The 115,343-nt window shown below is 71.1% G+C and carries 96 protein-coding genes, 3 pseudogenes and 1 riboswitch (1 of these 100 running past the window's edge); of the genes and pseudogenes, 68 read left to right on the top strand and 31 right to left on the bottom strand.

Going from position 1 to position 115,343, the window contains the following annotated elements; all coding sequences use genetic code 11:
* The 9 genes and pseudogenes from carB to IH68_RS0141715 all read left to right on the top strand — a co-directional run.
* A protein-coding gene (gene carB, locus IH68_RS0141755) for a carbamoyl-phosphate synthase large subunit (protein ID WP_030946844.1) crosses the window boundary here: on the top strand, positions 1 to 2,618 show its 3' portion. It extends 691 nt beyond the left edge of the window; only the last 2,618 of its 3,309 coding nucleotides appear in the window; its start codon lies beyond the left edge, outside the window; its stop codon occupies positions 2,616 to 2,618.
* Between the two features lie 74 nt (positions 2,619 to 2,692).
* Positions 2,693 to 3,799, top strand: a complete 1,107-nt coding sequence (locus IH68_RS0141750) for a quinone-dependent dihydroorotate dehydrogenase (RefSeq protein WP_030946842.1) — start codon at positions 2,693 to 2,695, stop codon at positions 3,797 to 3,799.
* Positions 3,796 to 4,641, top strand: coding sequence for an orotidine-5'-phosphate decarboxylase (pyrF, locus tag IH68_RS0141745; protein ID WP_030946838.1), 846 nt, complete (start codon positions 3,796 to 3,798; stop codon positions 4,639 to 4,641). Before IH68_RS0141750 ends, pyrF begins: the two co-directional genes overlap by 4 nt.
* Positions 4,642 to 4,951: 310 nt before the next feature.
* A complete protein-coding gene (locus tag IH68_RS0141740) occupies positions 4,952 to 5,275 on the top strand; it encodes an integration host factor (protein WP_003977346.1) in 324 nt (107 codons plus the stop codon).
* Positions 5,276 to 5,334: 59 nt separating this feature from the next.
* A complete protein-coding gene (gene gmk, locus IH68_RS0141735) occupies positions 5,335 to 5,928 on the top strand; it encodes a guanylate kinase (RefSeq protein WP_030946836.1) in 594 nt (197 codons plus the stop codon).
* A 53-nt stretch (positions 5,929 to 5,981) separates the two neighbouring features.
* Positions 5,982 to 6,254: a DNA-directed RNA polymerase subunit omega gene (gene rpoZ / locus IH68_RS0141730; protein WP_003977348.1), complete on the top strand. Its 273-nt coding sequence runs from the start codon at positions 5,982 to 5,984 to the stop codon at positions 6,252 to 6,254.
* 112 nt (positions 6,255 to 6,366) lie between these two features.
* Positions 6,367 to 7,569, top strand: coding sequence for a bifunctional phosphopantothenoylcysteine decarboxylase/phosphopantothenate--cysteine ligase CoaBC (coaBC, locus tag IH68_RS0141725; RefSeq protein ID WP_030946835.1), 1,203 nt, complete (start codon positions 6,367 to 6,369; stop codon positions 7,567 to 7,569).
* A gap of 240 nt (positions 7,570 to 7,809) precedes the next feature.
* Positions 7,810 to 8,869, top strand: a pseudogene (locus IH68_RS50735) (methionine adenosyltransferase).
* Between the two features lie 171 nt (positions 8,870 to 9,040).
* Complete coding sequence (locus IH68_RS0141715) at positions 9,041 to 11,194, top strand: primosomal protein N' (protein ID WP_030946831.1); 2,154 nt, start codon at positions 9,041 to 9,043, stop codon at positions 11,192 to 11,194.
* Positions 11,195 to 11,374: 180 nt separating this feature from the next.
* On the opposite strand, the gene IH68_RS0141710 is transcribed toward IH68_RS0141715, so the two are convergent.
* On the bottom strand, positions 11,375 to 11,917 hold the full coding sequence (locus IH68_RS0141710; protein WP_030946828.1) for a hypothetical protein: 543 nt from the start codon (positions 11,915 to 11,917) through the stop codon (positions 11,375 to 11,377).
* 247 nt (positions 11,918 to 12,164) lie between these two features.
* Between IH68_RS0141710 and fmt the strand changes: the two genes are divergently transcribed.
* The 14 genes from fmt to IH68_RS0141640 all read left to right on the top strand — a co-directional run bounded on the left by fmt (position 12,165) and on the right by IH68_RS0141640 (position 27,732).
* A complete protein-coding gene (gene fmt / locus IH68_RS0141705; RefSeq protein ID WP_030946826.1) occupies positions 12,165 to 13,097 on the top strand; it encodes a methionyl-tRNA formyltransferase in 933 nt (310 codons plus the stop codon).
* Positions 13,098 to 13,160: 63 nt separating this feature from the next.
* Positions 13,161 to 14,588: an RsmB/NOP family class I SAM-dependent RNA methyltransferase gene (locus IH68_RS0141700; RefSeq protein WP_030946823.1), complete on the top strand. Its 1,428-nt coding sequence runs from the start codon at positions 13,161 to 13,163 to the stop codon at positions 14,586 to 14,588.
* Positions 14,589 to 14,677: 89 nt separating this feature from the next.
* Positions 14,678 to 15,364 carry a ribulose-phosphate 3-epimerase gene (gene rpe, locus IH68_RS0141695; protein WP_030946820.1) on the top strand — a complete coding sequence of 229 codons (687 nt, stop codon included), beginning with the start codon at positions 14,678 to 14,680 and terminating at the stop codon, positions 15,362 to 15,364.
* Between the two features lie 78 nt (positions 15,365 to 15,442).
* Complete coding sequence (locus IH68_RS0141690; protein ID WP_030946817.1) at positions 15,443 to 16,486, top strand: sugar-binding transcriptional regulator; 1,044 nt, start codon at positions 15,443 to 15,445, stop codon at positions 16,484 to 16,486.
* Positions 16,487 to 16,532: 46 nt separating this feature from the next.
* Positions 16,533 to 16,850 (top strand): barstar family protein, encoded by a 318-nt coding sequence (locus IH68_RS0141685; RefSeq protein ID WP_030946814.1) that lies wholly within the window; start codon positions 16,533 to 16,535, stop codon positions 16,848 to 16,850.
* A 151-nt stretch (positions 16,851 to 17,001) separates the two neighbouring features.
* Positions 17,002 to 18,444 (top strand): GuaB1 family IMP dehydrogenase-related protein, encoded by a 1,443-nt coding sequence (locus IH68_RS0141680; RefSeq protein ID WP_030946811.1) that lies wholly within the window; start codon positions 17,002 to 17,004, stop codon positions 18,442 to 18,444.
* A gap of 73 nt (positions 18,445 to 18,517) precedes the next feature.
* Complete coding sequence (locus IH68_RS0141675) at positions 18,518 to 19,006, top strand: GNAT family N-acetyltransferase (protein ID WP_030946808.1); 489 nt, start codon at positions 18,518 to 18,520, stop codon at positions 19,004 to 19,006.
* Positions 19,007 to 19,239: 233 nt separating this feature from the next.
* Positions 19,240 to 20,742 (top strand): amino acid permease, encoded by a 1,503-nt coding sequence (locus IH68_RS0141670; RefSeq protein WP_030946806.1) that lies wholly within the window; start codon positions 19,240 to 19,242, stop codon positions 20,740 to 20,742.
* A gap of 10 nt (positions 20,743 to 20,752) precedes the next feature.
* On the top strand, positions 20,753 to 21,205 hold the full coding sequence (locus IH68_RS0141665) for an Lrp/AsnC family transcriptional regulator (protein ID WP_030946804.1): 453 nt from the start codon (positions 20,753 to 20,755) through the stop codon (positions 21,203 to 21,205).
* Between the two features lie 136 nt (positions 21,206 to 21,341).
* Positions 21,342 to 22,550, top strand: a complete 1,209-nt coding sequence (locus IH68_RS0141660) for an MFS transporter (RefSeq protein WP_030946801.1) — start codon at positions 21,342 to 21,344, stop codon at positions 22,548 to 22,550.
* Between the two features lie 57 nt (positions 22,551 to 22,607).
* A complete protein-coding gene (locus IH68_RS0141655) occupies positions 22,608 to 24,545 on the top strand; it encodes an ATP-binding protein (RefSeq protein ID WP_030946798.1) in 1,938 nt (645 codons plus the stop codon).
* Positions 24,542 to 24,919 (top strand): DUF742 domain-containing protein, encoded by a 378-nt coding sequence (locus IH68_RS0141650; RefSeq protein ID WP_030946796.1) that lies wholly within the window; start codon positions 24,542 to 24,544, stop codon positions 24,917 to 24,919. Before IH68_RS0141655 ends, IH68_RS0141650 begins: the two co-directional genes overlap by 4 nt.
* A 276-nt stretch (positions 24,920 to 25,195) precedes the next feature.
* Positions 25,196 to 25,984, top strand: coding sequence for a carbon-nitrogen hydrolase family protein (locus IH68_RS0141645; protein ID WP_030946794.1), 789 nt, complete (start codon positions 25,196 to 25,198; stop codon positions 25,982 to 25,984).
* A gap of 47 nt (positions 25,985 to 26,031) precedes the next feature.
* Positions 26,032 to 27,732: a flavin monoamine oxidase family protein gene (locus IH68_RS0141640; protein WP_030946792.1), complete on the top strand. Its 1,701-nt coding sequence runs from the start codon at positions 26,032 to 26,034 to the stop codon at positions 27,730 to 27,732.
* Here IH68_RS0141640 and IH68_RS0141635 read toward each other — a convergent pair.
* Positions 27,729 to 28,658, bottom strand: a complete 930-nt coding sequence (locus IH68_RS0141635) for an LLM class F420-dependent oxidoreductase (protein ID WP_030946788.1) — start codon at positions 28,656 to 28,658, stop codon at positions 27,729 to 27,731. The genes IH68_RS0141640 and IH68_RS0141635 overlap by 4 nt on opposite strands.
* Positions 28,659 to 28,692: 34 nt before the next feature.
* Positions 28,693 to 29,379, bottom strand: coding sequence for a DUF5995 family protein (locus tag IH68_RS0141630; protein WP_030946785.1), 687 nt, complete (start codon positions 29,377 to 29,379; stop codon positions 28,693 to 28,695).
* Positions 29,380 to 29,542: 163 nt separating this feature from the next.
* On the opposite strand from IH68_RS0141630, the gene IH68_RS0141625 reads away from it, so the two are divergent.
* Entirely contained in the window at positions 29,543 to 30,658 is a 1,116-nt protein-coding gene (locus IH68_RS0141625; RefSeq protein WP_030946782.1) for a glycoside hydrolase family 6 protein, read from the top strand.
* On the opposite strand, the pseudogene IH68_RS54275 reads toward IH68_RS0141625, so the two are convergent.
* Positions 30,637 to 31,143: pseudogene (locus IH68_RS54275) on the bottom strand (solute carrier family 23 protein); the annotation flags it as partial. The gene IH68_RS0141625 and the pseudogene IH68_RS54275 overlap by 22 nt on opposite strands.
* 180 nt (positions 31,144 to 31,323) lie before the next feature.
* Between IH68_RS54275 and IH68_RS0141615 the strand changes: the two are divergent.
* Both IH68_RS0141615 and IH68_RS0141610 read left to right on the top strand, forming a co-directional pair.
* A complete protein-coding gene (locus tag IH68_RS0141615; protein ID WP_030946777.1) occupies positions 31,324 to 32,583 on the top strand; it encodes an alginate lyase family protein in 1,260 nt (419 codons plus the stop codon).
* Between the two features lie 99 nt (positions 32,584 to 32,682).
* On the top strand, positions 32,683 to 33,141 hold the full coding sequence (locus IH68_RS0141610) for an acyl-CoA thioesterase (RefSeq protein WP_030946776.1): 459 nt from the start codon (positions 32,683 to 32,685) through the stop codon (positions 33,139 to 33,141).
* On the opposite strand, the gene IH68_RS0141605 is transcribed toward IH68_RS0141610, so the two are convergent.
* A complete protein-coding gene (locus IH68_RS0141605; protein ID WP_030946775.1) occupies positions 33,101 to 34,312 on the bottom strand; it encodes an MFS transporter in 1,212 nt (403 codons plus the stop codon). The genes IH68_RS0141610 and IH68_RS0141605 overlap by 41 nt on opposite strands.
* Positions 34,313 to 34,454: 142 nt before the next feature.
* Here IH68_RS0141605 and IH68_RS0141600 point away from each other — a divergent pair, with 142 nt between their 5' ends.
* On the top strand, positions 34,455 to 35,768 hold the full coding sequence (locus tag IH68_RS0141600) for an ROK family transcriptional regulator (RefSeq protein ID WP_030946774.1): 1,314 nt from the start codon (positions 34,455 to 34,457) through the stop codon (positions 35,766 to 35,768).
* 279 nt (positions 35,769 to 36,047) lie between these two features.
* On the opposite strand, the gene IH68_RS0141595 is transcribed toward IH68_RS0141600, so the two are convergent.
* A complete protein-coding gene (locus IH68_RS0141595; RefSeq protein ID WP_030946770.1) occupies positions 36,048 to 36,788 on the bottom strand; it encodes an SDR family oxidoreductase in 741 nt (246 codons plus the stop codon).
* A gap of 90 nt (positions 36,789 to 36,878) precedes the next feature.
* Complete coding sequence (locus IH68_RS0141590) at positions 36,879 to 37,769, bottom strand: RNA polymerase sigma-70 factor (RefSeq protein WP_030946767.1); 891 nt, start codon at positions 37,767 to 37,769, stop codon at positions 36,879 to 36,881.
* Between the two features lie 231 nt (positions 37,770 to 38,000).
* Positions 38,001 to 38,131, top strand: a riboswitch (FMN riboswitch).
* 152 nt (positions 38,132 to 38,283) lie between these two features.
* Between IH68_RS0141590 and IH68_RS0141585 the strand changes: the two genes are divergently transcribed.
* The 9 genes from IH68_RS0141585 to IH68_RS0141545 all read left to right on the top strand — a co-directional run bounded on the left by IH68_RS0141585 (position 38,284) and on the right by IH68_RS0141545 (position 45,597).
* Positions 38,284 to 38,889, top strand: coding sequence for a riboflavin synthase (locus IH68_RS0141585; protein ID WP_030946764.1), 606 nt, complete (start codon positions 38,284 to 38,286; stop codon positions 38,887 to 38,889).
* The gene (gene pnuC / locus IH68_RS0141580; protein ID WP_030946760.1) at positions 38,886 to 39,527 is read left to right on the top strand and encodes a nicotinamide riboside transporter PnuC; all 642 of its coding nucleotides are present in this window, start codon (positions 38,886 to 38,888) and stop codon (positions 39,525 to 39,527) included. The genes IH68_RS0141585 and pnuC overlap by 4 nt, the downstream gene beginning before the upstream one ends.
* Entirely contained in the window at positions 39,524 to 40,813 is a 1,290-nt protein-coding gene (locus IH68_RS0141575; RefSeq protein WP_030946756.1) for a bifunctional 3,4-dihydroxy-2-butanone-4-phosphate synthase/GTP cyclohydrolase II, read from the top strand. Before pnuC ends, IH68_RS0141575 begins: the two co-directional genes overlap by 4 nt.
* Before the next feature lie 35 nt (positions 40,814 to 40,848).
* Entirely contained in the window at positions 40,849 to 41,334 is a 486-nt protein-coding gene (gene ribH / locus IH68_RS0141570; RefSeq protein ID WP_030946752.1) for a 6,7-dimethyl-8-ribityllumazine synthase, read from the top strand.
* Between the two features lie 34 nt (positions 41,335 to 41,368).
* Positions 41,369 to 41,641 (top strand): phosphoribosyl-ATP diphosphatase, encoded by a 273-nt coding sequence (locus tag IH68_RS0141565; protein ID WP_030946750.1) that lies wholly within the window; start codon positions 41,369 to 41,371, stop codon positions 41,639 to 41,641.
* Between the two features lie 64 nt (positions 41,642 to 41,705).
* Positions 41,706 to 42,554 carry an ATP phosphoribosyltransferase gene (gene hisG, locus IH68_RS0141560; protein WP_030946748.1) on the top strand — a complete coding sequence of 283 codons (849 nt, stop codon included), beginning with the start codon at positions 41,706 to 41,708 and terminating at the stop codon, positions 42,552 to 42,554.
* Between the two features lie 14 nt (positions 42,555 to 42,568).
* The gene (locus IH68_RS0141555) at positions 42,569 to 43,012 is read left to right on the top strand and encodes a PH domain-containing protein (RefSeq protein ID WP_030946745.1); all 444 of its coding nucleotides are present in this window, start codon (positions 42,569 to 42,571) and stop codon (positions 43,010 to 43,012) included.
* 177 nt (positions 43,013 to 43,189) lie between these two features.
* The gene (locus IH68_RS0141550; RefSeq protein WP_030946743.1) at positions 43,190 to 44,515 is read left to right on the top strand and encodes a hemolysin family protein; all 1,326 of its coding nucleotides are present in this window, start codon (positions 43,190 to 43,192) and stop codon (positions 44,513 to 44,515) included.
* Positions 44,512 to 45,597: a hemolysin family protein gene (locus tag IH68_RS0141545; RefSeq protein ID WP_030946741.1), complete on the top strand. Its 1,086-nt coding sequence runs from the start codon at positions 44,512 to 44,514 to the stop codon at positions 45,595 to 45,597. The genes IH68_RS0141550 and IH68_RS0141545 overlap by 4 nt, the downstream gene beginning before the upstream one ends.
* 129 nt (positions 45,598 to 45,726) lie before the next feature.
* Here the strand turns inward: IH68_RS0141545 and IH68_RS0141540 are convergent, their stop codons facing one another.
* Together IH68_RS0141540 and IH68_RS0141535 are read right to left on the bottom strand one after the other, a co-directional pair.
* On the bottom strand, positions 45,727 to 47,592 hold the full coding sequence (locus tag IH68_RS0141540) for an AAA family ATPase (RefSeq protein ID WP_030946739.1): 1,866 nt from the start codon (positions 47,590 to 47,592) through the stop codon (positions 45,727 to 45,729).
* 428 nt (positions 47,593 to 48,020) lie between these two features.
* Complete coding sequence (locus IH68_RS0141535; protein WP_030946737.1) at positions 48,021 to 48,674, bottom strand: uridine kinase family protein; 654 nt, start codon at positions 48,672 to 48,674, stop codon at positions 48,021 to 48,023.
* A 219-nt stretch (positions 48,675 to 48,893) separates the two neighbouring features.
* Here IH68_RS0141535 and IH68_RS0141530 point away from each other — a divergent pair, with 219 nt between their 5' ends.
* The 6 genes from IH68_RS0141530 (at position 48,894) to IH68_RS0141500 (ending at position 55,683) form a co-directional block, all read left to right on the top strand.
* Complete coding sequence (locus IH68_RS0141530) at positions 48,894 to 49,844, top strand: hypothetical protein (RefSeq protein ID WP_030946733.1); 951 nt, start codon at positions 48,894 to 48,896, stop codon at positions 49,842 to 49,844.
* Between the two features lie 71 nt (positions 49,845 to 49,915).
* Positions 49,916 to 51,370 carry an amino acid permease gene (locus tag IH68_RS0141525; protein ID WP_030946731.1) on the top strand — a complete coding sequence of 485 codons (1,455 nt, stop codon included), beginning with the start codon at positions 49,916 to 49,918 and terminating at the stop codon, positions 51,368 to 51,370.
* 204 nt (positions 51,371 to 51,574) lie between these two features.
* Positions 51,575 to 52,963, top strand: coding sequence for a peptidase C39 family protein (locus IH68_RS0141520; RefSeq protein WP_030946729.1), 1,389 nt, complete (start codon positions 51,575 to 51,577; stop codon positions 52,961 to 52,963).
* 136 nt (positions 52,964 to 53,099) lie between these two features.
* Positions 53,100 to 53,237 carry an SCO1431 family membrane protein gene (locus IH68_RS55800; protein WP_107057617.1) on the top strand — a complete coding sequence of 46 codons (138 nt, stop codon included), beginning with the start codon at positions 53,100 to 53,102 and terminating at the stop codon, positions 53,235 to 53,237.
* Between the two features lie 123 nt (positions 53,238 to 53,360).
* The gene (locus tag IH68_RS0141510) at positions 53,361 to 54,020 is read left to right on the top strand and encodes a TetR/AcrR family transcriptional regulator (RefSeq protein ID WP_030946726.1); all 660 of its coding nucleotides are present in this window, start codon (positions 53,361 to 53,363) and stop codon (positions 54,018 to 54,020) included.
* Between the two features lie 454 nt (positions 54,021 to 54,474).
* Positions 54,475 to 55,683, top strand: coding sequence for an acyl-CoA dehydrogenase family protein (locus tag IH68_RS0141500; RefSeq protein WP_030946723.1), 1,209 nt, complete (start codon positions 54,475 to 54,477; stop codon positions 55,681 to 55,683).
* Here the strand turns inward: IH68_RS0141500 and IH68_RS59980 are convergent.
* Entirely contained in the window at positions 55,646 to 55,894 is a 249-nt protein-coding gene (locus IH68_RS59980; protein ID WP_078912850.1) for a hypothetical protein, read from the bottom strand. The two genes, IH68_RS0141500 and IH68_RS59980, sit on opposite strands and share 38 nt — an antisense overlap.
* A gap of 139 nt (positions 55,895 to 56,033) precedes the next feature.
* Between IH68_RS59980 and IH68_RS50725 the strand changes: the two are divergent.
* Together IH68_RS50725 and IH68_RS0141485 are read left to right on the top strand one after the other, a co-directional pair.
* Positions 56,034 to 57,158: pseudogene (locus IH68_RS50725) on the top strand (hypothetical protein).
* 12 nt (positions 57,159 to 57,170) lie between these two features.
* Complete coding sequence (locus tag IH68_RS0141485) at positions 57,171 to 58,268, top strand: phosphotransferase family protein (protein WP_030946717.1); 1,098 nt, start codon at positions 57,171 to 57,173, stop codon at positions 58,266 to 58,268.
* Positions 58,269 to 58,278: 10 nt separating this feature from the next.
* Here the strand turns inward: IH68_RS0141485 and IH68_RS0141480 are convergent, their stop codons facing one another.
* Positions 58,279 to 58,713 (bottom strand): hypothetical protein, encoded by a 435-nt coding sequence (locus tag IH68_RS0141480; RefSeq protein WP_030946714.1) that lies wholly within the window; start codon positions 58,711 to 58,713, stop codon positions 58,279 to 58,281.
* A gap of 266 nt (positions 58,714 to 58,979) precedes the next feature.
* Between IH68_RS0141480 and IH68_RS0141475 the strand changes: the two genes are divergently transcribed.
* The 4 genes from IH68_RS0141475 (at position 58,980) to fxsA (ending at position 63,094) form a co-directional block, all read left to right on the top strand.
* Positions 58,980 to 59,420 carry an Lrp/AsnC family transcriptional regulator gene (locus tag IH68_RS0141475; RefSeq protein ID WP_030946711.1) on the top strand — a complete coding sequence of 147 codons (441 nt, stop codon included), beginning with the start codon at positions 58,980 to 58,982 and terminating at the stop codon, positions 59,418 to 59,420.
* A gap of 77 nt (positions 59,421 to 59,497) precedes the next feature.
* Positions 59,498 to 61,108, top strand: a complete 1,611-nt coding sequence (locus tag IH68_RS0141470) for an amidohydrolase (RefSeq protein ID WP_030946708.1) — start codon at positions 59,498 to 59,500, stop codon at positions 61,106 to 61,108.
* A 537-nt stretch (positions 61,109 to 61,645) separates the two neighbouring features.
* A complete protein-coding gene (locus IH68_RS0141465; RefSeq protein ID WP_030946706.1) occupies positions 61,646 to 62,440 on the top strand; it encodes a polyprenol monophosphomannose synthase in 795 nt (264 codons plus the stop codon).
* A gap of 96 nt (positions 62,441 to 62,536) precedes the next feature.
* Positions 62,537 to 63,094 (top strand): FxsA family membrane protein, encoded by a 558-nt coding sequence (fxsA, locus tag IH68_RS0141460; RefSeq protein WP_030946703.1) that lies wholly within the window; start codon positions 62,537 to 62,539, stop codon positions 63,092 to 63,094.
* Between the two features lie 99 nt (positions 63,095 to 63,193).
* Here the strand turns inward: fxsA and IH68_RS0141455 are convergent, their stop codons facing one another.
* From IH68_RS0141455 to IH68_RS0141440, 4 genes are all read right to left on the bottom strand, one after another.
* Positions 63,194 to 63,568 (bottom strand): RNA polymerase-binding protein RbpA, encoded by a 375-nt coding sequence (locus tag IH68_RS0141455; RefSeq protein ID WP_003977404.1) that lies wholly within the window; start codon positions 63,566 to 63,568, stop codon positions 63,194 to 63,196.
* 267 nt (positions 63,569 to 63,835) lie between these two features.
* The gene (locus IH68_RS0141450) at positions 63,836 to 65,170 is read right to left on the bottom strand and encodes an MFS transporter (protein WP_030946701.1); all 1,335 of its coding nucleotides are present in this window, start codon (positions 65,168 to 65,170) and stop codon (positions 63,836 to 63,838) included.
* 60 nt (positions 65,171 to 65,230) lie between these two features.
* Positions 65,231 to 65,998, bottom strand: a complete 768-nt coding sequence (locus IH68_RS0141445; RefSeq protein WP_030946699.1) for a glycerophosphodiester phosphodiesterase — start codon at positions 65,996 to 65,998, stop codon at positions 65,231 to 65,233.
* Positions 65,995 to 66,648, bottom strand: a complete 654-nt coding sequence (locus IH68_RS0141440) for a YczE/YyaS/YitT family protein (protein WP_030946698.1) — start codon at positions 66,646 to 66,648, stop codon at positions 65,995 to 65,997. The genes IH68_RS0141445 and IH68_RS0141440 overlap by 4 nt, the downstream gene beginning before the upstream one ends.
* Positions 66,649 to 66,747: 99 nt before the next feature.
* On the opposite strand from IH68_RS0141440, the gene IH68_RS0141435 reads away from it, so the two are divergent.
* On the top strand, positions 66,748 to 68,247 hold the full coding sequence (locus tag IH68_RS0141435; protein WP_030946695.1) for a PLP-dependent aminotransferase family protein: 1,500 nt from the start codon (positions 66,748 to 66,750) through the stop codon (positions 68,245 to 68,247).
* 46 nt (positions 68,248 to 68,293) lie between these two features.
* Here the strand turns inward: IH68_RS0141435 and IH68_RS0141430 are convergent, their stop codons facing one another.
* Both IH68_RS0141430 and IH68_RS0141425 read right to left on the bottom strand, forming a co-directional pair.
* Positions 68,294 to 69,958, bottom strand: a complete 1,665-nt coding sequence (locus IH68_RS0141430; RefSeq protein WP_030946692.1) for a membrane protein — start codon at positions 69,956 to 69,958, stop codon at positions 68,294 to 68,296.
* Between the two features lie 40 nt (positions 69,959 to 69,998).
* A complete protein-coding gene (locus tag IH68_RS0141425; protein ID WP_016434155.1) occupies positions 69,999 to 70,193 on the bottom strand; it encodes a hypothetical protein in 195 nt (64 codons plus the stop codon).
* Positions 70,194 to 70,453: 260 nt separating this feature from the next.
* On the opposite strand from IH68_RS0141425, the gene IH68_RS0141420 reads away from it, so the two are divergent.
* The 5 genes from IH68_RS0141420 (at position 70,454) to IH68_RS0141400 (ending at position 75,897) form a co-directional block, all read left to right on the top strand.
* A complete protein-coding gene (locus IH68_RS0141420) occupies positions 70,454 to 70,846 on the top strand; it encodes an ankyrin repeat domain-containing protein (protein ID WP_030946690.1) in 393 nt (130 codons plus the stop codon).
* Between the two features lie 301 nt (positions 70,847 to 71,147).
* Complete coding sequence (locus tag IH68_RS0141415; protein WP_030946688.1) at positions 71,148 to 72,566, top strand: hypothetical protein; 1,419 nt, start codon at positions 71,148 to 71,150, stop codon at positions 72,564 to 72,566.
* A 186-nt stretch (positions 72,567 to 72,752) separates the two neighbouring features.
* Complete coding sequence (locus IH68_RS0141410; RefSeq protein WP_030946684.1) at positions 72,753 to 73,898, top strand: glycosyltransferase family 4 protein; 1,146 nt, start codon at positions 72,753 to 72,755, stop codon at positions 73,896 to 73,898.
* Complete coding sequence (locus tag IH68_RS0141405; RefSeq protein WP_030946681.1) at positions 73,895 to 75,052, top strand: glycosyltransferase; 1,158 nt, start codon at positions 73,895 to 73,897, stop codon at positions 75,050 to 75,052. Before IH68_RS0141410 ends, IH68_RS0141405 begins: the two co-directional genes overlap by 4 nt.
* Positions 75,049 to 75,897 (top strand): SGNH/GDSL hydrolase family protein, encoded by an 849-nt coding sequence (locus IH68_RS0141400; protein WP_030946678.1) that lies wholly within the window; start codon positions 75,049 to 75,051, stop codon positions 75,895 to 75,897. Before IH68_RS0141405 ends, IH68_RS0141400 begins: the two co-directional genes overlap by 4 nt.
* Before the next feature lie 66 nt (positions 75,898 to 75,963).
* On the opposite strand, the gene IH68_RS0141395 is transcribed toward IH68_RS0141400, so the two are convergent.
* From IH68_RS0141395 to IH68_RS0141375, 5 genes are read right to left on the bottom strand one after another with little or no spacing between them, the layout of a single operon-like run.
* A complete protein-coding gene (locus IH68_RS0141395) occupies positions 75,964 to 76,842 on the bottom strand; it encodes a biotin-dependent carboxyltransferase family protein (RefSeq protein WP_030946675.1) in 879 nt (292 codons plus the stop codon).
* Positions 76,839 to 77,456, bottom strand: coding sequence for a 5-oxoprolinase subunit B family protein (locus IH68_RS0141390; RefSeq protein WP_030946673.1), 618 nt, complete (start codon positions 77,454 to 77,456; stop codon positions 76,839 to 76,841). Before IH68_RS0141390 ends, IH68_RS0141395 begins: the two co-directional genes overlap by 4 nt.
* Positions 77,453 to 78,211 carry a LamB/YcsF family protein gene (locus IH68_RS0141385; protein ID WP_030946671.1) on the bottom strand — a complete coding sequence of 253 codons (759 nt, stop codon included), beginning with the start codon at positions 78,209 to 78,211 and terminating at the stop codon, positions 77,453 to 77,455. The genes IH68_RS0141390 and IH68_RS0141385 overlap by 4 nt, the downstream gene beginning before the upstream one ends.
* 19 nt (positions 78,212 to 78,230) lie before the next feature.
* Positions 78,231 to 79,052, bottom strand: a complete 822-nt coding sequence (locus IH68_RS0141380) for a putative hydro-lyase (protein WP_030946667.1) — start codon at positions 79,050 to 79,052, stop codon at positions 78,231 to 78,233.
* Positions 79,049 to 80,344: an MFS transporter gene (locus IH68_RS0141375; RefSeq protein WP_030946664.1), complete on the bottom strand. Its 1,296-nt coding sequence runs from the start codon at positions 80,342 to 80,344 to the stop codon at positions 79,049 to 79,051. The genes IH68_RS0141380 and IH68_RS0141375 overlap by 4 nt, the downstream gene beginning before the upstream one ends.
* Positions 80,345 to 80,519: 175 nt before the next feature.
* On the opposite strand from IH68_RS0141375, the gene IH68_RS0141370 reads away from it, so the two are divergent.
* From IH68_RS0141370 to IH68_RS0141355, 4 genes are all read left to right on the top strand, one after another.
* Positions 80,520 to 81,221 carry a GntR family transcriptional regulator gene (locus IH68_RS0141370; RefSeq protein WP_030946661.1) on the top strand — a complete coding sequence of 234 codons (702 nt, stop codon included), beginning with the start codon at positions 80,520 to 80,522 and terminating at the stop codon, positions 81,219 to 81,221.
* 158 nt (positions 81,222 to 81,379) lie between these two features.
* On the top strand, positions 81,380 to 82,906 hold the full coding sequence (locus tag IH68_RS0141365) for a hypothetical protein (protein WP_030946658.1): 1,527 nt from the start codon (positions 81,380 to 81,382) through the stop codon (positions 82,904 to 82,906).
* A 31-nt stretch (positions 82,907 to 82,937) separates the two neighbouring features.
* On the top strand, positions 82,938 to 83,828 hold the full coding sequence (locus tag IH68_RS0141360) for a hypothetical protein (protein WP_030946654.1): 891 nt from the start codon (positions 82,938 to 82,940) through the stop codon (positions 83,826 to 83,828).
* A gap of 37 nt (positions 83,829 to 83,865) precedes the next feature.
* Entirely contained in the window at positions 83,866 to 88,503 is a 4,638-nt protein-coding gene (locus tag IH68_RS0141355; protein WP_030946651.1) for a hypothetical protein, read from the top strand.
* A gap of 31 nt (positions 88,504 to 88,534) precedes the next feature.
* On the opposite strand, the gene IH68_RS0141350 is transcribed toward IH68_RS0141355, so the two are convergent.
* The gene (locus tag IH68_RS0141350) at positions 88,535 to 89,077 is read right to left on the bottom strand and encodes a hypothetical protein (protein WP_030946649.1); all 543 of its coding nucleotides are present in this window, start codon (positions 89,075 to 89,077) and stop codon (positions 88,535 to 88,537) included.
* Positions 89,078 to 89,494: 417 nt separating this feature from the next.
* Here IH68_RS0141350 and IH68_RS0141345 point away from each other — a divergent pair, with 417 nt between their 5' ends.
* Genes IH68_RS0141345 through IH68_RS0141325 form a run of 5 tightly spaced genes read left to right on the top strand, consistent with a single transcriptional unit; the run spans position 89,495 to position 97,507 of the window.
* Positions 89,495 to 92,428 carry a nitrate- and nitrite sensing domain-containing protein gene (locus IH68_RS0141345; protein WP_030946647.1) on the top strand — a complete coding sequence of 978 codons (2,934 nt, stop codon included), beginning with the start codon at positions 89,495 to 89,497 and terminating at the stop codon, positions 92,426 to 92,428.
* Positions 92,425 to 92,862 carry a roadblock/LC7 domain-containing protein gene (locus tag IH68_RS0141340; protein WP_030946644.1) on the top strand — a complete coding sequence of 146 codons (438 nt, stop codon included), beginning with the start codon at positions 92,425 to 92,427 and terminating at the stop codon, positions 92,860 to 92,862. The genes IH68_RS0141345 and IH68_RS0141340 overlap by 4 nt, the downstream gene beginning before the upstream one ends.
* Positions 92,863 to 92,871: 9 nt before the next feature.
* On the top strand, positions 92,872 to 93,267 hold the full coding sequence (locus IH68_RS0141335) for a DUF742 domain-containing protein (RefSeq protein ID WP_030946641.1): 396 nt from the start codon (positions 92,872 to 92,874) through the stop codon (positions 93,265 to 93,267).
* Positions 93,268 to 93,291: 24 nt separating this feature from the next.
* The gene (locus IH68_RS0141330; protein WP_030946638.1) at positions 93,292 to 96,921 is read left to right on the top strand and encodes a hydantoinase B/oxoprolinase family protein; all 3,630 of its coding nucleotides are present in this window, start codon (positions 93,292 to 93,294) and stop codon (positions 96,919 to 96,921) included.
* Entirely contained in the window at positions 96,902 to 97,507 is a 606-nt protein-coding gene (locus IH68_RS0141325) for a GTP-binding protein (protein ID WP_030946636.1), read from the top strand. Before IH68_RS0141330 ends, IH68_RS0141325 begins: the two co-directional genes overlap by 20 nt.
* Positions 97,508 to 97,583: 76 nt before the next feature.
* Here IH68_RS0141325 and glpK read toward each other — a convergent pair whose 3' ends face one another.
* The 4 genes from glpK to IH68_RS0141300 form a co-directional block, all read right to left on the bottom strand.
* A complete protein-coding gene (gene glpK, locus IH68_RS0141320; RefSeq protein ID WP_030946634.1) occupies positions 97,584 to 99,095 on the bottom strand; it encodes a glycerol kinase GlpK in 1,512 nt (503 codons plus the stop codon).
* Positions 99,096 to 99,577: 482 nt separating this feature from the next.
* Positions 99,578 to 101,230 carry a GGDEF domain-containing protein gene (locus tag IH68_RS0141310; RefSeq protein WP_030946632.1) on the bottom strand — a complete coding sequence of 551 codons (1,653 nt, stop codon included), beginning with the start codon at positions 101,228 to 101,230 and terminating at the stop codon, positions 99,578 to 99,580.
* A gap of 106 nt (positions 101,231 to 101,336) precedes the next feature.
* Entirely contained in the window at positions 101,337 to 102,527 is a 1,191-nt protein-coding gene (locus IH68_RS0141305) for a lipid-transfer protein (RefSeq protein ID WP_030946629.1), read from the bottom strand.
* Positions 102,524 to 102,949, bottom strand: a complete 426-nt coding sequence (locus IH68_RS0141300; RefSeq protein WP_030946626.1) for a Zn-ribbon domain-containing OB-fold protein — start codon at positions 102,947 to 102,949, stop codon at positions 102,524 to 102,526. Before IH68_RS0141300 ends, IH68_RS0141305 begins: the two co-directional genes overlap by 4 nt.
* A 180-nt stretch (positions 102,950 to 103,129) precedes the next feature.
* On the opposite strand from IH68_RS0141300, the gene IH68_RS0141295 reads away from it, so the two are divergent.
* Together IH68_RS0141295 and IH68_RS0141290 are read left to right on the top strand one after the other, a co-directional pair.
* Positions 103,130 to 103,939: a M15 family metallopeptidase gene (locus tag IH68_RS0141295; RefSeq protein WP_030946623.1), complete on the top strand. Its 810-nt coding sequence runs from the start codon at positions 103,130 to 103,132 to the stop codon at positions 103,937 to 103,939.
* Between the two features lie 47 nt (positions 103,940 to 103,986).
* Positions 103,987 to 104,523 (top strand): NUDIX domain-containing protein, encoded by a 537-nt coding sequence (locus tag IH68_RS0141290; protein ID WP_030946620.1) that lies wholly within the window; start codon positions 103,987 to 103,989, stop codon positions 104,521 to 104,523.
* A 1-nt stretch (position 104,524) separates the two neighbouring features.
* Here IH68_RS0141290 and IH68_RS0141285 read toward each other — a convergent pair whose 3' ends face one another.
* Positions 104,525 to 106,891, bottom strand: coding sequence for a TIM-barrel domain-containing protein (locus IH68_RS0141285; protein WP_030946617.1), 2,367 nt, complete (start codon positions 106,889 to 106,891; stop codon positions 104,525 to 104,527).
* A gap of 213 nt (positions 106,892 to 107,104) precedes the next feature.
* Between IH68_RS0141285 and IH68_RS0141280 the strand changes: the two genes are divergently transcribed.
* Positions 107,105 to 109,072 (top strand): acetoacetate--CoA ligase, encoded by a 1,968-nt coding sequence (locus tag IH68_RS0141280; RefSeq protein ID WP_030946615.1) that lies wholly within the window; start codon positions 107,105 to 107,107, stop codon positions 109,070 to 109,072.
* A gap of 10 nt (positions 109,073 to 109,082) precedes the next feature.
* Here the strand turns inward: IH68_RS0141280 and IH68_RS0141275 are convergent, their stop codons facing one another.
* Positions 109,083 to 110,402, bottom strand: coding sequence for an aminotransferase class I/II-fold pyridoxal phosphate-dependent enzyme (locus IH68_RS0141275; protein ID WP_037886124.1), 1,320 nt, complete (start codon positions 110,400 to 110,402; stop codon positions 109,083 to 109,085).
* Between the two features lie 111 nt (positions 110,403 to 110,513).
* On the opposite strand from IH68_RS0141275, the gene IH68_RS0141270 reads away from it, so the two are divergent.
* Positions 110,514 to 111,728, top strand: a complete 1,215-nt coding sequence (locus IH68_RS0141270; protein WP_030946608.1) for an MFS transporter — start codon at positions 110,514 to 110,516, stop codon at positions 111,726 to 111,728.
* Between the two features lie 22 nt (positions 111,729 to 111,750).
* Complete coding sequence (locus tag IH68_RS0141265) at positions 111,751 to 112,644, top strand: hypothetical protein (protein ID WP_030946603.1); 894 nt, start codon at positions 111,751 to 111,753, stop codon at positions 112,642 to 112,644.
* 79 nt (positions 112,645 to 112,723) lie between these two features.
* Here IH68_RS0141265 and ptsP read toward each other — a convergent pair whose 3' ends face one another.
* Positions 112,724 to 114,394: a phosphoenolpyruvate--protein phosphotransferase gene (gene ptsP, locus IH68_RS0141260; protein WP_030946601.1), complete on the bottom strand. Its 1,671-nt coding sequence runs from the start codon at positions 114,392 to 114,394 to the stop codon at positions 112,724 to 112,726.
* A gap of 78 nt (positions 114,395 to 114,472) precedes the next feature.
* Entirely contained in the window at positions 114,473 to 114,922 is a 450-nt protein-coding gene (locus IH68_RS0141255; RefSeq protein ID WP_030946599.1) for a PTS sugar transporter subunit IIA, read from the bottom strand.
* Between the last annotated feature and the right edge of the window lie 421 nt (positions 114,923 to 115,343).

Genomic DNA, 115,343 nt, shown 5'->3' with positions numbered 1-115,343 from the left:
ACGACAACGTCGTGGTCGTCTGCTCCATCGAGAACTTCGACCCCATGGGCGTGCACACCGGCGACTCGATCACCGTCGCGCCCGCGATGACGCTGACCGACCGCGAGTACCAGATCCTGCGTGACATCGGTATCGCGGTCATCCGCGAGGTCGGCGTCGACACCGGCGGCTGCAACATCCAGTTCGCGGTCAACCCCGAGGACGGTCGCGTGATCGTCATCGAGATGAACCCGCGCGTGTCGCGGTCCTCGGCGCTCGCCTCCAAGGCGACCGGCTTCCCGATCGCCAAGATCGCGGCCAAGCTGGCCGTCGGCTACACCCTGGACGAGATCCCGAACGACATCACGCAGGAGACCCCGGCCTCCTTCGAGCCGACGCTCGACTACGTGGTCGTGAAGGCCCCGCGTTTCGCCTTCGAGAAGTTCCCGCAGGCCGACTCCACTCTGACCACCACCATGAAGTCGGTCGGCGAGGCAATGGCCATCGGCCGCAACTTCACCGAGGCCTTCCAGAAGGCGCTGCGCTCGCTGGAGAAGAAGGGCAGCCAGTTCACGTTCGTCGGCGAGCCCGGCGACAAGCACGCCCTGCTCGAAGAGGCGGTCCGCCCGACCGACGGCCGTATCAACACGGTCATGCAGGCCATCCGCGCGGGTGCCACGCAGGAGGAGGTCTTCGAGTACACGAAGATCGACCCCTGGTTCGTCGACCAGCTCTTCCTCATCAAGGAGATCGCCGACGAGCTCGCCGAGGCGCCCGAGCTGACCCGCGAGCTGCTGGCCGAGGCCAAGCGGCACGGCTTCTCGGACCAGCAGATCGGTGAGATCCGCGGACTGCGCGAGGACGTCGTGCGCGAGGTCCGGCACGCCCTGGGCATCCGCCCGGTCTACAAGACGGTCGACACCTGCGCCGCAGAGTTCGCCGCGAAGACGCCGTACTTCTACTCCTCGTACGACGAGGAGACGGAGGTCGCACAGCGCGAGAAGCCGGCTGTCATCATCCTGGGCTCCGGCCCCAACCGCATCGGCCAGGGCATCGAGTTCGACTACTCCTGCGTCCACGCCTCCTTCGCACTGAGCGACGCGGGCTACGAGACCGTGATGGTCAACTGCAACCCGGAGACCGTCTCCACGGACTACGACACCTCCGACCGCCTGTACTTCGAGCCGCTGACGCTCGAGGACGTCCTGGAGATCGTCCACGCCGAGAAGCAGGCCGGTCCGGTGGCCGGTGTGGTCGTCCAGCTGGGCGGCCAGACACCGCTGGGCCTCTCCCAGGCGCTGAAGGACAACGGCGTGCCGATCGTGGGCACCTCGCCGGAGGCCATCCACGCCGCCGAGGACCGCGGCGCCTTCGGACGGGTGCTCGCCGAGGCGGGCCTGCCGGCCCCCAAGCACGGCACGGCCACCACCTTCGCCGAGGCCAAGGCCATCGCCGACGAGATCGGCTACCCGGTCCTGGTGCGGCCGTCGTACGTCCTCGGCGGGCGCGGCATGGAGATCGTCTACGACGAGACCCGGCTGTCGTCCTACATCGCCGAGTCGACCGAGATCAGCCCCTCCCGCCCGGTCCTCGTCGACCGCTTCCTCGACGACGCCATCGAGATCGACGTCGACGCGCTCTACGACGGCCAGGAGCTCTACCTCGGCGGCGTCATGGAGCACATCGAGGAGGCCGGCATCCACTCCGGCGACTCGGCGTGCGCCCTGCCGCCGATCACGCTGGGCGGCTTCGACATCAAGCGGCTGCGGGCCTCGACCGAGGCCATCGCCAAGGGCGTCGGCGTCCGTGGGCTCATCAACATCCAGTTCGCGATGGCCGGCGACATCCTCTACGTCCTCGAGGCCAACCCGCGCGCGTCCCGCACCGTCCCCTTCACCTCGAAGGCGACCGCGGTGCCGCTGGCGAAGGCCGCCGCCCGGATCTCCCTGGGCGCGACCATCGCCGAGCTGCGCGCGGAGGGGCTGCTTCCGGCCAACGGCGACGGCGGCGAGCTCCCGCTCGACGCGCCGATCTCCGTCAAGGAGGCCGTCATGCCGTGGTCGCGCTTCCGCGACATCCACGGCCGCGGCGTCGACACCGTCCTCGGCCCGGAGATGCGCTCCACCGGCGAGGTCATGGGCATCGACTCCGTCTTCGGCACGGCGTACGCCAAGTCGCAGGCGGGCGCGTACGGCCCGCTGCCCACCAAGGGCCGCGCGTTCATCTCGGTCGCCAACCGCGACAAGCGCTCGATGATCTTCCCGGCGCGCGAGCTGGTCGCCCACGGCTTCGAGCTGCTCGCCACCTCCGGCACCGCCGAGGTCCTCAAGCGCAACGGCATCAACGCGACCGTCGTGCGCAAGCAGTCCGAGGGCACCGGTCCGAACGGCGAGAAGACCATCGTCCAGCACATCCACGACGGCGAGGTCGACCTCATCGTCAACACCCCGTACGGCACCGGCGGCCGTCTCGACGGCTACGAGATCCGTACGGCGGCCGTGGCGCGGTCGGTCCCATGCCTGACGACGGTTCAGGCGCTCGCCGCAGCCGTCCAGGGCATCGACGCCCTCAACCACGGCGACGTGGGCGTCCGTTCGCTCCAGGAACACGCGGAACACCTGACCGCGGCTCGCGACTAGCAGCCCTGAGGGGGACACCGGAAACGGTGTCCCCCTCTTCATGAGGTCACCTGAGACTTCAAGAGGACACCGACATGTACAAGCTTTTCTTCCGTCTGGTTTTCAAACGGATGGACCCGGAGCAGGCACACCACCTCGCCTTCCGCTGGATCCGCCTCGCCGCCCGCGTCCCCGTGCTGCGCACCTTCGTCGCTGCCGCCCTCGCACCGCGCTACGAGGAGCTGCGCACGGAGGCCTTCGGGCTGCGCATGCACGGGCCCTTCGGGCTCGCTGCCGGCTTCGACAAGAACGCGGTCGCGGTCGACGGCATGTCGATGCTCGGCTTCGACCATGTCGAGATCGGTACCGTGACCGGGGAGCCGCAGCCCGGCAACCCCAAGAAGCGCCTGTTCCGGCTCGTGAAGGACCGTGCGCTGATCAACCGCATGGGCTTCAACAACGAGGGCTCGCTGGCCGTCGCGGCCCGTCTGGCGTCCCGTGAGCCGGTTTTCAGGACCGTCGTGGGCGTGAACATCGGCAAGACGAAGGTCGTCCCGGAGGCGGAGGCCGTCGGCGACTACGTGAAGTCGACCGAGCGGCTGGCGCCGTACGCCGACTACCTGGTCGTGAACGTGTCGTCCCCGAACACTCCCGGCCTGCGCAACCTGCAGGCCACGGAGGCGCTGCGGCCGCTGCTGAGCGCCGTCCGCGAGGCCGCCGACCGCACCGTGACCTCCCGCCGCGTCCCGCTGCTCGTGAAGATCGCGCCGGACCTCGCCGACGAGGACGTCGACGCTGTGGCCGACCTCGCCGTCGAGCTCGGCCTGGACGGGATCATCGCCACGAACACCACCATCGCGCGCGAGGGCCTCGGTCTGAAATCCGAACCCTCGCTCGTGAAGGAGACCGGCGGACTGTCCGGCGCACCCCTGAAATCCCGCTCCCTGGAGGTGCTGCGCCGCCTCTACGCGCGCGTGGGCGACCGCATCACCCTCGTGGGCGTCGGCGGCATCGAGAACGCCGAGGACGCCTGGCAGCGCATCCTGGCCGGCGCCACCCTGGTCCAGGGCTACAGCGCCTTCATCTACGAGGGCCCCTTCTGGGGCCGCGCCATCCACAAGGGCCTCGCCGCCCGCCTCGGCACCAGCCCGTACGCCACCCTCGCCGACGCGGTCGGCGCCGACGTGAGGAAGACGGCATGAGCTCTCTCGAACCCTTCGGCGCACGCCTTCGCCGCGCCATGGACGAGCGCGGGGCGCTCTGCGTCGGCATCGACCCGCACGCGTCCCTGCTGGCCGAGTGGGGCCTGAACGACGACGTCGCCGGTCTGGAGCGGTTCAGCCGCACGGTCGTCGAGGCGATGGCCGACCGGGTCGCCGTCCTGAAGCCGCAGAGCGCGTTCTTCGAGCGCTTCGGCTCGCGCGGCATCGCCGTCCTGGAGAAGTCGGTGGCTCAGGCGCGGGCGGCCGGTGCGCTGGTCGTGATGGACGCCAAGCGCGGCGACATCGGTTCGACCATGGCCGCGTACGCCGAGACCTTCCTGCACAAGGACTCCCCGCTCTTCTCGGACGCGCTCACCGTCTCGCCCTACCTCGGCTACGGATCGCTCTCCCCGGCCGTCGCGCTCGCCCGGGAGAGCGGGACCGGCCTGTTCGTGCTCGCCCTGACCTCCAACCCGGAGGGCGGCGAGGTGCAGCACGCGGTGCGCGCGGACGGACGGAACATCGGGGCGACGATGCTGGCGCACCTCGCCGCCGAGAACGCGGGGGAGGAGCCCCTGGGTTCCTTCGGGGCCGTCGTCGGCGCCACTCTCGGCGACCTGTCGTCGTACGACCTGGACATCAACGGGCCGCTCCTGGCGCCCGGCATCGGCGCCCAGGGCGCGACCGCGGCCGACCTTCCCGGCGTCTTCGGAGCCGCCGCGTGCAACGTCGTGCCGAACGTCAGCCGGGCGGTGCTGCGGCACGGTCCCGACGCCGGGGCGCTGCGCGCGGCCGCGGAGCGCTTCGCGGAGGAGATCAGGGCCGCAGTGGGAGCCGTATGAGGTCTTCGCGACGGTCGTCGCAGGTGTTCGAGGCGCTCGCTCGAGTCCTCCGATGAGTGGTCGTCGGGTGCTTCGAGGCCCGCTTGAGTCTGAATACATCCTCAAATCCGGGGCATTATGTCCTAAATGTCCGTCCTGGCAGAGGCTGACCAGGACTTTTCCGCTGTTCTCGCTGACTCTGGCGCGCTCGCCCGCTAGTCTCCGACGAGAGTCACCGGGCGAGCGTGTTGCTCGTGGCTCCCCAGGTGTGGGGCGACTAGGTTCCTCACCGGTCCGTATCCGACAGTTCGACATCCGAGGTGACGTAGGCGTGGCTCTTCCGCCCCTTACCCCTGAACAGCGCGCAGCCGCGCTCGAAAAGGCCGCCGCGGCTCGCCGGGAGCGGGCCGAGGTCAAGAATCGACTCAAGCACTCCGGCGCCTCCCTGCACGAGGTCATCAAGCAGGGCCAGGAAAACGACGTCATCGGCAAGATGAAGGTCTCCGCCCTGCTCGAGTCCCTTCCGGGCGTGGGCAAGGTCCGCGCCAAGCAGATCATGGAGCGTCTGGGCATCTCCGAGAGCCGCCGGGTGCGCGGCCTCGGTTCCAACCAGATCGCTTCCCTGGAGCGTGAGTTCGGCAGCACCGGCTCCTGAGTCCGGGTACTCCGGACCGGGAGTCCCGGGCACTCCGGGATTGCTGGAATAATCGCTGCATGGCTGCAACATTCCGGGGGACGACCCCCGAGCCCCCGGACGTACGTCCGCGGCTGACCGTGCTCTCCGGCCCCTCCGGGGTCGGCAAGAGCACGGTCGTCGCTCATATGCGCAAGGAACACCCCGAGGTCTGGCTCTCGGTGTCGGCGACGACCCGCAAGCCCCGCCCCGGCGAGAAGCACGGAGTCCACTACTTCTTCGTCACCGACGAGGAGATGGACAAGCTGATCGCCAACGGCGAGCTGCTGGAGTGGGCCGAGTTCGCCGGCAACCGCTACGGCACGCCGCGTGCGGCCGTGCTGGAGCACCTGGAGGACGGCGTGCCGGTCCTCCTGGAGATCGACCTCCAGGGTGCCCGGCAGGTCCGCGAGACCATGCCGGACGGCCGGCTGGTGTTCCTGGCTCCACCCTCCTGGGACGAGCTCGTACGCAGGCTCACCGGCAGGGGAACCGAGCCCCCCGAGGTGATCGAGCGTCGTCTCGACGCAGCCAGGATCGAGCTGGCGGCCGAGCCGGAGTTCGACATGACCTTGGTCAACACCTCCGTCGAGGACGTGGCTCGCGAGCTGCTAGCCTTGATGGATGTCCTGTGATCACGAGTGATGTGATCACGACCGATCTTTTCCCATCCATCGGAAGGTAGAGCGTGTCCTCTTCCATCTCCGCGCCCGAGGGCATCATCAACCCGCCGATCGACGAGCTCCTCGAGGCCACCGACTCGAAGTACAGCCTCGTGATCTACGCGGCCAAGCGTGCCCGCCAGATCAACGCGTACTATTCGCAGCTCGGCGAGGGCCTCCTCGAGTACGTCGGTCCGCTCGTCGACACCCATGTCCACGAGAAGCCGCTCTCGATCGCCCTGCGCGAGATCAACGCCGGTCTGCTGACGTCCGAGGCCATCGAGGGCCCGGCGCAGTAGTACTTTCGTATTGCGGTTGGTTTTTCCACAGGCCCGACAGCGCGACTGTCGGGCCTGTGGTGTGTGATGGAGTCGTTGATGGACTCGTACGTTGCCGAGCCGGGGAGAGACGGTGGACAAGCCCAAGGTCGTGCTGGGGGTCAGCGGTGGCATCGCCGCCTACAAGGCCTGCGAGCTGCTGCGGAGGCTGAGCGAGTCCGGCCATGACGTACGCGTGGTCCCCACGGCCTCCGCACTGCACTTCGTCGGCGCCGCCACCTGGTCCGCCCTCTCCGGCAACCCCGTCTCCACCGAGGTCTGGGACGACGTCCACGAGGTCCCGCACGTCCGCATCGGGCAGCACGCCGACCTGGTCGTCGTCGCCCCGGCGACCGCGGACATCCTCGCGAAGGCCGCCCACGGCCTGGCCGACGACCTGCTCACGAACACGCTCCTGACCGCCCGCTGCCCGGTCGTCTTCGCATCCGCGATGCACACCGAGATGTGGGAGCACCCGGCCACCCAGGAGAACGTGGCGACGCTGCGCCGTCGCGGCGCCGTCGTCATCGAACCGGCCGTCGGCCGTCTGACCGGCGTCGACACCGGAAAGGGCCGCCTGCCCGACCCGACGGAGATCTACGCGATCTGCCGCCGCGTGCTGTCCAGAGGCGTCACCGAGCCCGACCTCAAGGGCCGGCACGTCGTCGTCAGCGCCGGCGGCACCCGCGAACCCCTCGACCCGGTGCGCTTCCTCGGCAACCGCTCCTCCGGCAAACAGGGCTACGCCCTCGCCCGCACCGCCGCCGCGCGCGGCGCCCGCGTCACGCTGATCGCCGCGAACACCGGCCTGCCGGACCCGGCGGGCGTGGACGTCGTCCAGGTGGGCACGGCCGTGCAGCTGCGCGAGGCGGTGCTGAAGGCGACTCCGGACGCCGACGCCGTCGTCATGGCCGCAGCGGTCGCGGACTTCCGGCCGGAGACCTACGCGGCCGGGAAGATCAAGAAGAAGGACGGCCAGGACCCGGACCCCATCGTGCTGGTGCGGAATCCGGACATCCTCGCGGAGATCTCGACGGAGCGCGCGCGCCCCGGACAGGTGATCGTCGGCTTCGCCGCCGAGACCGACGACGTCCTGGCCAACGGCCGCACCAAGCTGGAGCGCAAGGGCTGCGACCTCCTCGTGGTGAACGAGGTGGGGGAGCGCAAGACCTTCGGCTCCGAGGAGAACGAGGCAGTGATACTGGGCGCCGACGGCAGCGAGACCCCGGCACACCGCGGCCCGAAGGAACATCTGGCCGAAACTGTCTGGGACCTGGTGGCGGAGCGCCTCGGCTGAGTGCTTCATTCGCTTCTCGGTCCCCTCAAACCTCTGCCACCGGGTGTGGCGCCCCCTGGCCAACGCCCCTCGGTATTGGGCAGAATGCGCGTGCCGCAGGTCACAGCACTCCCGAGAGGCGAGACAGGGAGGCGGGTGGCCGAGCACGACCGATAAACTGTTCTCGGACGATGCCGGGCGCAGCCCCCGGGCCCGTCCGCCAATGATCAGCCAGCAGCCGCTGCAACCCCAGGGAGCGTTGTGTCCCGTCGCCTGTTCACCTCGGAGTCTGTGACCGAGGGTCACCCCGACAAGATCGCTGACCAGATCAGCGACACCATTCTCGACGCGCTTCTGCGCGAGGACCCGACCTCCCGGGTCGCCGTCGAGACGCTGATCACCACCGGCCTGGTCCATGTGGCCGGCGAGGTCACCACCAAGACGTACGCGGACATCGCGACCCTCGTCCGCAACAAGATCCTCGAGATCGGTTACGACTCCTCGAAGAAGGGCTTCGACGGCGCCTCCTGCGGCGTCTCGGTGTCCATCGGCGCGCAGTCCCCGGACATCGCCCAGGGCGTCGACACGGCGTACGAGAACCGCGTCGAGGGCGACGAGGACGAGCTGGACCGCCAGGGCGCCGGCGACCAGGGCCTGATGTTCGGCTACGCCACCGACGAGACGCCGACGCTGATGCCGCTGCCGATCTTCCTGGCGCACCGTCTGTCGAAGCGCCTGTCCGAGGTCCGCAAGAACGGCACCATCCCCTACCTGCGCCCCGACGGCAAGACGCAGGTCACCATCGAGTACGACGGCGACAAGGCCGTCCGCCTCGACACCGTGGTCGTCTCCTCGCAGCACGCGAGCCCCGATGGGCGACGCCGGCCTGACCGGCCGCAAGATCATCATCGACACGTACGGCGGCATGGCCCGCCACGGCGGCGGCGCCTTCTCCGGCAAGGACCCGTCCAAGGTGGACCGCTCCGCCGCGTACGCGATGCGCTGGGTCGCCAAGAACGTCGTCGCCGCGGGTCTCGCCTCCCGCTGCGAGGTCCAGGTCGCGTACGCCATCGGCAAGGCAGAGCCCGTCGGTCTCTTCGTCGAGACCTTCGGCACCGCCAAGATCGACCACGAGAAGATCGAGAAGGCCATCGACGAGGTCTTCGACCTGCGCCCGGCCGCGATCATCCGCGACCTCGATCTGCTCCGCCCGATCTACGCCCAGACGGCGGCCTACGGCCACTTCGGCCGTGAGCTGCCCGAGTTCACCTGGGAGAAGACGGACCGCGTGGACGCGCTGCGGAAGGCGGCGGGGCTGTAGGCTCCGCGGTTCTTCACCAGGCCCGGCTCCCTCGGGGAGCCGGGCCTTGGTGCGTTCCGGGTGCAATGGACGCGTGCGCCGGCCAGGTGGACCCCGTGCGGCATCCGTGATCCCCGGCCGGACTGGTCTCGGGCACCGACGTTGTCAGTGGCGTTTGGTAAGAATGCAAGCGTGAGCAGCGAGAACGGGTCGGTGGACGGTGGGGCCGAGGGTGCGCCGCCCGAGCAGCTTGCGCTCATCCGGGAGAGCGTGCGCAAGGCCGAGGTGCCCAGGGCCAAGCCGCGCACCTGGCGGGGGGCCGCGCTGGCCAAGGAGCTGCCTGTCGCGCGGGTGCTGGTCGACAAGGGGGTGCTGCATCTTGACCGGTACTTCGACTATGCGGTGCCGGAGGAGCTCGATGCAGATGCTCAGCCCGGGGTGCGGGTCCGGGTGCGGTTCGGGGCCGGGCGGCATCGAGTGCGGGAAGGGCGGCGCGAGGGCGGCGGGCTGATCGACGGGTTCCTTGTCGAGAGGCTTGCCGAGTCGGAGTATTCCGGGCCGCTTGCCGCGCTGGCCCAGGTGGTGTCTCCCGAACGGGTGTTGAGTGAGGAGTTGCTGGGGCTGTCCCGGGCTGTAGCCGATCGGTATGCGGGAAGTCTGGCCGATGTCCTCCAGCTCGCCGTGCCGCCGCGCAGTGCGCGGGCCGAGCAGCGGCCGTCGCCCGAGCCGTTGCCGCCGCCTGCGATGCCTCAGGCGGCGTCCTGGGTCCGGTACGAGCGGGGGGCCGGGTTTCTGGAGTCGCTGGCGTCGGGCGGTGCGCCGCGTGCGGTGTGGAATGCGCTGCCCGGGTCCGAGTGGAGCGACGAGCTGGCGCGTGCCGTGGCGGCGACGCTGGTCTCCGGGCGCGGTGCGCTCGTGGTGCTGCCAGACGGGCGGGCGGTCGCCCGGGTCGACGCCGCGCTGACCGCCCTGCTGGGGGAGGGGCGGCATGCGGTGCTCACCGCCGACGCCGGTCCCGAGAAGCGGTACCGGGAGTGGCTCGCAGTGCGGCGGGGGGCCGTCCGGGCCGTCATCGGGACCCGGGCCGCCATGTTCGCCCCGGTTCAGGATCTCGGCCTTGTCGCCATCTGGGACGACGGGGACGACAGCCACAGCGAGCAGCACGCACCCCAGCCGCATGCGAGGGAAGTGCTGCTGCTGCGGGCCGCCCTGGACAAGTGCGGCTTCCTGCTGGGCAGTTGGAGCTGCACGGTCGAGGCGGCGCAGCTGGTCGAGAGTGGTTGGGCCCGGCCGCTCGTCGCCGGGCGGGAGCAGGTGCGAGGGGCTGCGCCGCTGGTGCGGACAGTGGGGGACGGGGACCTCGCGCGGGACGAGGCGGCGCGGGCCGCCCGGCTGCCGACCCTTGCCTGGCAGGCCGCGAGGGAGGGGCTGCGGCAGGGGCCGGTGCTCGTGCAGGTGCCCCGGCGGGGTTACGTCCCTCGGATGGCGTGCGCCAACTGCCGGGCACCCGCGAGGTGCCGGCACTGCGCGGGGCCGTTGGAGGGGCAGGAGGCCGGGGCCGCACTGCGGTGCGGGTGGTGCGGGCGGGAGGAGAGCGGCTGGCACTGCCCGGAGTGCGGCGGGTTCCGGCTGCGGGCGCAGGTCGTGGGGGCGCGGCGCACCGCCGAGGAACTGGGGCGGGCGTTTCCCGCCGTTCCGGTGCGGACCTCCGGGCGTGAGCATGTGCTGGACACCGTGCCGGACGCGCCCGCGCTGATCGTGAGCACACCGGGGGCCGAGCCCGTCGCCGAGGGCGGCTACGCGGCGGCCCTGCTGCTGGACGGCTGGGCAATGCTCGGCCGGCCCGACCTGCGCGCCGGCGAGGACGCACTACGGCGCTGGATCGCTGCCGCCGCGCTCGTCCGGCCGCAGGGTGCCGGCGGCACCGTGGTGGTCGTCGCCGAGCCGACGCTGCGGCCCGTGCAGGCACTCGTGCGGTGGGATCCCGTCGGGCACGCGGTGCGGGAGCTCGCCGAGCGGGCCGAGCTGGGCTTTCCGCCGGTGTCACGGATGGCGGCAGTGTCCGGGGACGGCGAGGCGGTCGCCGAATTCCTGCGCGCGGCCGAACTGCCCCAGGAGGCCGAGGTGCTGGGACCCGTGCCGCTGCCGGTCACGTCAGCAGGGCGGCCGCGGCGGGCGGGGGCGCCCCCGCCCGGGGAGCACTGGGAGCGGGCACTCGTTCGGGTACCACCGGGGCGCGGAGCCGCACTGGCCTCGGCATTGAAGGCTGCGCAGGCTGCGCGGATGGCACGGGGGGCCGGAGAGACCTTGGTCCGGGTGCGGATCGATCCGCCTGACATCGGGTGAGGCGGTGGAGGTATGCCCCGCCGCCTCTCCCGAGGTGTGCCCAGCCGCGTTCCCCGGAGGCGCAGCCCACCCCGTTCCCCGGGGCGTGTCCCGCCGCGTTCCCCGAGGTGCACGGCATCCCCGTGCCCCGACGTGCGGCTGCCCTCCCGAGGCCGGCCGGGAGGGCAGGGGAGAGGTGGTTCAGCCGTTGCGGGGGCCGGGGAAGGCTGTTGGCCTGGCCTCGTCGCGGAGGGACGGGCTGCCGGCCGTCGGCTGGGTCGGCATGCAGCGCGCGGCGGGGACCGTCGGCACCGTCGGGATGCCGGTGTTCACACTGACCGTCCGGGAGCCCGCCGGCTCGGTGGCCCGCTCGGTCTCGGCGGCCGCCTGGGCCGCGGCACGACGGGCACCGTAACGGCGGTGGACCGCCTGCTTGGTGACCCCGAGTGCGGAACCCACCGCGTCCCACGAGAAGCCGAGGGAGCGGTCGAAATCGACCGCAGCCGTGACCAGGGTCTCGACACTGTCCCGCAGCTCCTGCGCGAGACGGACCGTCGGGGCGGGAGCGCGTCCGTACACGACGAAGCCCGTGGAGGGGCCGGAGCGGCGCGGGCGGTAGACATTGCCCAACTGCGCGGTGAGCGTGCGCAGTGCGTCCACCTGCCGGCGGACCCGCTCGATGTCCCGCACCAGCAAGTGCAGGCTGGCCCGAGCCTGGGCGTCGTGGGTTGCGTGGTCGGCCATGAACAAGCCTCTCGAACCGGCGTTGAAAAGGATCCGGGCCGCGCGATTGCGGCCCGTTGTGGTCAACTCTGTCTTGACCAACGTGTTTTTGCTTCGGGGGTCACGGTCTGGGGGCGTAGGGGCATATGCGTACGCCCCCCGCTGGGACTGGTTTGCGCCTCGGGCGCGGGCGTCGAGCTCCGCCGGGCGGGGGTCATAGACTTGTGCGTTGCCACAACAGCTCCCGTCCGAGAGGCCCCGCCCACCCATGAAGCTCGTCTTCGCCGGTACCCCCGAGGTCGCCGTCCCCGCTCTGGACGCTCTCATCGCCTCCGGGCGGCACGAGGTGGCCGCCGTCGTCACGCGGCCCGACGCGCCGGCCGGGCGGGGACGCAGGCTGGTGGCTTCGCCCGTGGCGCAGCGGGCGCAGGAGGCCGGGATCGAGGTGCTGAGGCCGCTCAAGCCGCGGGACCCCGAGTTCCTGGAGCGGCTGCGGGAGATCGGGCCCGACTGCTGTCCCGTCGTCGCCTACGGGGCGCTGCTGCCGCGCGTCGCGCTCGACGTCCCGGCCCACGGCTGGGTCAACCTGCACTTCTCACTGCTGCCCGCATGGCGGGGGGCAGCGCCTGTGCAGCACTCCATCATGGCGGGCGACGAGATCACCGGCGCTTCCACCTTCCTCATCGAGGAGGGACTCGACTCGGGGCCGGTCTACGGCACCGTCACCGAGGAGATCCGGCACACCGACACCAGCGGTGACCTGCTGACCCGGCTCGCCTTCGCCGGTGCCGGGCTGCTTGCCGCGACCATGGACGGCATCGAGGACGGCACGCTGAAGGCCGTACCGCAGCCGAACGAGGGCATCACCCTCGCCCCGAAGATCACCGTCGAGGACGCCCAGGTCGACTGGGCCACCCCTGCGCTGCGCGTCGACCGGGTGGTGCGCGGCTGCACCCCCGCGCCCGGCGCTTGGACCACCTTCCGTGGCGAGCGGCTCAAGCTCATCCAGGTCACGCCCGCGCCGGACCGCGCCGACCTCGCACCGGCGCAGCTGGCCGTCGGCAAGAACAGCGTCCACGTGGGCACCGGTTCGCACGCCGTCGAGCTGCTGTGGGTGCAGGCCCAGGGCAAGAAGCCGATGCGGGCGGCGGACTGGGCGCGCGGGGTGCGGATCGCGGACGGGGAGACGCTCGGCGGGTAACGGGGGACGAGCGGGACGTACCCTTGGTGCGTATCCACATCAGACATCCGGAGCACCTTTTTCGTGAGCGACACCTCCCGTGGGCCCCGCAAGCCCGGCAAGCCCCACCGTCGGCCCAAGAAGGACCCCGTCCGCATCCTCGCCTTCGAGGCCCTGAGGGCCGTGGACGAGCGGGACGCGTACGCCAACCTCGTGCTGCCGCCGCTGCTGCGCAAGGCGCGGGAGAAGGAAGGACCCGACAAGTTCGACGGGCGGGACGCCGCGCTCGCGACTGAGCTGGTGTACGGGACGCTGCGACGGCAGGGCACGTACGACGCCGTCATCTCCGCCTGTGTGGACCGGCCGTTGCGCGAGGTCGACCCGCCGGTGCTGGATGTGCTGAGTCTTGGTGTGCACCAGCTGCTCGGGACGCGGATTCCGACCCATGCGGCCGTGTCCGCCTCCGTCGAGCTGGCCCGGGTCGTACTCGGTGACGGGCGGGCCAAGTTCGTCAACGCCGTGCTGCGGAAGGTCGCGCAGGACGACCTGGACACCTGGATCGAGCGCGTCGCGCCGCCCTATGACGAGGACCCCGAGGATCACCTGGCCGTCGTGCACTCGCACCCGCGCTGGGTCGTCTCCGCGCTGTGGGACTCCCTCGGCGGCGGCCGCGCCGGCATCGAGCGGCTGCTGGAGGCGGACAACGAGCGGCCCGAGGTGACCCTGGTCGCGCGCCCCGGGCGGGCCACGACCGAGGAGTTGCTCCGGGAGGAGGCCGCCGTCGCGGGGCGCTGGTCGCCGTATGCCGTGCGGCTCACCGAAGGCGGTGAGCCCGGTGCGATCGAGGCCGTACGGGACGGTCGTGCGGGTGTGCAGGACGAAGGCAGTCAGCTCGTGGCCCTGGCGCTGGCCAATGCTCCCCTGGACGGCCCGGACGAGAAGTGGCTCGACGGGTGTGCCGGGCCGGGCGGGAAGGCGGCGCTGCTCGGTGCGCTGGCCGCCGAGCGGGGGGCGACACTGCTCGCCTCCGAGAAGCAGCCGCACCGGGCCGGTCTGGTGGCCAAGGCCCTGCGCGGCAACCCCGGGCCGTACCAGGTCATCGCGGCGGACGACACCCGCCCGCCGTGGCGGCCCGGCTCCTTCGACCGCGTCCTGATGGACGTCCCCTGCACCGGGCTCGGCGCGCTGCGCCGACGGCCCGAGGCGCGCTGGCGGCGCCGTCCCGAGGACCTGGACGGGTTCGGGCCGCTGCAGCGCGCCCTGCTGCGCACCGCACTGGACGCCGTACGGGTCGGCGGAGTCGTCGGCTACGCCACCTGCTCGCCGCATCTCGCCGAGACCAGGGCCGTCGTCGACGACCTGCTCAAGCAGCACCCGGACGCCGAGCTGATCGACGCGCGCCCCCTGCTGCCGGGCGTACCGGACCTCGGCGACGGCCCCGACGTACAGCTGTGGCCGCATCTGCACGGGACCGACGCCATGTATCTGGCGCTCTTCCGGAGGACCGGCTGACTTCGCGCGGCGCCGTCCTCGACATCCCATGAACGTCACAGGTCCGGACCGGCGCGAACAAACGTGCCCGGACATGGCAGGCTTGGGTCATGGCCGTGCAGATCAACCCCAGCATCCTGTCCGCCGACTTCGCCCGCCTCGCGGACGAGGCGAAGGCGGTCGAAGGAGCCGACTGGCTCCACGTCGACGTCATGGACAACCATTTCGTCCCGAACCTCACGCTCGGCGTGCCGGTCGTAGAGTCGCTGGCCCGTGCGACGGACACCCCGCTGGACTGCCATCTGATGATCGAGGCCCCCGATCGCTGGGCTCCGCAGTACGTTGAAGCGGGGGCCTCGTCCGTCACCTTCCATGTCGAGGCGGCCGCCGCGCCGGTCCGGCTCGCCCGGGAGATCCGGGCCAAGGGCGCCCGCGCCTCGATGGCCCTGAAGCCCGCCACGCCCATCGAGCCGTACGAGGACCTGCTCCCCGAGCTCGACATGCTGCTGATCATGACGGTTGAGCCGGGCTTCGGCGGGCAGGCGTTCCTCGACATCATGCTTCCCAAGATCCGCCGTACCCGCGAGCTGATCAGCAAGCACGGCCTCGAACTGTGGCTCCAGGTGGACGGCGGAGTCTCCGCCTCCACCATCGAGCGCTGCGCCGAGGCCGGCGCGGACGTGTTCGTCGCGGGTTCGGCGGTGTACGGAGCGGAGGACCCGGCGCACGCGGTACGTGCACTGCGCACCCAGGCGGAGACGGTGACCGCCAAGGCGAGCTGGGCGTGCGACCACTGAGCCAAGACAACGTGAACGGCGCCCATCAGGGCGGATCAAGTGCGCCGAATCTGCAAGGATGAACGGCGAATCCAGAGTGTGAACAGCAGTGAGGAGATCGCCGTGTCGGGTATGTCGGCGGGCCGGTCAGCAGTGCGGATGGGACCCGCTGAGCTGGTGCAGGCGGCGGCCATGGCCCGCCGCTTCTACCTCGAGGGCAAGTCCAAGATCCAGATCGCGGAGGAGTTCGGCGTCAGCCGCTTCAAGGTGGCCCGGGTCCTGGAGACGGCTCTCGAACGGGATCTCGTACGTATCGAGATCCGCGTCCCGGCCGAGCTGGACGCCGACCGCTCGGACGCGCTGCGTGCCCGCTACGGCCTCAGGCACGCCGTCGTGGTGGAGTCCCCGGCCGAGGCCGAGGAGACGCCCGACCCGGAGAACCTCGGTGAAGTGGCCGCCGACCTGCTCGGTGAACTGGTCAACGAGGGCGATGTGCTCGGCCTTGCCTGGGGCCGCTCCACCATCCACATGGCCGCGGCCCTGGACCGGCTGCCGCCGTGCACGGTGGTGCAGCTGACGGGCGTGTACGACGCCGGGACCGCCGAGCGCGGCTCCGTCGAGGCCGTGCGCCGCGCCGCCCAGGTCTCCGGCGGCGACGCCCACCCGATCTACGCGCCGATGCTGCTGCCGGACGCGGCGACCGCGGCCGCGCTGCGCAACCAGACCGGGATCGCCCGGGCCTTCGAGTACTTCGACAAGGTCACGGTCGCCTGCGTCTCCATCGGTTCCTGGGAGCCGGGCATCTCGACGGTGCACGACATGCTCAGCGACGAGGAGCGCGCGCACTACGCCTCGCTCGGCGTCGCCGCCGAGATGTCCGCGCACCTCTTCGACGGCCAGGGCCGCCGGGTCGGCCGGGACCTCGGCGAGCGGTGCATCACCGTCAAGGCCGACCAGCTCCGCCGTATCCCCGAGGTCGTCGCGATCGCGGGCGGGGCGCGCAAGGCGTCCGCCATCGACGCGGTGCTGCGCTCCGGGCTCGTCACCAGCCTGGTGACGGACACGTCGGCCGCGGACGTCCTGATGACCGCGGGCCCGACGCCGAAGCCGGCGCTCAACAGGGCCGACCCGGACGGGATCTGACAGGTGGTCAGGACAATTGCCACGACTCGTTCAGGGCGGTACTGAGATGACGGAACTCGTGGTCACGCTGGACCTCGACGGGGTCACGGACAAGGCGGGCCTGATGGACCGCGCCGTCCGTGCCCTGCAGCTGCCCGACTGGTTCGGACGCAACTGGGACGCCCTGGCCGACAGCCTTTCCGACCACAGCGTCTGGCCCGAGGCCGCCGTGGAGAAGGGGCTGCTGGTCGTCGTGCGGAACTGGCAGGCGTACGCCAAGGCGAGCCCCCAGGAGTGGGAGACCGCGCAGGAGGTGTTCGCCGATGCGGCGGACCGTACACCGGCACTCTGTGTGGCGCTGGCTCTCGGGGGTACGGCGCGATAGTGCTTGGAGGTTCCTCCGAAGGGGCCTCTGACCAGCCTGGATGATCTGCCCGTGCATCGCAATCCGGTCGACATGGGACAATGAAGTACGTGCTCTTCCCCCTGGCTGACCTGTCCGGGGGCCACCTCTGATCGACTGGGATGTGCAGCACGTGCGTTTCCTCAACGACATCCAGCCCCCGTACGACCTGACGTACGACGACGTCTTCATGGTCCCGAGCCGCAGTGCGGTCGGCTCGCGGCAGGGAGTGGACCTCAGCTCCCCGGACGGCACGGGCACCACGATCCCGCTGGTCGTCGCCAACATGACCGCCATCGCCGGCCGCCGCATGGCCGAGACGATGGCCCGGCGCGGTGGCCTCGTCGTCATCCCCCAGGACATTCCGATCGAGGTCGTCACCGAGGTCGTCTCCTGGGTGAAGAGCCGCCACCACGTCCTGGACACCCCGATCGTGCTGGCCCCGCACCAGACCGTCGCCGACGCGCTGGCCCTGCTGCCCAAGCGCGCACACAACGCCGGTGTGGTCGTCGACGAGGACGGCCGGCCGGTCGGCGTCGTCACCGACCAGGACCTGACCGGCGTGGACCGCTTCACGCAGCTCGAGGTCGTCATGTCCCGGGATCTGCTGCTCCTGGACGCGGACATCGACCCGCGTGAGGCGTTCAACCGGCTCGACCACGCCAACCGCCGCTACGCGCCCGCCGTGGACACGGACGGCAGGCTCGCCGGCATCCTGACCCGCAAGGGCGCCCTGCGCGCCACGCTGTACACGCCGGCCACCGACGCGCAGGGCAGGCTGCGCATCGCCGCAGCCGTCGGCATCAACGGCGATGTCGCGGGCAAGGCCAAGCAGCTGCTCGATGCGGGCGTGGACACGCTCGTCATCGACACGGCGCACGGCCACCAGGAGTCGATGATCAGCGCGGTGAAGGTGGTGCGCGCCCTCGACCCGCAGGTCCCGATCGTCGCCGGCAACATCGTCGCCGCCGAGGGTGTGCGCGACCTGATCGAGGCGGGCGCGGACATCATCAAGGTCGGCGTCGGTCCCGGTGCCATGTGCACCACCCGCATGATGACCGGCGTCGGCCGGCCGCAGTTCTCCGCGGTGCTGGAGTGCGCGGCCGAGGCGAAGAAGTACGGCAAGCACGTGTGGGCCGACGGCGGTGTCCGTCACCCGCGCGACGTCGCCATGGCCCTGGCGGCCGGTGCGTCGAACGTGATGATCGGCTCGTGGTTCGCGGGCACCTACGAGTCCCCCGGCGACCTGCAGCAGGACGCGAACGGCCGCCTCTACAAGGAGTCGTTCGGCATGGCCTCCGCGCGTGCCGTCCGCAACCGGACGTCGGAGGAGTCGGCGTACGACCGCGCCCGCAAGGCGCTGTTCGAGGAGGGCATCTCCACCTCCCGCATGTTCCTCGACCCGGTCCGTCCCGGCGTCGAGGACCTGATCGACTCGATCATCGCCGGCGTCCGCTCCTCCTGCACCTACGCCGGTGCGGGCTCCCTGGAGGAGTTCGCCGAGAAGGCGGTGGTCGGCATCCAGAGCGCGGCCGGCTACGCGGAGGGCAAGCCGCTGCACGCCAGCTGGAGCTGAGCGAAGTCCCTTGCCGACGGCCCCCGTTGAAAATCGGGGGCCGTCGGCATGCCTGGGCTCTACCGTCGGGTGCATGGAGATCACCGTCTGCCGGGCCGCCGATGTGGGGCTGCTCGACCAGTACATCCCCTCGCCCGGAGTGACCTCGTTCCACGCCCGGCGCTTCGCCCGGCAGGAGGCGGGGGACTGCACGTATCTGCTCGCCTGGCTGGAGGGCCGGCCCGTGGGGCACACGGAGATGCGCTGGATCGGCTGCGAGGCGCCCGAAGTGGCCGTGGACTGCCCCGAGATCGGCGGGCTGGGCGTCTGGCCCGAGCAACTCCGCTCGCGCGGGATCGGCACCCGACTGATCCGAGCGGCTGAGGAGTTGGCCCGGGAACGGGCCCTGCCGGTCGTCGGTATCGGTGTCGGCAGGGACAACCCGCGCGCGGCCGCGCTGTACGCGCGGCTCGGGTATCGCCCGGTGACGGACTACCTCGACCGCTATACGTACGTCGACGCGGACGGTGCCGAGCGCGAGTGCATCGACGCCTGCACCTTCCTCGTGAAGGAGCTGCGCTGAGCAGCCGTACGCAACGCTCGACAGCCCCCGCGCAACGAACGCCCACCCGGATGCGATGAACGCAATGATCTTGCAGGTATGCGCAAGGTTGCTGCATTTCGCCTGCGAAGGCATGCCCCGTAAGGTCATGCCCTGTACGTGGCGTGGCAGGGACCCCGCTCGGTGGGTTCCTGCTCGCGCAGGGGTGCCGCCGGTCCCCGCCGCCCTGACCGCAGTGACGAAGGAGTCAGCGCGTGCTCGATCAAGGCGCACCCCCGCAGGACCGCACCACGAACGCCCCACCGTCCCCGGGCGTCGGCGCGCGCCTCATGCGCCGCAAGCCGGTGGAACGCCTGGTCGCGGAGGGCGGCCAGGGTGAGGGAGGGGCCCTGCGCCGCTCCCTGGGACTGTGGCAGCTCACCATGATCAGCATCGGCGCCACCCTCGGCACCGGCATCTTCGTGGTCCTCGGCGAGGCCGTGCCCAAGGCCGGTCCCGCCGTCACCCTGTCCTTCGTCATCGCCGGTCTGACCGCCCTCTTCTCGGCCCTCTCGTATGCCGAGCTGGCGGGCACCATCCCGGTCGCCGGATCCTCGTACTCGTATGCATACGCAACCATGGGCGAGCTGATCGCCTGGATCTGCGGCTGGTGTCTGGTCCTGGAGTACGGCGTCTCGGTCGCCGCCGTGGCCGTCGGCTGGGGCGAGTACCTCAACGAACTGCTCGACGGGACCATAGGGGTCACCATCCCGGACGCCCTGTCCGCCCCGCCCGGCGACGGCGGCATCTTCAACCTGCCCGCGCTGATCGTGGTCCTGCTGGCCATGACGTTCCTGCTGGGCGGCGCCCGGGAGTCCGCCCGCGCCAACACGGTCATGGTCTGTGTGAAGATCGCCGCGCTGGTGCTCTTCTGCGCCATCGGCATCCAGGGCTTCAGGTCCGGGAACTACGCGCACTTCATGCCGCTCGGCATGGCGGGCGTGAGCGCCGCCGGTGCCACGCTCTTCTTCTCCTACATCGGCTTCGACGCCGCCTCCACCGCAGGTGAAGAGGCCAAGAACGCCCAGCGCGACCTGCCCCGGGCCATCATGCTGTCGCTCGTCATCGTCACCGCGCTGTACGTCCTCGTCGCCGCCGTCGCCGTCGGCGCCAAGCCCTGGCGGCGGTTCAACGACTCGGAGGCAGCGCTCGCCCAGATCATGCGCGACGTCACCGGCCAGTCCTTCTGGGGCACCCTGCTCGCCGCCTGCGCCGTCGTCGCCATCGCGAGCGTCGTGCTGACCGTTCTCTACGGCCAGACCCGCATCCTCTTCGCGATGTCCAGGGACGGGCTCGTCCCCAAGGTGTTCGGCAAGGTCCACCCGAAGACCGGCGCGCCGCGCGCGAACACGGTGATCGTCTCCCTGTTCTGCGGAGTCCTGGCCGCCGCGATCCCGCTCGGCCAGCTCGCCGACGCCACCAGCATCGGCACCCTCTTCGCCTTCGCGCTGGTCAACATCGCCGTGGTCGTGCTGCGCCGGACCCGCCCGGCCATGCCCCGCACCTTCCGGGTGCCGCTCTCCCCGGTGCTGCCCGCCCTGGGCTTCGCGTTCTGCATCTGGATGATGGGCAGTCTGTCCACCGTCACCTGGGTGGTCTTCGGGGTCTGGATGGCGGTCGGGCTCGTGTTCTACTTCGGGTACGGCTATCGCCGCTCCCGCCTTGCCACGCGAGAAGAACTCGCAACTCCAGACGTACTCGCGACTCCAGAGAAGTGAACCACCAGCAGTGCTGAACGATCTCGACGAACGCATCGTGCACGCCCTCGCCGAGGACGCCCGCCGCTCCTACGCGGACATCGGGCAGCTCGTCGGCCTGTCCGCGCCCGCCGTGAAGCGGCGCGTGGACCGGCTGCGTGCCACGGGCGCCATCACCGGCTTCACCGTTCGGGTGGACCCGGGGGCGCTCGGCTGGGAGACCGAGGGGTTCGTCGAGATCTACTGCCGGCACAACACCTCGCCGGAGGTCATCCGGCGAGGCCTTGAGCGCTACCAGGAGGTGGTGGCCGCCTCCACGGTCACCGGCGACGCGGACGCGATCGTGCAGGTCTTCGCCTCCGACATGCGCCACTTCGAACGGGTCCTGGAGCGGATCGCCGGGGAGCCGTTCGTCGAGCGCACCAAGTCCGTGCTGGTGCTGTCGCCGCTGCTGCGCCGCTTCTCGTCGGGGTCACCGACGTAATTCACCCGACGGGATCGCCGCACGCGCCTACCATCGGTGCCATGACCTGGCGACATTGATCCACCAGCCGTGCCTCCCGAGGGCCGCCTCGGACGCCGTACCTCCGGCATCCGATCCGTCCCTGCGGGAAGGCCTCATGACACTCTCACCTGCGCGCGTGCCCGTCACCGCCGGCGTCCGCCGGCTCACGGCCACGCTCTACGGCTACGCGTTCCTCGACGACTTCGTCCTGCTCTACCCGGTGTACGCGCTGCTGTTCAGCGACACCGGTCTGTCCGTCTGGCAGATCTCCTCCCTCTTCGCCCTCTGGTCCCTCACCGGCGTGCTGCTCGAGGTGCCTTCCGGCGCCTGGGCCGACGCCGTCTCCCGACGGCTGCTGCTCCGGCTCGGCCCGCTGCTCACCGCTGTCGGCTTCGCCCTGTGGGTGCTCACCCCTTCGTACTGGGCCTTCGCCGTGGGGTTCGTCCTGTGGGGCGCGCGCGGAGCACTCGGCTCCGGTGCGCTGGAGGCGCTGGTGTACGAGGAACTGGAACGGCTCGGTGAGGCCGATCAGTACGCCAGGATCATGGGCCGGGCCCGGGCCGCCGGACATGTCGCGATCATGGCGGCCATGGCGCTCGCCGGACCCGTGTTCGCCTGGGGCGGCTACCCCGCCGTCGGAGCGGCGAGCGTGCTGGCCTGCCTCGCGAGCGCCGCGACGGCGACCCGGTTCCCGGAGGACCGGGCGGTGCCCGAGGCCGACGCCGAGGACTGGTCCACGACTCTGCGGGAGGGGCTCGCCGCCGTCCGCCGCGACCGGTCGCTGCGCGGAGCGCTCCTGCTCGTCCCGGCGGTGGGGGCCGTCTGGGAGGCGCTCGACGAGTACACGCCGCTGCTGGTGCGGGACACCGGCGTGGCGGAGACGACGGTCCCCTATCTGCTGTTGCTGATCTGGGCGGGAGCGACCGCCGGGGGCCTGCTGGCCGGGCCGTGGGAACGCCTGGGTACGGCGGGACTGGCGGCGGTCCTCACGGCGGCCGCGCTCGCCATGGCCCTGGGCGCCGCGGCCCGGACCCCTGCCGCCCTGGGCCTGTTGGCGCTCGCCTTCGGAGGCTTCCAGCTGGCGACGGTACTGGCCGACGTCCGTCTCCAGCAGCGCATCGACGACACTCGCCGGGCCACCCTGACCTCGGTCGCGGGCCTGGGCAGCGACCTCGCCACGGTCGCCGCGTACGGCGGCTACGCGGCGATCGAGACGAGAGCTGCGCACAGCACCGCGTTCGCGCTGTTCGCGGTGCCCTATCTGGTGACGGCGATGCTGCTGGTGCTCAAGTGGCCGTTGCGGTCCCGGCGGAGCATCCCGTAGGTTGTGCGGCGCCGTTACCGACGGGTAGCACTGGCGGGTAACTCCAAGGGGGAGAGCATGCGCCGGCTCATCGGCCGTCCCAGCACGGTCCGCGCCCGGATCGTCGCGCTCGCGCTCGCTCCCGTGCTGGCCCTGCTGGTGCTGTGGAGCTTCGCGATGGTGTCCGTCACCGGGGAGCTGCGCGCGCTCGTGCGGGTGCAGGGGGTCTATGAGGAGTTCGGCACCCCCGTCGACACGGCGATCGGGCAGATCCAGATCGAACGGCGGCTCTCCGCCGCGTACTTGGGCACGGACCGCCGTACGCCGCCCGTCGCCGGCCTGCTGGAGCAGCAGCGCCGTACGGACCGGGCCGTGGACGCCATGCGCGACGCGATCCGGTCCGGGGACCGGGGCCGGCTCTCCCGGCGCCAGCGGCAGGCGCTGGACGCCATGGTCACGACCGTCGGCAGGCTGGAGGGGCTGCGGGAGCAGGTGCTGTCCCGGGACATCTCCTGGGACCGGGCGGTGAGCGAGTACAGCGCGCTGGTGGAACCCGGCTTCGACGTCGAGTCGACGCTCACCGCCCTGCAGGCCGGGCAGCTGGCGCGGGAGGCCCAGGTCGTCGTCGAGCTGGTCCGGGTACGGGAGTTCGTGTCGCGGGAGGACGCGCTGGTCGCCGGAGCGCGGGCGGCCGGGACGCTGACCGACCGGCAGTACGACACGCTCACGTCGGCCGTCGAGGACCGGCGGGTCTTCGAGCGGACGTATGTGCCCGACCTGCCGGGTGACTCGCGGGCGCTGTTCGAGGAGTTCCAGCGCGGCCAACTGCACCGGAACTTGGTGAGCAGTGAGGACGCGCTGCTGCGGGCGGGAGCGTCGGGGGCGGGGAACGCCGTCGCGGCCGGCTCCTGGCGCTCCACCACCGACCGTGCGGTCAAGCAGTACATGCGGCTGTGCACCCGGTCCGCCATGAACTCCGCCGGGCGCGGGCGGGAGTTCGCCTACCGGGAGCTGGCCAGGGCCGCGGCGGTGGGAGTGGTCGGGCTGGCCGCCGTGGGACTGTCGCTGTGGTTCGCGGTGCGGGGCGCCCGTCGGATCTCGCTGCGGCTGGAGACGCTGCGGGACACCGCCGATCTGCTGACCGCCCGTCAACTGCCCGACGTCATGGCCAGGTTGAGTGCCGGCGAGGATGTGGACGCGGTCACCGAGGCGCCGCCGCTCGCGGACGGGGAGGCGGGTGCGGACGAGATCGGCGACGTGGGGCGGTCCTTCAACGCCGCGCGCCTCGCCGCCGTCGAGGCGGCCGTACAGCAGGCGAACCTGCGTCGTGGGCTGTCCGCGGTGCTGCTCAACATCGCCCGCCGCAACCAGTCGCTCGTGCACCGGCAGCTGAAGCTCGTCGACACGCTGGAGCGGCGCACGGACGACCCGGATGTTCTGGAACAGCTCTTCCGCATCGACCATCTCACCACCCGTATGCGGCGCCACGCCGAGAACCTGATCGTCCTCTCCGGCTCGGCGCCCGGCCGCAGATGGCGGCGACCGGTTCCCGTAGCCGACGTCGTCGCCTCCGCGGTCGGCGAGATCGAGGCGTACGCACGGGTCGAGGTGCCGCCGATGCCCCCGGTGGGCGTCGCGGCGGACGCCGTCGCCGACGTCGTCCACCTGATCGCCGAGCTCGTCGAGAACGCCACGGTGTTCTCCCCGCCGGACACCCGCGTGACCATGCGCACCGCACGGGCCGACAGCGGCTTCGTCCTGCAGATCGACGACCGGGGGCTCGGGTTCGACGCCGGGCAGCTGGAGGAGGCGGATCGGACGATCAGGAATCCGGGCGGCTTCGACCCCACCCGGCACGACAGGCTCGGGCTGTACGTGGTGGGTCGCCTCGCCGCCCGGCACGGGATCGAGGTGACGTTCGGCCCGTCGCCGTACGGCGGGACGACGGCGGTGGTGACCCTGCCGGAAGGGGTGCTGGCGGAGGAGGGCGTGCCGGCCCGGGCCTCCCTGCCGTGAGCGACGAGCACTGGTACGAGGACGAGACCGGGGCGATGGTGCGGCCGTACACCGTCACGCGGGGGCGGACCCGGCCTTCCGACCGGCACCGGATCGATCTGATGTCGCAGGTCACCGCCGTGCATGCCGAGATGCCGCCGGGTGTCGACCACACGGGCGCCGCGCTGCTCGCCCTGGTGCGCCAGGGGCCCCGGCCCGTCGTCGAGCTCGCCGCGGACGCCGATCTGCCGTTGACCGTGGTGCGCGTGCTGCTGGGGGATCTGGCCGAGGCCGGGCTTGTGCGGGTTGATGCGCCGCGGCGCGTGTCGGCGGGCGGGCCCGCGGATGATCCTGAGTTGCTCCGGGAGATCGTCGAGCGGTTGCGGGAGCTTTAGCGCTCCGCGGGGGGCTTCTGTGTGTTGTGGGGCGTCTGCGGCTGCGTCGTGGCTGGTCGCGCCCGCGCGGCGGAGCCGCATATCGACACAGCCCCGCGTCCCTTCAGGGCGCCACCGACCCGGCAGTCTCGCGCAGCGCAACGAATCGCCGTCGGACCGATGGTGCACGCAACGAACCGCTCACCGGCGCGCAACGGCTCCTTCTTGCTGGGCCGAGCCCAGCGACCGTACCGTCTATCTGGCCCCCCGAACCCTCCGTACCGCTGAGGAACACGCATGCGTACCGCCCTGCTCCAGAGCTCCGGTCGTCCCGGGTCCGTTGCCGAGAACCTCAAGGTGCTCGACGCGGCTGCCGGGCGTGCCGCTGCCGCGGGCGCCCTGCTGCTGGCCGCGCCGGAGATGTTCCTGACCGGGTACGCGATCGGCGACGACATCGGCCGTCTCGCCGAGCCCGCCGACGGCGAGTCCGCGGACGCGATCGCCGACATCGCAGGACGGCACGGGCTCGCGATCGCGTACGGGTACCCGGAGCGGGACGGCGAGAGCGTCTTCAACTCCGCGCAGATGATCTCCGCCGAGGGCATCCGCCTCGCGAACTACCGCAAGACCCACCTCTTCGGCTGCTTCGAGCGCGACCACTTCACTCCGGGCGAGCAGCCGATCGTCCAGACCGAGCTCGGCGGGCTCACCGTCGGCCTCATGATCTGCTACGACGTCGAGTTCCCGGAGAACGTCCGCGCCCACGCCCTGGCCGGCACCGACCTGCTAGTCGTGCCGACGGCCCAGATGCACCCGTTCCAGTTCGTCGCCGAGTCGATGATCCCGGTGCGCGCCTTCGAGAACCAGCTGTACGTCGCGTACGTCAACCGCGTCGGGCAGGAAGGGGAGTTCGACTTCGTCGGCCTCTCCGCGCTGGCCGGTCCCGACGGAGTCGCCCGCGCCCGCGCCGGACGCGGTGAGGAACTGGTGTTCGCCGACGCCGACCCCGCCTTCCTCGCCGCCTCCCGCGAGGCGAACCCGTACCTGAAGGACCGCCGCCCCGGTCTCTACGGGTCCCTCGTCTGATCCCCTCACCCCGTTCTCGTACTTTCTGTGCAAGGAGTCCGTACCCCATGACGTCCACCGTGCCCAACGCCGTCGAGCACGCAGACGAGCAGCAGCTGCCGCCGATCACCATGTTCGGGCCGGACTTCCCGTACGCCTACGACGACTTCCTCGCCCACCCGGCGGGTCTCGGCCAGATACCGGCGACCGGGCACGGCGCCGAGGTCGCGGTCATCGGCGGCGGACTGTCCGGCATCGTGGCCGCCTACGAGCTGATGAAGATGGGCCTCAAGCCGGTCGTGTACGAGGCCGACCGGATCGGCGGCCGCCTGAGGACCGTGGGGTTCGAGGGCTGCGACCCGTCCCTCACCGCCGAGATGGGCGCGATGCGCTTCCCGCCCTCCTCGACAGCCCTGCAGCACTACATCGACCTGGTGGGACTCGAGACCCGGCCGTTCCCCAACCCCCTTGCCGAGGCGACCCCTTCGACCGTCGTCGACCTCAAGGGGGAGTCGCACTACGCCGAGACGGCCGACGACCTGCCGCAGGTCTACCGCGATGTCGCCGAGGCATGGAACAAGTGCCTCGAAGAGGGCGCCGACTTCTCCGACATGAACCGTGCCCTGCGCGAGCGTGACGTGCCGCGCATCCGCGAGATCTGGGCGAAGCTGATCGAGAAGCTCGACAACCAGACCTTCTACGGGTTCCTCTGCGACTCCGAGGCCTTCAAGTCCTTCCGCCACCGCGAGATCTTCGGCCAGGTCGGCTTCGGCACGGGCGGCTGGGACACCGACTTCCCCAACTCCATCCTGGAGATCCTGCGGGTCGTCTACACCGAGGCCGACGACCACCACCGCGGCATCGTCGGCGGCAGCCAGCAGCTCCCGGTGCGGCTCTGGGAGCGCGAGCCCGAGAAGATCGTCCACTGGCCGTACGGGACCTCCCTCAAGTCCCTGCACGTGGACGGCGAGCCCCGCCCGGCCGTGACCCGGCTGCACCGCACGGCGGGCAACCGGATCACCGTGACCGACGCGAACGGCGACATCCGCACCTACCAGGCGGCGATCTTCACCGCCCAGTCCTGGATGCTGCTCTCGAAGATCGCCTGCGACGACTCGCTCTTCCCGATCGACCACTGGACGGCCATCGAGCGGACCCACTACATGGAGTCCAGCAAGCTCTTCGTGCCCGTCGACCGCCCGTTCTGGCTCGACAAGGACGAGGAGACGGGCCGGGACGTCATGTCGATGACACTCACCGACCGTATGACGCGCGGGACCTATCTCCTCGACGACGGCCCGGACAAGCCGGCCGTCATCTGTCTCTCGTACACGTGGTGCGACGACAGCCTGAAGTGGCTGCCGCTGTCCGCGAACGAGCGGATGGAGGTCATGCTGAAGTCGCTCGGCGAGATCTACCCGAAGGTCGACATCAGGAAGCACGTCATCGGCAGCCCGGTGACCGTGTCCTGGGAGAACGAGCCCTACTTCATGGGCGCGTTCAAGGCCAACCTGCCCGGCCACTACCGCTACCAGCGGCGTCTGTTCACGCACTTCATGCAGGACCGGCTGCCCGAGGACAAGCGGGGCATCTTCCTCGCCGGCGACGACATCTCCTGGACGGCCGGCTGGGCCGAGGGCGCGATCCAGACCGCGCTGAACGCGGTCTGGGGCGTCATGCACCACTTCGGCGGCGAGACCGACGCGACCAACCCCGGGCCGGGCGACGTGTACGACGAGATCGCGCCGGTGGAGCTGCCGGAAGACTAGATTCCGGCGGCGCGCACGGACTCGTAGACCTCGGCGGCCACGTCCTTCAGCTCCTGGGCGTCCCGCGCGCCGCCCTGGAGCTCGAAGAAGAACTCGTCGAGGCCGCTCAGGGCATGGGCTGCGAGGTCCTCGACGATCTGGGCGACGCTGCCCTGGAACGGGGAGCGGTCGGCCCCGTCGTACGCCTTGGGCGTGTACCGGGCGTTCACTCGCACCACCGTCTCGATCGGCTCGATGCGGCCGCGCTCGGCCGCCAGGTCCTGCAACTGACGCCACTGCGCGGCCAGTTGCTCGGCACCCATGGCGATGGGCATCCAGCCGTCGGCGCGGTCGATGAGCCGGGTCATCGCCTTCCTGCTGTTGGTGGGCAGCAGGATCGGGATGGGTCGGGCGGGCTTGGGCCCGACCACGGCGGAGGCGATCTTGGTGATCCGGCCGTCGTACGTCACCGGGTCCGGGCCCCACACGGCCCGGCAGACGTCGATGATCTCGTCCAGGACCCGGCCCCGCTCCTCGAACGGTGCCACGCCCGCGGCCGCGTACTCGTCGAGCGACCAGCCCGTGCCGAGACCCGCCAGCACCCGGCCACCGCCGGCCGCATCCAGCGTGGCGAGCGACTTGGCCAGCTGGAAGGGGTTGTGCAGCGGGGCCACCAGGATGCTTGTGCCGAGCCGGACCCGCTCCGTCGCCGCGGTGGCCAGGGTCAGCGTCACCAGGGGGTCCGGCACGCCCCGGTACACGTCGGGCCATGGCAGGCCCTCGACGCCGTACAGACCCTGGGTCGCGGGTTCGGGGAAGAGCGCGCGCTCGTAGACCCACAGGCTCTGGTAGCCGATCTGTTCGGCGGTGCGTGCCACGTCGGGCACATCGCGTCCTATGTCGTACTGCCGCGCTTGGGGAAGGCTCAGTCCCAGCCGGATGGCCATGCGTCCGCTCCTTTGCGTCGGTTCAACAGTCAACCTAACTGGGGAGCGGCGTGAGCAACATGCGGCCTGCGAAGCCCACAGCCGTATCCAGCCGTTCGGTGAACTCGGCGGCGACCTCGGGCAGTCCGCGCAGGGCCCACAGCGCCCGTGCCGCGGTCCAGGTGGCGTCCCGGGCGCGCTCCAGACTCCAGGCGCCGAGCAGATGGGTGAGCGGGTCGGCGATCTGGAGGAGGTCGGGGCCGGGCATCAGATCTTCGCGGATCCGCTCCTCCAGCGAGACGAGGAGGTCGCCCACGCGATCGAACTCGTCTTCCAGTTCGGCCGGTTCGCAGCCCAACGTACGACAGCTGTCCACGACGGCGAGCGCCAGGTCGTGGCCGATGTGCGCATTGATGCCCGCCAGCGCGAACTGCAGCGGTCGTACTCCGGGATGGCGGCGGAGCTGGAACAGGGGCCGCCAGCAGGCGGGCGGACGCCGCTCGTAGGTGACCGCGTCGACGGCGGCGAGATAGCGCTGCGCGAACCGTACGTCCAGCGTGGTCGCCGCCCGCGCGTCCGCGAACCGATGGGCGTCGATGCTCCGGTCGACGGCCTCGGTGACGGCGAGGTAGACGCGGTTGAAGACCGCGACACCGTCCCGTTCGGGCAGGGTCGCGTCGAGGGCGCGCATCCGGGAGACGACTGCGTCTACAGAAGTGGTGAACTGTTCCAATTGCGCCATGGGGGAAGGGTCCCAGTCCTAGGCTGACGAGGGTGTCGGCGGGCCCGGCGCTTCCCCAGAACGGGGGAACGTGAGTGGGGGGAGCAGCACCGTGTCAGGCTTACGCGCGCAGCGGCTGGCCGCACGCAGGGCCGAGCGCAGACGGGCCCACCGGCGCAGCGCCATGGTCGCGGCGGCCTCCGTGGTCGTCGCCGTAGGCACCGCGACCGGCATGATGTCGGCGCTCGACGACGGGCGCGGCGCGGAACAGGCGAAGCCCGAGGTGACCAGTTCGCCGCGGGTCGAGCAACTGCCGGTCGTGCCCTCCGCGTCGGCCGCGGTCACCAAGTCCGCGTCCCCGAAGCCGAGTTCGTCCATGAAGGCGAGCCCGTCGCCCACCAGGACGGAGCAGAAGAGGGAGCCCGTCGAGGTGGCCGCCCGCCTCTACCGGCAGTCCGACTCCCACGTGCTCGACTGGGTCCGAGCGAACCCGCGCGACCCGCGCACGCCGGTCATAGCGTCCCGGATAGCCGACCAGCCGGCCGCCGTGTGGTTCGCCGACTACACGCCGGCGACCATCGCCTCCCGCGTCCGCGCGGTCACCTCGGACGCCGCGGCGCAGGGCCGGGTGCCAGTCGTCGTGCCGTACGCGATCCCCGGCCGCGACTGCGGAGGCGCCTCCAAGGGCGGGGCACCCGACCTCGCCGCGTACGACGCCTGGATCGAAAGGTTCGCGGCGGGGCTCGGCTCCGGCGAGGTCGTCGTCGTCCTGGAGCCCGACTCCATAGCCCAGTCCGACTGCCTCTCCGACCGTGCCCGCGCCGACCGGTTCGCCTCGCTGGCCCTCGCGGGCCGCGTCCTGAAGGCCGCGGACCCGAAGGCGCGGGTCTACTACGACGCCGGGCACTCCGGCTGGAACCCGGCCGCGCAGCAGGCCGCACTGCTGAAGAAGGCGGGTGCCGCGTCGGCCGCCTCCTCCGACGGGATCTTCAGCAACGTCTCCAACTTCCATACGACGCCGGACGAGATCGCCTACGACCGCCAGGTCCTCGCCGCCCTCGGCGGCGCCGCCGGCCTGGGCGCCGTCATCGACACCAGCCGCAACGGCAACGGCGCCCCGGCCGACGGCGAGTGGTGCGACCCCGCGGGCCGCAGGATCGGCCGGGCGCCCACGCTCAGCACCGGCGAGGCGCGCATCGACGCCTATCTGTGGGTGAAGCTGCCGGGGGAGTCGGACGGCTGCAAGGGGGCTCCGGGCACGTTCAGTCCGTCGTACGCCTATGACTTGGCCTCGTCGTAGGAGGACGTGCCCTCGTCCAGGAGTGGCTGCTGGGTCTTGAGATGCGCGGGTGCGAAGGCGTCCGCCCGGGCGTTGGCCCAGATCTGCCCGCCGAGCGGGCCGACCACGCCGTAGAGGATGACGCTGACGCCGCCGAGGACGCCGCCCGGGATCGCGGCCACGTCTGCGCCGAACTTCGGGCTGAGGCCGAAGAGAAGGGCGAAACCGGCGGCGGCCCAGTGGGCGGGCCGCCGACCGCGGTGGACAGCACCGAGCCCATGCCGTCGGCCGCGATCGCCGTGCCCGGTCTGTCGTCCAGGGGGTCGCCGGCCATCTCACCGACCGCCTTGACGTGCCCGGCGTTCTCGGCGACCAGGGCGATCACGACCGGGAGTGCCACGAGGATCGCCGACCACTGGAATGACGGTCCGTGGAAGGACGGCAGCCCGACCCAGTCCGCCTTGCCGACGCCGGAGAGGTCGCCAGTGGTCAGTGAGTTTGCTGGTCCTGCGGCCCTGCTCCCTGTCCTTCGTGGGCGTGGCCGCGGTGATCCGCGCAGGGCGGTACGAGCGCTGAAGACGGTTCGGACCATTGTCACGGCTGCCGTGCGCCTTTACGCTCGCACGGTCCTACTCATGAACTGCGTTCACATTCCTGACCCCTCGTTCGATGGATCGGAGTGCTCGATGAGTGGAAGATCCCGTGCCGCCGTCCTGCTGGCCGCGGTGGTGACCCTCGCAGCCGTCCTCGTCCCCTCCGCGCACGCGGCCCCCATGGCTCCCGACACCGCCGTCCTCGACGGCGCCCGGCTGCAGCGGACGAAGCTCCGCCTGGATCAGGGCGATCCACAACTGCAGCGCGCCCTGGGGGAGTTGACGACCCGCGCCGACAACTGGCTGACCCAGGGCTCCTGGACGGTCGTCGACAAGCCGAAGCCGGCACCCGGCGGCGACCTCCACGAATACCTGAGCCAGGCCCCCTACTGGTGGCCCACCCGGGCCCCGACGGCCGACAACCCGTGGGGCTGCCCGTATGTCCAACGGGACGGACAGCGCAACCCCGAGGTCGACTCCGGCACCGACCGCCAGGACGTCGAGAAGGTCTTCGACTCGGCCTACGACCTGTCCCTGGCCTGGTACTACACCGGCAAGCGGGCCTACGCCGAAAAGGCGGCCCAGGTCCTGCGCACCTGGTTCCTCGCCCCGGCCACCCGCATGAACCCCAACCTCGACCACGCCCAGTTCATCCCATGCAAGTACGACGGCCGGGCCATCGGCATCATCGACTTCTCGCAGTCGTACACCAGCGTCGTCGACGCCCTGGCGATCCTCGGTACGGGCGCCCCCGGCTGGACCAAGGCCGACCGGACGGGGATGTCCCGGTGGAATTCCGACTTCCTCGGCTGGCTGAGGAACAGCGCCTTCGGCAAGGAGGAGGGGGCGGCGGCCAACAACCACGGCACCTTCTACGACATGCAGCTCGCCGCCCTCGCCTACGCGACCGGCGACCGGGCACTGGCCCGCCGAACCGTCCTCGCCGCGCGTACGGGACGCATCGACCCGCAGATCGCGGCCGACGGCAGCCAGCCGCAGGAGCTCGCCCGGACGCGGAGCTGGCACTACTCCACCTTCGACCTGGTCGCGTACACCCGGCTCGCGGCGATCGGCCGGCACGTCGGCGTGAACCTGTGGGCCTATCAAGGGTCGGACGGGCAGGGGCTGTTCAAGGCCGCCGACTACCTCCTGCCCGCCGCGACCGGCTCCGCCGCATGGCCGCACCCTGAGCTGGAGTTCCACCGCTACGCGGCGAGCGACGTCGTACACGCGGCGGCGGACGCGGGTGACAAGGCCGCTCAGCAGGCCGTCCCGAAGCTGGAGACACCGCCCGGCGGTGACCTGTGGGCGCTGCGCCCGGCGGCCGAGCAGCTGGACTCGATAGCGGGCTGACCAGGTCCTTTCCGGCGGCCCTCCCGACCGGGGCTCCTGAGCGTCCGCTTAGGATGGAGCGTCCCCACCGCTTCGTCCCCTTGCTCAGGAGCCCCACCCGTGACCGCCGAAGCCACGATCGCCCCCGCCCCGGCCCATGGCCGGCTGATCCCCGTCACCGTCCACTTCGACGACCTGGACGCCCTCGGCCTGCTCCACAACGCCCGCTACCCGCTGATGGTCGAGCGGGCCTGGGCCGAGCTGTTCCAGGGGTACGGCTTCAGCTTCGAAGGTGACTGGGCCGCGGCGGGGGACGCCTGCAACGCGGTCAAGGAACTCCGGATCAGCTATGAGGCCCCGGTCACCCGGCCGGGCTCCTACGCGGTCCACCTCTGGCTGGAACGGCTCGGCAACACCGGACTGACCTACGGCTTCCGGTTCTGCTCACCGGACGGCTCTACGACATACGCGCACGGCATCCGGGTGCTGGTGCGGCTGGACTCGGAGACGATGCGCCCCGCGCCGTGGAGCGAGGGGTTCAGGGCCGCGGGTCGGGAACTGCTGCGCTCGGACGGCTGACCTCCGGGCGGCTGCGGTCGCCGGTGCGCAGAACGCCCGCGAAGGCCGCGAGACCGCACGCCAGGACCGTCACCAGCATGAACGACACCATCAGGCTCGTCGCCTGCGCCACCCCGCCGATGAGGCTGGGTGCGATCAGGCCCGAGGTGTACGTGATGGTCGCGACGCCCGCGATGGCCTGACTCGGGTTCGGGCCGCTGCGGCCCGCCGCCGCGAAGCACAGCGGCACGACGACCGCGATGCCGAGGCCGAGCAGCGCGAAACCGCCCATCGCCACGGCCGGATGACCCGCGACGACGATGAGCAGCCCGCCCAGGACCGCCAGTCCGCCGCCCGCCCGCACGGTGCGGACCGCGCCGAAGCGGTTGACCACCACGTCACCCACGAGCCGGGCCACCGCCATGGTGAGCATGAAACCGGTCGTGCACGCGGCGGCCAGGCCCGCCGAGGTGTCGAGCTGGTCGCGCAGATAGACCGCCGACCAGTCGAGGCTGGCGCCCTCCGCGAACACCGCGCAGAAGCCGACGGTGCCGATCAGCAGCGCGGACTTCGGCGGCAGCGCGAACCTCGGCGGCGGCTCCTCGTCCTCGGTGGCCTGTACGTCGAGCACCCAGCGGCAGGCCGGCACGCCGAGCAGAGTGAGGGTGGCCGCCGCCAGCGCGAAGTGCAGGCGCGCGTCCGAACCGAGGTGCGCGGCGAGCGTGCCGGCCGCCGAGCCGATCAGCGCGCCCGCGCTCCACATGCCGTGCAGGCTCGACATGATCGACCTGTCGAGCAGCCGCTCCACCTCGACCCCGAGCGCGTTCATCGCGACGTCGGCCATGCCCGCGCTCGCCCCGTACGCGAACATCGCCAGGCACAGCGTGAGCATGTTCGGCGCGAGCGACGGCAGGACGAGGGAGAGCGTCCACAGCGCGATCAGGCCGCGCAGCGCCGTACGGCTCCCGAAACGGTGACTGATCCGCCCGGCCAGCGGCATGGAGCAGGACGCACCGAACGCGGTGAACGCGAGGGCGAAGCCGAGCTGTCCGGCACTCAGCGAGGCATGCTCCTGGACCCACGGCACGCGGGTCGCGAACGAACCGGTGACGGCGCCGTGCACGGCGAACACGGCGGCCACGGCATACCGGGCCCGCCTCACCTCGCGCAGGTCGTAGACCACGTCGCTCATTCTCGGCCCCTCCCCTTCCCCATACGGTTCCCACCGGCGTCGCGTAAACTATCAGGAACCCTGCCTGATAGATAGAGGATTGTCGGCCGCCCGGACGCACGCCCGCCTCGGCCCGGTCCCGCCGATCTGGAAGGATCCCGGCATGCCCGCATCCCCCAGCACCGCCCGGGCCATCAACGACCGGCTCGCCCTGCGTCTGCTGCAGCAGGAGGGCCCGTTGACGGCAGGCCAGTTGAAGCAGCTGACCGGACTGTCGCGGCCGACGGTCGCCGACCTGGTGGAGCGCCTCACCGTGTCCGGCCTGCTCACCGTGGTCGGGGAGGCGGGGGAGCAGCGGCGCGGACCGAACGCGAAGCTGTACGGGATCGTCGCGGACCGCGCGCATCTCGCTGCCCTGGACGTCCGTACCGAGGGCGTGTCCGTGGTCGTCTCCGACCTGGTCGGCCGGGTGCTCGCCGAGGCGTCCCTGCCGATCGGCGGCGAGACGGGGACCGGCCCGGCGGTGGAGCAGGCGGTCGCGCTGGTCGAACGCGTGGCGAAGGAGGCCGGCGCCGACCGTCTCCACACCGTCGGAATCGGCGCCCCTGGCCTGATCGACCCGTCCACCGGCGAACTCCGCGACTCCTCGGGCCTGCCCGAGTGGCACCGCCGCCTCGTCGCCGCCCTCCAGGAGCGCCTCCCCGAGGCCCGCGTCAGCGTCGAGAACGAGACCAACCTCGCGGCACTCGCCGAACAGCGCGACGGTGCCGCCCAGGACCGCGACACCTTCGTCCTGCTGTGGCTCGGCCACGGCACCGGCGCGGCCGTGGTCCTGGAAGGCACTCTGCGCCGCGGCGCCTCCGGCGGCACCGGGGAGATCGGCTTCCTGCCCGTACCGGGGACGACCGCCCTGCCCTCGGCGACGGACTGCGACGGGGGATTCCACTCACTGGCGGGCTCGGCGGCGATCGTGGAGCTGGCACGGGAGCACGGGCTGACGGCGGAGGGGCCGGCGCATGAGCCCGTTGCCGCCGGGGTGGTGCGGGCGGCGGTGGGGCTGGTTTCGGGGGTCGGCGGGGTGGCCGAGGCAGCGGTTTCGGGGGTCGGCGGAGTGCCCGAGGCAGCGGTTTCGGGGGATGTCGGGAGGACGGTGGTGCCGCCCGGGCAATCGAGCGAGAGCCTGTCCGCCGCCCGTTTCCTCGACGCCCTCGCCGATCGCCTTGCCGTCGGTGTCGCCTCCGTGGTGGCGATCCTCGACCCCGGCTGCCTCGTCCTCGGCGGCGAGGTCGGCCAGGCGGGCGGCGACGGACTCGCCGCCCGCGTGGCCGAACGGGTCCGCCGTATGTCCCCGCTGCCCACCGAGGTCCGAGCGAGCGCCCTCGGTGGCAGTGCCGTACTCCGCGGAGCCCTGCTCACCGCGCGGGACGGCGCTCAGGACGAGCTGTTCGCGCCGCCCGGGCGGTGGTCCGCGCGGTGATCCGTGCCTCCCGAGCGGTATGCGACGGGCTCCAGCTCAGCGACGGGTGCGGTCGTGCAGCGCCTCGAAGGGGCGCGGGGAACTGCGCGACCAGCCACGATGTGCCCGCAGCCGAGACACCGCATTTCCCGCGGAGCGCTCAGATGCTCGTTGTACGGCGGGAGCAGCGACACCCAGCGCCACTTCCAGATGGTGCCGGCAGCAGCAGGATCCACAGGCCGAGCAGCACCTGCACACCGGCGAGCAGCCCGAAGCCCGTGCGGAGCCGGTCGCGGCGGCTCATCCGCGCGGCCCGGCGAGGTACTCCTCGAACGTCCCCTTGCCGACGGCGTGTTCCGGCGCGAGGTGGCCACCGTTGCGAAACTGCCGGTACGCCCTGCCCCACAGCGGCACGTTCACCACCGCCCGCCGACGCCCGGTCGCCTTCAGGTACGCGCGCGCCAGCGACTCGAATGTCCGGATCTCCGGCCCGCCCATGTCCTCGACCCGCCCCGCGGGAGCGCCGGCGGCCAGTTCGGCCAGCCGCGCAGCGACCTCCGCCACCTCGACCGGCTGGTCGCTCACGCGCGCCGGCAGCAGCATGACCGGCAGCTTGGCCAGCGCCTTGAACACCATCACGAGCAGATCGTGGAACTGGGTCGCGCGCAGCACGGTCCAGCCCAGCCCCGACTCCTCGATGAGCTTCTCGACGGCGAACTTGGTCCGGTAGTACGGATACGGCACCCGGTCGACGCCGACGATCGAGATGTAGACCAGGTGCCCCACCCCGGCCCGCCGCGCCGCCGCGACCAGGTTCTCGGCCGCCTTCTCGTCACCGCCGGTCTGCGTCGTCGCACAGTGCACGATCGTGTCCACGTCGGCGACCGCCGCCTCCAGCCCGGCACCGCCCTTGCGCAGATCGACGGCGTACGGCTGGGTGTGACGGCTGAGCACCCGCACCTCGTGCCCGTCCGACCGCAGCCGCTCGGTGACGAGCCGGCCGAGGGTTCCGGTGCCGCCGGTCACCAGGATCGTGGTCATGCTGTTCAGCCCCTTCGGACGCCGGGCTCTCCCGGGTGGAGCGCCCTACGTCAGCTCAGACTGAGCAGGCGCGTGGAATGTGACATACCACTACGCCTCCCGCGCGAGCTGCCGCCGGACGAAGCCCAGCTTGTCCGGGTTCAGCACCACCCGCACATGCGAGATCAGACCGTCCCGCACCTCGAACGCGACCATGCCGACCAGCGCGTCGCCCGCCCACGCGGCCAGTCCGGTCTCGCCGTTGACCTCGGCCGCCGTGAAGTCCAGGCCGGCCGCGAACCGCTCGGCGCCGCCCACCGCGAGCCGCGCCACCTTGTCCAGCCCCTCGACCGGCCGCCGGGCCGCGCTGACCTTGCCGCCGCCGTCGCTGGACCAGACCACGTCCGCGGTGAGCAGCTTCTCCAGCCCGGCCAGATCCCCGTCCCGGGCCGCCGTGAGGAACGACGCGACGAGCTCTTCCTGGCGCTGGGGCGCCGGCTCGAAACGGGACCGGTCCTCGCCCACCCGCTGCACCGCCCGCCGGTACAGCTGACGGCAGTTGGCCTCGCTCAGGTCCAGTACGCCGGCGATCTCGCGGTGCCCGTACCCGAACGCCTCCCGCAGCACGTACACCGCGCGCTCGGTCGGGCTGAGCCGCTCCAGCAGGATCAGCATCGCCATCGACACGGCATCGCGCTGCTCGGCCGACTCCAGCGGGCCGAGCGTGCCGTCCGAGGTGATCACGGGCTCCGGCAGCCAGGTTCCGACGTAGTGCTCGCGCCGGGCGCGGGCCGAGGTCAGACGGGTGAGGCAGAGGTTGGTGACGACCTTGGCCAGCCAGGCCCCCGGGTACTCGATGCCCGTGCGGTCGGCCCCGCTGAAACGCAGATAGGCGTCCTGGACCGTGTCCTCCGCCTCGTCGGCCGAGCCCAGCAGGCGGTAGGCGAGGCCGAACAGCCGCGGGCGGTGCGTCTCGAACTCGTCGGCGATCGCGCTGCTCATGCGCACCACCCTGCCAGAGCCCGTGGACGGGGGAGTTGTGAGGCCCGGCGGTGGGCAAGGGCCGTCGTCACCACCGCCGGACCGGTCTCGGAAGATCCGGAAAGGACTAGACCAAAGGGTCCACCAGGTGGGCCGGGTTGAGAAGTCCATCGACAGCGCCTGTGAGCCAACCCACACCGTTCGCCCGTATGGACCTCGATCAGGCGTGGCACACTGACTCTGTACCAGAAGCAGCGCACTCCGGGGTCGGTGAAAGTCCGAACCGGCGGTTACAGTCCGCGACCCGACCGCTTCCAGCGGCCGGTTGACCAGGTGAAATTCCTGGACCGACGGTTAAAGTCCGGATGGGAGGCAGTGCGCGGCGGGCGGGCATCCACGTATGCGCGCCGCCGTATCTGGGCTCGTCCTCGGGGCGGGTCCTGTCCGGCGTCGCCCCAGGTGCCCTCGCTCGTTCATTCTGTCGTCATCGACAGGCCCCGGAGTCCGTGCCCGAAGAGGCAGGAGGACCCGGGAAGTGTTCACCGGAATCGTCGAAGAGCTGGGCGAGATCACGGCCGTCGAAAACCTCGGCGACGCCTCCCGCTTCCGGCTGCGCGGCCCCGTCGTCACCGACGGCGCGAAGCACGGCGACTCCATCGCCGTGAACGGAGTCTGTCTCACCGTCGTCGACCACGAGGGCGACGAGTTCACCGCCGACGTCATGGCGGAGACCCTCGCCCGCTCCAGCCTCGGCGCCCTCGCCGTCGGCTCCCGCGTCAACCTGGAACGCCCCATGGCCGTGGGCGCCCGCCTCGGCGGCCACATCGTCCAGGGCCATGTCGACGGCACGGGCGAGGTGTTGGAGCGCAAGCCCTCCGACCACTGGGAGATCATCAAGATCTCCCTGCCCGCGGAGCTGACCCGCTATGTCGTGGAGAAGGGTTCCATCACGGTCGACGGCATCAGCCTCACCGTGGTCGACGCAGGCCCGGACTACTTCACGGTCAGCCTCATCCCCACCACCCTCGCCCTGACCACGCTCGGCATCAAGCAGCCCGGCGACCCGGTCAACCTCGAGGTCGACGTCGTCGCCAAGTACGTCGAGCGCCTGCTCGGGGCCGGTCAGGGGGCGGACCGGTGAACTGGCTGAACTCGCAGGCCTTCACCCTCCTCGACCAGCGCATCATCTGGTCGGACATGATCGGCAACATACTCGGCCTGATCACCCTCGCCCTCGGCTGGCGCCGCTCCCTGCTGACCTGGCCGGTCCAGTTCCTCTCCGGTCTCGTCCTGTTCATCGCCTTCTACGGCCACCTCGCCGGCAGCGCCGGCAAGCAGGTCGTCGTCATGGTCGTGGCGCTCTACGGCTGGTGGCAGTGGAACCGCAACAAGGGGCAGGCGGAGGACGGTCACATAGCTCCGCGGTTCGCCACCTGGCGCGAGCGCGGCGCGATGATCGCCGCCGCGGCCGTCGGCACGGTCGCCGTCGCCCTGCTCTTCAAGGCCTATCCGTCCCTGTCCTGGGACCCCTGGCCGGATGCCTACATCTTCGTCGGCACCATCGTCGCCATGTACGCCCAGGCCCGCGGCATGACCGAGTTCTGGATCGCCTGGCTCCTCGTCGACCTGGTCGGCGTCCCCCTCAACTTCGCCAACGGCTACGCCTTCTCCGGCTTCGTCTACGTCATCTACGGCGCACTCGTCCTGTGGGGCATGCGCGACTGGTGGCTGCGCTCCCGGCAGGCGTCGCAGCCCGTCCCGGAAGGAGCGCCGGCATGACCACGGCACCGATCCTGTACAGCACCGACGGCATCGAGGACTGGTCGCTCGACCCCATCGAGCAGGCCATCGCCGACATCGCGGCCGGCCGCCCGATCGTGGTCGTCGACGACGAGGACCGCGAGAACGAGGGCGACCTCGTCGTCGCCGCCGAGAAGGTCACCCCCGAGATCGTGGCCTTCATGATGAGCGAGTGCCGCGGCCTGATCTGCGCGCCCATGGAGGGCGAGGAGCTGGACCGGCTCAAGCTTCCGCAGATGGTCGAGGACAACACCGAGCAGATGAAGACCGCGTTCACGGTCTCCGTGGACGCCTCCGCCGCGCACGGCGTGACCACCGGCATCTCCGCCTCCGACCGCGCCACCACCCTCCGGCTACTGGCGAGCGGAGAGACCCACGCCGACGACTTCGTCCGCCCCGGCCACATCTTCCCGCTGCGCGCCAGGTCCGGCGGTGTGCTCGTACGCAACGGCCACACCGAGGCAGCCGTCGACCTCGCCCGCCTCGCAGGGCTGCGCCCGGCCGGCGCGATCGTCGAGATCGCCGGCGAGGACGGCCGCATGCTGCGCCTGCCCGAGCTGATCCCCTTCGCCCGCAAGCACGGCCTGACGATCATCTCCATCGAGGACCTGATCGCCTACCGCCGTACCGCCGAGCCCACCGTCCGCCGCGAGGCCGAGACCCAACTGCCCACCGCCCACGGCGAGTTCACGGCCTACGGCTACCGCTCCACCGTCGACGGCGTCGAGCACGTCGCCCTCGTCCACGGCGAGATCGGCGACGGCGAGGACGTCCTGGTCCGTGTCCACTCCGAATGCCTGACCGGCGACATCTTCTCCTCCCTGCGCTGCGACTGCGGCCCCCAGTTGGACGCCTCCCTGGAGCGCATCCAGTCCGAGGGCAGGGGAGTGGTCGTCTATCTGCGCGGCCACGAGGGCCGCGGCATCGGCCTGCTGTCCAAGCTGCGCGCCTACGAACTCCAGGAGCGCGGCCGCGACACCCTCGACGCCAACCTGGAGCTCGGCCTGCCCGCCGACGCCCGGGACTACGGCGCAGGCGCGCAGATCCTGGAGGACCTCGGCGTCCGCAGCGTGCGCCTGATGACCAACAACCCCGACAAGACCGACGCGCTCGTCCGCCACGGCCTCAAGGTCACCGGCCGCGAGCCGATGCCCGTACAGGCGGGCGAGCACAACCTCCGCTACCTGCGCACCAAGCGGGACCGGATGGGCCACGACCTGCCCTGGCTGGACACGGCCCCCGTGTCCACCTGCAGCAACCAGTAGAAGACCGTCAGAAGTCACCGAGGAGACAAGAGAACGTGAGCGGCAAGGGCGCACCGGAACTGTCCGTACGCAACGTCGGAGACCTGCGGGTCGCCGTCATCGCGGCGCAGTGGCACGAAAAGGTGATGGACGGCCTGGTGGACGGCGCCCTGCGCGCCCTGCACGACCTGGGCATCGACGAGCCGACCCTGCTCAGGGTCCCCGGCAGCTGGGAGCTCCCGGTCGTCGCCAAGGTCCTCGCGGGCCGCGGCTACGACGCGATCGTCGCCCTCGGTGTCGTCATCCGCGGTGGCACCCCGCACTTCGAGTATGTGTGCCAGGGCGTGACCCAGGGCCTCACCCAGGTCTCCGTCGAGACCGGCGTCCCCGTCGGCTTCGGCGTACTGACCTGCGACACCGAGGAGCAGGCCCTGGACCGGGCCGGCATCGAGGGCTCCAACGAGGACAAGGGGCACGAGGCGGTGACCGCGGCGGTGGCGACCGCGGCGACCCTCCGCTCAGTATCTGAACCGTGGCACTGACGTCTGCGGGGTTTGGCATAGGCTGAGCGTCACCATGTCCAATAAGACGTTCGAGGAGCTCTTCACCGAGCTCCAGCACAAGGCCGCCCACGGCGATCCCGCCACTTCCCGCACCGCAGAACTGGTCGGCAAGGGCGTCCATGCCATCGGCAAGAAGGTCGTCGAAGAGGCCGCCGAGGTCTGGATGGCCGCCGAGTACGAGGGCAAGGAAGCGGCCGCCGAGGAGATCTCGCAGCTGCTGTACCACGTCCAGGTGATGATGGTCGCCCGCGGCATCTCCCTGGACGACGTCTACGCCCATCTCTGAGCCGTCACAGCCGCAAGAAACCCCGCACACGTCTCCGTACGCACGAACAAAGGAAGCCGACCTCATGCTGCGCATCGCCGTCCCCAACAAGGGTTCCCTGTCAGGCCCTGCGGCGGAGATGCTGCATGAGGCCGGCTACCAGCAGCGCCGGGAGTCCAAGGAGCTGCGGATCGTCGACCCGTCCAACGAGGTCGAGTTCTTCTACCTCCGCCCGCGCGACATCGCGATCTACGTCTCCTCGGGCCGCCTCGACATCGGCATCACCGGCCGCGACCTGCTGATCGACTCCGGTGCCAACGCCGAGGAGATCCTCCCGCTCGGCTTCGCCCGCTCCACCTTCCGCTACGCCACCAAGCCGGGCACGGCGAACGGCGTCGAGGACCTGAACGGCATGACGGTCGCCACCTCCTACGAGGGCATCGTCGCCAAGCACCTCGCCGACAACGGCGTCGACGCCTCCGTCGTCCACCTCGACGGCGCCGTCGAGACCGCCATCGAGCTCGGCGTCGCCGAGGTCATCGCGGACGTCGTCGAGACCGGCACCAGCCTGCGCAACGCGGGTCTGGAGGTCATCGGCGAGCCGATCATGAAGTCCGAGGCCGTCGTCATCCGCCGCACCGGCGAGAACGGCGAGGAGCCCAAGGTCCAGCAGTTCCTGCGCCGTCTGCAGGGCGTCCTGGTGGCCCGGACGTACGTGATGATGGACTACGACTGCCGCGCCGAGCACCTGGAGGAGGCGGTCGCCATCACCCCCGGCCTGGAGGGTCCGACCGTCTCGCCGCTGCACAACGAGGGCTGGGTCGCCGTCCGCGCCATGGTGCCCGCCAAGGACGCCCAGCGGATCATGGACGACCTCTACGCGATCGGTGCGCGGGCCATCCTGACCACGGCCATCCACGCCTGCCGTCTCTGAGGGGCGCACGAGAGATGTCCGATCTGCCCGCTCTCCCCGTCACCTTCCGGCCTGGCCGCACCCGGGCCGTCCTGCTCACCTCCGGTGCGGTGATCTTCGTGGTGATCACGACCGTCGCGCTGCTCCTGGAGCAGCTCAGCCCCGGCGAGAAGCTCAGCTTCGTCTTCACCGGAGCGATCCTCTTCGGTGTGCTGGCGCTGCTCGCCCGGGTGAAGGTCGTCGCCGAAGAGACAGGCGTCACGGTCGTCAACATCGCCAGCAGGCGGCACCTGGAGTGGGCCGAGATCCTCCATGTGAACCTGCGCCCCGGCGACCCCTGGGTCTTTCTCAACCTCAGCGACGGCACCAGTCTGCCCGCGCTCGGCATCCAGCCGGGCATCGCCAAGGAGCGCGCCATCGCCGACGCGCGCACTCTGCGAGCACTCGCCGAGGCCCGCTCGACAAGGGATCTGCCGTAACGGCCCATGTCTTGATTAATCTGTTGGCGGAGGCGTTTTCGTTGCGCCTCCGCCGCTGAAGTTCCCGCCGGGCTTCAGAGGCCCCCTGCTACCCGAGGAGTGACTCCCTCCAGCGATGGACGGATCGTCCTGTAGTACCTGCGCCGCCCCCTCACGACGTAACGAGGCGGCGGCATCATGACCACCCCCCTGCTGCTCCTCGGAGCCGCTCTCCTGCTGATTCTGGCCAACGGCTTCTTCGTGGCCGCCGAGTTCGGCCTGGTCACGGTCGAGTCGACGGACGCCGAGAAGGCCGCCGCCGAAGGCGACAAACGGGCCCGACGGGTCGCCGAGTCGCTCAGGGAGCTGTCCTTCCAGCTCTCCGGCACCCAGCTCGGCATCACCATCACCTCCCTCGTCGTCGGCATGCTCGCCGAGCCCGCGCTAGCGGAGCTGCTGCACGGCCCGTTCACCGCGATCGGCATCCCCGAAGGCGCCGTCTCCGGTGTCGCGGTGGTCGTCGGCATGCTGCTGGCCTCCGCCGTGCAGATGGTGATCGGGGAACTGGTGCCCAAGAACTGGGCGGTGTCCAAGCCGATGCAGGTCGCGCGCTTCGTGGCGGGCCCGCAGCACACCTTCGCCCGGCTGTTCCGCCCGGTCATCGCCGCGTTGAACGCGGTGGCCAACCGCCTGGTCCGCGCCCTGGGCGTCGAGCCCACCGCGGAGCTGGCCTCCGCCCGAACCCCCGGCGAACTGGTGTCCCTGGCCCGACATTCTGCCCAGGCCGGTGCCCTGGAACAGGACACGGCCGACCTCTTCGTACGGACGCTGTCGCTCGCCGAGCTGACCGCGCAGCATGTCATGACCCCGCGGGTGAAGGTGAGCGCACTGCAGTCGACGGCGACCGCCGAGGACGTGGTGAACCTGACCCGCGCCACCGGCCTGTCCCGCTTCCCCGTCTACAAGGAGCGGATCGACGAAATCGTCGGCATGGTCCATCTGAAGGACGCCCTGGCGGTCCCGGCCCACGAGCGCCTGCGCACCCCCGTCGGCCGCATCGCCCGTCCCGCGCTGCTCGTCCCCGAGACCCTGCCCGTGCAGCCGCTCCTCGCCCAGCTGCGCAGCGAGCAGCCCATCGCGGTCGTCGTCGACGAATACGGCGGCACGGCGGGCGTCGTGACGCTGGAGGACATCGTCGAGGAGATCGTCGGCGAGGTCCGCGACGAGCACGACGGGCAGGACGTGCCCGAACTCGCCGCGGCCCCGCCGGAGGACGGCAGGCCCGCCTGGGACGCCGACGGCAGCTGCCGCGTCGACATCCTGCAGCGCATAGGACTCGACGTGCCCGAGGGGCCGTACGAGACCGTCGCCGGACTGGTCGCCGACCGGCTCGGCCGTATCCCGGCCGTCGGCGACAAGGCGGAACTGCCGGGCTGGCGGCTGACCGTGCGCCGGGTCGGCCACTACCGCGCCGAGCGGGTCCGGCTGGTGCGGACCGGCCTGGTCGTGGAGGTCGCCCGATGAGCGTGCTCCAACTCCTGTTCGCCGGCCTGCTCGTGCTCGCCAACGGCTTCTTCGTCGGCGCCGAGTTCGCACTCGTGTCCGTACGCCGAAGCCAGATCGAACCGCTCGGCACGGCCCGCGCCCGCCAGGTCCTCTACGGCCTGGAGCGGCTGCCGCAGATGATGGCCGCGGCCCAGTTCGGGATCACCGTCTGCTCGCTGACCCTGGGCGCGGTCGCCGAACCGACCGTCGCGCATCTGCTGGAGCCGGTCTTCGAGTGGATCCACCTGCCCGACGGGGTGATCCACCCGCTCGGCTACGTCATCGCACTCGCCGCCGTGGTCTTCTTCCACCTCGTCATCGGCGAGATGGTCCCGAAGAACCTCGCGATGGCAGCCCCGGAGAAGGCCGCGATCTGGCTCGCCCCGGGCCTGGTCGCCTTCGCCCGGGTCTGCAAGCCGATCACCGTCGCCCTCGGTGCCGTCGCCCAGGCGATCCTGCGGCTCTTCCGGGTCGAGCCGAAGGACGAGGTCGAGGCCGTCTTCACCAGCGAGCAGCTCAACCGCCTGGTGGAGGACTCCGGCCAGGCAGGCCTGCTCGACCCCGAGGAGCAGGAACGCCTCGAGGACGCCCTGGAACTGGGCTCCCGCCCGGTGACGGACGTGCTCCTGGGACGCGAGTCCCTGGTGACGGTTCCCCCGTCGGTCACCCCGGGCCGCATCGTCGAACTCACCGCCCGCACCGGATACTCCCGCTTCCCCATAGCCTCGGAGAACGGCGCCTTCATGGGCTACCTGCACGTGAAGGACGTACTGGACCTGGAGGACTCGGAGCGGGCGGTGCCGCAGCAGCTGTGGCGGCCGATGACGACGCTGCGCTCCGAACTCCCCCTGGACGACGCGCTGACGGTGATGCGCCGCGCCGCCACCCACCTGGCCCAGGTGGCCGACGCCTCCGGCAAGGTACTGGGCCTGGTGGCCCTGGAGGACGTACTGGAACTACTGGTCGGCGAGGTCACGGACCCGGCCCACCGGGAGGTCCCGGAGGTACGGGTCACGGAGCCGCGGGGGAGCGGGGAGCCGGAACAGGCCCTGGCAGGCTGACGCAGGGCCTCCCCGCGCCCCGAAAGGGGCGCGGGGCTGTACCAATGTGCGGCTCCGCCGCGCGGGCCGAAAAGCCACGACACACCCGCAGTCGCGAGAGACCGGAATCACCGGGCTCGTGGGCGCAGATCACAACCCTGACGGATCCTGCGGCCCCCGCCCGGACAACACTTCCCCATACGCCTGCATCAGATCGGGCAGCCGCAATGTCGACAAGTCGTCCCGGGACAGAGCCCCGGGATACGTGGACAGCCGCAGATCCCGATACGCACAGCTCTTCTCGTACAGCGTCCGCAGAAACCGTCCGTTCCCGAGCTCGTCGATCCATCCCTGATCCACCACATGCCCGGCGATCGACCGCAGCTCGTCCAACGCCTCCTCGTCCCACACGTCGCCGTTCTCGGCAGCCAGTACCTCACCGATCGAGGTGAGTTCGAGCGGCCGGTACGAGGGGAAGTCGACGCGGGTGGTGAAGCGGGACGACAGGCCGGGGTTGGCGGCCAGCAGGCGGTCCATGCCCTCCGGGTAGCCGGCCAGGATGACCACCAGGTGGTCGCGGTTGTCCTCGGCCCGCTTCAGCAGCACCTGCAGCGCCTCGTCGCCGTACGCGTCGCCCTTGCCGTACCCGGAGTTGGAGAGCGAGTAGGCCTCGTCGACGAACAGCACGCCGCCGATCGCGGAGTCGATCAGTTCGTTGGCCTTCACGGCCGTCTGGCCCAGGTACTCGCCGACCAGGTCGGCCCGCTGTGCCTCCACGAGGTGGTCGCCGCCGAGCAGCCCGAGGGCGTAGAAGACGCGGCCGAGGATGCGGGCGACCGTGGTCTTGCCGGTGCCGGAGGGGCCGGAAAAGACGAAGTGCCGCTTCGGCGGCTGGACCGGCAGGCCCTGACCGGCGCGCAGCCGCGCCATGTTCAACTGGGCGGACAGCGCCTTGACCTGTCGCTTCACCGGCTCCAGGCCCACCATGCGCTCCAGTTCGGCGAGCGCCTCCTCTAGCAGTGCGGGGTCGGTGGGTCCGGCCGGCAGCGGGGATCCGGGCGGGCCGACGGTCTTCTCGCGCACCGTCGGGTCGATCGAGGACGGCAGCGGGCCGACGGGCGGGAGGTCGGACTCGGAGAGCCTCAGGTCCCGGCCCTCGGTGCCGAAGAGCGGGTCCAGGGTGTCGGGGCCCTCCAGGGCGTCCTGGCCGCCGGAGAGGGTGATCGCCGCGAGGTCGGTGGCCTCGTCGTACCCGTCGCCCTCGGCGATCGCCGCGAGCCGGGCCGAGGTGTCCATGAAGGCGGGGTCGACGCGGTGCACGGCCCGGTACAGGGGAAGGGCGGCGGCCGAGCGGCCCGTGCCCTCATGGGCGCGCGCCAGCCAGTAGCGCAGTTCCTTGCGCTGCGGCTGCTCGCTGCGGCAGCGCATCAGGGCGGACGACAGGAGCGGTTCGGCCTGCCCGTACATCTCCAGGCGCACCCGCGCCATGCCGCCGAACAGGCCCGCCTCGATGCCGAGCAGGGCGTCGTCGATCAGCGGGTCGGTGTGGCGGACGAGTTGGTCCCAGTCCTTGACGAGGTAGGCGCGGCAGGCGTGCAGAAAGCGGACCTGCGGGTCTGTGTCCACGGGTGGGAGTCCGGCGAGGGCCCGGTCCAGCTCGGGGACATGTCGGCCGTCCAGCCAGTGCGAGGCGTGCGCGAGCAGCAGGTCGCGCGGGCTCTCCAGCACGGGCTGCACCCACCAGCCGAGCCAGTACCAGGAGTTGAGGGAGCGGCGGTGCCGGGCGCGCTGTTCACCGAAGCGGTCCCGGTGCCGGAACATCCGTAACAGCGCGGTCGTCGTGTCGACGCGCAGCGCATGCAGTCCGAGCCAGCCGTCGGCCATCCCGGGATCCATCCGGACCGCGGCCCGGAACTCCTCCTCGGCCTGCGGATAGGCGCCCATCGTGTAGGCGTCCACACCTCGCAGCCAGGCGAGGTCGGCCGGGGCCTCGGGGCCCTGCGTGCCGAAATCCATCACGTCCCCCACAAACCGTGCCCCTGTCGGTTGACCGCCGGACCGCTGTCCGCCGGCCGCCTTGATCGAACCGCCGTACCGCGGAGCGGAGTTGCGGTGCGCGCAGCCGTCCATCAGGTCGCACCGAGGGCATCGTACCTGCGAGGGTGTCGCCCGCCGAAGGGTGCCGCACGGGCCGTTTGGCGAGGTGGGAGCAGATGGGGCGCACTTCGGACGGTGACGGTGTGTGAGCGAAACGTGCCGCGGAGCGTCCGGAAAACGGGGTGTGGGCAGAACGAAGCCCCCGATCACGGGGGAACAACCGGGGGCTTCGCGACTGTGGGCGGCTTCGAATGGCCACACATTGAGAACGTAAGTCCTGTACGGGCCCCCGGTCAAGCGGAGTTGAGGCACTCCGGGAACTTCTCCCGGCGGGCGTCTTCACAAGTTCAGCACATTGCCGATGGTCCGTCACCGTGCGTGAGCAGCTGGTCCGGTCCAACAGTCTTCATGGGTCCCGGGAGCATCTCGTACCCCTTCTCCGACTGCCGTATCAGAAGGTCGGCGAACGGCCGCGAGGGATCCTCGGCGAAGTGCCGTCGCTCCGCCCTGACCCAACCGGCCCAGAACTCCCGCTGCTCCTCCCCGTCCCGCTGCCGTCCCCGCGTCCAGGACTCCTCGTGCGGCAACTCCATCCACAGCAGTGCCGCGAGGTGCGGGCGCAGTGTGCGGCGGCCTGCTCCGACGCCCTCGACGAGGACCACTGGGGCGGGCGGCAGTGTGCGGAGCGGTCCGAAGCGGCGGGTGTGCCAGTCGTAGGGGGCGTAGTGGGCGCTCTCGCCGCGGCTGAACGGTTCGATCACCTGGGTCAGCAGCCGTCCGGTCCACTCGAACAGCTCGTCGTGGCTGGCGATGTCGTCGAGGTGCAGCACGGACGCCCCGTCCAGGGCCCGGGCCAACCGCCCGGCGAACGTGGACTTTCCGGAGCCGGCATGTCCGTCGACGCCGATCAGGCGGACCGGGCCGCAGGACGGGGGCAGACGGCGGAGCCGGGAGGCGAGGTCGTGAATGGCTGTTCCCTGTCTGGCCGGAGAGTTGGGCATATTCGACGGGAACATTCTAGTGGTGGGTGAAATCGGGGCGAATGGGTGGGCCGGAAAATAGTGCCGTATTGAACCAGTCGTTGGCTGGCTGCGAGCCAGTGTTAATCCCTCCCCGAAACATCGGACGCCCATCTCGAAAATCGCGTTCCGGTTGCGCTCGGCGCTGAGTAAGGTGCTGGGTGCACAACTGCGAGGCGTCGTACGGGGAGACAGGAGCAGATGGTCGCTGGGTTATTCGAGGGGCAGTATGTGTGGCATCCGGCGGCCGACGACCGCTTGCTCGCGAGCGTATGCGTCGACGTACGCGCCGGCCGATACCGGAGCACCCATGAGGCCCTCGCCGAAACACGCGGCGACTTCGGTCTGCGTGCCCACCGCTCCCTGGTCCTCGCCTCCGAGGCCGCCGACTCCGACCTCGCCGAGCGGTGGCTGGCCGAGGAGCCGACCCCCGAGGCGGCGCTGCTGTGGGCGCGGGTGGCGGTGCTACGGGCGCTGCGCGCGGCCGACGCGCACGACGAGCGGGCCGGCGCCCTGGAGCGGATCGCGCTGACCGCCTGCGACCGGGCGGCGGCGGCGAGCCCGGCCGACCCCACGCCCTGGGCGGCCCGGCTGGCCATGGCCCGGCTGCACCGGCTGACCGACCCCGCCCCGCGCGGGCTGCTCACCGCGCCGCCCGGACCGTGGCGGCTGTTCGCGCACGTCCTGTCCCTCGACCCCTGGCACCGCGAGGCCCACCACCGCTTCCTGGCCTGCTTCTTCACTCGCCACGGCGGCTCCGTGAACGCCGCCTGGGACGTCGCCGCCTTCCTCGGCCAGCGTGCCCCCGCCGACTCCCCGCTGCGCCTGCTGCCCCTCGTCGCCCTCGTCGAGAGCTACAACCCGACCCAGCTGCTCGCCGACCGGGTCTGGGAGCAGCCGCAGTGGCGCTCCACCGCCCTCGCGATCTACCAGAACTGGCTGCCCACGATGCCGGGTTACCGCTTCACCCCGGTGCTCGACCTGGCCTACCTGGCGCATGCGCTGGTCATGGGCAAGCGCGAGTTCGAGGCCCGCGCGGTCTTCGCGGCCATGGGACCGTACGCCTCCCGTATGCCCTGGTCCGCCTTCGGAGAGCCCGCCGACCAGCTGTCCCGGGCCCGCCGCGCCTGCGGCCTCCCCGTCCCCCCGTAGCCCCCCCCCGCAGAGAGAAAGGCCGACCTGTGCCGGAACGGATATCGGACGACGACGCCGTACTTCATGAGATGGGTTATCCGAGAAAACTCACCCGTCGCTTCCAGGCGTTCGACAATTTCGCCATCTCATTCACCATCATCAACATCATTTCGGGAATCTTCTCCAGCTTCGGATTCGGGCTGAATGCCGGAGGCCCCCGTATCCTCGTCTTCGGCTGGATCGGCGTCTCCGTCATGGTTCTCTTCGTCGGTCTCGCCATGGCGGAAGTCGCCTCCGCCTATCCCACCAGCGGCGCCCTGTATTTCTCCGCCGGGAAACTCGCCAGACGGCACAAGGGAGCCTGGTCCTGGTACACCGGCTGGCTGAACTTCGTGGGCCAGATCGGCGGCACGGCCGCCACCGGCTACGCCGCCGCCACCTTCATCCAGGCCTTCATCGCCATGCAGTGGGACTCCTACCTGCCGACCGCCCACCAGACGGTGCTGATCACGGCCCTGCTCATCGTGCTGCAGGGGCTGGCCAACACCTACACCGTCCAGTTGGTCGCGCTGCTCAACCGGATCTCCGTGTGGTGGCTGCTGATCGGTCTCGTGGTGATCGTGGGCGCCCTGATCGTCGGACCCGACCAGCACCAGTCGGCCTCGTTCGTCACGCATTTCGCGAACAACACCGGTTTCACGAACGGGCTTTACGGCGGGATGCTCGGCCTGCTCGTCACCAGCTGGACCTTCACCGGCTTCGACGGCAGCTTCCACATGTCCGAGGAAACGGTGCGGGCCACGGTCAACGCGCCGAAGGGGATCACACGTGCGATCGGCTACTCGGCGATCACCGGTCTGATCCTGATGCTTGCACTGGTCTACAGCATTCACGACTACGACCATGTGGCGAGCGCGTCCGCTCCGCCCGTCCAGATTCTCATCGACGGTCTGGGCCTGACCACCGCCAAGGTGCTGCTGCTGATCGTGATCGGTGCGATGCTCTTCTGCGGTCTTGCCAATCTCACCAGCAACACCCGGCAGATCTTCGCCTTCTCCCGCGACGGCGCCATGCCCGGTTCCCGCCTGTGGCACTCCGTCTCGCCGCGCACCCGCACCCCCGTCAAGGCCGTCTGGCTCGCGGTCGCCTGCTCGCTGGCACTCGTCCTGCCCGGCTGGTGGTCGCACACGGCGTTCACCGCCATCGTCAGCGTCAACGTCGTCGGCCTCTTCCTCGCCTACGCCGTGCCGATCCTGCTCCGGCTGAGCCTGGGCGACGAGTTCCAGCCGGGGCCCTGGCACCTGGGCCGCTGGAGCAAACCCGTCGGTGTGATCGCCGTGGCCTGGATCCTGCTCAGCAGCGTGCTGTTCATGCTCCCGCAGGCCTCGCCGATCACCGTCGACTCCTTCAACTACGCGCCGATCGCCCTCGTGGTCGTCCTGGTCGTCGCCACCGTCTGGTGGTTCGCCACCGCCCGCCGCCGCTTCCAGGGGCCGGTCAGCTACGGCCGCCCCGACGAGGTCGCGGCGATGGACCTGATCTGAGCCCCGGGCCCGGCGCGCGTCCGCGTGCGCCGGGCCCGGCTGCCCAGCAGGTCACGTCAGTGGTTCAGACCAATATTCGTGGGCGTGGCATGGGCCGAAGTGCTGGCAGGAGGTTCTGTCCGCGGCCATAGTTGGCGCACAACAATGCAGCGCAACTGTGCATTTGGACCTGCCCGACTCGGACACCTGGGGGTCGTTCCGCCCATGAGCAGAGCCGAACAGCCGTCCCGCAGAACCGTCCTCGCCGCCGCGGTGGCCGCCGCTGTGGCGGGCTCCGCCCTCACCGCCGACGTGGCCGACGCCGAGGAGGCCGCCGTGGCTCCGCCCCTCGCCCAGCCCGGGCTTCGCCCGAGCGGGGGAACTCCCACCGTCGACCACCGCTCCTGGACCTCGTACCAGGACTGGCGCGCCGGCGCCGCGCACGGCACCCGTGCCGTCGCGGGCGCCCGCCCCGGCGTGGTGATCGCCACCCCCGCCGGCACCACCGACTACACCGACCCGCACACCGGCACGACCGCCGCCTGGGAGTACGCGACCTGGACGTCCCCCGTCCACCGGCTCCGCGTCCCCGCCACCGAGGTGATCGCCTCCTGGAACGCACACACCCCGGCCGGCACCTGGCTCCAGGTCGAACTGCACGGCACGTACTCCGACGGCACCGAGACCCCCTGGTACGTGATGGGCCGCTGGGCGGCGGGCGACCAGGACATCAAGCGGACCTCGGTGGACGACCAGAAGGACGGCAAGAGCGCCATCTGGACGGACACGTTCGCCATCGACGACGCGACGACCGGCCTGCGCCTGGTCTCGTACCGTCTCCGCCTCACCCTCTACCGCAAGCCCGGCACCAAGCTCAGCCCCACCGTGTGGCGGCTCGGCGCGATGGGCTCGGACATCCCCGACCGCTTCACCGTCCCGGCCTCCACGCCCGGCCTCGCCAAGGAACTGATCGTCCCGCGCTACTCGCAGGAGATCCACAAGGGCCAGTATCCCGAGTACGACAACGGCGGCGAGGCCTGGTGCAGCCCCACCTCCTCACAGATGATCATCGAGTACTGGGGCGGCCGGCTCACCCCGGAGCAACTGGCCTGGGTGGACCCGAGCTACGCCGACCCGCAGGTCGACCACGCGGCCCGCTTCACCTACGACTACCAGTACGAGGGCTGCGGCAACTGGCCGTTCAACGCCGCCTACGCAGCCACGTACAAGGACCTGCAGGGCGTGGTCACGCGGCTCGGCTCGCTCACCGACCTGGAGACACTGATCGCGGCCGGCATCCCGGCCATAACGTCCCAGTCGTTCCTCAAGGGGGAGCTGACGGGGGCGGGTTACGGCACCGCGGGGCACCTGATGACCGTCATCGGCTTCACCGCCGACGGCGACGTGATCGCCAATGACCCGTTCTCGCCGAGCGACGACGCGGTGCGCCGTGTCTACAAGCGGCGCGAGTGGGAGAACATCTGGCTCAGGACCAAGCGGTACAACGCCTCCGGCAAGGTCGTCTCCGGCACCGGCGGCGTCTGCTACCTGTACTTCCCGGCCCGGCCCACACCCCGCCAGCGCAAGGCGCTCGCGGTGGTCGGCGTGCGCTGAACGACAGGCGAAAGGCCGCGGGAAACCGGGGTCTTTCGCCTGTGACCAACGTCTCCGCCGCAAAAGCCGCTTCGGCTGGCAAGGTGGACAGAACCCAGGGGGGAGTCCACCGCACGCCCGACCTCAGCGAGACGCCATGACCGCACACTCTGCCGCCGCCCGCAGCCGCACCGGCGGCCCCGGGAACGACGGCCCGAAGATCCTCGAGCACGTCATGGGCTGGACCCTCGTCATTGTCCTCGCGATGCTTGTCACCCAGCTCGGCCTGCTGTGATCTGACGCAGGCGGGACCCCGCCCTCCCTGCGGCCACTCGTCGACCCGACTCGAACGAGTGGACGTGGTTGTTCTGACATACTGCGGATGTCCCGAACAGCCTGCCCGAGACCAGGGTCGAAATTGAAGATCAGCGAACAGAGCGACGCCACCCGTCCCCGGGCGCGCGGCACCGAGCGCTCGCTGGCGCGCCGAGCCGAACTCATCGCCATCGGGCGGAAGTTGTTCGCCGACAGGTCGTACGACGCGCTCTCGATGGACGACATCGCACGGCAGGCGCATGTCGCCAAGGGGCTGATCTACTACTACTTCCAGTCCAAGCGCGGCTACTACCTGGCGATCATCAACGATTCGGTCGCCGATCTGGTCACGTTCGCGGCGAGCGAGATCGAACTGGAGCAGCTGGACCGGGTCCATCGCACCATGGAGGGCTATCTGCGCTACGCCGAGCACAACCAGGCCGCCTTCCGTGCGGTCGTCAGCGGCGGCGTCGGCTTCGATGCCGAGGTGCACGCCATCCGGGACGGCGTGCGTGAGGCGATCGTGGCGACGGTCGCCGAAGGGGCGTACGGCCGCACGGACATCGCCCCGCTCGCCCGCATGGGCCTGTTCGCCTGGGTGTGCGGTGTGGAGGGCGCCACTCTCGACTGGATCGACCGCCCTCAGCTGTCCCGTGAACAGATGCGCGAACTCCTGGTCAAGCAGCTCGGCGGCGCCATGCGTGCCATCGAGGAACTGGACCCGGCCTACCCCACTCCGGCCCCGGCCCGCCGCGACACCTGAGCGAGGGGCGAAGGCTCCCGCGTCCCCGCCTCAACCACCGTACTCCTGCGGCCAGTCGACCGCCGTGATCGGCTCACCGGCCGCGGTGCCACCGCTGCCCTCCCAGAAGTACGTACCGCCCGGACCCTGCCGGCTCTTGTACGTCATCTTCGTCGCGCCGAGGTCCTTGAGCTCGGCGCTCGTCGCCGAGGCCGCCGCTCGCGCAAGTCCCAGCCGTGCGTCACATTCCGCTGAACATCGCGTGCAGCGAGTGGCCGGGATATTCTTGAAGTAAGCGGTCGTTAACTGGTGACGGGATGCCTCCAATCGGGCATACTCACAGCGCAGCCGCTGGTCAGCAGCTTCCGAGACCCGGGAGGGCGAGCATCGGCCGGCCCCAGGAAGACCCGGCGGAGCCGCCCCCACCCAAGGCGCGCGTCGGCCGATGTGCCCGAACAGGGAGGAGAGCGTCGCCATGCCCGACCGCGCCCCGCAGCCGGTGGACCGTCAACTGCCCACGGACGAGGCCCGGGATCTGATCTCGCTCGTCCGCGACATCGCCCAGCGCGAGATCGCTCCGAAGGCGGCCGAGGAGGAGGACGCCGGACGCTTCCCGCGCGAGGTCTTCACGTTGCTGTCGGAGTCGGGACTGCTCGGTCTGCCGTACGACTCCGAGTACGGCGGCGGCGACCAGCCCTACGAGGTCTACCTCCAGGTCCTCGAAGAGCTCGCCGCGGCGCGCCTCACCGTCGGCCTCGGCGTCAGCGTGCACACGCTCGCCTCCTACGCGCTCGCCGCGTACGGCACCAAGGAACAGCAGGTCGAGCACCTGCCCACGATGCTGGGCGGCGGCCTGCTGGGCGCCTACTGCCTGTCCGAGCCGTCGTCAGGCTCCGATGCCGCCTCTCTTCGCACGAAGGCGGTGCGCGACGATGGGGGCCCCTCCCGCTCGAGCGAAGCCGAGAGTGGGGGAGACTGGGTGATCACCGGGACCAAGGCCTGGATCACGCACGGCGGGATCGCCGACTTCTACACGGTCATGGCCCGTACGGGGGAGGAGGGACCTCGCGGCATCACCGCCTTCCTGGTCCCGGGCGATGCCGAGGGTCTGAGCGGTGCGGTGCCCGAGAAGAAGATGGGGATGAAGGGCTCGCCCACGGCGCAGGTCCACCTCGACGGCGTGCGGGTGGCGGACGAGCGGCGCATCGGCGAGGAGGGCCAGGGCTTCGCGATCGCCCTGGCCGCGCTCGACTCCGGCCGGCTCGGCATCGCCGCCTGTGCGATCGGCCTCGCCCAGGCGGCGCTGGACGAGGCGGTCGCGTACGCCACCGGGAGGCTGCAGTTCGGGCGGCCCATCGCCGACTTCCAGGGGCTGCGCTTCATGCTCGCCGACATGGCCACCCAGATCGAGGCGGGCCGGGCCCTCTATCTGGCGGCTGCGCGGCTGCGCGACGCGGGGCGGCCGTTCGCCAAGCAGGCGGCCATGGCCAAGCTGCACTGCACGGACACCGCGATGAAGGTGACCACGGACGCCGTCCAGGTCCTCGGCGGATACGGCTACACCGCGGACTTCCCGGTCGAGCGCTATATGCGCGAGGCCAAGGTGCTGCAGATCGTCGAGGGCACCAACCAGATCCAGCGGATGGTCATCGCCCGTCACCTTGCGGGTCCTGAAACGCGCTGAACTGGCCTCTGGTGACCTGCGGGGCCGCCAGCCTGATCCACTCCGGGTCGTGGCGGCCCGGCAGGGTGCGGCCCCGGTCGGCCCAGGCGCGCATCAGATCGCGGTAGATCGGCGGATCCTGCAGGTGCGGCGGCACCGGCACAACCGTTCCTTCGGGCGGTGGAACGAACACGCGGCGCTGACGCCCGATCACGGAATAGGTGGGGGTCATACCTGGGCAACGCGGAGGTAGGCGGACAGGTCACCCATCCGTGGAATCGAGCGTGAGTTCCCGGACGTCCGGCTCCCCCTCTGGCCTCCGCCAGCTGTCTGACGTACCGTCAGCCCAGCCGTCTCCAGGGAGGTTTGGCGTGGCCGACGACCGCCCCGTACCACTCGACGAGTACCCCGTGCACCAGGTCCCGCTGTCCATGAAGCACGTGGCGACCGGGGACCGGAACGCCTACGACCGCTGTATCTTCCACGTCCTCGACCACGAGGGGCGCGCCCTGCTCATCGTGGGCCTCGGGGTCTACCCCAACCTCGGCGTGATCGACGCGTACGCGACCCTGCGGACCGGGGACTCGCTGCACGCGGTGCGCGCCTCGGACGCCCTCGGTGAGGACCGTATGCGGCTCGCCGTCGGCCCGCTCAGGATCGAGGTCGAGGAGCCACTGCGGCGACTGCGGCTGGTGGGTGACGACGACCTGTTGTCGTACGACCTCACCTGGACCGCCGGCTTCCCCGCCCTGTGGGAACCCCACCACCTCCAGCGCCGCGGGGACCGCCTCACCCTCGAAGGGCGCCGCTTCGTCCAGGCGGGCGGCGTGGAGGGCGTGATCCGTGCCGCGGGCGAGGAGTTCCGGGTCACCGCCGGCGGGTGGACCGGCACCCGCGACCGCAGTTGGGGAGTGCGGCCCATACCGGGGGAGGAGGGCGGGCGCCTGGCGGAGGAGCACCCGACCGAGGGCTTCCACTGGCTCTGGTGCCCGGTGCGCTTCGGGGACCGGTTTCTGATGGTGATCGTCCAGGAGGATGCGGACGGGTACCGCACTCTGAACGACGCCACCCTGGTCCATTCCAGTGGTATGTCACACATCAGTGGGAGCCGCCGTGACCGCCAACTCGGCTGGCCCGTCCCCGAAATCACCTACCGCCCCGGCACCCGTCACCCCGAACGCGCCCTCATCCATCTCGGCGACCCGCGCAAACCGCAGGAGCTTGAGGTCGAGATCCTCACCTCCTCGCCGCTCGCGATCGGGGCCGGCTACCCGCCCGCCGACGACTGGCAGCACGGCACCTGGCGCGGCCGCGGCTGGACGGACCGCCGTACGTAGGACCTGACGCAGCCGCACGCCCTGGCCGCCTACGGGGTCACCGATCATGCCGCCCGCTTCCGGCTGGACGGCCGGACGGGCCACGGCATCTTCGAGCACGGCTCGTTCGGGCGGCACGATCCGAGCGGGTTCACGGACTTCACTTCGGTCGCACCGTAGGTGGTATGTGACATGGCACCCACTGCACCCCGCCCCCGCACCGCCACCCGCGACCCGGAGGAGCTCGCCCGCCGCCTCACCGCCTGGCTCTCCACCCGCCTGCCCGGTGCCAAGGCGGTCGGCGTTACCGTCCCCGAGTCCAACGGCATGTCCAGCGAGACCCTGCTCTTCGACATCGAGCACCCCGAACCACCCGTGCGCCGCTGCGCGTTGAGGCTCGCGGCGGACCCTGCGGCGTACACCGTCTTCCCGGTGTACGACATGGCGCGCCAGTACCGCACGATGCGCGTCGTGGCGGAGCACTCGGACCTGCCCGTGCCGAAGGTGCTGTGGCTGGAGGAGGATCCCGGCCCGCTCGGGGCGCCGTTCTTCGTGATGGAGCGCGTCGAGGGACGCGTGCCGCCCGACGTCATGCCCTACACATACGAGGGCAACTGGCTGCACGCGGCGACCGACGCCGAGCGCGAACACCTGGAGACGGCCTCGATCGGGCTGCTGGCCCGACTGCACGACCAAGTGCCGCGGAAGGCCGCCGAGTTCCTCGCCCTCCCCGGCGAGGGCGACGCCCTGCGCCGCCATGTCACAGCCCAACGTGCGTACTACGACTGGGTCGTCGACGGGCGAGCCCGATCACCGCTCATCGAGACCGCGTTCGACCGGCTGGAGGAGCTCTGGCCCAGCGATCCGGGCACGCCGGTGCTCAACTGGGGCGACGCGCGCATCGGGAACGTCGTCTACGACGGCTTCGAGCCCGCCGCCGTCCTCGACTGGGAGATGGCTGCCTTCGCCCCGCGCGAGGTCGACCTCGGCTGGACGGTCTATCTGCACCGCTTCTTCCAGGACCTCACGGTCGCCTTCGGCCAGCGAGGCATGCCGGACTTCCTGCGCCGCGACCGGGTGGAGGCCCGCTACGCCGAACTCACCGGCCACACACCGCGCGACATGGACTTCCACACCCTGTACGCCGCCCTGCGGCACGCGATCGTCATGCTGCGTGTCGCCTACCGGCAGGTGCACTTCGGGGAGGCGGCCGTTCCGGCGGACCCGGACACACTGATCCTGCACCACGGCAGCCTGCGGGCCATGGTGCAGGGCAGCTACTGGAATTGAGCGAGGCGGTTCAGGCGGCCTGACGACGCATCGCAGGCACGCGCATCGGGCGCGAGCCCGGGCCGCCGACGTGCGAGAACGGCTGCGTCCGCCAGTCGAGCCCCTGAGGGAGCGTCAACAGGAGGGCCGTGCCCTGCTCCTGGGGCTCGGCCGACTCGTCCGCGGAGCGGGCCTCGGCCGCCCGGCGGCCGGTGCCGGCGCAGACCGTGAGGCCGAACGGGTTCCACGGCGAGGCGCACAGTGCATGCTCCGGCAGGACCTGCTCGTCCGCCAGCAGGGCGATGGGCTGCGCGCAGTCCGGGCAGATCACCCGGTACATCTCGAAGGTGTCGTACGCGTCGAGTTCGTCCTCGAAGGCGTCGGGTTCGACGCCCTCCGGCTCGGGCTCGACGACGGCCTGGAGCCGCTTGGGTGCGGTACGACCAGGGCGCTTAAGACTCTGCATAGGTTCTCCCCCTCGGGTGGGCCGTTCGGGCACTGCGGCCTCGACCACAGCAAGCACTTCCCGCCCCGTCTCGGCGGTAATCACGAGAGCATCACGGAGACGTCTCGACGGCTGTGTCCTTCGTCACATGCCGCCCGCAGGTGCCCGGGGCGGACGTTTTGTCCCTCGGACGGCTCACGGACAGCTCTCGGGCACATCACAAAGCGGGTATGACCTGGACTGCTCAGGTATCCGAGGAGATCAAGCGCACTGTAGGTTCTTGCGTCATGGAGGAGCTGGACCGTCAGATCGTGCAGCTGCTCGTCAAGGACGGGCGGATGAGCTACACAGACCTGGGCAAGGCCACGGGCCTGTCAACGTCGGCCGTGCACCAGCGGGTGCGCCGGCTGGAACAGCGTGGCGTCATCCGCGGCTATGCCGCGGTGGTCGACCCCGAGGCCGTCGGGCTGCCCATGACCGCGTTCATCTCGGTCAAACCCTTCGACCCCAGTGCCCCCGACGACATCTCGGACCGCCTGGCCGGGGTCCCCGAGATCGAGGCCTGCCACAGCGTCGCGGGCGACGAGAACTACATCCTCAAGGTACGGGTGGCCACGCCGCACGAGCTGGAGGAGCTGCTGGCGCGCCTGCGCACGCTGGCGGGCGTCTCGACGCGCACGACCGTGGTCCTTTCCACGCCGTACGAGGCGCGGCCGCCGCGAATCTGACCGGCCTACGGTCAGGACACCGGGCGAAGGCCGACCTGCGTACCGGGCGGTCCGGGTGAGGCGCGAGACTGTTCCCCATGAGTGAGCGCATCCCCGAGCCGAAGACCGTCCTGCTCCGCCGCGGAGAGGTCCACAGCCCCGCCGACCCCTTCGCGACCGCGATGGTCGTGGAGCGCGGCCAGGTCGCCTGGGTCGGTTCGGAGGGCGCCGCGGACGCCTTCGCGGACGGTGTCGACGAGGTGGTCGACCTGGACGGCGCCCTCGTCACCCCGGCCTTCACCGACGCCCATGTGCACACCACCTCCACCGGCCTCGCGCTCACCGGCCTCGATCTGTCCGACGCGCCCTCCCTGGAAGCCGCCCTCGTCCTGGTGCGGGACTTCGCGGCGGCCCGCCCGCAGGACAAGGTGCTGCTCGGGCACGGCTGGGACGCCGCCCGCTGGCCCGGCGGCCGCCCCCCGACGCGCGCGGAACTGGACGAGGCCACCGGAGGCCGCCCCCTCTATCTCTCCCGGATCGACGTCCACTCGGCGGTCGTCACCACGGCCCTGCTCGACCTGGCCCACGGGGTCGGCGCAGAGGACGGCCCGCTGACCGCCGACGCCCACCACGCCGTACGCGCCGCCGCGTTCGCAGCCGTGACGCCGGCCCAGCGTGCCGGGGCCCAGCGCACCGCGCTCGCGCACGCCGCCTCCCTCGGCATCGGCTCCGTCCACGAGTGCGCGGGACCGGAGATCTCCTCCGAGGACGACTTCACGGGACTGCTCCGGCTCGCCGCCGAGGAGCCCGGACCGCGAGTCATCGGCTACTGGGCGGAACAGGCCGAAGAGGGCGTGGCGAAGGCGCGCGAGCTGGGCGCGGCCGGCGCCGCCGGCGACCTCTTCGTCGACGGGGCCCTCGGATCGCACACCGCCTGCCTGCACACGCCGTACACCGACGCCGACCACACGGGCACCGCCTACCTGGATGCCGCCGCGGTGGCCGCCCACGTGGTGGCCTGCACCGAGGCGGGCCTCCAGGCCGGCTTCCACGCGATCGGCGACGCGGCCGTGACCACGGTCGTCGACGGTGTGCGCGCCGCCGCCGAGAAGGTCGGCCTGGCCCGCGTCCGCGCCGCCCGCCACCGTGTCGAGCACGCCGAGATGCTCACCCCCGAGACGATCGCGGCCTTCGCCGAACTGGGCCTGACCGCCTCCGTGCAGCCGGCCTTCGACGCACTGTGGGGTGGCGAGGAGGGCATGTACGCCCAGCGCCTGGGCGCCGACCGGGCCCGCACCCTCAACCCCTTCGCGGCCCTGCTCAGGGCGGGCGTTCCGCTCGCCTTCGGCTCCGACAGCCCGGTCACGCCGCTCGGACCGTGGGGCACCGTCCGCGCCGCCGCCTTCCACCGCACGCCCGAGCACCGTGTCTCCGCGCGCGCCGCCTTCACCGCCCACACACGCGGCGGCTGGCGGGCGATCGGGAGGGACGACGCGGGCGTCCTGGTGCCTGGCGCACCCGCCGACTACGCCGTGTGGCGCACCGACGAACTGGTGGTCCAGGCCCCCGACGACCGGGTCGCCCGCTGGTCCACCGACCCCCGCTCCGGCACCCCCGGCCTGCCCGACCTGAGCCCCGGCCGCGACCTGCCGGTCTGTCTGCGCACCGTGGTCGGCGGGCGGACGGTGTTCGTACGGCCGGGCGAGTGATCTCCCGGGGTGGCGCGGCGCCGATCGATGCCCTCAGCGGCGTCGCACGACCTGCGTATCCTCCGCCCTGACCAGGGCATTGATGCAAAATGCGCAGGTCAAACGGCTGTTGACAGCCGATGGCAGGGGGCCGGTAGGTTCGGCCGAGTCCACCACCGGACGCCCGACCGGGGAACTTCCGCGCACTCGTCGCAGCGCCGCTGGGTCAGGGACGGTGTGCCGCACCGGGGCACCGCCACTGGGAGCCAGGCTCAGCGCCCGCGCCGCGACGGGAGGACCGTTCCGGCCGGTCGGGGAGGTGTGACCCGGGTGGGGCCCGGGCTCAGTAGACAACGGCTTTCGGTCGACCCGCAGCCAGCGGGCCCCAGGTCGGCCCGAAGGGCGCCGGGCCCCCATCCGTAGATCCGCGAAGGTGCCCAAAAAAGCGCTCTTACCCCGCTCTTGTGGAATCGACACCACTATACGAACGTCCTGTCGCGTCATCGCAGGCCGTGACCACTATGGTGGACGTCTGCGTACGGACACGAAGGGGCAGCAGTGAACGACGGCGACGGGACCCTCGCGGCAAAGGCCCAGGGGAGGCAGTTCGGCCCGCTCGGCACGGCCTTGGTGATCATTCCGACCTACAACGAGGCGGAGAACATCAAGTCCATCGTCGGCCGGGTACGGAAGGCGGTCCCCGAGGCTCACGTCCTCGTGGCCGACGACAACAGCCCGGACGGCACCGGCAAGCTCGCCGACGAACTGGCCGCCGAGGACGACCATGTCCAGGTGTTGCACCGCAAGGGCAAGGAAGGCCTCGGCGCCGCCTACCTCGCGGGCTTCCGCTGGGGCCTCGACAACGGCTACGGCGTGCTGGTCGAGATGGACGCCGACGGCTCCCACCAGCCCGAGGAACTGCCCCGGCTGCTGACCGCGCTCAAGAGCGCCGACCTGGTCCTCGGCTCCCGCTGGGTGCCCGGCGGGCGGGTTGTGAACTGGCCCAAGAGCCGTGAGTTCATCTCCCGCGGCGGCAGCCTCTACTCCCGCCTCGCCCTCGCCCTGCCGCTGCGCGACATCACCGGCGGCTACCGCGCCTTCCGCCGCGAGACCCTCGAGGGCCTCGGCCTCGACGAGGTGGCCTCCCAGGGCTACTGCTTCCAGGTCGACCTGGCCCGCCGCGCGGTCAAGGCCGGCTACCACGTCGTCGAGGTGCCCATCACCTTCGTCGAGCGCGAACTGGGCGACTCGAAGATGAGCCGCGACATCCTCGTCGAGGCACTGTGGCGGGTCACGGCGTGGGGCGTGGGGGAGCGGGTCGCCAAGGTCACGGGCCGCGGCAAGAAGGCCTGACCCCGTCCGTCTGCTCAGAGCCCGCGTTACGGTCTCACAACCGCGGTTGATCATTCGTTTATGCCGCACTGAGGCGGGCCCAGGCACACTGGATGCATGACGACAGGTGCTCCGACCCCCACGTATCCCGCCCGGCCCCGGCGCTCCCGGCTGCGGACCTTCCTGCCGCTCGGCGTCGCGGCCTGGCTGGTGCTGGAGATCTGGCTGCTGACCGTGGTCGCGGGCGCGTCGAGCGGGTTCACGGTGTTCCTGCTGCTCCTTGCGGGCTTCGTGCTCGGTGCCGCGGTGATCAAGAAGGCGGGCCGGCGCGCCTTCCAGAACCTCAACGAGGCGCTGCAGCGCGGCGGCACCCCGCAGAGCGGCGGAGGCAACGGCCTGCTGATGCTCGGTGGTCTGCTCCTCATGATCCCCGGCCTGATCTCGGACGCGGTGGGCCTGCTTCTGCTGATCCCCCCGGTCCAGAAGGCCCTGAGCCGCCTCACCGAGCGCACCCTCGACCGCAAGCTGCGCGAGGCCGGTGCGGGCAGCTTCGGTGACGCCTTCCAGCAGGCCCGAATCCACCGCCCCGACGGCAAGGTCGTCCAGGGCGAGGTCATCAGGGACGAGCCGGACGGCGACGCCCCGCAGGGCCCGCGACCCCCGCTGACCCACTGAGAACGCGGCAGGAGACACGACTGCGGGCGTCCACGTGAATCCACGTGGACGCCCGCAGTCGTTTGCGTGCGTGGTTGGTCCGCCCGACCCCGGCAGGAACTAAGCCGACTTGCGGCTGTCCCGCGGGTGTACCGCGATGTTCATCGCGCCCGAACGGAGAACGGCAAGGCGCTCCTCGAGGACCTCTTCGAGTTCCTCGCGGGTGCGCCGTTCCATCAGCATGTCCCAATGCGTACGCGCGGGCTTGGCCTTCTTTTCCTCAGGGCCGTCGCCGTCAACGAGGAGTGCCTGGGCCCCGCAGACCTTGCACTCCCACTCCGGCGGGATCTCCGCCTCGACCGAGAAGGGCATCTCGAACCGGTGCCCCTTCTCGCATGCGTACTCCACGGCCTGGCGCGGGGCCAGGTCGATGCCGCGGTCCGTCTCGTAGCTGGTCACCACGAGGCGCGTGCCGCGAAGAGCTCGCTCACTCATGAATCGTGCCTCCCGGGCTTGTCGCCCACAGGACAGGTGTCGCTGTCGTCGTCATCCGGTCAACGTCCGGTCGGCGGTAAAGATTCCCGTTCCGTGTCCCGTTCCGGGTCATGCGTCGCCGTCGTAGCCGCCCCTTGTTGTACCCACCAGCGCCCGGTTTGTCACATCTGCTAGCAGATGTCACCCAGCGTTTCGGCATCTTTGACGCGCAGTAACGGTACGCCTGGCAGGCCAAACGCGTACACTACAGCCCTTTCGCCGTGAGTGCTAAATCCTCTCAGGGACCGGATTGCCCGCCGCCAAGATCGCCTGCCGCACCGGAACCCTTGTGAGCAGGGCAAATCCGATGACGAAGAAGGCCACGAGCGAGATGATCGCGTCGCGATAACTTCCGGTCAGCTGGTAGGTGATCCCGAACAGAAGCGGTCCCAGCCAGCTCATGCCCCGGTCGCTCATCTCGTACGCCGAAAAGTACTCGGCCTCTTTGCCGGGCGGGACCAGATGCGAGAACAGGGAGCGGGACAGGGCCTGGCTGCCGCCCAGCACGAGACCGATCCCGGACGCCAGCACGAAGAACCACACCGGCGCCCCGGCCGGCAGGAAGTACCCGGCGCCCAGGGTCACCGTCCACGCCACCAGCGAGCCGAGGATGGTGCGCTTGGCCCCGTACGTCCGGGCCAGCCTTCCCATCCCCAGCGCGCCCGCCACCGCCAGCACCTGGACCATCAGGACGGCCGTGATGAGCGTGGACTGGCTCAGGCCCAGCTCTTCCGAGCCGTACACCGACGCCTGGGAGATCACCGTCTGGATGCCGTCGTTGTAGATGAGGTAGGCGAGAAGGAAGGCCAGAGTGAGCGGTTTGCCGCGCATGTCCCGGACGGTGGACGCCAGCTGCCGCCAGCCGTGGACCGCGGGCGCCGCGGACGCCGTACGGCGGTCCCGCAGCCGCTTCAGCGGTACGAGGGTGAAGGCGCCCCACCACAGGCCCGCGGAGGCCAGGCAGATACGGACCGCCGTCGACTCGGAGACGCCGAAGGAGTCGTGCCCGGTGAACAGCACCAGGTTCACGATCAGCATCGACGAGCCGGCCGCATAGCCGAAGGCCCAGCCGCGCGAGGAGACCCGGTCGCGGTCCTCGGGCGGTGCGATCTGCGGCAGGTAGGAGTTGTAGACGACCATCGAGACGGCCACGGCCGAGTTCGCGACGATCAGCAGGAGGCCGCCCAGCAGATAGCGGTCCCCGGACAGGAAGAACAGGCCCGTGGTGGCCGTCGCCCCCACATAGGCGCAGGCGGCGAGCAGCGGCTTCTTCCGCCCCGTGCGGTCGGCGGCCGCGCCCACCAGTGGCATCACGAGGATCGACACGATCACGGACGCGGAGACGCAGTACGCGAAGAACGACCCCGCGCGCACCGGGATGCCCAGAGGATGCACGAAGCCGTCCGCGTCCGCCGCCGACTTGGCGACCGCCGTCAGATAGGGGCCCAGGAACACGGTGAGCACGCTCGTCGAGTAGACGGAGCAGGCCCAGTCGTAGAAGTACCAGCCGCGCTGCTCGCGCTGCCGGTCGATGACGTCCGTCCGCACGGTGTCGGAGCTCACCCGTGCCCTCGCTTCCCCGCTGAAGTGCCATGCGAAGGCTCGGGGGAGGGGCCGCCGGGCTCAGACCCAGACGCCGCGTTCTTCCATGACCTTGCGCAACGTGTCGATGTGATCGGTCATGATGCCATCGACTCCCAGGTCCAGGAGCCGGTGCATGCGATCGGGCTCGTTGATGGTCCACACGTGCACCTGCAGCCCGCGCGCATGGGCGGCGCGGACGAAGCGGTGGTCGACGACCTGGATGCCGGACTGCGACTCGGGCACCTGGGCTGCGACCGCCGAGGCGCGCAGCGCGGCCGGGACGCCCCAGGAACGCAGCCGCAGGTTGAGCACGCCACGCGTGCCGTACGAGGTCGCCAGGCGCGGACCGGCCAGCCGCTGGGCACGCACCACGCGCGCCTCGGAGAACGAGCCGACGCAGATCCGGTCCCACGCGCGCGTGCGCTCGATCAGGTCCAGGAAGGGGTGGAGCGAGGTCTCCGCCTTCAGGTCGACGTTCCAGCGCACCTCGGGGAAGGTCTCGAGCAGCTCCTCGAAGAGGGGAACCGGCTCCTTGCCCGCCACGCGCGCGTGGCTCACGTCCTTCCACGGCAGGTCCGCTATGCGCCCCGCGCCGTCCGTCATCCGGTCCAGGGTCGAGTCGTGGAAGGCGACCAGTTTGCCGTCCGCCGTGGTGTGGACGTCGGTCTCGATGTAGCGGTAGCCCGCCTCCACCGCCCGCCGGAACTGCAGCACGGTGTTCTCCAGGCCGTCCGCGGCCCCGCCCCGGTGGGCGAAGGCGATCGGGCCGGGATGGTCGAGATAGGGGTGGCGTATCCGCGTGGTCACCGTCGCAGTATCGCCCTGTGGGGTTGCCCTTCGGCAACCACCGTGCTGCCGCCGGATGCCGACGGGACGTCGAACACCCGCAGGAAGAGCTGGGCGAGCGGACCGATCGACACCGCGTAGAGGACCGTGCCGATGCCGACAGTGCCGCCGAGGATGAAGCCGGTCGCGACGACCGCCAGTTCGATCGCCGTCCGCATCAGGCGGACGGAGCGGCCGGTGCACCGGTGCAGGCCGGTCATCAGCCCGTCCCGCGGGCCCGGCCCGAAGCGGGCGGAGATGTAGAGCCCGGTGGCCAAGCCGTTGAGCAGGATGCCGGCCAGCAGGAGAGGGATCCGTACGGCGAGGGAGTGCACGTCCGGGACCAGGGCGAGCGTGCCGTCCATGGCGATGCCGACCACGAAGACATTGGAGACCGTGCCGAGGCCCGGGCGCTGGCGCAGCGGGATCCACAGCAGCAGCACCGCCGCGCCCACGACGATCGACACGACACCGATGGTCAGGCCGGTGAGCTCGGCCAGGCCCTGGTGCAGCACGTTCCAGGGCTCAAGGCCCAGGCCCGCCTCGACGAGGAGCGCGGAGCTCGCGCCGTACAGCGCGAGACCGACGTACAGCTGGATCAACCGTCGCCCGAGACGGTTCTTCGTGGACAAGAGGTGCCCCCTGTGGTCGTAGTGGCCTGGTTCGTGACACCCTGTGGCTTGGGTGGAAACATCATCCATGGCCAATTCGGGGAAGGTGGACTGATTTCCATGGCGACGTGGACCTCGGCGATCGGGGCGGCACAGCTCGCCCGGCTGCTCAACTCGCAGCAGGACCGCCCGGCCGGCCCCGGCACGCGCCGTCCGCCCGCCTACCGTGCGCTTGCCGACGGCATCCGACTGCTGGTGCTGGAGGGCCGCGTTCCGGTGGCCGCCCGGTTGCCCGCCGAGCGCGAACTCGCCCTGGCCCTGTCCGTCAGTCGTACGACGGTCGCGGCGGCCTACGAGGCGCTGCGTACCGAGGGATTCCTGGAGTCCCGGCGCGGCGCCGGCAGCTGGACCGCCGTACCGGCCGGGAACCCGCTCCCGGCGCGCGGCCTGGAGCCCCTGCCGCCCGAGGCCCTGGGCTCGATGATCGACCTGGGCACCGCGGCGCTCCCCGCACCCGAGCCATGGCTGACCCGTGCCGTCCAGGGCGCCCTGGAGGAACTGCCGCCGTACGCCCACACGCACGGCGACTATCCGGCCGGTCTGCCCGCTTTGCGCTCGATGATCGCCGACCGGTACACCGCGCGCGGGATCCCGACGATGCCCGAGCAGATCATGGTGACGACGGGAGCCATGGGGGCGATCGACGCGATCTGTCACCTCTTCGCCGGCCGGGGCGAGCGCGTCGCCGTCGAGTCGCCGTCCTACGCCAACATCCTCCAGCTGATGCGGGAGGCCGGGGCGCGGCTGGTGCCCGTGGCGATGGCCGAGGGCCTGGCCGGCTGGGACCTGGACCGCTGGCGGCAGGTGCTGCGCGACGCCGCACCCCGGATCGCGTACATCGTTGCCGACTTCCACAATCCGACCGGCGCGCTCGCCGACGACGACCAGCGGCGTCAGCTCGTGGAGGCGGCCCGGTCGGCGGGGACGGTGCTGATCGCCGACGAGACGATGAGCGAGCTGTGGCTGGACGAAGGCGTCGAGATGCCGCGGCCCGTGTGTGCCTTCGACCCCGCCGGGTCCACGGTGATCACCGTCGGGTCGGCCAGCAAGGCCTTCTGGGCGGGGATGCGCATCGGCTGGGTGCGCGCCGCACCGGACGTGATCCGCAGCCTGGTCGCCGCGCGCGCGTACGCCGATCTCGGCACCCCCGTGGTGGAGCAGCTCGCCGTGAACTGGCTGTTCAGCACGGGGGGTTGGAAGGAGGCCGTGGAAGTGCGGCGCGTGCAGGCCCGGGAGAACAGGGACGCGCTGGTCACGGCGGTGCGGCGGGAGCTGCCCGACTGGGAGTTCGAGGTCCCGAAGGGCGGACTGACGCTGTGGGTGCGGACCGGGGGGCTGTCGGGCTCCCGCCTCGCCGAGGTGGGGGAGCGGGTCGGGGTGCGGGTGCCGTCCGGGCCGCGCTTCGGGGTCGACGGTGCCTTCGAGGGGTATGTGCGGCTGCCGTTCACCGTGGGCGGTGCGGTCGCCGACGAGGCGGCGGTGCGGCTGGCCGCGGCGGCTCGGTTGGTGGAGAGCGGGGCGCCGGGGGGCGGGGAGTCGCCGCGGACGTTCGTGGCGTAGCCGGGGACGGGGAGTCGGCCACTGTCACAGCGCCCGGCGCTGAAACCTACTGCGCCTCCGCCGCCACGGCCTCCGCGGGCATCGGCTTTGCCTCGACCGGCTCCTCGTCGAGGGGCACCACCTCGACCGGCACCGCTTCAACCGGCACGGCCTCGACAGGCCTGGCCTCGACGGAGTCCTGGTCGACCGGCATGGTCCGCGGCGGCAGCAGCGCCAGCACCGCCTCGCGGTGCGCGTCGCTCGCCGTGTCGTCGTACGGGTCCGGAGTCGACGGCACCTGAAGCCGGTGCACCGGGCCCGGGCCGAGACGGGCGTAGCCGCGGCCGGGCGGTACCTCGGCGGCCGGAGTCGTGGCCGGGAGAGCACCCAGGACCCCTGACAATTGCTCGGCCGTCGCCGGGCCGAGGACGACACGCGCGCGCGTGTGCTGCCGTACGTCATCGCTCAGCGCTTCGGCGTGGTCGAACTGTTCGCCCACCACGACCGTCACATTCACCGCGCGGCCGTGCCGGAGTGGGACCTGGAGCAGGGACTGCGGGTCCTCGCGGCCGTCCGCGGCGGCGAGATGGGTGAAGGCGCTGGGGCGGTCCAGGAGGAGCCACAGGGGACGCCTGGTGTCCTCCGGCGGCGGCTCGCCGGCCTGACGGGAGCGGTTCGCGGCGATCAGACGGCGCTCCGTCTCCAGGGCGGCCCACTCGAGACTCGTCAGCGCCCCGGTCAGCCCGCACTCGACGGCCAGAACGCCGTCCCGGCCGGTCAGGCACGCGAACTCGCCGGAGCCGCCCTCGACGATCACGACGTCGCCGTGCTGCAGCGCCTGCACAGCGATGGAGCGCAGCAGGGTCGAGGTGCCGCTGCCGGGCTGGCCCATGATCAGGAGGTGCGGTGCGGTGGAGCGGATGCCGGTGCGCCAGACGACCGGCGGAACGTCACGTCTGTTCTCGCCGTAGGTGAGGGGAAGCGTGCGCTGGACCTGGGTGGGGTCCGTGAAGCCGAGGACCGTCTCGCCCGGCGCCGTGACGAACCGCTGGGCGGCGATGTCGGTGGGCAGTGGGGGCAGCACCGTGACCGTCAGCTCGTTGCCCTCTTCCTCCCATGCGAAGTGGTACTCGCGGCCGCGCCCCGACTTGGCGTGCAGCAGCTGCTCGATCCTGGCGCGGGACTCGGCCTCGCCATCGGTGAAGTACGCCGGGTAACGGATCACGAGATGGGTGATACGGCCCGATTCGTCGAACTCGTATGCAGGGAAGGCCTTCTCCCACTCGCCGCCGTGGGCGTACAGGGGGGTGGGGTCCTCGGCGATCGAGAAGTACGGGATCAGGGCCTCGTACAGCGACTTGAGGCGCTGCACCTGGGACTCGTCCGGCCCTTCGGGCACCGCCGGTGCGCGGTCCCGGCCGTGCAGGGCTGCCGCGGTCATCAGGCCGATGACGGCGAGCAGTGGGCCGTAGGGCACGAGCGCCACGACCAGGACCACCGAGGCCACCAGGAACAGCAGCGGCCCACGCCTGTCCTTGGGGGTGTCGGCCCACTTGTGCCGCCCGGCCGCTGCCAGTCGGCGCAGACCGCGGGTGATCGTGATCAGCGGGTGGAGGACGTCGGTGGCGCTGTCGGCCGCCGTCCGGGCCAGTTCCCGGCTCCGCGCGATCTGCATCCGGGCGATCTGTGCGTTGTCCTTGCTCAGGATGCGGGGGAGGGGGCGCCGGGCCACTGCATTCTCCTGGTGGTGCGTACGGGCGGGAGGGGCGGTGTCAGAACTTGATGCCGCCGAGGAGGCTCGCGAGGCTCTCGCCGCCCGCCTTGATGCTCGGGGCGATCGCAGTGCTTGCGAGGTAGAAGCCGAACAGGGCCGAGACCAGGGCGTGCGACGCCTTCAGGCCGTCCTTGCGGAAGAAGAGGAAGACGATGATGCCGAGCAGGACCACGCCGGAGATGGACAGGATCATTTTTTTCTCCTGGTTCACGGGGACAGTCACCATGAGTACTTCCAGGATCACAGCATGTATCCATAGTATTAAAGGTGCAAATGGATGAATCTCGGTAGATTTCCCTCAGGTGGTCGAGCCGACTCGGGTCGACCGGGCCGAACCCCCGTGTCCTGCCTGGTCTGGGGTGATCTTTACCTCCGGCGCATCGGGTCATGTGCCGCGGAAGCCAGTACCCTGGCGATTCACCTGAACGGTTGTATTGAGAGGCGGTCCGGCCGATGACTGAAGCCCCCGACCCCGAGGTCGTGGAGCTGGCGACCAAGATCTTCGATCTGGCCCGGCAGGGGCAGACCGAGGCGCTCGTGGCGTACGTCGACGCGGGTGTACCGGCCAACCTCACCAACGACCGCGGTGACTCGCTCGTGATGCTCGCCGCCTACCACGGGCACGCAGACGCGGTACGCGCCCTGCTCGCCCGGGGTGCGGAGGGCGACCGGATCAACGACCGGGGCCAGACTCCGCTCGCCGGGGCCGTCTTCAAGGGCGAGACGGACGTCATCAAGGCCCTCCTCGAGGGCGGTGCCGATCCGGCCGCGGGCACCCCGTCGGCCGTCGACACGGCGCGGATGTTCGGCAAGACGGATCTGCTCGAGTTGTTCGGCGCACACTGATCCGAATGTTCTGACCAGTAAAAACACGGAAAACGGGGGAGGCGGTACAGGGCCGCCGAAATTTCGGTCGCGGCAGGTCGAAGTGCCGAGTCATCATGACGTCGTGATTCACGGACGCGATGGCTGGGCAGACGTTGCCGCACCGCGCGGGCCGTGATGCGGTCCGCGAGGGCCACTGACGAGAGGCAGAGGAAGATGGTCTACAGCAAGCAAGAGACGGCGGGCGCCCCGACGTTGTGTCACGCGGCCAGGTAATGCGTGTTCCCCGGTTGCGTCGACGCTTGATGTGAGGCTGTTTCCCATGTTCGATCCGGTCATAGCGCCCAGCGGTACGCTGCTCGGCCTGCTCCAGCGGGGCCGCGGCGACGGCACACTGCACGCGCTCACCGCCCCGCGCGCCGAGGCGCTCGCGGCGCTGAACCACTGTGTGCTGCGCGACCCCCGCCACGACTGGCAGGTGGAGAACCGCTCCCTCTACTACGCCCGTCTCTACCTCGACCTGAACGGCGAGCTGGACGAGATCGAGGCGCACCTCTTCGACGTCGAGGACGTCTTCGACACCGAGGAGTCCCGCACGGGACTGGCCCTGGCCGTCCTCGGCCACCTCGCCTCGTACGGCAGGCGGGACGCGCTCGCACTGCTGCGCAGGTACGCCGCCTCCGGCTCCAACTGGGCCTGGGCCCTCGACGAACTGGCGCTGCGCGACGACGACGCCGGCCTGCGGGCCCTCGCCGCTCCCGTGCTGGCCCGCTTCGCCACCGACGCCGAGGGCGAGGCCGAACTGGCCGCCGTCGTGCGTGACGCCTTCGAGCCCCGGCCGTGGCGGCTGTGGGCGGAGGATCCGCGCGAATCGATCGCCACGCGTGTGCGTGCCGCTCAGGAGACCGGCTGCTTCGACCGCTGGCAGCGGCAGATGCGACCATCCGGGCCCCGTCCGGGGTGGAGCGTGCAGGCCGTGTTCGAGTGGGCCCAACAGGGCGTCGAACGGGGCGCCGCGCTGCACGTCCCCGCAGCCCGCTGTCTCACCGCCGTCGCCGGCCCCGAGGACCGGCCCGAGATCGTGGCCGCCGCCAAGGACGGCACCGACGGAGCCCGCTGCACCGCGCTGCGCTACCTCGCCGACAGCAATGATCCCGACGCCCTCGACCTGATCGAGGGTGCCGTACTCACCGGCTCACCGGCCGTCGTGGAAGCCGCCGTCGACGCCTTCGAACGGATGCGCAGTGTCGCCGCCGTCGACCGGGCCCGCGGCTGGGCCCACCGGCCCGACCCCCTGGGCGCCGCCGCCGGCCGTATGCTCGCCTGCCACGGAGGAATCGAGGACAAGGACCTCGTCCTCGGTGCCTTGCGCGAAGCCGTACGGGGCGAGGGGCCGGACGCCCCGACCCTGTGGACGCTCGTCGACGGCGCCGGTCGGCTCGGCATCGGCTGCGCCGCGCCCGTACTGCGCCATATCTATCGCGAAACCGCCTCCTCCCATCTCCGCGGCCGGGCCGCCCGGGCCCTGGCCGCCACCGATCCCTCCTTCCCGGCAGGCTTCGCCGTCGAGTGCCTCTGGGACTGCGAGGAGACCACCCGCGAAATCGCCGCCCGGCACGCCGAGACCGGCGACGCACGGGTCGTCGAACAGCTCCGCCGGCTCGCCGCCGATCCGGCCGAGGAAGCCGAAGTGCAGACCGCCGTACGAAGTCGGATCGCACCCGACGGACCCGCCGTTTGAGCCAGCCACGCACGCGTACACAGGGCTCCGGCACGGCCCCAGGATGAACAATGGGTGACCCGCGGGTCAGGTGGTCATGGACACGGCCTGACCTGCTCGGGTGTGCGAAGGAACGCTCACGGGACGTTCATCGTTCGCAAAGATCCACGTTGTCGCGACCACGTCCAGCACGGCGAGAACACCGGTATGCGTGTCGTCATCGTGACCGAATCCTTTCCCCCCGACGTGAACGGCGTGGCCCACTGCGCGCTCCAGACCGCCCGGCACCTCGTAGATCGCGGTCACTCTCCGCTCGTTGTCGCCCCGGCCAGCACCGCCCTCGTCGGGCGTGCCGGTACAGGGCCTGACGCCCAGGCGCCGTGCCCCGTCGTCCGCGTCCCCTCCCTCCCGCTCCCGGGCTATCCCCAGGTCCGTGTCGCCCTGCCCAGCCGCCGCCTCGCCGCGGCCGTCATCGAGCACCGGGCCGACATCGTCCACCTGGCCAGCCCCTTCGTCCTCGGCGTCCGCGGCATGGCGGTCGCCGCCCGTCTCGGCGTCCCTGCCGTGGCCGTCTACCAGACGGACCTGGCCGGATACGCCCGCACCTACATGGGCGCCGGTGAGGCCGCGGCCTGGCGGCGCATCCGTTCCGTCCACTCCGCCGCCGACCTCACCCTCGCCCCCTCCAGCGCCTCGATGCACGACCTGGAGACCCACGACGTGCCGCGGGTCAAGCTCTGGCAGCGCGGCGTGGACACCGTCCGTTTCCGCCCGCACCTGCGCGACGAGGCACTGCGCCGCGAACTCGCCCCGAACGGCGAGCTGATCGTCGGCTACGTCGGCCGACTCGCGCCCGAGAAGCACATCGAGCTCCTGGCCGGCGTGTGCGGCCTCGACGGAGTGAAGGTCGTGATCGTGGGCGACGGCCCGAGCCAGCCGAGCCTCGCCGAGGCACTGCCGGGCGCGGTCTTCCTCGGCCGCCGCACCGGCGACGAACTCGCCCGGATCTACGCCTCGCTGGACGTCTTCGCGCACACCGGTCCCTTCGAGACCTTCTGCCAGACCGTGCAGGAGGCCATGGCGAGCGGCGTCCCCGTCGTGGCGCCCGCCGCCGGCGGCCCCCTCGACCTGGTCGCCCACGGGCGCACCGGGCTGCTGGTGCCACCCCATGACGCGGACGCCGTACGGGATGCCGTGCTGTCCCTGGCCGCAGACCCGGAGCAGCGGGTCACCTTCGGCGCCACCGCACGCGCCACCGTCGAGGGACGCACCTGGGCCGCCGTGGGCGATCAGCTGATCGGGCACTACGCGGACGTGCTCGCCGCGCGACAGAAGACGGCGGTGGCGGCATGACCTCAATGCGGATCGTGCGACTCGCCAACTTCGTGGCCCCCTCCTCCGGAGGTCTGCGCACCGCCCTGCGTGAACTGGGCAAGGGCTTCAAGGCCGCAGGACACGAGCCCGTGCTCATCGTCCCCGGCGAACGCGCCGACGACCGCGACACCGAGCAGGGGCGTGTCATCACCCTGCCCGGGCCGCTGCTGCCCGGTACGGGCGGGTATCGCGTACTCACCGACAAGCGGCGCGTGGCCCGCCTCCTGGAGGAGCTGGCGCCCGACCGCCTGGAGGTCTCCGACCGTACGACCCTCAGGTGGACCGGCAAGTGGGCGCGGCGCGCCCGCGTGCCCGCCGTGATGGTCTCCCACGAGACCGCCGACGGCGTCCTGCGCACCTGGGGGCTGCCGGAGGGGGCGGCCCGCCGCGCCGCCGACGCCCTCAACGTGCGTACGGCGCACACGTACGCGCGCGTGGTGTGCACCACCGAGTTCGCCGAGCGGGAGTTCGTGCGGATCGGCGCTCGCAATGTCGTACGCGCCCCGCTGGGAGTCGACCTGGTCGAGCGGCATCCCGCGCTGCGCGACCCGGGGCTGCGTGCCCGCTTCGCGCGCGTGGACGAGTCGCTGCTCGTGACGTGCACCCGGCTGTCCGTGGAGAAGCGGCCCGGCACGGCGCTGGACGCCCTCGAGGCGCTGCTGCGGCGGGGCCGGCGGGCGGTGCTGGTGGTGGCCGGGGACGGTCCGCTGCGGCCGCGGCTCGAACAGCGGGCGCGGGAGCGCGGGCTGCCGGTCACCTTCCTCGGGCATGTCTCCGACCGCGGCGCGCTCGGCGCCCTCCAGGCCTCCGCCGACGTGTGCCTGGCGCCCGGGCCCGCCGAGACCTTCGGGCTCGCCGCGCTGGAGGCGATGGCCTGCGGCACGCCCGTGGTGGTGAGCACGTCGTCCGCGCTGCCCGAGGTGATCGGATCCGCCGGAGCCGTCGCCGCGGACCGCGGGGAGGCCTTCGCTGACGCCGTCGACATGCTGCTCGAACTCCCCGAGCGGGAGCGGCGCGAGAGCGCACGCGCGCGTGCGGAGTGCTTCGGGTGGAACACGGCGGTGGATGCGTTTCTCGCCGCGCACGACGCGCCGGTACCGGTGCGTCCTTTTGCGCCCGGAGGCGTGGCATGAGACCGGTGCGATTCGTCGCCCTCGGGGACTCGCTGACGGAGGGCGTGGGCGATCCCGTCGCCGACGGGTGGCGCGGCTGGGCCGCGCTGCTCGCCGGCGGGCTTGCCGAGGAGCACGTGGAGTTCACCAACCTCGCCGTCAGCGGCGCCCAGACCCGGGAGGTGCTGGAGCAGCAGACACCGGCCGGGCTCGCCCTGCAGCCCGACGTGGTGTCCGTGGTCATCGGCGTCAACGACACCCTGCGCTGCACCTTCGACATCCACGCCGTGGCCGAACGGCTCGACAAGGTGTACGCCGCCTTCACCGAGCAGGGGGCGACCCTGCTCACGGCCTGTCTGCCCGACCCCGGCTCGATGCTCGGTCTGCCCGGTTCGCTGGCCCGTCCGCTGGCCCGGCGGCAACGGGCGGTCAACCGAGTGGTCCACGCGCTCTCGGACCGCTACGGGGCCGTCCATCTGCACGCGGCCGAGGCGGCCTGGATCACGGACCGCGCGATGTGGAGCGCCGATAAGCTGCACCCGGGTGAGCGGGGGCACCGGCAGCTGGCCGTGCGCTTCCACTCGCTGCTGGCGGAAGCGGACCGTGCGGCGGGTCCTGCGCCTTCGCCCGAGCCGGAGTTCCCCGTGCCCACCAGGTCGGCGAGCCTGTTGTGGCTGGCCACGGCGGGCACGGCGTGGGTGGCACGGCGGTGCACCGACCTGCTGCCGCAGCTGCTGCGGCTCGCCGCCGACGAGATGCGGCACCGGGTGCGCGGGACCAGTGCGCGGCTGGATCTGCGGGCCGCGGCTGCGGTGTCGGCTGCGCTGGCTGCGGTGTCGGTGGTGGAGCAGCCGGATGCGGCGTAGTGCTGTGCGAGGGGGCCGGTGAGTTTCTGCGGGTCCGTTGTGGCTGGTCGCGCAGTTCCCGCGCCCCTAACGGCGTTGGTGTCTGCGTATCGTCACGAAGCGGACCGGTGTTCCCGGCGCCGCCTGGGCTACGGCTGGGAGGTCCGGTGGGTGGACGACCGCGATCACCGGGTAGCCCCCGGTGGTCGGGTGGTCGGCCAGGAAGACGACCGGTCCGCCGTCGGGTGGGACCTGGACCGCGCCCAGCACCATGCCCTCGCTGGGGAGTTCGCCCGGCAGGGCTCGCTCCAGGGTGGGGCCTTCCGTGCGCAGGCCGATGCGGTTGCTGGCGGGGGAGACCCGGTACGTGCGGGACGTGAAGGTGTGCAGTGCCTCCCGCGTGAACCAGTCGTCGCGCGGTCCCAGCGTCACCCGTAGGACGAGTTCCGTCGGAGGCGCGGGTTGCGGGGCGACGTCCACGCGCGCGTGGACGTGCTGCGGCGCCCCCAGGGGCAGCACCGTACCGTCCGCGAGTGGTGCCGGACCGAGGCCGGACAGGAGGTCCGTGGAGCGACTGCCGAGCACAGGGTCGACGGCGATGCCCCCCGAGACGCCGACGTAGGAGCGCACTCCGCAGCTGACGGTTCCGATGTCCAGGAGGGCGCCCGCGGGCACCCTCACCGGAGCTCCCCAGGCGACCGGCCGTCCGTCCACCGCGACCGGGCAGGGAGCCCCCCCGACCGCGATCGTGAGCGTCGAACGCGGCCGTACGGCACACCCGTTGACCGTGGTCTCCAGAACGGCCGCCTCGGGCGGGTTGCCGATCAGCCGGTTGACGAGCGCCGCCGCGTGGCCGTCGAGCGCACCGGAGTGGGGCACGCCGAGGTGTGCATGCCCGGGGCGTCCCCGGTCCTGCACGGTGGTCAGCGCTCCGGCTCGTACGACGACGAGTGCTCGGTCCGTCATGCGGGCCCCACCGGGACGAAGCGCACGCGCGTGCCGGGCGACAGCAGCGCGGCCGGCACGCGCGCGTGGTCCCACAGCACGGTGTCCGTGCGCCCGATCAGCTGCCAGCCGCCGGGCGACGAGCGCGGGTACACGCCCGTGTACGGGCCCGCCAGTGCCACCGAACCTGCGGGGACGGCCGTGCGCGGGGTGGCCCGGCGCGGGACGTCGTACAGCGGCGGCAGGCCGGTGAGATAACCGAAGCCCGGGGCGAACCCGCAGAAGGCGACGCTGAACTCGGTGGCCGCGTGGATACGGGGCACTTCCTGCTCGCCGACGCCCCAGTGGGCGGCGACGTCGGCCAGGTCGGGGCCGTCGTAGCGCACCGGGATGTCAACGACAGCCTGTTCGCGACGGGGAGCGGGGGGCACCTCGGAGGCGGTCAGTTCGGAAGCCAGACGGACCGGGTCGTCGAGGCCGTCGAGCAGGACGGTGCGGGCAGCGGGGACGATCTCGCGCACCGTGAGCAGGCCCTCCGTGCGGCGCCGCAGCAGCTCCGCGTGCAGGGCCCGCGCCTCGTCCCCGGAGCACACCTCCACGAGCAGGGCGCTGTCCCCGACAGGCAGCGCCCTCATGCGAAGGCCTCCACCCGGACTCCCGACTCCTGCAGGCGTTGTCGGACGCGCCGGGCCAGTTCGACGGCGCCCGGTGTGTCCCCGTGCAGGCACAGCGAACGCGCGCGTACGTCGATGCGCGCACCGGAGTGCGAGGTGACCGTGCCGAAGCGGGCCAGGCCCACCGAGCGCTCCACCACGGCCTCCGGGTCGGTGACCAGGGCGCCGTCGTGGCCGCGCGGCACGAGTGTGCCCTCCGGGGTGTACGCCCGGTCCGCGAAGGCCTCCGGGACGGCCGGGAGGCCCGCCTTGCCGGCGAGCTCCAGCAGGCGCGAGCCGGGCAGGCCGAGCACGGGCAGCGAGGCGTCGGCGAGCCGTACGCCGTCCACGACCGCGCCGGCCTGCTCCTCGTCGTGCACCACGCGGTTGTAGAGCGCCCCGTGCGGCTTCACATACGACACGCGCGTGCCCGCCGCTCGCGCAAAGACCTCCAGGGCGCCGATCTGGTAGGCCACTTCGGCCGCGAGCTCCGCGGGCGGCACGTCCATCGCGCGCCGCCCGAACCCCGCCAGATCCCGGTAGGAGACCTGGGCGCCGATCCGGACGCCGCGCTCGGCCGCCAGCTCGCACACCCGCCGCATGGTGGCCGCGTCCCCGGCGTGGAAGCCACAGGCCACGTTGGCGCTGGTGACGACGGACAGCAGTTGTTCGTCGTCGGTCAGCTGCCAGCGGCCGAAGCCCTCGCCGAGGTCGGCGTTGAGATCGATCGAGGTCATGGGTCCTTCGTGTTTTCTCTCAGGCCACGCGGTACTGCTCGTCGCGGGCGTCGGTCAGGAACATCTGGCCGGGTGCGTGGGTGATGGCGAAGGGAGGGAGCGAGGCCATCACGGCCGCCTGAGGAGTCACTCCGCAGGCCCAGAACACCGGGATGTCGTCCGGTTCGAGGTCCACCGGGTCGCCGAAGTCGGGGCGGCCGAGATCCTCGATGCCCAGCCCCGAGGGAGTGCCGCAGTGCACGGGGCTTCCGTGCACCGCCGGGAGCAGACTGCTCTCCCGGATCGCCGCCGCCAGGTGCTGCGGCGGCACCGGCCGCATGGACACCACCAGCGGGCCGTGCAGCCGCCCCGCCGGACGGCACTGACGGCTCGTCACATACATCGGGACGTTGCGGCCCTGCTCGATGTGGCGGATCGGCACGCCCGCCTCGGCCAGCGCCCACTCGAAAGTGAAGCTGCAGCCGATCAGGAACGACACCAGGTCCTCGCACCAGTGCGCGCGGACGTCCGTCGGCTCGTCCACCAACTCGCCGTCCTGCCACACCCGGTAGCGCGGCAGGTCGGTGCGCAGGTCCGCGCCGTCCGCCAGGATCGTCGTGACGGAGCCGGCGTCCGTGACGTCGAGGACCGGACAGGGCTTGGGGTTGCGCTGGCAGAACAGCAGCATGTCGTACGCCCAGTCGGCGGGCACCGAGATCAGGTTGACCTGGGTGTGGCCGGCCGCCACCCCCGCGGTGGGTCCGCTGAGTCCCTCCCGGAAGCGGGCCCGGGCGGTTTTCGGGCTCCACGCGTGCGCGTGCTCGTCGACGACGGTCAGGGGGCGGTCTTCCGTGCGGTTCACGCGAGCTCCTTCCCACGGGTCTCCGGCAGCCCCAGCAGCGCCAGCGCCGCGAGACCGTAGCCGATCGCGCCGAACACCAGCGCGCCGCCCACACCCCAGCTGTCGGCCAGGAAGCCGACGGTCGTGGGGAAGACGGCGCCCACGGCGCGCCCGGTGTTGTACGTGAAGCCCTGTCCCGTGCCCCGTACCGCCGTCGGGTACAGCTCGCTCAGGTAGGAGCCGAAACCGCTGAAGATCGCCGACATGCAGAACCCGAGCGGGAAACCGAGCACCAGGAGCAGGGTGTTGGCGCCGTGCGGGATGTTCGCGTACGCCAGGATGCAGACCGCCGACAGCAGGGCGAACAGCCAGATGTTGCGCTTGCGGCCCAGCCGGTCGGTGAGGTGGCCGCCGGTCAGATAGCCCAGGAAGGCGCCGGAGATCAAGAACGTCAGGTAGCCGCCGGTACCGACGACCGACAGGCCGCGGTCGGTCTTCAGGTATGTCGGTACCCAGGTGGCGAGCGTGTAGTAGCCGCCCTGGACGCCCGTGGACAGGAGTCCGGCGAAGACTGTCGTGCGCAGCAGGCCGGGTTTGAAGATCGCGGTGAACGAGCCCTTCTGTGTGCTCTGTTCGCGTACGGCCGCCGCTTCCGGGGCGTCGTGCACCCGGCGCCGCATCCAGATGACCAGCAGCGCGGGCAGCGCGCCGGTCCAGAACATGATGCGCCAGGCCAGATCGTCGCCGGCGAACGAGAAGACCAGGGTGTACACGATCGCGGCCAGAGCCCAGCCCACGGCCCACGAACTCTGGACCGCGCCGAGGGTGCGGCCCCGGTGCCTGGCGCTCGCGTACTCGGCGACGAGGATCGCGCCGACCGCCCACTCACCGCCGAAACCGAGGCCCTGCAGAGCGCGGAAGACCAGCAGCGTCTCGTAGTTGGGCGCGAAGCCGCAGGCCACCGTGAAGACCGCGTAGGTGATCACCGTGATCATCAGTGCCCTGACCCGGCCGACCCGGTCCGCCACTACCCCCGCGACGGCGCCGCCGACCGCGGAGACCACGAGGGTGACCGTCGTGAACAGCCCCGTCTGACCGCTGTCCAGGCCGAAGTACGCGGCCAGCGCGACCATGCTCAGGGGCAGCGTGAAGTAGTCGTACGAGTCCAGGGCATAGCCGCCGAAGGCGCCGGCGAAGGCGCGGCGGCCACGCGGGCCGAGGGCGCGCAGCCAGCCCAACGCGCCGTCGTCGAGGGCGTTTTCATCGGTTCCGGGCCGTTTGGTCAGGGCCTGGGATGGAGGGGTCGTGCTCATGGGCACCTCGCAGTGGGAGGACGGAGGGTGCTTCAGAAGTGAGCCGTGCCGTGCGGGAGGAGCGGTCGGCGCCCGGGGTGAACGACGGCGCCGTGCGTAGCAAGGTAGAGGATCGTTGAACGATCCTTCAATACCCACGTTGTTTCGTTCTTGTATCTGCGATTGAATTCCGGGCATGGCAGAGCAGCTGACAGGACTGGCCGACGACCGGGCTCTCCTGGGGCGCACCAGCACCGCCGAGCGCGTCTCGGACATCCTCAGGGGCCGCATCGCCGAGGGGTTCTTCCCGCCCGGCACCCGGCTGTCGGAAGACAGCATCGGGGGTGCGCTCGGAGTCTCCCGCAACACGCTGCGCGAGGCGTTCCGGCTGCTCACCCACGAACGTCTGCTCGTGCACGAGCTGAACCGGGGCGTCTTCGTCCGGGTCCTGACCGTCGAGGACGTCGAGGACATCTACCGCACCCGCCGCCTCGTGGAGTGCGCCGTCGTCCGCGGCCTCGGCGATCCGCCGTACGGCCTGGACGCGCTCGCCGAGGTCGTCGAGGACGGGCAGCGGGCGGCGCGCGAAGGTGACTGGAAAGGCGTGGGTACGGCAAACATCCACTTCCATCGTGAGCTGGTGGCCCTCGCCGGCAGCGCCCGCACCGACGAGCTGATGCGCAGCGTCTTCGCCGAACTGCGCCTGGCCTTCCACGTCGTGGACGACCCCAAGGCCCTGCACGAGCCGTATCTGGCCCGCAACCAGCAGATCCTCCAGGCCTTGGAGGCGGGGAACCGGGCCGAGGCGGAGAAACTGCTCGCGGTCTACCTGGAGGATTCACTGGAGCGCGTGGTCGAGGTGTACCGACGAAGGGTCGGCGAGGACAGCGGCCTCTAGGGGTGGGGGGCTGCATCGATGTGTGGCTCCGCGGGCGCGGGCGCGACCAGCCACAGACGGCCCGCACATGAATCACAACCGGTGGTCGCCCGCCCGGCCGCCGGAGGCAATCCATGCCGTTTGGGTCGATGTCAGACCGAGGACCTAGTCTGTGCACCGTGACTTCGCCTGCATCGACGGACAGCGTTCCGCCCCAGCTCAGCGCGGGGCCGCGCCCCGCGCCGGGCCCGGCCGCCGACGAGGGGCTGGCGCGGCGCCTGCGCGCGCTCGCCTGCACCGCGCCGCTGCACGACCTCGACGCACGCAAGGCCAACCTCGCGGGTGAGTACTCGGTCTACGGCATGGCGGAGGTGGCCCTCGCGGCCATCGACCTGGTCACCCTGAACATGGACTTCGACACGGGCGCCGACCACGACCAGATAGTCGCCCGGCTCATCCCGCGCATCGCCGCCCAGGCCCCGCAGCGGCCGGTCGCCGAGCACGAGCGCGTGGCCCGCTGGGTCCTGGAGAACCTGATCAACGTCGGCAGCGTCGACCGCGGCTTCCGGGCCGTCTACGGCACGTTCACGACCGACGGCAGCTATGTCCGCCGTGACTACGACTTCAAACTGATCGAGGAGGTGCCGGGCCCCGGCGGCACCGTCTACCTCCGTACCACGGACGAGGCGGTCAACGTCCTGGTCGGCGCCCTGGACACGGACGTCACCAGCGCGCAGATCGCCGCCGAGGTCAAGCTGGAGGTCCTGATCAACCGGGGCCGCCTCGCCGACGCCCAGCTCGCCGCCGAGCAGGCCCGCTACCGGACGGTGCAGTACTCGGAAACCCTGCGCAGAGCCCTGGACGCAACCCGGCGCAACGTCCGGGCGGTGGACTGGCTCAACTCCGTGCCCGACATGATCGCCGAGGCGCTGGACCACGTCGCCGACCGCTACCGGCACGAGAACGCGATCCTCACCAACATCCGCAAGGCCCGGGACGAGACCGAGGACGCCGAGCACAAGCGGCGCGCCGCCGAACTCGTCGACATCGTCAAGGACTGCATCCGCAGGCACACACAGCTGCAGTCCCGCCTCCTGGAGGCCGGGCCGCTGTTCCGCGCCGAGCAGGACCGGCAGGCGTTCGCGACGCCCATGACGTCGTCCGGAATCGACCTGTACGGGCACCTGGTCGCTCCCGTGCTGCCCTTGCCGCTGGAACAGGCGGTGCAGGTCACGGATGCCTTCTTCGCCCGGGGCACCGGACTGCGCACGCCGGTGTCCGTACGGGTGGGTGACCTCGTCGACATACTGCTGACGCCGCCGGTGGAGCGGGAGCACCTGGGCGCGGAGATGCCCGAGCCGGATCTGATCGCGACGCCGGACGACAGCCGGTTCAGCGAGGAGCAGCTGGCGGCGGCGACCGAGCTGCTGGACCTGCCCGCCGATGCGCCGCGCCGGTTGTCGGGATTGCTGGCGCAGGCCCGGAGGCAGGATCCCGATCTGCCGTACCTGGTGGCCCTGTTGGCGGTGCACGCGGCCAGTCCGGCCGTCGGCACGGCATACCGCCAGGGCGAGGAGAAGCTGCTGTTCGCCGTGGACGACGGGACGGAGTTGGACGACCCGGAGTTCGGCGGAGCCGATCTCATCGTCGGCACGGCCCTGCTGGACGCGGCCGGCATGGCGGCGGACCGGACGGAAGCAGCATGAGTGAGCAGGAACGCGACAAGGAGCCCGAGCAGTGAGTGAGCACGTCGAGTGGAGTGAAACGGAGGCCCCGGCTCCGTCGGCGACCGCCGCCGTCACCCCCGCCGACGCCGCCGACGCGGCGCGGCTCGTCGCGTTCGGGCTGCAGCCCAAGCTGCAGCCCGCACGGGACCAGGAGTACGCCGAGCTGCTGCGCCGCTACCGCGAGGACTCTCCGTTCGCGCGGCTCGCGGACGCCGTGGCCGCCGGGCTCGGGCTGGTGGTGCTGGAGGTGTCCCCGCGCGCGGGGATGGCCGTGACGGCGGCCGAGGACTCGGTGTTCGCCGTCCGCATGGGCGACTACGCGCGTCGTACGTCCGCCGACGGCGGCGACCGCTTCCTGCACGGACTGGCCCATCTCGCCATCGCCGCCATGGCGTTCCCGCGCCCCGAGGACCTCGCCGACGACGGATACATCGGGCGCGTGACGGTCAACGGTGTCGACGCGTTCGTACGGCAGGCCTGCCGCCGGCTGGAGGAGCGTGCCGAGGAAAACGGCGACAACACCGACCCGGCCACCGACGCGCCCGGCCTTGAGGCCGCGTGGCGGATCTGGGCGAGACGCAGCGCGGCCGGTGCCACCAAGGACGCGCGCAGGCTTGCCGGTTCGACCACCGGCATCGTCGGCAAGGCGGCCGCGTTCCTCACCGACTCCGGATTCCTGCAGCGCACCGGCGACGACAACGGCGGCACGTACCGGACGACTTCCCGCTATCAGCTCCAGGTGCGCGACATGGCGGGCAGCGCCGCGATGGCCGAGCTGCTGGAGCTGGGCGTGGTCCCGGTGACCGACGGCACCCCGACGCTGCTGCCGCCCGAGAACACCGACGACCTGGAACTGGCGGCCGACGCCGGTCTGCCCTTCCACGCGCCGTCGCACCCCTGAACTTTCCCGACCTGCCGAAGACTTACGAGAGTCCGCCATGTACGAGCTGTCCCGGGTCCGCCTCTACTCCATCGGTCCCGCCGGTGCGCGCTACGCCGACACCGTGCTTGACCTGCGGGGCGTGGGCGAGCCCGTGCCCGACCCCGCGCCCACCCAGGCGGAGTTCTTCGAGGAGGAGCCCGTCGGCCCGCCGCGCCGCCCGGCGCCCGCCGGTGTGCTCTTCCTGGAGAACGGCGGCGGCAAGTCGGTGCTGCTGAAGCTGATCTTCTCGGTGATGCTGCCGGGTCACCGCAACACCCTCGGCGGCGCCAGCTCCGGCGTGCTGCGCAAGTTCCTGCTCGCCGACGACTGCGGACACGTCGCACTGGAGTGGCAGCACACGCTGACCGGCGAGTGCGTCGTGGTCGGCAAGGTCAGCGAGTGGCGCGGACGGCAAGTCTCCAACGACCCACGGAAGTTCGCCGAGGCCTGGTACTCCTTCCGGCCCGGCCCCGGGCTGTCCCTGGACAACCTGCCCGTCGCCGAGGCCACCGCCGTACGGCCGGTCGTCGAGGGGCAGTCGGGCGCGCAGGGCCGCCGGCGCACCATGAAGGGCTTCCGGGATGCCCTCACCGAGGCGGGCAAGGCGTATCCGCATCTGGAGGTGCACTGGGAGGAGATCCACGACCGGTGGATCGAACACCTCGGCGACCTCGGCCTCGACCCCGAACTCTTCCGCTACCAGCGGGAGATGAACGCCGACGAGGGAGAGGCGGCCGGCCTCTTCGCGGTCAAGAAGGACTCCGACTTCACCGACCTGCTGCTGCGCGCCGTGACCGACACCCGGGACACCGACGGGCTCGCCGACCTGGTCAGCGGCTTCGGCAACAAGCTGGGCCGCCGGGCCGAGCTGATCGCCGAACGGGATTTCACCGCCGGTTCGGTGGACCTGCTCGGACGGATCGTCGAGGCCGCCGAGGCCCGTGCACGCGCGCGTGACATCCACGCCGGCGCCGAGCGCCGTACCCGCACGCTGGCCCGTCGGCTGTCGGCCCGAGGTGTGCAGGAGCGGGTCCGGGCCGCCGACCTCGCCCAACGCGTCACCGCCGCCGCGTACGCCGTCACGCACTGCGAGGCGGCCCGCGAGCGCAGTGCACTGATCGCCGCCGAACTGGCCTACCGGAACGCCTCCTTGGCGCTCGCCGCCGCCGAGAAGTCCGCCGCCGGACAGAAGCGCGAGCTCGCCGAGGCGCGCACCCTGCACTCCGCCTGGCAGGCCGCCGAGGCCGTGCTGCGCCACCGCGCCGCCGCCGACCGCGTCGCGCGCGTGGCCGCCGCCATCCAGGAGGCCGAGCGGGACGCGGCCCCCGCGCTCGCCGCCCGCGCCAAGGCCGCCGTGGATCTCGTACGGGCCCTGCACACGGCCGCGGAGAGCGCCGAGAGCCTCGCCAACGAGGAGGAGGAGCGGTCCGCCGCGCTGCAGGAGGCCGGCGAGGCCGCCTACCGGGACTCGACCGCCGCCGCCACAGAGGCGCAGCGAGCCCGCAGCGAGATCGGGCACCTGCGGCAGCGCCTCACCGAGGTCGAGCAGGAGACCGCCGAGGCGGTGCGCGCGGGATGGCTCGACGACAGCGCGCCCGACGCCGACCCGGCCCGCGCCGCTCTCGCGGCAAGCGACGCCGAGAAAACGGCCGTGGCCGCCTGGGACACCGCGCGTGAGGCCTCGCACAAGGCGACGGAGCACGCGCGCGAGGCGGCCTCCGCCGAATCCCGCGCCGAGCTGACGGCCGCCCGCGCGGCGGACGCGGCGACGGCGACGCGGCGGTCGTACGAGGCCGAGCGCCGCATCGCGGAGTCACTGGCGGCCGAGGAGCGACTGGCGGAGCTGCTGAACCTGTCCGGCAAGGACGCCCGGGCCTCGCTCCCGGACGCCCGGCCGTCGGTCCCGCACCCCCGCCACGAAACGGGCGGCGAAGAAGCCGCCCTCACTCCCGAGGAGCTCGACCGCTTCGCCGACGAACTGCGCGAGCTGCTCGACGACTTCGTGTCCTCCGCCGAGCGGCAGCTCTTCGAGCTGCGGACCGCCGCGGCCGACGATGCGCGGATCCTCGGCGCGCTCGGTGACGGCGGGCTGCTGCCGCCCGGGCCGGACGTGCTGGCCACCGTGGAGTTCCTGGGCGAGCACGGCATCCCGGCGCTGCCCGGCTGGCGCTATCTCGCCCAGGCCGTGGACCCCGCCGACCACGCGCGCGTGCTGGCGGCGCGTCCGGAGCTGGTCGACGGCGTGATCATCACAGATCCCGACACACATGCCCGCGCCCGCGAGGCCCTCAGCGAAGCGGCGTTGCTGCCGCGGTCCGCCGTGGCCGTCGGTACGGCTGCCGCCCTGCTCGCCCCCACCCCGGCCGCCGACTCGGGTGACAGCAACGTTTTCCTCGTACCGCCGAACCCCGCCATGCACGACGAACATGCCGCGGACGAGGAGCGGCAGGCCCTGCGCGCGCGGGCGACCGAGCGGGACGAGGAGATCAGGACGCTCGCCGCGCGCCTGGGCAAGGACCGCGAGCTGGCGGCGCGGCTCGCCTCCTGGCGTACCGGCTGCCCGGCGGGTCGGCTGGTCGAGCTGGCCCGGGCCGCGCATGACGCGCGGGTGTTCGCCGAGGAAGCCGAGGCCGAGCTGACCGAGGCGCGTTCGGTGCGGGCCGAGGCCGACGAGGTCGCCGCCGAGGCCGCGCGGCTGCGGGACGAGAGGCAGGAAGCGGCGCAGAAGGCCCGGCGTGCGGCCGACGCCCTCGCCGGGCTCGCCTTCCGGCTGCGCGAGCGGGCAGGGTGGCAGGTCAAACTGCGCGAACTGGCCGACGACGGCGTCGAGTCGGAGGCCCGTGCCCAGGCCTGCCTGGAGCGCGCCCGCGCCGCCGACGAGGACCGCCGCGGCGCCCAGCGCGCCGCCGACGACGCCCGCCGCACGGCACGGGCACTACGCGCCGAGCGCGCGGAGATCGCGGGCGCCCCCGACGACGTACCCGAGGACGACGGCGCGGCCCCGAAGTCGTCGCTGCCCGCACTCCGCGAGGCCTACCGCGCCGCCTCCCAGGTCTACGAGAAGGTCGGGGTCGGTGCCGATCTGCGCGCAGAACAGGCCCGCGCGGAGAGCGACGAGAGCGCGGCCCGCGCCGAGCTGGACCGCCTCAGCAACAAGGTCCGTACACGCGCGGAGCATCTGCTGCAGTCGCCGGGCGGGTCCGACGGGCCGTCCCGGCAGGCAGCTGCCGCCCGGGCCGAGGAGCTGGTGCAGCTCCTGGAGACCCGGATGTCGACCGCGAGCGAGCAACTCGGGCGGCTGCGCGGCGAGGCCGAGCGGCATGCGCCCGAGGACGGCGAGGCGCACACCGAGCTGCCCGGGGAACTCGAACCCCGCGACGCCGAGCACGCACAGGCGCTGCTGCGCACCGCGACGGCCGAACTCGCCTCCCGCACCGAGGCGTTGAGCCGGGCCCGCGAGGCACACGCCGAGCTCCTCGACGCCCACCGCGCCGCAGAGGACGCGGCCGGCGGCTTCGACGAGATCGCCGCGATGCTCCGAGACCTGCTGCGCGAGCATGCCCTGGACGAGGAGCAGGAGGAGCCGGATCCGTACCCGGGCAGCCTGGAGGAGGCCCGGCAGTCCGCCGCCGAGGCCCGCCGTTCGCTACGGGGCTGCGCCGCCGACCTGTCGGCCGCCGAGGCCGCCGTACGCGAGGCGAGTGACGTGCTCGTGCGGCACGCCAACTCCACCCGCTACGAGCAGGTCCGCACTCCGGCGCGGCAGCAGATCCGCGAGCTGCCCGCCTCCGCGCTGCCCGAGCACGCCCAGAAGTGGGCGGACGCGTTCGCGCCCCGACTGCGCGTCCTCACCGACGAGTTGGCGCAGCTGGAGCGGAACCGGGACTCGATCGTGGACCGGTTGCGCGGGCTCGTGGAGTCGGCACTGGCGACGCTGCGGTCCGCCCAGCGGCTGTCCCGGCTGCCGGAGGGACTGGGCGAGTGGTCCGGGCAGGAGTTCCTGCGCATCCGCTTCGAGGAGCCGGACCAGGCCACGCTCACCGAGCGGCTCGGCGAGGTCATCGACGAGGCCACCCGGGCGGCCGTGAAGAAGAACTCCGACCTGCGACGCGACGGCATGTCCCTGCTGCTGCGGGGTGTGGGCGCGGCACTCCAGCCCAAGGGCGTCGCCGTCGAGATCCTCAAGCCGGACGCCGTGCTGCGCGCCGAGCGGGTGCCCGTCGGACAGATGGGCGACGTGTTCTCCGGCGGTCAGCTGCTCACCGCGGCCATCGCCCTGTACTGCACGATGGCCGCGCTGCGCTCGAACGACCGGGGCCGCGACAAACACCGGCACGCGGGCACACTGTTCCTGGACAACCCCATCGGCCGTGCCAACGCGACCTATCTGCTGGAGCTGCAGCGGGCCGTCTCGGACGCGCTGGGTGTCCAACTCCTCTACACCACCGGTCTGTTCGACACGACGGCGTTGGCGGAGTTCCCGCTGGTGATCCGGCTGCGGAACGATGCCGACCTCCGCGCCGGCCTCAAGTACATCAGCGTGGAGGAACACCTCCGCCCCGGACTGCCGCAGCAGTCCCAGGCGGAGGAGGCGGGGCACAGCGAGATCACCGCGACGCGGATGTTCAAACGCCCAGCACCTGCCAACCCCTAGGGGCGAGCAAACGGCTCACAACTCTGCTCGGTCAGGGGTGCGACAACTGCCCTGCGCCGCCGCGCCGCCGTATCCGCGCCTGGGCCCGCTCCGCAGCCCGCGCCTGCCGCCGAGCCTTTCGCCGCTCGCGCCGCAGGGCGCGGGCGGTGCTGCTCGGGACCGACACCACGCCGTTGCGCTGGTTCCACACCTGACGGGTCACCCAGACGTCCAGCGCAGCCCAAGTCGCCGCCACGGTGCTCGCCACGCTGCTGAGGACCATGGGGAACGCCAGCCATGATCCGGCCAGAGTGCACAGGAACGCGACCATCGCCTGGATCAGCGTCACGGCGATGATCAGCACCGCCCGCACCGCGGCCGTACGCACCGGGTCGGGCATTCTGCGCCGCCGCGCGGGCTCCTCGATCCACAAGGGCCGGTAGTACGCCTGCTCTTCAGCCGTGGCGCGCGCAGCGGGGCCGGGCCCGCCCCTGCGCGCCGGAATGTCGTGATCCAGTGCCTCGGGGCTCCGCCGCACCGTCAGGTGCGCTGCATCGCCCGCCGTGGGCGCCTCGTGCCGCTCCGCCGTGCCCATCAACGTGTCACTCCCCACCGCCAGCAGACCCCCGTCCGTGTCCGAACGCACGGCTCCCCAGTGGCTGCCCGGCTTGCGCTGTTTTACGCCGCCCGGTTGCGGGATGCGGCTCGTGTGGCCGATTCCGCCCCCATTTCCCGAAGAGGAAGACGAACAAAGCGTCCCGAAGATTCCCAAGAAACGAAAAATTCTGGCCAACTGACCGGCCATGCCGATCGGTTCCGCACGGGCGGTCGCTGCGCGAATGCGGGCGGCAATCTCCCGCAATGCCCGGACAACTCCCCATCTCACCGAGCCAGTGCGGAAGTTCAGCCTCCGGACGGGTCTTCGAGTTAACTGTGCGTCGGTAGTAGGCTCGCGCCGTTTGTTGACGCACATGTGTACCCCCGTCCGGAGGGGGTCGAGCTGGGGGAGGCCATGCGCTTTCGCGGGAAGTCGATCCGCCGGAAGATCGTGGCGCTGCTTCTCGTGCCGCTGGTGTCCCTCACCGCGATCTGGGGATTCGCCACGGTACTCACGGGACGGGCGGTCACTCAGCTGTTCCAGGTGTCCACGGCCGTCAAGGACATGGGCTATCCCATCGAGGACACCGTCCGCGTCCTCCAGCAGGAACGCCGCCAGACCCTCGTCTATCTCGCCGATCCGCGGGCTTCGGACGCGCTCGCCGCACTCCGCAGCACCCGCCGCGCCTCCGACGAGGCCATCGCCAAGGTCCGCAAGAACGCGAAGGACCCCGACGTCCGCGACGGACTGAACGCGGGAGACGACGAACGCCTCACCGCCGTCCTGGACGCCTTCAACGGTGTCGACTCCCTGCGCAGCAGCGCTGAACAGGGCACGGTGACCCGCGCCGAGGCCCTCCACCTCTACAACCGCCTTGTGGACCCCTGCTACGCCTTCCTGGCCGCGCTCGACGCGGTCGACAGCGTGGAGATGGACCGGGAGACCCGCGCCCTCGTCAACATCACCCGCGCCCGCGAACTCCTCTCCCGGGAGGACGCCCTGCTCGGCTCCTCCCTGGTGGTCGGCACGCTCACCCGCGAGGAGGTCCGCGAGGTCTCCGACCTGGTCGCGCAGCGCACCCAGTTGTACGACATCAGCCTGCCGGTGCTGCCGTCGGCTGAGCGTGAGCGCTACGACCGGTTCTGGAAGAACGCCGCCTCCGCCCCGCTCCGCTCGGCCGAGCAGTCCGTCATCGACTCCGGCGCCGGTACGCCCCGTTCGGTCAGTGCCAAGAGCTGGGACGCCGATGCGGACAGCGTCCTCACCGAACTCGCCGGCCTCGACGACCAGGCCGGCGACCGCCTGCAGGACCGGGTGCAACCGGTCGCGATGAACGTCATCGTCAAGGCAGCCGTCGCCGGCGTGCTGGGCCTGGTCGCCGTGCTGCTCTCGCTCGTGGTCTCGGCGCGCATCGGCCGCACTCTCATCCGGGACCTGCGCCAACTGCGCCTGGAGGCCCACGAGGCGTCCGGCGTGCGGCTGCCCAGTGTCATGCGGCGCCTGTCCGCGGGCGAACAGGTCGACGTGGAGACCGAGGTCCCCCGGCTGGAGTACGACAAGAACGAGATCGGCGAGGTCGGCCAGGCCCTCAACACCCTGCAGCGTGCCGCCGTCGAAGCCGCCGTGAAACAGGCCGAACTGCGCGCCGGGGTCTCCGAAGTGTTCGTCAACCTCGCCCGCCGCAGCCAGGTCCTGCTGCACAAGCAGCTCACCCTGCTCGACACCATGGAGCGCCGGACCGAGGACACCGACGAACTCGCCGACCTGTTCCGCCTCGACCACCTGACCACCCGAATGCGACGGCACGCCGAGGGCCTCGTGATCCTCTCCGGCGCCGCCCCTTCCCGGCAGTGGCGCAAGCCCGTCCAGCTCATGGACGTCGTCCGGGCCGCCGTCGCCGAGGTCGAGGACTACGAACGCATCGAGGTCCGCCGCCTGCCACGGATCGCCGTCACCGGCCCGGCCGTCGCCGACCTGACCCATCTCGTGGCGGAACTCCTCGAGAACGCCACGGTGTTCTCTCCACCGCACACGGCCGTCCAGGTCCTGGGCGAGCGGGTCGCCAACGGCTTCACCCTGGAGATCCACGACCGTGGCCTCGGCATGGCGGCCGACGCCCTCCTGGACGCGAACCTCCGGCTCGCCGAGACACCGGAGTTCGAGCTGTCCGACACCGACCGGCTCGGACTGTTCGTGGTCAGCCGGCTCGCCCAGCGGCAGAACGTCCGAGTCTCCCTGCAGCCGTCCCCGTACGGCGGCACCACCGCGGTCCTGTTCGTCCCCGACGCGCTGCTGACGGACGACGTCCCGGACACCAACGGCATCGGCTTCCGCCTCGACCGGCCCCACCACTCGAAGGAGGCCGAGCTGGAGGAGCGGCAGGGGAACGCGCTCTCCCGGACGCCGGCGCAGCTTCCCGGTCTGCCAGCCGGGCTCCTGGACGGCCCGGTCGAACTGGAGGCACCGGTCGACCTCGACGCCATCGAGGAGTTCCCCGGCGCGCTCGACGACGAGGACAGCGAACGCGGCGGCCTCTTCCGCCCGCGCCGCTCCATCGCGCTCGCGCAGGACGAGACCACCGGCGGCAGCGGCGGTCAGCTCCACGGCGAGCCCGACCTTCGCGAACCGGCCCGCGACAACGCCGACGACGACGACATGGGCGCGCCCGTCCCGCTGCCCCGCCGCCACACACCCAAGCTGGTCAGCTCGCACGGACGCCCGGTCACCGAGCAGCGGTCGTGGCGAGAGGACTCCGCCGACGAGCCGCCGACGGGTTCGCGACGATCCGAGCCGGAAGCCGTCGCACCACTGCCGTCCCGTCGCCGGGCCGAGGAGCCGCCGACCGGGCGGAGCCCGGGCCACTCCGACCAGGAATCGGCGCCCCCGCTGCCGACCCGCAGACGCGGCGCCTCCCCGCTGCGCCCGGGCACCGGCGGGGCCGACCGGCCTGCTGAGCGCGCCCCATCCGCGCCCCCCGAAACAGGAGGCCGCGGCGGGAGCTCGCAGCCCCCCGCCCTCCCCATGCGCAGCCGCCCCACCGCGATCGCACCCGGCGGCCAGGACACCGCCGTCCCGCGCACCGGCACCCCACTGCAGGAGACAGGCCCCGGCGCGGGCCCGCTGCCCCGGCGCGTACGGCAGGCCAACCTGGCTCCGCAGCTGAAGCAGAGTGCCCAGCGGCGCACGGAGGACGGCCCGGAGCTCGCGGAGCGGGACGCCGACGAGGTACGCAGCCGTATGGCCTCGCTCCAGCGCGGCTGGCAGCGCGGCCGTGACGAGAACGCCGCGGGCGACGACGCCCACAGCGGCACAGCACCACAACGAACGACAAAGGGGGACGGTCGATGACCGCACCGAAGGCGAGCGGCCACACCGACACCGGCAGGTCCGGGGAGCTCAACTGGCTCCTGGACGACCTGGTGGACCGCGTGGCGAGCATCCGCAAAGCCCTCGTGCTCTCCGGAGACGGCCTGCCGACGGGCGTGTCCAAGGACCTGACCCGGGAGGACAGCGAGCACCTGGCCGCCGTCGCCTCCGGATTCCACAGCCTGGCCAAGGGTGTGGGCCGGCACTTCGAGGCCGGCAACGTCCGGCAGACCGTCGTCGAGCTGGACGACGCCTTTCTCTTCGTGACGGCCGCCGGCGACGGCAGCTGCCTGGCCGTCCTCTCGGACGCCGACTCGGACGTCGGCCAGGTCGCCTATGAGATGACGCTCCTCGTCAAGCGGGTCGGTGTGCATCTGGGGGCCGCTCCGCGCACCGATCTGCCCGCAGGCGGGTAGTGGGATGTCATGAGCGCTGACGGTCAGGGAAGAAGCCACTGGTTCGACGACGAAGCCGGTCCGGTCGTCCGCCCGTACGCGATGACGCGCGGCCGCACCACCAGTGCGGGCCAGCACCGCCTCGACCTGATCGCGGTGGTCGTCACGGAGCCCCAGGCGGACGATCCGGACGCCGACGCGACGCTGTCGCCGGAGCACGTGGACATCGTCGATCTGTGCCGTGACGCCCCCCAGTCGGTCGCCGAACTCGCCGCCGGACTCGATCTGCCGATCGGAGTGGTCCGCGTCCTCGTCGGTGACCTCGTCGCCGGGGAATTCGTCCATGTGACGCGGCCGGTACCCCCTGCCGAACTGCCGGACGAGAGTATTCTGCGCGACGTGATCAACGGCCTCCGGGCACTGTGAGAGGCGCGGAAGCGGGGTACTGACGTGACAGGCTGGCAGTTCTGGGTCGACCGCGGCGGCACGTTCACCGACATCGTCGCGCGGCGCCCGGACGGCCGCCTGCTGACGCACAAGCTGCTGTCGGAGAATCCGGCGCGATACTCCGACGCGGCGGTCGCGGGCGTACGCGAACTGCTGGACAGCTCCCAGGACCCCATCGAGGCCGTCCGGATGGGAACGACGGTCGCCACCAACGCGCTTCTGGAACGCAAGGGCGAACGCACACTGCTCGTCGTCACCCGGGGCTTCCGTGACGCTCTGCGCATCGCCTACCAGAACCGCCCGCACATCTTCGCCCGCCGCATCGACCTCCCCGAACTGCTCCACGAGCGGGTCGTGGAGGTCGACGAGCGCATCGCCGCAGACGGCACCGTCCTGCGCGCCCCCGACCTGGACGCCCTCCTCGACCCCCTCCAGGAGGCGTACGACGACGGCATCCGCGCAGTCGCCGTCGTCTGCATGCACAGCCATCTGCACCCCGCTCACGAGCAGGCCGTGGGAGAGCTGGCCGCGCGCGTCGGTTTTCCGCAGATCTCGCTGTCCAGCGAGGTCAGCCCACTGATGAAGCTCGTGCCGCGCGGGGACACCGCGGTCGTCGACGCCTACCTGTCGCCCGTACTGCGCCGCTACGTCCAGCACGTCGCCGATGAACTCCAAGGCGTACGGCTGATGTTCATGCAGTCCAACGGCGGGCTCGCCGAAGCCGGGCAGTTCCGCGGCAAGGACGCCATCCTCTCCGGGCCGGCCGGAGGCATCGTCGGCATGGCCCGGATGTCGCAGCTGGCCGGCTTCGACCGCGTCATCGGCTTCGACATGGGCGGCACCTCCACCGATGTCTCGCACTACGCGGGCGAGTACGAACGCGTCTTCACCACCCAGATCGCCGGCGTCCGGCTGCGCGCGCCGATGCTGGACATCCACACCGTCGCAGCCGGTGGCGGCTCGATCCTCCATTTCGACGGCTCCCGCTACCGCGTAGGGCCGGACTCGGCGGGCGCGGACCCGGGGCCCGCCTGCTACCGCGGCGGCGGCCCGCTCGCCGTCACCGACGCCAACGTCATGCTGGGGCGGATCCAACCCGCCCACTTCCCCAGGGTGTTCGGCCCGGACGGCGACCAGCCTCTCGATGCGGCCCTCGTCCGCGACCGCTTCACCGCCCTCGCGCGCGAGATCCGCACCAGGACCGGGGACGACCGCACCCCCGAGCAAGTCGCCGAGGGCTACCTGCAGATCGCTGTCGCCAACATCGCCAACGCCGTCAAACGAATCTCCGTCCAGAAAGGCCACGACGTCACCCGGTACGCCCTCACCACCTTCGGCGGTGCGGGCGGCCAGCACGCGTGCAAGGTCGCCGACTCGCTCGGCATCCGCACCGTCCTCGTACCGCCCATGGCGGGCGTCCTGTCCGCGCTCGGCATCGGACTCGCCGACACCACCGCCATGCGCGAACAGTCCGCCGAGGCACCCCTGGAGCCCGCTTCCATGCCCGCCGTCCTCAAGACGGCCGACGACCTGGAGGCAGCGGCCCGCGCGGAACTCCTCGCCGAAGACGTCCCCGAGGACCGCATCCAGGTCACCCGCCGCGCACAGCTGCGCTACGACGGCACCGACAGCACCCTCACCGTCGAGCTGACCGACCCCGACACGATGCGTCACACCTTCGAAGAACGTCATCGCGCCACGTACTCCTTCACGCTCGACCGACCGATCGTCGTCGAAGCCCTCTCCGTCGAAGCCACCGGCATCACAGAACCCCCCGATCTGTCTGTTCTCGCCCCGTACCGAGCCGCCCCCGCGGGCGGCCCGTCCACGCCCGAGACCGTCCGGCTCCACACCGGCGGCGCCTGGCGCGACGTCCCCCTCCACCGCCGCGAGGACCTCCCTCCCGGCGAAACCGTCACCGGCCCCGCGATCATCACCGAGGCCAGCGCGACGACCGTCGTCGACGACGGCTGGCAGGCCGTGGCACGAGACGACGGGCATCTGGTCATGGAACGCGCGGCGATTACGGAGAGTTCCGATCTCGACACAAAAGCCGATCCGGTTCTCCTCGAGGTCTTCAACAACCTCTTCATGTCGATCGCCGAACAGATGGGCGCCCGGCTGGAGTCAACGGCCCAGTCCGTCAACATCAAGGAGCGGCTCGACTTCTCCTGCGCCCTCTTCGACCCGGACGGAAACCTGGTGGCCAACGCGCCCCACATCCCCGTCCACCTGGGCTCCATGGGCACCAGCGTCAAGGAGGTCATCCGCCGCCGGGGCACCTCGATGCGGCCGGGCGACACATACGCCGTCAACGACCCGTACCACGGCGGCACCCACCTGCCGGACGTCACGGTGATCACCCCGGTCTTCGGCACGCAGGGTGACCGAATCCTCTTCTACGTCGCCTCCCGCGGCCACCACGCCGAGATCGGCGGCATCGCCCCGGGCTCCATGCCCGCGGGCAGCCGCACCATCGACGAGGAGGGCATCCTCTTCGACAACTGGCTTCTCGCCGAGAACGGCCGCTTCCGCGAGGAGGAGACCCTCGGCCTGCTCACCGAGGCGCCCTACCCCTCCCGCAACCCCAAGACCAACCTCGCCGACCTGCGTGCCCAGATCGCCGCCAACCAGAAGGGCGTCGACGAAGTCGCCCGCATGATCGAGAACTTCGGCCTCGACGTGGTGCAGGCCTATATGAAGCACGTCCAGGACAACGCCGAGGAGGCGGTACGACGGGTCGTCGACGCCCTGGACGACGGCGAGTACGCCTACGAGACCGACTCGGGGGCCGTCATCCGCGTACGCGTGCGCGTGGACCGCGAAAACCGCCGCGCGACCGTCGACTTCACCGGTACCTCCCCCCAGCTGGCGAGCAACTTCAATGCCCCCTTCGCAGTGGTCAACGCGGCCGTCCTGTACGTGTTCCGCACCCTCGTCGCCGACGACATCCCGCTCAACGACGGCTGCCTGCGCCCCCTCGACATCGTCGTCCCGCCCGGCTCCATGCTCGCGCCCGAGCCGCCGGCCGCCGTGGTCGCAGGCAACGTCGAAACCTCCCAGGCCATCACCGGCGCCCTCTACGCCGCGCTCGGCGTCCAGGCCGAAGGCTCCGGGACCATGAACAACGTCACCTTCGGGAACGAGCGGCACCAGTACTACGAGACCGTCGCCTCCGGCTCCGGCGCGGGCGAGGGCTTCCCCGGCGCGCCCGTCGTGCAGACCCACATGACCAACTCGCGGCTCACCGACCCCGAGGTCCTGGAGTGGCGGCTGCCCGTGCAGCTCGACGAGTTCGCCGTCCGGTACGGCAGTGGCGGCCCCGGCCGCTGGCGGGGCGGGGACGGCGCGGTGCGCCGCATCCGCTTCCACGAGCCCATGACGGTCTCCACGCTCTCCCAGCACCGCAGGGTCCCGCCCTACGGCATGGCGGGCGGCGAGCCCGGTGCCCTGGGCGCCAACCGTGTGGAGCACGCGGACGGCACGGTCACCGCGCTCGGCGGAAGCGACTCCGCGGACGTCGGCCCCGGCGACGTACTCGTCATCGAAACCCCCGGCGGCGGAGGCTACGGACCGCCGTCGTCCCACCCCCAGCAAGCAGGAGAAGAGATCGATGATCTTCGGGCGTTCTGAGCGCGGGAAGCCTCCGGTCGAGCCCGTCACGCTCAAGATCCTGGTGGCCGGCGGTTTCGGCGTGGGCAAGACCACCCTCGTCGGCGCGGTCAGCGAGATCAGGCCGCTTCGCACCGAGGAGCTGCTCACCGAGGCCGGACGGCCCGTCGACGACACGAGCGGCGTGGAGGGCAAGCACACCACCACCGTGGCCATGGACTTCGGCCGCATCACCCTCCGTGAGGACCTGGTGCTGTATCTGTTCGGCACGCCAGGGCAGGAACGGTTCTGGTTCATGTGGGACGAGCTCTCCGAGGGCGCCCTCGGAGCCGTCGTGCTCGCCGACACCCGCCGCCTGGAGGACTGCTTCGCCGCCGTGGACTACTTCGAGCGGCGCTCCATACCCTTCGTCGTCGGCGTCAACTGCTTCGAGGGCTCGGCCCGTTACCCGGCCGATGACGTCCGCCAGGCCCTCGACCTGGATGAGGACGTACCGCTCGTGCTCTGCGACGCCCGCGACCGCGAGTCCGTCAAGGAGGTCCTCATCGGCGTGGTCCAGCACGCCATGGCGTACGCGGCCGACCGCCGTCAGACCGTCACCACCTGAACCACGTGCGCGGCCCGTACCCCCGCCGACCGGGGTACGGGCCGCAGCCAAAGGGCTCACGCACGCGCGCGTGGGCCTAGTTCTCGCCCTCCTCCTCCCAGGCGAAGCTCTTCTCCACGGCCTTGCGCCAGTTGTGGTACTGGCGGTCCCGTACGGAGGCCTCCATGGCGGGCGTCCACTCGACGTCCTTCTGCCAGTGGGACTTCAGCTCGTCGAGGTCGTTCCACACGCCGGTGGCGAGCCCGGCCGCGTACGCGGCGCCGAGACAGGTGGTCTCGGAGACCTTCGGGCGGACCACCGGAACGTCGAGCACGTCCGCCTGGTGCTGCATGAGCAGGTTGTTCTTGGTCATGCCGCCGTCCACCTTCAGGGTGGTGATGTGCACCCCGGAGTCCTGGTACATGGCGTCCACGACCTCGCGCGTCTGCCAGCTCGTCGCTTCGAGCACGGCCCGGGCGAGGTGCGCCTTGGTGACGTAGCGGGTCAGGCCCGTGATGACACCGCGCGCGTCGGAGCGCCAGTACGGCGCGAACAGGCCGGAGAAGGCGGGCACGATGTACGCTCCGCCGTTGTCCTCGACGCTCGCCGCCAGGGGCTCGATCTCGTCGGCGGTCCGGATGATGCCCAGCTGGTCGCGGAACCACTGCACGAGGGCACCCGTTATGGCTATCGACCCCTCCAGACAGTAGACCGGTGCCTCGCTGCCGATCTTGTAGCCCATCGTCGTCAGCAGCCCGCTCTTCGACGCCACCGGCCGGTTGCCGGTGTTGAGCAGCAGGAAGCTGCCCGTGCCATAGGTGTTCTTCGCCGTGCCCACGTCGTAGCAGGCCTGCCCGAACACGGCCGCCTGCTGGTCGCCGAGGGCCGACGCGACCGGCACCCCGGCCAGCTGGCCCACGGCGGTGCCGTACACCTCGGCCGACGACCTGATCTCGGGGAGGACCGCTTCGGGGATGTTCATCGCGGAGAGGATGGACGGGTCCCACTGGAGGGTTTTCAGGTTCATCAGCATGGTGCGCCCGGCGTTGGTGACGTCCGTGACGTGCTGTCCGCCGTCGGTGCCGCCCGTCAGGTTCCAGATGAGCCAGGAGTCGATGGTGCCGAAGGCGATCTCACCGTTCTCGGCGCGGGCCCTGAGGCCGGGCACGTTGTCCAGCAGCCAGGCGGCCTTGGGGCCGGAGAAGTAGGTGGCCAGTGGCAGCCCGGTCTGCTCGCGGAAACGGTCCTGCCCGTCCGAGCCGCCGAGCTGGTTGGTCAGCGCCGCGGTGCGGGTGTCCTGCCACACGATGGCGTTGTGCACGGGCTTGCCCGTCGCGCGGTCCCACAGGACCGTCGTCTCGCGCTGGTTGGTGATGCCGAGCGCGCTGAGCTGGTCGGCGCGCAGCCCGGCCTTGGCGATCGCTCCGGCGACCACCGCCTGCACCTTGGACCAGATCTCCGTGGCGTCGTGCTCCACCCAGCCGGGTTTCGGGAAGATCTGGCGATGTTCGCGCTGGTCGACAGCGACGATCGCGCCGTCCTGGTTGAACACGATGCAGCGGCTGGAGGTGGTGCCCTGGTCGATAGCGGCGACGAACTTGTCCGGCATGACGTCCCCTTCTTCGTTCCTTCAGAAGGCTGCTTTGAATCAGAGGGCTGCTGTGAGGATGAGCCCGGAAAGCACCCCGCCGATCAGCGGTCCGACCACCGGGTTCCACGTGCCGCGGCCTTCACCGTGGGTGTCTGCAGTGCTCATGGCGGCTCCTAGGCCCTGTCCCGGGGCGATCGACCCCGGTTCCTCGGTGCAGGGTGCGTTTCCCGTGGCGACAGCCGAAGGCAGGGAAGCTCCCGCGCCCCGTCCGGCGTCCGTGACGAGCGTGCCGTCGCAGCCGAATCGCCCGTGGGGGAACGGGCCTGTTCTTCAGGCGGGGCCCGCGCGGCGCGTGCCTGGATACACCGTGTATGTACGGCGATGTCGACTGACACCGGAAGTGTTCACCGGCGCCCACAGAGCGTCAAGGTCGCCGACGGCAACGGTGACAGCCGCCGTTGTGTCCGAGCGACGGAGAAACGGTCGTTCGGTTACGACGATCAGCCTAGGCCGGGTTCCGCCACCGCGCACCCGGCCTGGGCGGTCGCCGTCCCTGAGCCCCGCCTGATCTCGTGGCCCGGCAGACCCGCCCGGCCCAGCACCCAACTCGCTCCGTGCAGTGATTTCGCTGCCTTCTTCAGCGGCGCCAGACACGCGGCGGCCTGCCGGTGGTCCGTCACACTGCCGGGCGGGCACAGGACTGTGGCCAGGGACAACGTGACGGGACGCCCACCGGCCGACCAGGGCGCGTCCAGCACCGAGGCTGCCAGCGGATCCAGCCATTCCGGCTCGGCGAGCACCAGGAAGTCGTCCCCACCGATGTGGCCGACGCGGGTGTTCCCGGACGCCGCGTGCTGCAGCGCCCGCCCCACCGAACGGATCAGCTCGTCTCCTGCCGCGAACCCGGCCCCGTCGTTGACCTGCTTGAAGTGGTCCACGTCCAGCCAGCTCAGCGCGAATGGCCGGCCGTCCGCGATGCGGCGGTCCACCTCGCCGGTGATCGCGTCCGACCCTGGCAGGCGGGTGAGCGGATTGAGCCCGGCGGCCTCCTCGACCCGGCTCTCGGCCAGTGCCCGCACGAGGTCCGCGAGCCGCACGACACCCACGCACCGCCCGGTCCGGTCCACCACCGCCACATCGTCCGACGTGCGGCCACGGTCGCCGACGGCCACCACGTCAAGCACCTCCCAGGCGGTGGCGTCGACGCCCACCGTCCGCGGCGGGTCTCCGAGCTTGGCGGCGGGCCGGTCGGCGTACAGCGCATGTCCGTAGCGCCCCGACATCGACAGCAGGAAACGTGAGCGGTGAACCGACCGGACGGGCCGCCCGTGCGCGTCCACGAGCAGCACGCCCGACACCTCGGGAGACCCGGTCAGCAGCGCCCGTACCTGAGCGGCCGACGCGGTGGCGGGCAGCAACGCGGCGGGCCGTACGAATTCCAGCACCGAAGGCCCAGACCTCGGCACTGCCACGACGCCGGGGGAACGGGGCGGAACGTATACGTCCGCCGCGGGCAGCCGGGCCGGCGGCGCGAACAGTTCGCCCTGCGCCAGCTGTGCACCCGCCGAGACCGCTGCCGCGCACTGCAGTTCCGTCTCCACGCCCTCGACGGACAGGAGCGCTCCCAACTGCTCGCACAGCGTCCGCATCGCCTTGACCGCGGCCGGCCGCGGCAGCAGCGACGCATCCAGTTTCACCAGGTCGGGCCCCATGTCCGTGAGCAGCCGCAAGGGTACGTCCCCGTCCCCGACGCCGTCCGCACTGATCCGGAAGCCCTGCGCCCGCAGCGCGCTCACCGCCTCCAGCAGCGCATGCTGCGGGACGTGTATGTACGGCGGCCCGATGTCGATCGTCACCTCCCAGGGCAGCCGTCCCGCCTCACGCACGGCGGCGTGCAGCGGGGTGAGGCCGCCCAGGTCGGCCAGGGTGCCCGCGAACACGTTGACGTGCAGCGGCAGCAGCGTCTCCTTGCGTGCCGCCGCACGGACCGCCAACACGGCCAGCCGGCCGTCGAGTTCGGGGTTTCGACGGGCCTCGGTCAGGATGTCGCCGGTCTCCGGGCGGGCGAGTATCTCCAGCCCTGCGACCCCTCCGGTGGCCAGGTTGACCACCGGTTGGAAGGCGAAGCGGAGAGTATCCGTCCAGGAGTACACGGGAGCATGATGGCTCCGTCGGCACACGCCCAGGCCCAGTTCATGAGACGTTCACGCAGGATTCCGGGGCGATCACGCAGCGTGTGAGAAAGGGCTTGCCCTCCGCCTACCGCAGCGCGACGACCGCCGACCCGTGTCCGAACAGTCCCTGGTTCGCCGTGATGCCCACGCGCGCCCCCGCCACCTGCCGCTCACCGGCCTGCTGCCTCAACTGCCAGGTCAGCTCGCACACTTGAGCAATCGCCTGCGCGGGAACCGCCTCTCCGAAGGAGGCCAGACCACCGCTCACGTTCACCGGTATTCGTCCGCCCAGGGCCGTCGCCCCCTCCCTCAGCAGCTTTGCGCCTTCTCCCTGCCCGCACAGCCCCAGATCCTCGTACCACTGCAACTCCAGGGCGGTGGACAGGTCGTAGACCTCCGCGAGGGAGAGGTCCTCGGGGCCGAGGCCCGCCTCCTCGTAGGCCGCCCGCGCGATCGACGCGCGGAACGTGTCGGCGGCAGGCTCCACGGCCACCGCGGAGTCCGTCGCGAGGTCCGGCAGATCCAGCACCGTGTTGGGGTAACGCGGCGTCACCGTGGACACGGCCCGGATCCGCACCGGCCGGCTCACTCCGTGCCGACGTGCGAAGTCCATGCTCGACAGCACCAGAGCCGCGCCTCCGTCCGACGTCGCGCAGATGTCGAGGAGCCGCAGCGGATCGGCGACCAGCGCGGAGGCGGCGACCTCCTCGGCGGTGACCCGCTTGCGGTAGCGCGCGTTCGGATTGAGCGCCCCCAAGGCCGAGTTCTTCACCTTGACCTGCGCGAAGTCCTCCACCGTGTCGCCGTGCACGGCCATGCGACGGCGCGCATACAGCCCGAAGTACGTCGGATTCGTCGCCCCCAGCACCCGGAAGCGCAGCCAGTCCGGATCGTCGGGCCGGTCGCCTCCCGCCGGCCGGAAGAACCCCTTGGGTGCTGCGTCTGCACCCACCACGAGGACTACGTCCGCCAGGCCCGCAAGGATCTGCGCCCGCGCGGTGTTGACGGCCTGCGCCCCGGACGCGCACGCCGCGTACACACTCGCCACCCTGGCCCCCTGCCAGCCCAGAGCCTTCGCGAAGGTCGCACCGGCCACATGACCCGGATAGCCGCCCCGCACGGTGTCGGCGCCGACGACCGAGCCGACGTCCTGCCACTCCAGCCCGGCGTCGGCGAGCGCCGCACGGGCCGCCGCAGCCCCGTACTCGACGAAGCTGCGCCCCCACTTGCCCCACGGGTGCATGCCCGCGCCGAGCACCGCCACCTCACCTGTCATGCCTTCACCCCCGTCGGCCGCCAGTGCCAGGTCGTCCAGATCGTCTTTGCGTCCTCGTGGAGCACCCCCGGGACGACCTCAACCTCCATGCCCACCGTCAGGTCGGCGACGGTGACCCCGGGAGCCGCCTGCCCCAGCACCACGATCCGCTCGGACTCCAGCTCCACAGCGATCAACGCGTACGGCTCCCACGGAAGTTCCGGATCGGTCACATAGGGTGACGGCGGTCGGTACCGGCTGTCTGTGTACGACCAGACGCGCCCGCGCCGCGAGAGGGGCACCTCCTCAAGATCTCCGCCAGGACACCCGGGGTTGCGGCAGTGTGCGTCCTCACGAGGGAAGAAGACCGAGGCGCACGCCGCGCAGCGCGTGCCGAGAAGCCTGAAGCCGTCCCCGTCGCCGGCGAACCACCCGTCGACCACAGGTGTGCGCGTACGCGACACAACCCCTCCCCACTACGGAATCTGACGGAACGTCAGGAGTCTGCCACGGGCGCCCGGAAATGGGCAGGGCTCCGTTCCGGCCGTCCCACGGCGCATCCGGGGGTGAACTGCATCCGATCACTTCCCGAGAGCAACACCAACCTGATAGATGCAGGAGACATGACACGACTCTCCAGTGCAGTACGCGGTCTGATCACCGCCCTCGCCGCCCTGCTGGCCGTGACCGCCGCCTCCGCCCCCACCCGGGCCGCGACTCAGCCCAAGGCGCCGAAGGACTTCGTGGCCCTGAGAACCGTGGACCCCACGATCATCCAGGAGATGCGCTACTTCACCCCGCACAACTTCGTCGGCGAGCGCATCGACGGCTACCAACAGCCGATCTGCCTCCTCACCCGGCCGGCCGCCGAAGCACTCCACAAGGCCCAGCTGAGGCTGCTACGCAAGGGCTACACCCTCAAGGTCTACGACTGCTACCGGCCACAACGCGCCGTGAACCACTTCGTCCGCTGGGCCAAGAACCTCGACGACCAGGCGATGAAGAGCGAGTTCTACCCGAACGTCGACAAGACCCGTCTGTTCGAGGACGGTTACATCGCGGAGAAATCCGGCCACAGCCGCGGCTCGACCATGGACCTCACCATCGCGAAGCTCCCCGCGAAACCGACCCGGCCGTACCACCCGGGAGAGCCCCAGGTGCCCTGCTACGCCCCCAAGGACGAGCGCTTCCCCGACAACTCCGTCGACATGGGCACCGGGTTCGACTGCTTCGACACCCTCGCCCACACCCTCGACCCGCGCATCCAGGGCGAACAGCGCGCCAACAGGCTGCTCCTCAAGACCACCATGGAGGGTCTCGGATTTGTGAACCTCGCCGAGGAGTGGTGGCACTACACGTACAAGCCCGAGCCCTACCCGGACACCTACTTCGACTTCCCCGTCTCCCGGAAGTCGCTCACCAGCGGCCACTGAGCCGCCCGCCGAAGACGCCCATCAGTTGATCGGATACATTCCGCTTCGTGTCCGAAACTCATGCCTCCACCCCCAACTCCGCGCCCGACTCCCACTGTTCGAGCTGCGGAGCGCCCTACGGAGAGGGCATCTCCGGCTGGCCCCGCACCTGTCCGGCCTGCCACGCGGTGGCCTACCGCAACCCTCTGCCGGTGGCGATCGCGCTCCAGCCCGTGTACGACACGAAGGGCACCGCCCTGGTCGTCATCACCCGAACCGTCGCCCCCGCGCGCGGAGGCATCGCGTTGCCCGGTGGTTACATCGACGACCGCGAGGACTGGCGGCAAGCCGTCGTCCGCGAGCTCAAGGAAGAGACCGGCATCGACGCAGCCGGCCGCGACGTGCGGCTCGTCGACGCCATGAGCTCACCCGACGGACACCTGTTGCTGTTCGGAGTCCTCCCGGAGCGCCCGGCCGAAGGCCTCCCGCAGTCCACGGCCACCGACGAGACGGAGGGCTGGCACCTCCTGCGCAGGCCGGAGGAGCTCGCCTTCCCCCTGCACACGCTCGCCGTACGGGCTTGGTTCGAGGGCCGGTACGTCTGATTCAGGCCTCCTTCAGGCCTCGCACACGCACCGGGTAGGGCGGCTCACTCGTGCCGCCCTCGCCCTGCCGCTCGACGATGAGCCGCCGCCTCGTCCAACGGGCGACGTAGCGCTCCAGTTCCGGCTCGTCCCATCCGTCACCCGTGTCCCGCACCACCAGTCCGCCCCCGCTCCGTCCCCGGGCAGGCGCCCAGACCTCCAGCTCCAGCCCGCCGTCGTCCCCGCGCACCGGGACGACGGCACCCGCGCGTGCGAGCACCGGAATCCGCGACAGGGGGGCGTCGAGGAGAACCTGCGCCGGCCCCTCGTACACCTGCTCCGTCACCGTGTCGTACCAGCGCCCCCGCGGCAGCTGCACCGCCCGCCGGTCCGCGCCCGGGTCGAGCACCGGCGCCACCAGCAGACAGTCGCCCAGCAGGAACGCGTCGTCGCAGTCGCGCAGCGCACGGTCCTCGGGCGCCGCCCACCACAGCGGCCGTACATAGGGCGCTCCGGTGCGCCGCGCCAGATGCGCGAGCGTCATGAAGTACGGCAGCAGCCGACGGCGTTCGACGAGCGCCACGCGCGCGTGCTCCAGCACTTCGGCACCGAACTCCCAGGGTTCCCGGCGCCCCGCCCGCAGACTCGCGTGCGTGCGGAACAGCGGCAGGTAGGCGCCCAGTTGGAGCCAGCGCAGATACAGCTCGGGCGACGGGCTCCCGTCGAAGCCGCCCACATCCGGCCCCGAATACGGCACCCCGCACAGCCCGAGCCCCATGACCAGCGACAGTGAGGCCCGCAGCCCGGGCCAGCCCGTGGCCACGTCACCGGACCACGTTCCCCCGTAGCGCTGCAGGCCGGCCCAGCCGGAACGCGAGAAAATGAACGGCCGTTCCTCGGGAGCCAGTTCGCGCAGCCCCTCATAGGCAGCCCTGGCCATGCACAGCGCGTAGACGTTGTGTGCCTCCCGATGGTCTCCGCCCCGTCCTTCCAGCGAGTGCCTGGCCGAACGCGGCAGCGTCGACTCCCCGAAGGCGGCGAAGGAAGTTGGCTCGTTCATGTCGTGCCAGAAACCCGAGAACCCCTGGGCGAGCCGCTCCCGGTACAGACCTCCCCACCACTCACGCACGCGCGCGTGCGTGAAATCCGGGAGGACCGCCTCCCCGGGCCACACGACCCCGCGCACGAGCCGCCCCGAAGCGTCCCGCACGAACGCGTCCGCGGCGGCACCGCTGTCGTACACCGCGTTGTCCTCTGCGGCTTTGACCGCAGGGTCGACGATCGACACCAGCCGGATCCCGTCCCGGCGCAGCTCCTCGGCCAGCACCGGCAGCTTCGGAAAGTGCTCCTGATCGACGGTGAACACCTGGTGCCCGTCGTAGTGGTCGATGTCCAGATGGACGGCGTCGAGCGGCAGCCCGCGCTCCTGGTAGCCGGAGACGATCCGCCGCACCTCCTGCTCACTCCCGAAGCCCCAGCGCGCGTGGTGATGACCCAGCGCCCACGCCGGCGGAAGCGCGGGCGCACCCGTCAGCGACGCCCAGGTGAGCAGCACGCGCGCAGGGGTGCCCACGACCACCCAGCAGCGGAGCGGGCCGCCGTCCATCCGCAGCTCGCACGTCCCCGCCCGGTCGTGCCCGGAACCGGCGCCCTCCTCGCCCTCGCGCAGCGTCACCGTGCCGTCCCACGAGGTGTCGTGGAACACCAGATGCGTCGCCGCGTCGGCCACCACCAGCTGCACCGGCATCGTGAGGTACAGCGGATCCTCTCCGGGACCGAACGCGCGCCCCGGGTCCGTGTTCCACAGGCGGTACGTTCCTTCCCGCAGCCGCGGGCCCGATGCCCGTCCGCCGAGCCCGAAGAACCGCGCGTCCGCGGCCACCTCGGAGCGCTGCATCCAGCGTGCGGCGCCGCCCCCGACCGGCTCCCACCACCGGGGCGGCAGATCACGACGCAGGGTCACACCTCCGGGAGTGAGCACCTCGACCGCACCGTGCCGCGAGACGACGACCGTCACCCGCTCGGCCACGACCCGCCAGCCGCCGTCCTTGTCAGGCTCCAGGACGGCCCGGGGATCCGGCTCCGGACAGCGGCCCGCGAGCGCGTACGACGGCTCGGGAGAGGCCCCGTCCCAGCCCCAGAAGACCGCCCCGTTCACAGCGACGAAGATGCGCAGCTCGGACCGGCTGAACCGGACGACGCCACCGCCCGGACCGGGCTCCACCTCCTGTACGGGCCCGGGCACCCGCGCCCGCTCGGCACCCCGCGACGGCAGCGCGGAGGCGTCGGCACGCCTCCTGCGCCACGCCGCCTTCACGGTACGCAACCTCTGGGCCGCCCTCACCGAACCGACCACCCTTATCGAACGCACCAGGTCACGACCGTCCATGCTGCTCACCCTGCCATTGACCGCCCCACGCGCGCGTGTCGTTCAACTGCCGTTCACCCGTGCCGGGACCACATCTTCACGACGCGGACTATGTGGAGCGCGCCCTGGTGTAGAAGTCGATCACATGGCATCGTCCGTGTCAGCCGCGTCACGCGCACACCCCAGCTCGTGCGCGACCGACGCATACGACGCGCACAGTCCGGGAGCCGCCCCATGTCGACCGTGAACCCCCAGCCGCTCTGGCAGCCAGATCCGGAACGCATTGCCCAGGCGCAGGTCACAAAGTTCCAGGCCTGGGCGGCCGAGCAGCACGGCGCTCCCGCCGAGGGCGGCTACGCGGCACTGCACCGCTGGTCAGTCGACGAACTGGACACGTTCTGGGAAGCCGTCACGCAGTGGTTCGACGTACGGTTTTCGACACCCTACGCGCGCGTACTCGGCGACCGCTCGATGCCGGGTGCCCAGTGGTTCCCCGGGGCGACTCTCAACTACGCCGAGCACGCTCTCCGCGCGGCCGCCACCCGCGCGGACGAACCGGCCCTCCTGCACGTCGACGAGACACACGAGCCGCGCCCGGTGACCTGGGCCGAGCTGCGCCGCCAGGTCGGCTCCCTGGCCGCCGAGCTGCGTGCCCTCGGCGTGCGCCCCGGAGACCGCGTCAGCGGCTACCTCCCGAACATCCCGCAGGCCGTCGTCGCGCTCCTGGCCACGGCCGCCGTGGGCGGCGTCTGGACATCCTGCGCCCCCGACTTCGGCGCCCGCAGCGTGCTGGACCGCTTCCAGCAGGTCGAACCGGTCGTCCTGTTCGCCGTCGACGGCTACCGCTACGGCGGCAAGGAGCACGACCGCCGCGACATCGTCGCCGAGCTGCGCCACGAACTACCCACCCTGCGTGCCGTCGTCCACATCCCTCTTCTCGGCACCGAGCCCCCTGTAGATGCCCTGGAATGGTCCGCCCTGACCAGCGCGGACGTGGAACCGGTCTTCGAGCAGGTCGCCTTCGACCACCCCCTCTGGGTGCTCTACTCCTCGGGCACGACCGGCCTCCCCAAGGCGATCGTCCAGTCCCAGGGCGGCATTCTGATCGAGCACCTCAAACAGCTCGGCCTGCACTGCGACCTCGGCCCCGAGGACCGTTTCTTCTGGTACACCTCGACCGGCTGGATGATGTGGAACTTCCTCGTCTCCGGCCTCCTCACCGGAACGACGATCGTGCTCTACGACGGCAGCCCCGGCTTCCCTGACACGGCCGCCCAATGGCGCATCGCCGAACGGACCGGAGCCACCCTCTACGGCACCTCGGCGGCGTACGTCATGGCCTGCCGCAAGGCCGGCGTCCACCCGGCCCGCGACTTCGACCTCTCCAAGGTGCAGTGCGTCGCCACCACCGGATCCCCGCTGCCGCCCGATGGATTCCGCTGGCTGCACGACGAGGTGCGCGACGATCTGTGGATCGCATCCGTCAGCGGCGGCACGGACGTGTGCTCCTGCTTCGCGGGAGCCGTACCGACCCTCCCGGTGTACATCGGTGAGCTCCAGGCACCCGGCCTCGGCACCGACCTGCAGTCCTGGGACCCGGCCGGCAAGCCCCTGACCGACGAGGTCGGCGAGCTCGTGGTCACCAACCCCATGCCGTCGATGCCGATCCACTTCTGGAACGACCCCGACGGCAGCCGCTACCACGACAGCTACTTCGACACCTACCCCGGTGTATGGCGCCACGGCGACTGGATCACCGTCACCTCCCGCGGCTCCGTCGTCATCCACGGCCGCTCCGACTCCACCCTGAACCGCCAGGGCGTACGCATGGGGTCGGCCGACATCTACGAAGCCGTCGAGCGCATCCCTGAGATCAGGGAATCCCTCGTCATCGGCATCGAACAGCCCGACGGCGGCTACTGGATGCCCCTCTTCGTGCACCTCGTTCCCGGCGCCGCCCTGGACGATGACCTGCTGGCCCGCATCAAGCAGACCATCCGCGAACAGCTCTCACCGCGCCACGTCCCCGACGAGATCATCGAAGTCCCCGGCATCCCGCACACCCTCACCGGAAAGCGCATCGAGGTCCCCGTCAAGCGCCTCCTCCAGGGCGCTCCACTGGAAAAGGCCGTCAATCCGGGCTCCATCGACAACCTGGATCTGCTGCACTTCTACGAGGACCTCGCCCGCAAACGTGCCTGACGGGGGCGGCTCAACCGCCGTAGGTGGCCTCGGACTCACCGAGCACGGCAGCGAAGTCCGAGGCCAGCCGCGCCGCGTCGGCCGGCTCCAGCTCGGCCACGGAGATCCGCACCCCCGGCGGTGACGACGACCGGAACCGGGCGCCGGCCGCGACCCACCAGCCGTACGAGCGCAGTCCGTTCACCACGGCCGACTCGTCCTGCACGGGCACCCACAGGTTCATCCCGCTGGCCCCGCGCGCAGGGATGCCACGATCGTCCAGCTCGCCCAGGAGTGCGCCGCGGCGCACTTCGTACGTTTCCTGGGCACGCGCCACCAACGCGCGTGTGGCGGTGTCGGTCAGCAACCCGTGCACGGTCTCCTGGAGGAGATGACTCACCCAGCCAGAGGTCAGCAGCAACCGCCCGTCGTGGCGGGCCAGGGTGGTCGCGTCACACGCCGCTGACGCCCACCGCAGGTCGGTCCCGAGGAACTTGCTCACCGTGCGGACATGCACCCAGCGCGCCAACCCGCTTCCGGTCAACGAGTGGAGGGGGGCGGCGGCGATGGCGGACGCGTGGTCGTTCTCCACGACCAGCACGTCCGGCTCGTCCCGGAGCACGTCCACGAGCGCGTCCCGGCGTGCCACGGAGAAGCAGCCGCCGTACGGATTCTGCGCCCGAGGACTGCACACCACAGCCCGCACACCCGCCCGCAGCGCCCCGCGCAGGGCCTCTGGCCGCATCCCCTCGTCGTCCACGGCCACCGGCACGATGCGCAGCCCCAACGCCGTGATCAGGTCGAGCAGATGGTGATACCCCGGGTCCTCCATCGCCACGGCGTCGCCGGACCGCAACTCCACGGACAACAGCCGTCCGATCAGATCCAGCGCCCCATGCGCGAACGTCACGTGCTCCACCGGCACCCCATCGGCGCCCATCCAGTCACGCGCGGCGTCCTCCAGCCGTGCCAGCCTCGGCGCCGAACGGTGCGACCGGGCGCCGGGCGACAGCTGTGACGGCGGTACGAGAGCGGGAAGCAGCGCGGGATCCGGGTGTCCGCCGGACAAGTCCCGCAGTCCCTCCGGAACCTTGGGCGGCCGACGTGAGGCCACCGCGGGAGCCGGGGCGACCACGGTCCCGCCCCGCCCGCGCGTGATCACGATGCCGCGCCGGCGCAGCTCCTTGTAGGCGGCGGCGACCGTACCGGGACTGACCCCGAGGTCGTCCGCGAGCCGTCGCACGGGAGGCAGCGCGGCCTCGGGCTCCAATGACCCTTCCGCCACGGCCCGTTCGACGGACGCCGCAATTCCCTTGGCCGACGTACCAGAGATCCCATATTGTGTTGCCACGTTGGAAATTATGTATCAGTACATAACTGAAGGCAAGGGGGAGCAGTGCAGCCGATGCGCCGCGCAGCCGCATGGTCGAGCCGCATACCAGGAGGGCGCGACGGACGCAGAATGCTCACCATCGCCCTCGTCGACCGCATCGGCAGCGGGTTGTGGGCCTCCGTGTCCGTCCTGTACTTCATCTACGCCTCGGGCCTCTCCGTCGCCCAGGTCGGCACGCTCGCCGCAACCGCCGGAGCGATCGGTATCGCCGGCGCACCCCTCGGGGGCCGCATCGCCGACCGATTCCCGCTCACCCGCGTCCTGCTCGCCGTCCAACTCCTGCGCGCACTGGCCTCCCTGGCGCTCCTCACCACGAACGACTACGCCCTGCTCCTCGCCTTTTCCGCGGTCGGCAGCCTCGGAGACCGCGCGGCAAGCGTCCTCACCAGGCTCTACGCCACCCGCGTGGCAGGGCCCGATCGCGTCCGCTACCAGGCCGTCCACCGCACCATCGCCAACGCGGGCTGGGCCCTGGGCGGCCTCGCCGCCGCGGCGGCCGTGGCCCTCGGCACGACGACCGCCTACCAGTGGCTCCTCGCCGGAGACGCCGTCTCCTTCCTCGCCTCCGCCCTCCTCACCCTGCGCTGCGGCGAGCCCCCGTCCGCCTCCCGCACCGTCACCACCTCGAAGACCCCGCCACCCGCGACCAAGCCGGCACGCACAAATCCCTGGCGGGACCGCACCTACCTCGCCTACGTGGCCACCGAAACCGTTCTCTTCCTCGACGACGCAGTCTTCAAGGTCGGCCTGCCCCTCTGGATCGCCCACGAGGGCAACACACCGCACGGCCTCGCGCCCCTGTTGCTGGTCCTCAACAACGTGATGGTGGTGGCCCTTCAAGTCCCCCTGGCCCGATTCGGGACCACCACTGCGGCCGCCCGCGCGCTTCTCCTTCCGCTGTCAGCCGCCTTCGCACTCGGCGGCGTCGCCATGGCGCTCTCCGCCACCGGGGGAACCATCACGGCGCCCCTGCTCCTCACGGCCTCGGCCGCCGCCTTCACCTTGGCCGAGATGCTCCACGCCACCATTTCCTGGGAACTCTCTGTCGCGCTCGCCCCCGGCACGGCGCAGGGCGCCTTCCTCGGCGTGCACGGCCTGGCCCAGTCCGCCCAACGCAGCGTCGGGCCACTGGCCGTCACCGCGGCCATCACCACCGGCCCGGCCGGATGGCTGACCTTCGGGGCCATCATCGGCCTGACCTGCCTGATTCAGCACCTTCTGGTCCGTGATCGCCTCGTTCGGACGCCATTGTCAGTGCCGACGGTTACTGTGAGTGAGCATTGATCGACCGTGCACAGGGGGAAAGATGGCGCACACCGCCCACCAGAGCATGCGAAGCGTCCTGCGTCGCGAAATCGCAGGCACCATCGGCCTGCTGACCGACGAGCACGACTTCCGTGCCATGCGGCGCTACCGCAGCTTCACCTTCGACAACCACACCAGCTACCTCCAACAGGTCGAGGCGCTCCTCAAGACACGCGCCTCCCAGGGCAGCCACACCACGGTCGCCCTCTTCGACCCGCAGGAGTACGCAGAATTCTGCGCGGACACGGGCCTCGACCCCAACGTCCAGTCCAGCCGCACACGCTTCACCGCTGAACTGGCCACCACGGGACCCGTGCTTCCCTACGAGGGCCAGCCCCTGGCCGACCTGGTCCCGGCTCTCGTCGACGAAGCCGTCCGACAGGCCACCTGGGAGTACGCCTCCACACTCCTCGCGCGCCTCGGAGCCTGCGCCTCCTGCGGCGAGGACATCGGTCGCGCCGCCTTCACACGGGCGTCCCACCTCGTCGTACGCATCCTCGACACAGCAGGGCCAGGCAACCGTCACCTCGTCTGCAGCGTCTCGGCAAAACCCGAGACACTCCTTTCCGTCCTCCATGCAGACGAGGACGACCAAGGCGCCATCCAACTCGACGAGGCGGAAGCCCTCGAATTCACCACAGTCCTGGCCCTCGGCATCGCCACCCAGAGCCCGGGCGGACTCGTCATGCGCACCAGCGCCCCCGGGACCACCGACCGCGTCTACGGCTGGCGTCTGCGCGGCGAGGGTCTCGAACCCCTCACAGCCGGCGAGGTGTTCGACGCCTACTGCACCGACATCGATTCCGGGGACCTGATCTCCCCGGAATCGGACGTCGACTACTGCGTACCGCCGGACCTCGGGGAGGAAGGACAGACACCGGGTCACCGCCACTGAAAGCAGAAGGCGTGCTCCACCCGCGGGTGGAGCACCCCTCAAGAACAGCCGGTGAAACAGCAGCCGACGGCCGACTCGGCTACTCGCCGGACAGCACCGCCTGAGCCGCGTTGCGCGCCTCCTCGGCGCTCTCCGCAGCCCGGGCCGCGGCAGCAGCACGCTCACACTGGGCCAGCGTGTACTTGCCGAGAGTGGCACGCACATAGGGAATCGACGCCGCACCCATGGAAAGGGAGGTGACACCCAGGCCGGTCAGCACACACGCGAGCAGCGGATCGGACGCCGCCTCACCGCAGACACCACAGCTCTTGCCCTCTGCCCTCGCCGCCTCCGCAGACAGCGCCACCAGGTCGAGCAGCGCGGGCTGCCACGGATCCTGCAGCCGGGACACCGCACCCACCTGACGGTCGGCCGCGAACGTGTACTGCGCGAGGTCGTTGGTCCCCAGTGACAGGAACTCGACCTCCTGCAGAATCGACCGAGCCCGCAGCGCGGCCGAAGGAATCTCGACCATGGCGCCGAACTTCGCCTGCAGCCCCGCTTCACGGCACGCGTCCGCGAACGCCTTGGCATCGGCACGGTCCGCCACCATCGGGGCCATGACCTCGAGGTAGACCGGCAAACCCTCCGCGGCCTTCGCGAGCGCCGTCAGTTGGGTGCGCAGAACCTCGGGGTGGTCGAGCAGCGTCCGCAGACCGCGTACGCCGAGCGCCGGATTGGGCTCGTCGGCCGGCGTGAGGAATTCCAGCGGCTTGTCCGCGCCGGCATCCAGCACCCGGACCACCACACGGCCCTCGGGGAACGCCTCGAGCACCTGCCGGTACGCCTCGATCTGCTTCGCCTCCGACGGGGCGTTCTTGCTGTCGTCGAGGAAAAGGAACTCGGTGCGGAACAGGCCCACACCCTCGGCACCGGCCGCGACAGCGGCCGGCACGTCCCCGGGCCCACCGACGTTGGCCAGCAGCGGCACCTTGTGACCGTCGGAGGTGGCGCCCGGACCGGTCGAGGCGGCGAGCGCTGACTTGCGCTCGGCAGCCGCGGCCTCCAGCTGCGCCTTCTTCTCCTCGCTGGGGTTCACGAAGATCTCGCCGGTGCTGCCGTCGACAGCGATCACCGTGCCCTCGGCGAGCTCACCGGCACCCGGCAGCGCCACCACGGCCGGAACACCGAGCGCCCGCGCCAGAATCGCGCTGTGGCTGGTCGGCCCGCCTTCCTCGGTGACGAAACCGAGGACCAGGGCGGGGTCGAGCAGCGCCGTGTCGGCGGGCGCAAGGTCACGTGCAATAAGAACGTACGGCTCGTCGCTGTCCGGGACCCCCGGCATCGGCACCCCGAGCAGCCGGGCGACGATACGATTCCGCACGTCATCCAGGTCGGCCACACGACCCGCCAGATACTCGCCGGCACCGGCCAGCAGGGCGCGGTACGCGGCGAAAGCGTCGTACACGGCACGCTCGGCCGTGCTCCCGACGGTGATACGCCGTTCGACATCCGCCATCAGCTCGGGGTCCTGCGCCATCATGGCCTGCGCCTCGAGCACCGCCTGGGCCTCGCCCCCGGCCAGATTGCCACGCGCCATCAGATCGGCCGCCACAGCGTCCACGGCCTGGCGGGCGCGCCCCTGTTCACGCTCCGCGTCCTGCGCCGGAATCTGCTTGGCAGGCGGCTCCAGCACCGCCGTTCCCATGTGCCGAACCTCGCCGATCGCCACACCGTGACTCACACCGACGCCTCGCAGCGTTGTCTCCATCTCACCCGTCTCCGATAGTGCGGCGGGTCCCGCCGCCGCTGTGGTTGTCCTGCTTGCCGTCATACGACGGCACCGACGTCACTTCCAGACGAAAAGACTGTCGCCCGCCTTCACGTCACCATCGTCACGAAGATCGGAGAGAGCCTCGGCAGTGGCCTCGAGCGCCACGATGGGGCACACCGCGGACTTGCCGGCGGCTTCCACGGCGGCCGGGTTCCAGCGGACCACGCCCTGCCCCCGTGTCACGGTGTCGCCCTTGTTCACGAGCAGCTCGAAGCCGTCACCGTTGAGCTGCACGGTGTCGATACCGAGGTGGGTGAGCACGCCGTGCCCCTGCTCGTCGACAACGACAAAGGCGTGGGGATGGAGGGAGACGATGACTCCGTCCACGGGAGCGACGGCTTCGGACGGCTCGCGCACGGGGTCGATGGCAGTACCCGGGCCCACCATGGCCCCGGAGAAGACTGGATCCGGCACTGCTGCCAGGCCGATGGCGCGTCCTGCAATCGGGGACGTCACGGTGGTCATGGGAAGCCTCCCAGAGGTGGAGATCCATATGGGCCGTCACTGCCTGTACAGGACGGCGCACTGTGGAGCAGGGTATGTCAGATGAACTGGCGGTTCCGCATGGAAGATACCGGATAGTGGTCTAGACCACCAGCTCTATCGATTTGCACCCGCTTCCCGGCCGCGTGTACAGTCGTACTCCTGCTTGAGGCCGAGCGGCGCGACTGAGCGTCCTTGGCTCAGCAGCACCCATACTTGTCAGATCCTATCTCGGGGTCACCTTCTGCATGTCTGCAGGGAGGTGGTCAGGGGGACGGAAAAACACTGATAGAGTTTGGAACATCGAAGGGAAGCGCCCGGAGGAAAGCCCGAGAGGGTGAGTACAAAGGAAGCGTCCGTTCCTTGAGAACTCAACAGCGTGCCAAAAATCAACGCCAGATAT

This window comes from Streptomyces sp. NRRL S-646 (assembly GCF_000720765.1).
In the GTDB taxonomy this organism is placed as follows: domain Bacteria; phylum Actinomycetota; class Actinomycetes; order Streptomycetales; family Streptomycetaceae; genus Streptomyces.
This window is presented reverse-complemented; position numbering and strand designations above follow the sequence as displayed.

Bases quoted from the DNA above. Each gene is read 5' to 3' on its own strand.
- IH68_RS0141750 (WP_030946842.1), top strand. From the start codon at position 2,693: ATGTACAAGCTTTTCTTCCGTCTGGTTTTCAAACGGATGGACCCGGAG.
- rpe (WP_030946820.1), top strand. From the start codon at position 14,678: ATGGCCGTGCAGATCAACCCCAGCATCCTGTCCGCCGACTTCGCCCGC.
- IH68_RS0141265 (WP_030946603.1), top strand. From the start codon at position 111,751: ATGGCGCACACCGCCCACCAGAGCATGCGAAGCGTCCTGCGTCGCGAA.
- IH68_RS0141645 (WP_030946794.1), top strand. From the start codon at position 25,196: ATGCGTACCGCCCTGCTCCAGAGCTCCGGTCGTCCCGGGTCCGTTGCC.
- IH68_RS0141595 (WP_030946770.1), bottom strand. From the start codon at position 36,788: ATGACCACGATCCTGGTGACCGGCGGCACCGGAACCCTCGGCCGGCTC.
- IH68_RS0141425 (WP_016434155.1), bottom strand. From the start codon at position 70,193: ATGATCCTGTCCATCTCCGGCGTGGTCCTGCTCGGCATCATCGTCTTC.
- IH68_RS0141660 (WP_030946801.1), top strand. From the start codon at position 21,342: ATGACACTCTCACCTGCGCGCGTGCCCGTCACCGCCGGCGTCCGCCGG.
- IH68_RS0141480 (WP_030946714.1), bottom strand. From the start codon at position 58,713: ATGCAGAGTCTTAAGCGCCCTGGTCGTACCGCACCCAAGCGGCTCCAG.
- IH68_RS0141385 (WP_030946671.1), bottom strand. From the start codon at position 78,211: ATGACCTCGATCGATCTCAACGCCGACCTCGGCGAGGGCTTCGGCCGC.
- IH68_RS0141555 (WP_030946745.1), top strand. From the start codon at position 42,569: ATGTCCGATCTGCCCGCTCTCCCCGTCACCTTCCGGCCTGGCCGCACC.
- IH68_RS0141285 (WP_030946617.1), bottom strand. From the start codon at position 106,891: ATGGACGGTCGTGACCTGGTGCGTTCGATAAGGGTGGTCGGTTCGGTG.
- IH68_RS0141435 (WP_030946695.1), top strand. From the start codon at position 66,748: ATGGCGACGTGGACCTCGGCGATCGGGGCGGCACAGCTCGCCCGGCTG.
- hisG (WP_030946748.1), top strand. From the start codon at position 41,706: ATGCTGCGCATCGCCGTCCCCAACAAGGGTTCCCTGTCAGGCCCTGCG.
- IH68_RS0141630 (WP_030946785.1), bottom strand. From the start codon at position 29,379: ATGGCGCAATTGGAACAGTTCACCACTTCTGTAGACGCAGTCGTCTCC.
- IH68_RS0141550 (WP_030946743.1), top strand. From the start codon at position 43,190: ATGACCACCCCCCTGCTGCTCCTCGGAGCCGCTCTCCTGCTGATTCTG.
- IH68_RS0141675 (WP_030946808.1), top strand. From the start codon at position 18,518: ATGGAGATCACCGTCTGCCGGGCCGCCGATGTGGGGCTGCTCGACCAG.
- IH68_RS0141375 (WP_030946664.1), bottom strand. From the start codon at position 80,344: ATGAGCACGACCCCTCCATCCCAGGCCCTGACCAAACGGCCCGGAACC.
- IH68_RS0141370 (WP_030946661.1), top strand. From the start codon at position 80,520: ATGGCAGAGCAGCTGACAGGACTGGCCGACGACCGGGCTCTCCTGGGG.
- IH68_RS0141575 (WP_030946756.1), top strand. From the start codon at position 39,524: ATGACCACGGCACCGATCCTGTACAGCACCGACGGCATCGAGGACTGG.
- IH68_RS0141530 (WP_030946733.1), top strand. From the start codon at position 48,894: ATGGTCGCTGGGTTATTCGAGGGGCAGTATGTGTGGCATCCGGCGGCC.
- IH68_RS0141520 (WP_030946729.1), top strand. From the start codon at position 51,575: ATGAGCAGAGCCGAACAGCCGTCCCGCAGAACCGTCCTCGCCGCCGCG.
- IH68_RS55800 (WP_107057617.1), top strand. From the start codon at position 53,100: ATGACCGCACACTCTGCCGCCGCCCGCAGCCGCACCGGCGGCCCCGGG.
- IH68_RS0141420 (WP_030946690.1), top strand. From the start codon at position 70,454: ATGACTGAAGCCCCCGACCCCGAGGTCGTGGAGCTGGCGACCAAGATC.
- glpK (WP_030946634.1), bottom strand. From the start codon at position 99,095: ATGCCGGACAAGTTCGTCGCCGCTATCGACCAGGGCACCACCTCCAGC.
- IH68_RS0141255 (WP_030946599.1), bottom strand. From the start codon at position 114,922: ATGACCACCGTGACGTCCCCGATTGCAGGACGCGCCATCGGCCTGGCA.
- IH68_RS0141485 (WP_030946717.1), top strand. From the start codon at position 57,171: ATGGCACCCACTGCACCCCGCCCCCGCACCGCCACCCGCGACCCGGAG.
- IH68_RS0141565 (WP_030946750.1), top strand. From the start codon at position 41,369: ATGTCCAATAAGACGTTCGAGGAGCTCTTCACCGAGCTCCAGCACAAG.
- IH68_RS0141305 (WP_030946629.1), bottom strand. From the start codon at position 102,527: ATGACAGGTGAGGTGGCGGTGCTCGGCGCGGGCATGCACCCGTGGGGC.
- IH68_RS0141295 (WP_030946623.1), top strand. From the start codon at position 103,130: ATGACACGACTCTCCAGTGCAGTACGCGGTCTGATCACCGCCCTCGCC.
- IH68_RS0141405 (WP_030946681.1), top strand. From the start codon at position 73,895: ATGACCTCAATGCGGATCGTGCGACTCGCCAACTTCGTGGCCCCCTCC.
- IH68_RS0141280 (WP_030946615.1), top strand. From the start codon at position 107,105: ATGTCGACCGTGAACCCCCAGCCGCTCTGGCAGCCAGATCCGGAACGC.
- IH68_RS0141395 (WP_030946675.1), bottom strand. From the start codon at position 76,842: ATGACGGACCGAGCACTCGTCGTCGTACGAGCCGGAGCGCTGACCACC.
- IH68_RS0141475 (WP_030946711.1), top strand. From the start codon at position 58,980: ATGGAGGAGCTGGACCGTCAGATCGTGCAGCTGCTCGTCAAGGACGGG.
- IH68_RS0141600 (WP_030946774.1), top strand. From the start codon at position 34,455: ATGCCCGCATCCCCCAGCACCGCCCGGGCCATCAACGACCGGCTCGCC.
- IH68_RS0141340 (WP_030946644.1), top strand. From the start codon at position 92,425: ATGACCGCACCGAAGGCGAGCGGCCACACCGACACCGGCAGGTCCGGG.
- fmt (WP_030946826.1), top strand. From the start codon at position 12,165: ATGAAGCTCGTCTTCGCCGGTACCCCCGAGGTCGCCGTCCCCGCTCTG.
- IH68_RS0141410 (WP_030946684.1), top strand. From the start codon at position 72,753: ATGCGTGTCGTCATCGTGACCGAATCCTTTCCCCCCGACGTGAACGGC.
- IH68_RS0141455 (WP_003977404.1), bottom strand. From the start codon at position 63,568: ATGAGTGAGCGAGCTCTTCGCGGCACGCGCCTCGTGGTGACCAGCTAC.
- IH68_RS0141355 (WP_030946651.1), top strand. From the start codon at position 83,866: ATGTACGAGCTGTCCCGGGTCCGCCTCTACTCCATCGGTCCCGCCGGT.
- fxsA (WP_030946703.1), top strand. From the start codon at position 62,537: ATGACGACAGGTGCTCCGACCCCCACGTATCCCGCCCGGCCCCGGCGC.
- IH68_RS0141545 (WP_030946741.1), top strand. From the start codon at position 44,512: ATGAGCGTGCTCCAACTCCTGTTCGCCGGCCTGCTCGTGCTCGCCAAC.
- IH68_RS0141270 (WP_030946608.1), top strand. From the start codon at position 110,514: ATGCTCACCATCGCCCTCGTCGACCGCATCGGCAGCGGGTTGTGGGCC.
- IH68_RS0141540 (WP_030946739.1), bottom strand. From the start codon at position 47,592: ATGGATTTCGGCACGCAGGGCCCCGAGGCCCCGGCCGACCTCGCCTGG.
- IH68_RS0141345 (WP_030946647.1), top strand. From the start codon at position 89,495: ATGCGCTTTCGCGGGAAGTCGATCCGCCGGAAGATCGTGGCGCTGCTT.
- IH68_RS0141615 (WP_030946777.1), top strand. From the start codon at position 31,324: ATGAGTGGAAGATCCCGTGCCGCCGTCCTGCTGGCCGCGGTGGTGACC.
- IH68_RS0141400 (WP_030946678.1), top strand. From the start codon at position 75,049: ATGAGACCGGTGCGATTCGTCGCCCTCGGGGACTCGCTGACGGAGGGC.
- IH68_RS0141625 (WP_030946782.1), top strand. From the start codon at position 29,543: ATGGTCGCGGCGGCCTCCGTGGTCGTCGCCGTAGGCACCGCGACCGGC.
- pyrF (WP_030946838.1), top strand. From the start codon at position 3,796: ATGAGCTCTCTCGAACCCTTCGGCGCACGCCTTCGCCGCGCCATGGAC.
- IH68_RS0141335 (WP_030946641.1), top strand. From the start codon at position 92,872: ATGAGCGCTGACGGTCAGGGAAGAAGCCACTGGTTCGACGACGAAGCC.
- IH68_RS0141635 (WP_030946788.1), bottom strand. From the start codon at position 28,658: ATGGCCATCCGGCTGGGACTGAGCCTTCCCCAAGCGCGGCAGTACGAC.
- IH68_RS0141500 (WP_030946723.1), top strand. From the start codon at position 54,475: ATGCCCGACCGCGCCCCGCAGCCGGTGGACCGTCAACTGCCCACGGAC.
- IH68_RS0141415 (WP_030946688.1), top strand. From the start codon at position 71,148: ATGTTCGATCCGGTCATAGCGCCCAGCGGTACGCTGCTCGGCCTGCTC.
- IH68_RS0141525 (WP_030946731.1), top strand. From the start codon at position 49,916: ATGGGTTATCCGAGAAAACTCACCCGTCGCTTCCAGGCGTTCGACAAT.
- IH68_RS0141710 (WP_030946828.1), bottom strand. From the start codon at position 11,917: ATGGCCGACCACGCAACCCACGACGCCCAGGCTCGGGCCAGCCTGCAC.
- IH68_RS59980 (WP_078912850.1), bottom strand. From the start codon at position 55,894: ATGACCCCCACCTATTCCGTGATCGGGCGTCAGCGCCGCGTGTTCGTT.
- IH68_RS0141640 (WP_030946792.1), top strand. From the start codon at position 26,032: ATGACGTCCACCGTGCCCAACGCCGTCGAGCACGCAGACGAGCAGCAG.
- IH68_RS0141350 (WP_030946649.1), bottom strand. From the start codon at position 89,077: ATGGGCACGGCGGAGCGGCACGAGGCGCCCACGGCGGGCGATGCAGCG.
- IH68_RS0141590 (WP_030946767.1), bottom strand. From the start codon at position 37,769: ATGAGCAGCGCGATCGCCGACGAGTTCGAGACGCACCGCCCGCGGCTG.
- IH68_RS0141390 (WP_030946673.1), bottom strand. From the start codon at position 77,456: ATGAGGGCGCTGCCTGTCGGGGACAGCGCCCTGCTCGTGGAGGTGTGC.
- IH68_RS0141685 (WP_030946814.1), top strand. From the start codon at position 16,533: ATGACGGAACTCGTGGTCACGCTGGACCTCGACGGGGTCACGGACAAG.
- IH68_RS0141605 (WP_030946775.1), bottom strand. From the start codon at position 34,312: ATGAGCGACGTGGTCTACGACCTGCGCGAGGTGAGGCGGGCCCGGTAT.
- IH68_RS0141325 (WP_030946636.1), top strand. From the start codon at position 96,902: ATGATCTTCGGGCGTTCTGAGCGCGGGAAGCCTCCGGTCGAGCCCGTC.
- ptsP (WP_030946601.1), bottom strand. From the start codon at position 114,394: ATGGAGACAACGCTGCGAGGCGTCGGTGTGAGTCACGGTGTGGCGATC.
- gmk (WP_030946836.1), top strand. From the start codon at position 5,335: ATGGCTGCAACATTCCGGGGGACGACCCCCGAGCCCCCGGACGTACGT.
- IH68_RS0141470 (WP_030946708.1), top strand. From the start codon at position 59,498: ATGAGTGAGCGCATCCCCGAGCCGAAGACCGTCCTGCTCCGCCGCGGA.
- IH68_RS0141655 (WP_030946798.1), top strand. From the start codon at position 22,608: ATGCGCCGGCTCATCGGCCGTCCCAGCACGGTCCGCGCCCGGATCGTC.
- IH68_RS0141535 (WP_030946737.1), bottom strand. From the start codon at position 48,674: ATGCCCAACTCTCCGGCCAGACAGGGAACAGCCATTCACGACCTCGCC.